The sequence below is a fragment of the Pseudomonas sp. HS-18 genome (assembly GCF_020401845.1).
GTDB lineage: Bacteria > Pseudomonadota > Gammaproteobacteria > Pseudomonadales > Pseudomonadaceae > Pseudomonas > Pseudomonas nitroreducens.
Genome location: NZ_CP084413.1, coordinates 5,649,594 through 5,761,799, shown reverse-complemented (window position 1 = coordinate 5,761,799; position 112,206 = coordinate 5,649,594). Strand labels below are relative to the sequence as shown.

At 65.4% G+C, this 112,206-nt stretch carries 101 protein-coding genes and 2 tRNA genes (2 of these 103 running past the window's edge); 50 read left to right on the top strand and 53 right to left on the bottom strand.

The genetic code is table 11. The features are described from left to right. The 12 genes from tsaE to LDJ84_RS26840 form a co-directional block, all read left to right on the top strand. Positions 1–286, top strand: the 3' portion of a protein-coding gene (tsaE, locus tag LDJ84_RS26895; protein WP_037012078.1) for a tRNA (adenosine(37)-N6)-threonylcarbamoyltransferase complex ATPase subunit type 1 TsaE. The gene continues 182 nt to the left of window position 1, outside the view; the window shows 286 of its 468 coding nt (coding positions 183–468); its start codon lies beyond the left edge, outside the window; its stop codon occupies positions 284–286. A 7-nt stretch (positions 287–293) separates the two neighbouring features. After that, a complete protein-coding gene (gene amiB, locus LDJ84_RS26890) occupies positions 294–1,724 on the top strand; it encodes an N-acetylmuramoyl-L-alanine amidase AmiB (protein ID WP_083196183.1) in 1,431 nt (476 codons plus the stop codon). Continuing rightward, on the top strand, positions 1,721–3,622 hold the full coding sequence (gene mutL / locus LDJ84_RS26885) for a DNA mismatch repair endonuclease MutL (protein ID WP_065085565.1): 1,902 nt from the start codon (positions 1,721–1,723) through the stop codon (positions 3,620–3,622). The genes amiB and mutL overlap by 4 nt, the downstream gene beginning before the upstream one ends. A 78-nt stretch (positions 3,623–3,700) precedes the next feature. Then, positions 3,701–4,663, top strand: a complete 963-nt coding sequence (gene miaA, locus LDJ84_RS26880) for a tRNA (adenosine(37)-N6)-dimethylallyltransferase MiaA (protein ID WP_065085564.1) — start codon at positions 3,701–3,703, stop codon at positions 4,661–4,663. Between the two features lie 106 nt (positions 4,664–4,769). Beyond that, positions 4,770–5,018 carry an RNA chaperone Hfq gene (hfq, locus tag LDJ84_RS26875; RefSeq protein ID WP_017520393.1) on the top strand — a complete coding sequence of 83 codons (249 nt, stop codon included), beginning with the start codon at positions 4,770–4,772 and terminating at the stop codon, positions 5,016–5,018. 12 nt (positions 5,019–5,030) lie between these two features. After that, a complete protein-coding gene (gene hflX / locus LDJ84_RS26870; RefSeq protein WP_024764326.1) occupies positions 5,031–6,332 on the top strand; it encodes a ribosome rescue GTPase HflX in 1,302 nt (433 codons plus the stop codon). 95 nt (positions 6,333–6,427) lie between these two features. Then, positions 6,428–7,600 carry an FtsH protease activity modulator HflK gene (hflK, locus tag LDJ84_RS26865; protein ID WP_024764327.1) on the top strand — a complete coding sequence of 391 codons (1,173 nt, stop codon included), beginning with the start codon at positions 6,428–6,430 and terminating at the stop codon, positions 7,598–7,600. Next, entirely contained in the window at positions 7,600–8,469 is an 870-nt protein-coding gene (hflC, locus tag LDJ84_RS26860; RefSeq protein ID WP_024764328.1) for a protease modulator HflC, read from the top strand. Before hflK ends, hflC begins: the two co-directional genes overlap by 1 nt. Before the next feature lie 107 nt (positions 8,470–8,576). Further along, the gene (locus tag LDJ84_RS26855; RefSeq protein WP_065085563.1) at positions 8,577–8,762 is read left to right on the top strand and encodes a DUF2065 domain-containing protein; all 186 of its coding nucleotides are present in this window, start codon (positions 8,577–8,579) and stop codon (positions 8,760–8,762) included. A gap of 34 nt (positions 8,763–8,796) precedes the next feature. After that, positions 8,797–9,975 carry an ATP phosphoribosyltransferase regulatory subunit gene (locus LDJ84_RS26850; protein WP_065085562.1) on the top strand — a complete coding sequence of 393 codons (1,179 nt, stop codon included), beginning with the start codon at positions 8,797–8,799 and terminating at the stop codon, positions 9,973–9,975. Positions 9,976–10,039: 64 nt separating this feature from the next. Beyond that, positions 10,040–11,335 carry an adenylosuccinate synthase gene (locus LDJ84_RS26845; protein ID WP_038803347.1) on the top strand — a complete coding sequence of 432 codons (1,296 nt, stop codon included), beginning with the start codon at positions 10,040–10,042 and terminating at the stop codon, positions 11,333–11,335. Positions 11,336–11,483: 148 nt separating this feature from the next. Beyond that, the gene (locus tag LDJ84_RS26840) at positions 11,484–13,418 is read left to right on the top strand and encodes a methyl-accepting chemotaxis protein (protein WP_226045612.1); all 1,935 of its coding nucleotides are present in this window, start codon (positions 11,484–11,486) and stop codon (positions 13,416–13,418) included. A 176-nt stretch (positions 13,419–13,594) separates the two neighbouring features. On the opposite strand, the gene LDJ84_RS26835 is transcribed toward LDJ84_RS26840, so the two are convergent. Together LDJ84_RS26835 and LDJ84_RS26830 are read right to left on the bottom strand one after the other, a co-directional pair. After that, positions 13,595–13,681, bottom strand: a tRNA-Leu gene (locus LDJ84_RS26835). A gap of 145 nt (positions 13,682–13,826) precedes the next feature. Continuing rightward, a tRNA-Leu gene (locus tag LDJ84_RS26830) sits at positions 13,827–13,913 on the bottom strand. Positions 13,914–14,118: 205 nt separating this feature from the next. On the opposite strand from LDJ84_RS26830, the gene rnr reads away from it, so the two are divergent. From rnr to alr, 8 genes are all read left to right on the top strand, one after another. Further along, on the top strand, positions 14,119–16,860 hold the full coding sequence (gene rnr, locus LDJ84_RS26825; RefSeq protein WP_065085560.1) for a ribonuclease R: 2,742 nt from the start codon (positions 14,119–14,121) through the stop codon (positions 16,858–16,860). Continuing rightward, positions 16,857–17,609, top strand: coding sequence for a 23S rRNA (guanosine(2251)-2'-O)-methyltransferase RlmB (rlmB, locus tag LDJ84_RS26820; protein ID WP_226045611.1), 753 nt, complete (start codon positions 16,857–16,859; stop codon positions 17,607–17,609). The genes rnr and rlmB overlap by 4 nt, the downstream gene beginning before the upstream one ends. 203 nt (positions 17,610–17,812) lie before the next feature. Then, positions 17,813–18,229 (top strand): 30S ribosomal protein S6, encoded by a 417-nt coding sequence (gene rpsF, locus LDJ84_RS26815; protein WP_015479136.1) that lies wholly within the window; start codon positions 17,813–17,815, stop codon positions 18,227–18,229. 29 nt (positions 18,230–18,258) lie between these two features. Then, positions 18,259–18,489: a 30S ribosomal protein S18 gene (gene rpsR / locus LDJ84_RS26810; protein WP_003095634.1), complete on the top strand. Its 231-nt coding sequence runs from the start codon at positions 18,259–18,261 to the stop codon at positions 18,487–18,489. Between the two features lie 34 nt (positions 18,490–18,523). Next, on the top strand, positions 18,524–19,393 hold the full coding sequence (locus LDJ84_RS26805; RefSeq protein WP_037012089.1) for a hypothetical protein: 870 nt from the start codon (positions 18,524–18,526) through the stop codon (positions 19,391–19,393). Positions 19,394–19,414: 21 nt separating this feature from the next. Beyond that, a complete protein-coding gene (rplI, locus tag LDJ84_RS26800) occupies positions 19,415–19,861 on the top strand; it encodes a 50S ribosomal protein L9 (RefSeq protein WP_015479134.1) in 447 nt (148 codons plus the stop codon). Between the two features lie 140 nt (positions 19,862–20,001). Then, positions 20,002–21,396 (top strand): replicative DNA helicase, encoded by a 1,395-nt coding sequence (gene dnaB, locus LDJ84_RS26795; protein WP_038803348.1) that lies wholly within the window; start codon positions 20,002–20,004, stop codon positions 21,394–21,396. 68 nt (positions 21,397–21,464) lie between these two features. Continuing rightward, positions 21,465–22,541 (top strand): alanine racemase, encoded by a 1,077-nt coding sequence (gene alr / locus LDJ84_RS26790; RefSeq protein WP_037012091.1) that lies wholly within the window; start codon positions 21,465–21,467, stop codon positions 22,539–22,541. Here alr and LDJ84_RS26785 read toward each other — a convergent pair whose 3' ends face one another. After that, on the bottom strand, positions 22,542–24,428 hold the full coding sequence (locus LDJ84_RS26785) for a diguanylate cyclase domain-containing protein (RefSeq protein ID WP_376784693.1): 1,887 nt from the start codon (positions 24,426–24,428) through the stop codon (positions 22,542–22,544). A gap of 200 nt (positions 24,429–24,628) precedes the next feature. On the opposite strand from LDJ84_RS26785, the gene LDJ84_RS26780 reads away from it, so the two are divergent. Continuing rightward, entirely contained in the window at positions 24,629–26,878 is a 2,250-nt protein-coding gene (locus tag LDJ84_RS26780; RefSeq protein WP_038803350.1) for a YgiQ family radical SAM protein, read from the top strand. A gap of 34 nt (positions 26,879–26,912) precedes the next feature. Here the strand turns inward: LDJ84_RS26780 and LDJ84_RS26775 are convergent, their stop codons facing one another. Next, positions 26,913–27,323 (bottom strand): bacteriohemerythrin, encoded by a 411-nt coding sequence (locus LDJ84_RS26775; protein ID WP_024766012.1) that lies wholly within the window; start codon positions 27,321–27,323, stop codon positions 26,913–26,915. 177 nt (positions 27,324–27,500) lie between these two features. Between LDJ84_RS26775 and LDJ84_RS26770 the strand changes: the two genes are divergently transcribed. The 8 genes from LDJ84_RS26770 (at position 27,501) to LDJ84_RS26735 (ending at position 36,775) form a co-directional block, all read left to right on the top strand. After that, entirely contained in the window at positions 27,501–28,748 is a 1,248-nt protein-coding gene (locus LDJ84_RS26770) for a parallel beta-helix domain-containing protein (RefSeq protein ID WP_024766011.1), read from the top strand. Beyond that, a complete protein-coding gene (locus tag LDJ84_RS26765) occupies positions 28,745–29,881 on the top strand; it encodes an SO2930 family diheme c-type cytochrome (protein ID WP_065085558.1) in 1,137 nt (378 codons plus the stop codon). The genes LDJ84_RS26770 and LDJ84_RS26765 overlap by 4 nt, the downstream gene beginning before the upstream one ends. A 110-nt stretch (positions 29,882–29,991) precedes the next feature. Further along, positions 29,992–30,843: a mechanosensitive ion channel family protein gene (locus tag LDJ84_RS26760; protein WP_024766009.1), complete on the top strand. Its 852-nt coding sequence runs from the start codon at positions 29,992–29,994 to the stop codon at positions 30,841–30,843. Positions 30,844–31,102: 259 nt separating this feature from the next. Further along, on the top strand, positions 31,103–31,576 hold the full coding sequence (gene pilV / locus LDJ84_RS26755) for a type IV pilus modification protein PilV (protein WP_065085557.1): 474 nt from the start codon (positions 31,103–31,105) through the stop codon (positions 31,574–31,576). A gap of 1 nt (position 31,577) precedes the next feature. Beyond that, positions 31,578–32,531, top strand: a complete 954-nt coding sequence (locus LDJ84_RS26750; RefSeq protein ID WP_065085556.1) for a PilW family protein — start codon at positions 31,578–31,580, stop codon at positions 32,529–32,531. A gap of 26 nt (positions 32,532–32,557) precedes the next feature. Next, positions 32,558–32,998 carry a PilX N-terminal domain-containing pilus assembly protein gene (locus LDJ84_RS26745; RefSeq protein ID WP_065085555.1) on the top strand — a complete coding sequence of 147 codons (441 nt, stop codon included), beginning with the start codon at positions 32,558–32,560 and terminating at the stop codon, positions 32,996–32,998. Positions 32,999–33,018: 20 nt separating this feature from the next. Then, positions 33,019–36,381: a PilC/PilY family type IV pilus protein gene (locus tag LDJ84_RS26740; protein WP_141678474.1), complete on the top strand. Its 3,363-nt coding sequence runs from the start codon at positions 33,019–33,021 to the stop codon at positions 36,379–36,381. Between the two features lies 1 nt (position 36,382). Then, the gene (locus LDJ84_RS26735) at positions 36,383–36,775 is read left to right on the top strand and encodes a type IV pilin protein (RefSeq protein ID WP_065085553.1); all 393 of its coding nucleotides are present in this window, start codon (positions 36,383–36,385) and stop codon (positions 36,773–36,775) included. A gap of 7 nt (positions 36,776–36,782) precedes the next feature. Here LDJ84_RS26735 and LDJ84_RS26730 read toward each other — a convergent pair whose 3' ends face one another. Continuing rightward, entirely contained in the window at positions 36,783–37,370 is a 588-nt protein-coding gene (locus tag LDJ84_RS26730; RefSeq protein ID WP_024766002.1) for a TIGR00730 family Rossman fold protein, read from the bottom strand. 393 nt (positions 37,371–37,763) lie between these two features. On the opposite strand from LDJ84_RS26730, the gene azu reads away from it, so the two are divergent. Next, positions 37,764–38,210, top strand: coding sequence for an azurin (gene azu, locus LDJ84_RS26725; protein WP_024766001.1), 447 nt, complete (start codon positions 37,764–37,766; stop codon positions 38,208–38,210). Between the two features lie 124 nt (positions 38,211–38,334). After that, the gene (trhA, locus tag LDJ84_RS26720; protein ID WP_024766000.1) at positions 38,335–38,961 is read left to right on the top strand and encodes a PAQR family membrane homeostasis protein TrhA; all 627 of its coding nucleotides are present in this window, start codon (positions 38,335–38,337) and stop codon (positions 38,959–38,961) included. A 45-nt stretch (positions 38,962–39,006) separates the two neighbouring features. On the opposite strand, the gene nadE is transcribed toward trhA, so the two are convergent. From nadE to LDJ84_RS26705, 3 genes are read right to left on the bottom strand one after another with little or no spacing between them, the layout of a single operon-like run. Then, positions 39,007–39,834 carry an ammonia-dependent NAD(+) synthetase gene (nadE, locus tag LDJ84_RS26715; protein ID WP_065085552.1) on the bottom strand — a complete coding sequence of 276 codons (828 nt, stop codon included), beginning with the start codon at positions 39,832–39,834 and terminating at the stop codon, positions 39,007–39,009. 31 nt (positions 39,835–39,865) lie between these two features. Beyond that, positions 39,866–41,065, bottom strand: coding sequence for a nicotinate phosphoribosyltransferase (pncB, locus tag LDJ84_RS26710; protein WP_065085551.1), 1,200 nt, complete (start codon positions 41,063–41,065; stop codon positions 39,866–39,868). A gap of 2 nt (positions 41,066–41,067) precedes the next feature. Continuing rightward, the gene (locus LDJ84_RS26705) at positions 41,068–41,715 is read right to left on the bottom strand and encodes a nicotinamidase (protein WP_024765997.1); all 648 of its coding nucleotides are present in this window, start codon (positions 41,713–41,715) and stop codon (positions 41,068–41,070) included. A gap of 169 nt (positions 41,716–41,884) precedes the next feature. On the opposite strand from LDJ84_RS26705, the gene LDJ84_RS26700 reads away from it, so the two are divergent. Further along, positions 41,885–42,577 (top strand): NrtR DNA-binding winged helix domain-containing protein, encoded by a 693-nt coding sequence (locus tag LDJ84_RS26700; RefSeq protein ID WP_024765996.1) that lies wholly within the window; start codon positions 41,885–41,887, stop codon positions 42,575–42,577. 35 nt (positions 42,578–42,612) lie between these two features. On the opposite strand, the gene LDJ84_RS26695 is transcribed toward LDJ84_RS26700, so the two are convergent. Further along, positions 42,613–43,506 (bottom strand): LysR family transcriptional regulator, encoded by an 894-nt coding sequence (locus LDJ84_RS26695; protein ID WP_024765995.1) that lies wholly within the window; start codon positions 43,504–43,506, stop codon positions 42,613–42,615. A 120-nt stretch (positions 43,507–43,626) separates the two neighbouring features. Here LDJ84_RS26695 and LDJ84_RS26690 point away from each other — a divergent pair, with 120 nt between their 5' ends. From LDJ84_RS26690 to LDJ84_RS26650, 9 genes are all read left to right on the top strand, one after another. Then, entirely contained in the window at positions 43,627–45,117 is a 1,491-nt protein-coding gene (locus LDJ84_RS26690) for an aldehyde dehydrogenase family protein (RefSeq protein WP_024765994.1), read from the top strand. 86 nt (positions 45,118–45,203) lie between these two features. Further along, positions 45,204–46,487: an NAD(P)/FAD-dependent oxidoreductase gene (locus LDJ84_RS26685; RefSeq protein WP_024765993.1), complete on the top strand. Its 1,284-nt coding sequence runs from the start codon at positions 45,204–45,206 to the stop codon at positions 46,485–46,487. Positions 46,488–46,907: 420 nt separating this feature from the next. After that, positions 46,908–48,044 (top strand): branched-chain amino acid ABC transporter substrate-binding protein, encoded by a 1,137-nt coding sequence (locus LDJ84_RS26680; protein WP_065085550.1) that lies wholly within the window; start codon positions 46,908–46,910, stop codon positions 48,042–48,044. 135 nt (positions 48,045–48,179) lie between these two features. Next, positions 48,180–49,094, top strand: coding sequence for an ABC transporter permease subunit (locus LDJ84_RS26675; protein ID WP_024765991.1), 915 nt, complete (start codon positions 48,180–48,182; stop codon positions 49,092–49,094). A gap of 5 nt (positions 49,095–49,099) precedes the next feature. Next, positions 49,100–50,401: a high-affinity branched-chain amino acid ABC transporter permease LivM gene (gene livM, locus LDJ84_RS26670; protein ID WP_024765990.1), complete on the top strand. Its 1,302-nt coding sequence runs from the start codon at positions 49,100–49,102 to the stop codon at positions 50,399–50,401. Then, positions 50,398–51,273, top strand: coding sequence for an ABC transporter ATP-binding protein (locus LDJ84_RS26665; RefSeq protein ID WP_024765989.1), 876 nt, complete (start codon positions 50,398–50,400; stop codon positions 51,271–51,273). Before livM ends, LDJ84_RS26665 begins: the two co-directional genes overlap by 4 nt. Beyond that, positions 51,270–51,986, top strand: a complete 717-nt coding sequence (locus LDJ84_RS26660; RefSeq protein WP_226045610.1) for an ABC transporter ATP-binding protein — start codon at positions 51,270–51,272, stop codon at positions 51,984–51,986. The genes LDJ84_RS26665 and LDJ84_RS26660 overlap by 4 nt, the downstream gene beginning before the upstream one ends. Positions 51,987–52,061: 75 nt before the next feature. Continuing rightward, on the top strand, positions 52,062–52,985 hold the full coding sequence (locus LDJ84_RS26655; protein WP_065085549.1) for an ornithine cyclodeaminase family protein: 924 nt from the start codon (positions 52,062–52,064) through the stop codon (positions 52,983–52,985). A gap of 515 nt (positions 52,986–53,500) precedes the next feature. After that, entirely contained in the window at positions 53,501–54,265 is a 765-nt protein-coding gene (locus tag LDJ84_RS26650; RefSeq protein ID WP_169887133.1) for an SDR family oxidoreductase, read from the top strand. A gap of 150 nt (positions 54,266–54,415) precedes the next feature. Here LDJ84_RS26650 and LDJ84_RS26645 read toward each other — a convergent pair whose 3' ends face one another. From LDJ84_RS26645 to LDJ84_RS26625, 5 genes are all read right to left on the bottom strand, one after another. Continuing rightward, positions 54,416–54,988, bottom strand: a complete 573-nt coding sequence (locus tag LDJ84_RS26645) for a HupE/UreJ family protein (protein WP_065085547.1) — start codon at positions 54,986–54,988, stop codon at positions 54,416–54,418. Positions 54,989–55,014: 26 nt separating this feature from the next. Continuing rightward, complete coding sequence (gene ureG, locus LDJ84_RS26640; RefSeq protein ID WP_037012004.1) at positions 55,015–55,629, bottom strand: urease accessory protein UreG; 615 nt, start codon at positions 55,627–55,629, stop codon at positions 55,015–55,017. 10 nt (positions 55,630–55,639) lie between these two features. Further along, positions 55,640–56,308 carry an urease accessory protein UreF gene (locus LDJ84_RS26635; RefSeq protein ID WP_037012002.1) on the bottom strand — a complete coding sequence of 223 codons (669 nt, stop codon included), beginning with the start codon at positions 56,306–56,308 and terminating at the stop codon, positions 55,640–55,642. Then, the gene (gene ureE, locus LDJ84_RS26630) at positions 56,305–56,805 is read right to left on the bottom strand and encodes an urease accessory protein UreE (protein ID WP_065085546.1); all 501 of its coding nucleotides are present in this window, start codon (positions 56,803–56,805) and stop codon (positions 56,305–56,307) included. The genes LDJ84_RS26635 and ureE overlap by 4 nt, the downstream gene beginning before the upstream one ends. Before the next feature lie 205 nt (positions 56,806–57,010). Continuing rightward, on the bottom strand, positions 57,011–57,646 hold the full coding sequence (locus LDJ84_RS26625) for a TetR family transcriptional regulator (RefSeq protein ID WP_024765982.1): 636 nt from the start codon (positions 57,644–57,646) through the stop codon (positions 57,011–57,013). A gap of 149 nt (positions 57,647–57,795) precedes the next feature. Here LDJ84_RS26625 and LDJ84_RS26620 point away from each other — a divergent pair, with 149 nt between their 5' ends. Further along, positions 57,796–58,896 (top strand): ferredoxin reductase, encoded by a 1,101-nt coding sequence (locus LDJ84_RS26620; RefSeq protein WP_024765981.1) that lies wholly within the window; start codon positions 57,796–57,798, stop codon positions 58,894–58,896. 20 nt (positions 58,897–58,916) lie between these two features. Beyond that, the gene (locus LDJ84_RS26615) at positions 58,917–59,993 is read left to right on the top strand and encodes a fatty acid desaturase family protein (RefSeq protein WP_065085545.1); all 1,077 of its coding nucleotides are present in this window, start codon (positions 58,917–58,919) and stop codon (positions 59,991–59,993) included. Positions 59,994–59,999: 6 nt separating this feature from the next. Here the strand turns inward: LDJ84_RS26615 and LDJ84_RS26610 are convergent, their stop codons facing one another. Both LDJ84_RS26610 and LDJ84_RS31000 read right to left on the bottom strand, forming a co-directional pair. Further along, positions 60,000–60,215, bottom strand: a complete 216-nt coding sequence (locus LDJ84_RS26610) for a hypothetical protein (RefSeq protein ID WP_024765979.1) — start codon at positions 60,213–60,215, stop codon at positions 60,000–60,002. A 112-nt stretch (positions 60,216–60,327) separates the two neighbouring features. Then, entirely contained in the window at positions 60,328–60,489 is a 162-nt protein-coding gene (locus LDJ84_RS31000; protein ID WP_413247471.1) for a hypothetical protein, read from the bottom strand. A 269-nt stretch (positions 60,490–60,758) separates the two neighbouring features. On the opposite strand from LDJ84_RS31000, the gene LDJ84_RS26605 reads away from it, so the two are divergent. Further along, positions 60,759–62,069 (top strand): MFS transporter, encoded by a 1,311-nt coding sequence (locus LDJ84_RS26605; protein WP_024765978.1) that lies wholly within the window; start codon positions 60,759–60,761, stop codon positions 62,067–62,069. Positions 62,070–62,151: 82 nt separating this feature from the next. On the opposite strand, the gene LDJ84_RS26600 is transcribed toward LDJ84_RS26605, so the two are convergent. The 3 genes from LDJ84_RS26600 to LDJ84_RS26590 all read right to left on the bottom strand — a co-directional run bounded on the left by LDJ84_RS26600 (position 62,152) and on the right by LDJ84_RS26590 (position 64,544). After that, entirely contained in the window at positions 62,152–62,583 is a 432-nt protein-coding gene (locus LDJ84_RS26600; RefSeq protein ID WP_038803353.1) for a hypothetical protein, read from the bottom strand. A 330-nt stretch (positions 62,584–62,913) separates the two neighbouring features. Then, the gene (locus LDJ84_RS26595) at positions 62,914–63,681 is read right to left on the bottom strand and encodes a hypothetical protein (RefSeq protein WP_169887134.1); all 768 of its coding nucleotides are present in this window, start codon (positions 63,679–63,681) and stop codon (positions 62,914–62,916) included. Between the two features lie 329 nt (positions 63,682–64,010). Next, on the bottom strand, positions 64,011–64,544 hold the full coding sequence (locus LDJ84_RS26590; RefSeq protein ID WP_024766344.1) for a ferritin-like domain-containing protein: 534 nt from the start codon (positions 64,542–64,544) through the stop codon (positions 64,011–64,013). Positions 64,545–64,827: 283 nt separating this feature from the next. On the opposite strand from LDJ84_RS26590, the gene LDJ84_RS26585 reads away from it, so the two are divergent. Beyond that, on the top strand, positions 64,828–66,912 hold the full coding sequence (locus LDJ84_RS26585) for an AsmA family protein (RefSeq protein WP_065085544.1): 2,085 nt from the start codon (positions 64,828–64,830) through the stop codon (positions 66,910–66,912). A 116-nt stretch (positions 66,913–67,028) separates the two neighbouring features. Here the strand turns inward: LDJ84_RS26585 and LDJ84_RS26580 are convergent, their stop codons facing one another. The 4 genes from LDJ84_RS26580 to LDJ84_RS26565 all read right to left on the bottom strand — a co-directional run bounded on the left by LDJ84_RS26580 (position 67,029) and on the right by LDJ84_RS26565 (position 69,613). Next, on the bottom strand, positions 67,029–67,484 hold the full coding sequence (locus LDJ84_RS26580; RefSeq protein ID WP_065085543.1) for a GyrI-like domain-containing protein: 456 nt from the start codon (positions 67,482–67,484) through the stop codon (positions 67,029–67,031). Between the two features lie 141 nt (positions 67,485–67,625). Further along, positions 67,626–67,970: an osmotically-inducible lipoprotein OsmE gene (osmE, locus tag LDJ84_RS26575; RefSeq protein ID WP_017518219.1), complete on the bottom strand. Its 345-nt coding sequence runs from the start codon at positions 67,968–67,970 to the stop codon at positions 67,626–67,628. Between the two features lie 86 nt (positions 67,971–68,056). After that, positions 68,057–68,275 carry a hypothetical protein gene (locus LDJ84_RS26570; protein ID WP_024766346.1) on the bottom strand — a complete coding sequence of 73 codons (219 nt, stop codon included), beginning with the start codon at positions 68,273–68,275 and terminating at the stop codon, positions 68,057–68,059. A 72-nt stretch (positions 68,276–68,347) separates the two neighbouring features. Then, positions 68,348–69,613, bottom strand: coding sequence for an Hsp70 family protein (locus LDJ84_RS26565; RefSeq protein ID WP_024766347.1), 1,266 nt, complete (start codon positions 69,611–69,613; stop codon positions 68,348–68,350). A 209-nt stretch (positions 69,614–69,822) separates the two neighbouring features. Here LDJ84_RS26565 and LDJ84_RS26560 point away from each other — a divergent pair, with 209 nt between their 5' ends. Further along, the gene (locus LDJ84_RS26560) at positions 69,823–70,686 is read left to right on the top strand and encodes an isocitrate lyase/PEP mutase family protein (protein ID WP_037011984.1); all 864 of its coding nucleotides are present in this window, start codon (positions 69,823–69,825) and stop codon (positions 70,684–70,686) included. Positions 70,687–70,706: 20 nt separating this feature from the next. Here the strand turns inward: LDJ84_RS26560 and LDJ84_RS26555 are convergent, their stop codons facing one another. Continuing rightward, positions 70,707–71,351, bottom strand: coding sequence for a hypothetical protein (locus LDJ84_RS26555; protein ID WP_024766348.1), 645 nt, complete (start codon positions 71,349–71,351; stop codon positions 70,707–70,709). 175 nt (positions 71,352–71,526) lie between these two features. Between LDJ84_RS26555 and LDJ84_RS26550 the strand changes: the two genes are divergently transcribed. Next, on the top strand, positions 71,527–71,793 hold the full coding sequence (locus tag LDJ84_RS26550; protein ID WP_024766349.1) for a DksA/TraR family C4-type zinc finger protein: 267 nt from the start codon (positions 71,527–71,529) through the stop codon (positions 71,791–71,793). Between the two features lie 69 nt (positions 71,794–71,862). Here LDJ84_RS26550 and LDJ84_RS26545 read toward each other — a convergent pair whose 3' ends face one another. The 27 genes from LDJ84_RS26545 to LDJ84_RS26415 all read right to left on the bottom strand — a co-directional run bounded on the left by LDJ84_RS26545 (position 71,863) and on the right by LDJ84_RS26415 (position 105,244). Beyond that, entirely contained in the window at positions 71,863–74,028 is a 2,166-nt protein-coding gene (locus tag LDJ84_RS26545; RefSeq protein WP_065085542.1) for a GAF domain-containing protein, read from the bottom strand. After that, positions 74,025–74,630, bottom strand: a complete 606-nt coding sequence (locus LDJ84_RS26540) for a biliverdin-producing heme oxygenase (protein WP_038803382.1) — start codon at positions 74,628–74,630, stop codon at positions 74,025–74,027. Before LDJ84_RS26540 ends, LDJ84_RS26545 begins: the two co-directional genes overlap by 4 nt. Positions 74,631–74,802: 172 nt before the next feature. Further along, positions 74,803–77,475, bottom strand: coding sequence for an autotransporter outer membrane beta-barrel domain-containing protein (locus tag LDJ84_RS26535; RefSeq protein WP_065085541.1), 2,673 nt, complete (start codon positions 77,473–77,475; stop codon positions 74,803–74,805). A gap of 355 nt (positions 77,476–77,830) precedes the next feature. Next, positions 77,831–79,531 (bottom strand): urease subunit alpha, encoded by a 1,701-nt coding sequence (gene ureC, locus LDJ84_RS26530; RefSeq protein ID WP_065085540.1) that lies wholly within the window; start codon positions 79,529–79,531, stop codon positions 77,831–77,833. Between the two features lie 151 nt (positions 79,532–79,682). Beyond that, positions 79,683–79,988, bottom strand: a complete 306-nt coding sequence (locus tag LDJ84_RS26525; protein WP_024766353.1) for an urease subunit beta — start codon at positions 79,986–79,988, stop codon at positions 79,683–79,685. Then, positions 79,985–80,491, bottom strand: coding sequence for a GNAT family N-acetyltransferase (locus LDJ84_RS26520; protein WP_024766354.1), 507 nt, complete (start codon positions 80,489–80,491; stop codon positions 79,985–79,987). The genes LDJ84_RS26525 and LDJ84_RS26520 overlap by 4 nt, the downstream gene beginning before the upstream one ends. Positions 80,492–80,573: 82 nt before the next feature. Next, positions 80,574–80,876 carry an urease subunit gamma gene (locus LDJ84_RS26515; RefSeq protein WP_017518207.1) on the bottom strand — a complete coding sequence of 101 codons (303 nt, stop codon included), beginning with the start codon at positions 80,874–80,876 and terminating at the stop codon, positions 80,574–80,576. Position 80,877: 1 nt separating this feature from the next. Then, positions 80,878–81,711: an urease accessory protein UreD gene (locus LDJ84_RS26510; RefSeq protein ID WP_065085539.1), complete on the bottom strand. Its 834-nt coding sequence runs from the start codon at positions 81,709–81,711 to the stop codon at positions 80,878–80,880. A 280-nt stretch (positions 81,712–81,991) separates the two neighbouring features. Continuing rightward, the gene (locus LDJ84_RS26505; protein WP_024766356.1) at positions 81,992–82,447 is read right to left on the bottom strand and encodes a GNAT family N-acetyltransferase; all 456 of its coding nucleotides are present in this window, start codon (positions 82,445–82,447) and stop codon (positions 81,992–81,994) included. Between the two features lie 76 nt (positions 82,448–82,523). Further along, positions 82,524–83,222 carry an urea ABC transporter ATP-binding subunit UrtE gene (gene urtE, locus LDJ84_RS26500; RefSeq protein WP_065085538.1) on the bottom strand — a complete coding sequence of 233 codons (699 nt, stop codon included), beginning with the start codon at positions 83,220–83,222 and terminating at the stop codon, positions 82,524–82,526. 108 nt (positions 83,223–83,330) lie between these two features. After that, complete coding sequence (gene urtD / locus LDJ84_RS26495) at positions 83,331–84,185, bottom strand: urea ABC transporter ATP-binding protein UrtD (RefSeq protein WP_141678471.1); 855 nt, start codon at positions 84,183–84,185, stop codon at positions 83,331–83,333. Further along, a complete protein-coding gene (gene urtC / locus LDJ84_RS26490; RefSeq protein ID WP_024766359.1) occupies positions 84,182–85,261 on the bottom strand; it encodes an urea ABC transporter permease subunit UrtC in 1,080 nt (359 codons plus the stop codon). Before urtC ends, urtD begins: the two co-directional genes overlap by 4 nt. Next, entirely contained in the window at positions 85,258–86,844 is a 1,587-nt protein-coding gene (gene urtB / locus LDJ84_RS26485) for an urea ABC transporter permease subunit UrtB (protein ID WP_065085605.1), read from the bottom strand. Before urtB ends, urtC begins: the two co-directional genes overlap by 4 nt. Positions 86,845–87,021: 177 nt before the next feature. Beyond that, positions 87,022–88,290, bottom strand: a complete 1,269-nt coding sequence (gene urtA, locus LDJ84_RS26480; RefSeq protein WP_038803356.1) for an urea ABC transporter substrate-binding protein — start codon at positions 88,288–88,290, stop codon at positions 87,022–87,024. Between the two features lie 238 nt (positions 88,291–88,528). Next, on the bottom strand, positions 88,529–89,122 hold the full coding sequence (locus LDJ84_RS26475; RefSeq protein WP_024766361.1) for a MarC family protein: 594 nt from the start codon (positions 89,120–89,122) through the stop codon (positions 88,529–88,531). A 111-nt stretch (positions 89,123–89,233) separates the two neighbouring features. Next, entirely contained in the window at positions 89,234–92,044 is a 2,811-nt protein-coding gene (locus LDJ84_RS26470; RefSeq protein WP_169887135.1) for a hybrid sensor histidine kinase/response regulator, read from the bottom strand. 125 nt (positions 92,045–92,169) lie between these two features. Beyond that, complete coding sequence (purD, locus tag LDJ84_RS26465) at positions 92,170–93,459, bottom strand: phosphoribosylamine--glycine ligase (protein ID WP_065085535.1); 1,290 nt, start codon at positions 93,457–93,459, stop codon at positions 92,170–92,172. 250 nt (positions 93,460–93,709) lie between these two features. After that, on the bottom strand, positions 93,710–95,317 hold the full coding sequence (gene purH / locus LDJ84_RS26460; protein WP_065085534.1) for a bifunctional phosphoribosylaminoimidazolecarboxamide formyltransferase/IMP cyclohydrolase: 1,608 nt from the start codon (positions 95,315–95,317) through the stop codon (positions 93,710–93,712). Positions 95,318–95,404: 87 nt separating this feature from the next. Next, entirely contained in the window at positions 95,405–95,725 is a 321-nt protein-coding gene (gene fis / locus LDJ84_RS26455; protein ID WP_024766365.1) for a DNA-binding transcriptional regulator Fis, read from the bottom strand. Then, positions 95,722–96,729 carry a tRNA dihydrouridine synthase DusB gene (gene dusB, locus LDJ84_RS26450; RefSeq protein ID WP_037007535.1) on the bottom strand — a complete coding sequence of 336 codons (1,008 nt, stop codon included), beginning with the start codon at positions 96,727–96,729 and terminating at the stop codon, positions 95,722–95,724. The genes fis and dusB overlap by 4 nt, the downstream gene beginning before the upstream one ends. Positions 96,730–96,951: 222 nt before the next feature. Beyond that, on the bottom strand, positions 96,952–98,559 hold the full coding sequence (locus LDJ84_RS26445; RefSeq protein ID WP_083196179.1) for a DUF3426 domain-containing protein: 1,608 nt from the start codon (positions 98,557–98,559) through the stop codon (positions 96,952–96,954). Positions 98,560–98,619: 60 nt separating this feature from the next. Next, on the bottom strand, positions 98,620–99,498 hold the full coding sequence (gene prmA / locus LDJ84_RS26440) for a 50S ribosomal protein L11 methyltransferase (RefSeq protein WP_024766368.1): 879 nt from the start codon (positions 99,496–99,498) through the stop codon (positions 98,620–98,622). Between the two features lie 184 nt (positions 99,499–99,682). Further along, positions 99,683–101,032 (bottom strand): acetyl-CoA carboxylase biotin carboxylase subunit, encoded by a 1,350-nt coding sequence (accC, locus tag LDJ84_RS26435; protein WP_024766369.1) that lies wholly within the window; start codon positions 101,030–101,032, stop codon positions 99,683–99,685. Between the two features lie 17 nt (positions 101,033–101,049). Continuing rightward, positions 101,050–101,517 (bottom strand): acetyl-CoA carboxylase biotin carboxyl carrier protein, encoded by a 468-nt coding sequence (accB, locus tag LDJ84_RS26430; protein ID WP_065085532.1) that lies wholly within the window; start codon positions 101,515–101,517, stop codon positions 101,050–101,052. A 24-nt stretch (positions 101,518–101,541) separates the two neighbouring features. Then, the gene (gene aroQ, locus LDJ84_RS26425; RefSeq protein WP_015479055.1) at positions 101,542–101,985 is read right to left on the bottom strand and encodes a type II 3-dehydroquinate dehydratase; all 444 of its coding nucleotides are present in this window, start codon (positions 101,983–101,985) and stop codon (positions 101,542–101,544) included. Positions 101,986–102,335: 350 nt separating this feature from the next. Next, complete coding sequence (locus LDJ84_RS26420) at positions 102,336–104,189, bottom strand: protein-disulfide reductase DsbD (protein ID WP_065085531.1); 1,854 nt, start codon at positions 104,187–104,189, stop codon at positions 102,336–102,338. Between the two features lie 146 nt (positions 104,190–104,335). Further along, entirely contained in the window at positions 104,336–105,244 is a 909-nt protein-coding gene (locus LDJ84_RS26415; protein ID WP_065085530.1) for a LysR family transcriptional regulator, read from the bottom strand. Positions 105,245–105,359: 115 nt separating this feature from the next. Between LDJ84_RS26415 and LDJ84_RS26410 the strand changes: the two genes are divergently transcribed. Next, positions 105,360–106,451 carry a polyamine ABC transporter substrate-binding protein gene (locus LDJ84_RS26410; protein ID WP_038803358.1) on the top strand — a complete coding sequence of 364 codons (1,092 nt, stop codon included), beginning with the start codon at positions 105,360–105,362 and terminating at the stop codon, positions 106,449–106,451. Positions 106,452–106,599: 148 nt separating this feature from the next. Next, positions 106,600–107,562: an agmatinase gene (gene speB, locus LDJ84_RS26405; RefSeq protein WP_065085529.1), complete on the top strand. Its 963-nt coding sequence runs from the start codon at positions 106,600–106,602 to the stop codon at positions 107,560–107,562. Positions 107,563–107,804: 242 nt separating this feature from the next. Here the strand turns inward: speB and LDJ84_RS30995 are convergent, their stop codons facing one another. Together LDJ84_RS30995 and LDJ84_RS26395 are read right to left on the bottom strand one after the other, a co-directional pair. Next, positions 107,805–108,392, bottom strand: coding sequence for a methyl-accepting chemotaxis protein (locus LDJ84_RS30995; RefSeq protein ID WP_413247470.1), 588 nt, complete (start codon positions 108,390–108,392; stop codon positions 107,805–107,807). A gap of 1,512 nt (positions 108,393–109,904) precedes the next feature. After that, on the bottom strand, positions 109,905–111,515 hold the full coding sequence (locus tag LDJ84_RS26395) for a response regulator (protein WP_037014983.1): 1,611 nt from the start codon (positions 111,513–111,515) through the stop codon (positions 109,905–109,907). A gap of 288 nt (positions 111,516–111,803) precedes the next feature. Here LDJ84_RS26395 and LDJ84_RS26390 point away from each other — a divergent pair, with 288 nt between their 5' ends. Further along, positions 111,804–112,206: the 5' end (the start) of a DUF2333 family protein gene (locus LDJ84_RS26390; protein WP_024766968.1), read on the top strand. 662 nt of this gene lie beyond the right edge of the window; 403 of the gene's 1,065 nt are visible here — the first part of the coding sequence; the start codon lies at positions 111,804–111,806; the stop codon falls past the right edge of the window.

The following is a 112,206-nucleotide window of genomic DNA, read 5'->3' as shown; positions in this document are numbered from 1 at the left end:
GACCTTCACCCTGGTCGAGCCCTACGAAATCGGCGATCTGCGCGCCTTCCACTTCGATCTCTATCGCCTTGCCGATCCGGAGGAACTGGAGTTCCTCGGCATCCGCGACTACTTCGAGGGCGATGCGTTGTGCCTGATCGAGTGGGCGGAGCGTGGCAAAGGCATTTTGCCAAAGGCCGACATGGACATTACCATTGTTCCGCATGCGGGCGGACGCATGCTGCGCCTCGACCCGCACGGAACACGGGGCGAAGCCTGGTGTGCCGCCCTGGCCACGGGAGCATAGAAAAAAGATGGGTTGGGGGTTGCGCCTTCGGGCGTTGTTTATCGGGGTGTCCGTTCTGCTGGCATTCGTTGCCGGTGAGGTTTCTGCCGCCACGCAAATCAAGAGCGTGCGCATCTGGCGCGCGCCGGACAACACGCGTCTGGTGTTCGATCTGTCCGGCCCTGTGCAGCACAGTCTGTTCACCCTGAGCGCGCCCAACCGTATCGTCGTCGACATCAACGGCGCACAGATGTCCGCCGCCCTCGACAAGCTCAAACTCGGCAATACCCCGATCACCGCGATGCGCTCCGCCCAGCGCTCGCCCACCGACCTGCGCCTGGTGCTGGACCTGAAGAACCAGGTCACGCCCAAGAGCTTCGTGCTGCCGCCGAACCAGCAGTACGGCAACCGCCTCGTCGTCGACCTCTATGACCAGGGCGCCGACATTGCCCCGGACGTCCCGGCGACCCCGACCCCCAGCGTGCCCGCCACGCCGGTCAGCCCCGCCCAGTCGGTGGCCAAGATTCCCGCGCCCAGCAGTGGCGGCAAGCGTGACGTGGTGATCGCCATCGACGCCGGTCACGGCGGTGAAGACCCTGGTGCCCTCGGCCCGAATGGTCTGCACGAGAAGAACATCACGCTGTCGATCGCCCGCGAACTGCAGCGGCAGATCAACCAGATGAAAGGCTTCCGCGCCGAACTGACGCGCACCGGCGACTACTTCATCCCACTGCGCAACCGCACCGTGATCGCCCGCAAGAAGGGCGCGGACCTGTTCGTTTCGATCCACGCCGACGCCGCGCCCAGCCGCAGCGCCTTCGGTGCCTCGGTATTCGCCCTGTCCGACCGTGGCGCTACCTCCGAGACCGCGCGCTGGCTGGCCGACACGGAAAACCGCTCCGACCTCATCGGCGGCGACGGCGGCGTGAACCTCGACGACAAGGACAAGATGCTCGCCGGCGTGCTGCTCGACCTGTCGATGACCGCCACCATGTCCTCCAGCCTGGACGTCGGCCACAAGGTGCTGACCAGCGTCGGCCGCGTCACCCCGCTGCACAAGCGCCGTGTGGAGCAGGCCGGCTTCATGGTGCTGAAGTCCCCGGACATCCCGTCGATCCTGGTGGAAACCGGGTTCATCTCCAACCCGAACGAATCGGCCAAGCTCGCCAGCGGCTCGCACCAGCAGGCCCTGGCGCGCTCCATCGCCGCTGGCGTGCGTCAGTACTTCGTGCAGACCCCGCCGCCGGGTACCTACATCGCCTCGCTGCGTGACGGCGGCCAGTTGGCTTCCGGCCCGCGAGAGTATGTCGTGCGCAGTGGCGACAGCCTGGCGATGGTTGCCAGCCGCTTTGACGTCAGCACGGCCTCGATCCGCAGCGCCAATTCGCTCAAGAGCGATGAGCTGAAGATCGGTCAGGTGCTGAAGATCCCGGGCACCTCCCTGGCGTCGCAGCAATGAGTGACGTTCGCCGAATCCAGCTGCTGACTCCGCGGCTGGCGAACCAGATCGCTGCCGGCGAAGTGGTCGAGCGGCCCGCCTCGGTCATCAAGGAACTGCTGGAGAACTGCCTGGACGCCGGTGCCAAGCGCATCGACATCGAGGTCGAACAGGGCGGCGTCAAGCTGCTGCGTGTGCGCGACGATGGCAGCGGCATTCCTGCCGACGACCTGCCTTTGGCACTGGCGCGCCATGCCACCAGCAAGATCCGCGAGCTGGAAGACCTGGAGCGGGTGATGAGCCTGGGCTTCCGCGGCGAGGCGCTGGCTTCGATCAGCTCCGTCTCGCGTCTGACCCTGACCTCCCGCACCGCCGATGCCGAGCAGGCCTGGCAGGTGGAGGTCGAAGGCCGCGACATGGAGTCCACCGTGAAGCCGGCGGCACACCCGGTGGGCACCAGCATCGAGGTGCGCGACCTGTTCTTCAACACCCCGGCGCGACGCAAGTTTCTGCGCGCCGAGAAGACCGAATTCGATCATCTGCAGGAAGTCATCAAGCGTCTGGCGCTGGCGCGCTTCGACGTGGCATTCCATCTGCGCCATAACGGCAAGACCATCCTCTCGCTGCATGAAGCCAAGGACGAAGCTTCCCGCGCCCGCCGCGTCGGCGCCGTGTGCAGCGCTGGTTTCCTTGAACAGGCCCTGCCCATCGAAGTGGAGCGCAACGGCCTGCACCTGTGGGGCTGGGTCGGTCTGCCGACCTTCTCCCGCAGCCAGCCGGACCTGCAGTACTTCTACGTGAACGGCCGCATGGTGCGCGACAAGCTGGTCGCCCACGCCGTACGCCAGGCCTATCGTGACGTGCTGTACAACGGCCGGCATCCGACCTTCGTGCTGTTCTTCGAAGTCGATCCCGCGGTGGTGGACGTCAACGTCCACCCGACCAAGCACGAAGTGCGCTTCCGCGACAGTCGCATGGTCCACGACTTCCTCTACGGCACCCTGCACCGGGCGCTGGCGGAAGTGCGCCCCGACGACCAGTTGGCTCCGCCGGGCGCCACCACCCTGACTACACCGCGCCCCACGGGTACGGAGGCCGGCGAGTTCGGTCCGCAGGGCGAGATGCGCCTGTCCGAGACTGTGCTGGAGGCTCCGGCCGCCGCGCGTGCCTGGCAGCCCAGCCCATCTTCCGGCGGATCCGGTGGCGGTGGCTTCAGCTACCAGCCGACGCGCCCGGAAATACCGCCGATCCAGGAGGCCCAGGGCGCCTACCAGGCCTATTTTGCTCCGCTGCCCGACCAGGCGCCGCAGGCGTTGCCGGAAAGCAGCCAGGATGTGCCGCCGCTGGGCTATGCCCTGGCGCAGCTCAAGGGTATCTACATCCTTTCGGAGAACGCCCACGGCCTGGTGCTGGTGGATATGCACGCGGCCCACGAGCGCATCATGTATGAGCGCCTGAAGACCGCCATGGCCAGCGAAGGCCTGCGTGGTCAGCCGCTGCTGGTGCCTGAATCCATCGCTGTCAGCGAGCGTGAGGCGGACTGCGCGGAGGAGCATGGCAGTTGGTTCTCCAAGCTCGGCTTCGAACTGCAACGGCTCGGTCCGGAGACCCTGGCGATCCGCCAGATTCCCGCGCTGCTCAAGCAGGCCGAGGCCACCCAGTTGGTGCGCGATGTGCTCGCCGACCTGCTGGAGTACGGCACCAGCGACCGTATCCAGGCGCACCTCAACGAGCTGCTCGGCACCATGGCCTGCCACGGCGCCGTGCGCGCCAATCGCCGCCTGACGCTGCCGGAGATGAACGGCCTGCTGCGCGACATGGAAGTGACCGAGCGCAGCGGCCAGTGCAACCACGGCCGGCCGACCTGGACACAACTGGGGCTCGACGAGCTGGACAAGCTGTTCCTGCGCGGACGTTGATTTCCGTAAGGTTGCGTTCAGGAAAGTGCAGTAAACTGCGCGCCAATCGATTCAGCAGTGCGCAATAACGAGTTCCCGATGTCCTTGCCTCCCGCCATTTTCCTCATGGGCCCCACCGCCGCCGGCAAGACCGACCTGGCGCTGGAGCTGGCGCGTCTGCTGCCGGTGGAGCTGATCAGCGTGGACTCGGCGCTGATCTACCGCGACATGGATATCGGCACCGCCAAGCCGCCGCGCGAGGTGCTGGAGGAATTCCCGCACCGACTGATCGATATCCGTGACCCCAGCGAGGCCTATTCGGCAGCGGAGTTCCGCGCCGACGCCCTGGCGGCCATGGCCGAAATCACCGCGGCCGGAAAGATCCCGCTGCTGGTCGGCGGCACCATGTTGTATTTCAAGGCGTTGCTGGAAGGCCTGGCCGATATGCCCAGTGCCGACCCCGTCGTACGTGCCGAACTGGAAGCCTGGGCGGCCGCCGAAGGCTGGAGTGCCCTGCACTCGGAACTCGCCCGCGTCGACCCGGAGTCGGCGGCGCGCATCCACCCCAACGACCCCCAGCGGCTTGTCCGGGCGCTTGAGGTCTTCCGTGTCAGCGGTATGTCCATGACTGCACACCGCCTTCGCCAGGCTAGTGAAAATGCGGGTCTTGGCGCGCAAGGCGGTGGACAATTACCGTATACTGTGGCTCACCTGGCGATTGCGCCTCTGCAGCGCCAGGTGTTGCACGAGCGTATCGCGCAACGTTTTGACCAGATGCTGGAACAGGGCTTCATCGCCGAGGTCGAACGCCTTCGCGCAAGAAGTGACTTGCACGTGGGGCTGCCGTCCATAAGAGCGGTGGGTTACCGACAGGTATGGGATTACCTCGAGGGCAAACTGTCCTACGCTGAGATGGTGGAGCGTGGCGTCATCGCCACGCGGCAGCTGGCCAAGCGCCAGTTCACCTGGCTCCGCAGCTGGAGCGATCTACACTGGTTGGACAGTCAGGCAAGCGACAATTTGCCGCGTGCCTTGAAATACTTTGAGGCGGTCTCCATATAGGCTCGAGACCTTAATTCCGGCCGTCTATCCTTGGGGTTCAGGACGGCGTTAAGCCAAATTCGACTACTACTAAATCAGTATTTTACCCTTACAAGGAGTGCGGCATATGTCAAAAGGGCATTCGCTACAAGACCCTTACCTCAATACCCTGCGCAAAGAACGCGTTCCGGTTTCCATCTACCTGGTCAACGGCATCAAGCTGCAGGGTCAGATCGAATCCTTCGACCAGTTCGTCATCCTGCTGAAGAACACTGTCAGCCAGATGGTCTACAAACACGCTATTTCCACCGTGGTCCCCAGCCGCCCCGTGCGCCTGCCCACCGGTGATCAACCGGCCGAGCCGGGCAACGTTTGACGGGAGTCCGCCTTGTTCTTTGAGCGCCCGGGTGGTGGGGAACGGGCCATTCTGGTCCATCTGGAAGGTCAGGACCCCGAGGCGCGCGAAGACCCGCAGGAATTCCAGGAGCTGGCCCGTTCGGCAGGCGCGGAATCGGTTGCTTTCGTCAGCATTTCGCGCCATCAGCCTTCAGCCAAGTACCTGATCGGCAGCGGCAAGGTCGAAGAATTGCACGACCTCGTCCACGCCGAGAAGGTCGAGCTGATCATCTTCAATCACACCCTCACGCCGAGCCAGGAGCGCAACCTCGAGCGAGCGCTCGAGTGCCGCGTGCTCGATCGTACGGGTCTGATTCTCGATATCTTCGCCCAGCGCGCCCGCACCCACGAGGGCAAGCTGCAGGTGGAGCTCGCCCAGCTGGAACACATGAGCACGCGTTTGGTGCGCGGCTGGACTCACCTTGAGCGCCAGAAAGGTGGTATCGGCCTGCGTGGCCCGGGTGAAACCCAGCTGGAAACCGACCGCCGCCTGCTGCGTGGGCGTATCCGGCAGATCAAGTCGCGCCTGGAAAAGGTTCGCAGCCAGCGCGAGCAGGCCCGTCGTGGCCGCCGCCGTGCGGAGATTCCGGCGGTGTCCCTGGTGGGTTACACCAACGCCGGCAAGTCCACGCTGTTCAATGCGCTAACCACATCCGAGGTCTACGCGGCCGACCAGTTGTTCGCCACTCTCGACCCGACCTTGCGCCGTCTGGAACTCGATGACGTTGGGCCGATCGTGCTGGCTGACACCGTAGGCTTCATTCGCCACCTGCCGCACAAGCTGGTGGAGGCGTTTCGGGCTACCTTGGAAGAGTCCAGCAACTCCGACCTGCTGCTGCATGTGATCGACTCCCACGAGCCGGATCGCGATGCGCAGATCGAGCAGGTGCTGGCAGTGCTCAAGGAGATCGGCGCGAACGAGTTGCCGATGCTCGAGGTGTACAACAAGATCGACCTGTTGCCGGACCTGCAGCCGATGATCCAGCGCGACGAGTTGGGTAAGCCGGTCCGTGTCTGGCTGTCGGCGCGTGAATCGCGTGGGCTGGAATTGCTCGAGCAGGCGATTTCCGAGTTGCTGGGGGAGGACATGTTCGTGGGAACGCTCTGCCTGCCGCAGCGCCTGGGACGACTTCGGGCTCAGTTCTTCGAGCTGGGTGCGGTACAGTCTGAGAATCACGACGAACAAGGACGCGCCGTTTTGCAGGTCCGCCTGCCGCGTGTCGAGTTGAACCGCATGGTGAGCCGCGAAGGCTGGCAGCCGTCGGAGTTCATTGCGCAACACACTTTGCAATAAAGCCCGGCACACTGTTTTTGGCAGGGTAATGGGCATTCGGTAGCATAGGTGGGCGCGCCGTAGGCGCGTTTTCGCGTTATCAGATGGAGAGCGCTATGGCTTGGAATGAGCCGGGTGACAACTCGAACAAGAACGACCAGGACCCCTGGGGTGGACGCCGTGGTGGTGGTCGCCAGGGCCCGCCTGATCTGGATGAGGCCTTCCGCAAGCTGCAAGACAGCCTGAATGGAATTTTCGGCAAACCCAAGCGCGGCAGTGGTTCGGGCGGTGGCGGCAGTGGTCGGGGCGGTAGCCTCGGTCTGTTCGGTATCGGCTTGGCTATCCTCGCCGTGCTGTGGCTGTACAACGCCATTTACGTCGTGGATGAGCAGGAGCAGGCGGTGATCCTGCGCTTTGGTCAGTACCACGACACCGTGGGCCCCGGCCTGAACATCTACTTCCCGCCGATCGACAAGAAGTTCCAGGAGAACGTCACCCGCGAGCGTGCCTACAGCAAGCAGGGTCAGATGCTCACCGAAGACGAGAACATCGTCGAGGTTCCGCTGACCGTGCAGTACAAGGTCAGCAACCTGAAGGACTTCGTGCTCAACGTCGACCAGCCGGAAGTGAGCCTGCAGCACGCCACCGAAAGCGCCCTGCGTCACGTGGCCGGCTCCACCACCATGGACAAGATCCTCACCGAGGGCCGCGAACAGATGGCCACCGAGGTGCGTGATCGCCTGCAGCGTTTCCTCGATACCTACAAGACCGGTATCACGGTGACCCAGGTGAACATCCAGAGCGCCGCCGCGCCGCGTGAAGTACAGGAAGCGTTCGACGACGTGATCCGTGCCCGCGAGGACGAGCAGCGCGAGAAGAACCAGGCCGAAGCCTACGCCAACGGCGTGGTGCCCGAAGCCCGTGGCCAGGCCCAGCGCATCATCGAGGAAGCCAACGGCTACCGCGATGAAGTGGTTTCCCGCGCCCAGGGTGAGGCAGACCGCTTCACCAAGTTGGCCAGTGAGTATCACAAGGCTCCGGAAGTCACCCGTCAGCGTCTGTACCTGGACTCCATGCAGGATGTCCTGAGCCAGACCAGCAAGGTGCTGGTCACCGGCCAGCAAGGTCAGAACAACCTGATCTACCTGCCGCTGGACAAGATGATGGATGGCCGTGGTTCGGCAGCTCCGAGCACCGCGCCCAGCGCGAGCAGCAGCACGCCGGATATCGGTTCGCGGGTCGCCAGCGACCTGCAGCAGCGTGACACGCGTACCCGGGAGAGCCGCTGATGAGTAACAAGTCCCTGATCGCCCTCATCGCGGGTGTGGTGGTTGCTGTTGCCGTCTGGAGCAGCGTCTACGTGGTGCAACAGACCGAGCGCGCCGTCATGCTGCGCTTCGGTCGCGTGGTCGAGCCGGACGTGAAGCCCGGTCTGCACTTCAAGATTCCGTACGTCAACACGGTGCGCAAGTTCGATGGCCGCCTGCTGACCCTGGACTCGCCGACCCAGCGCTTCCTGACGCTGGAGAAGAAAGCGGTGATGGTCGACGCCTACGCCAAGTGGCGCGTCTCCGATGCCGAGCGCTTCTACACCGCGACTTCCGGCATGAAGCAGATTGCTGACGAGCGTCTGTCCCGTCGTCTGGAAGCCGGCCTGCGCGACCAGTTCGGCAAGCGCACCCTGCACGAAGTCGTGTCGGGGGAGCGTGATGCGCTGATGGGTGACATCACTGCGTCGCTGAACCGCATGGCGCAGAAGGAGTTGGGTATCGAAGTGGTCGACGTTCGCGTCAAGGCCATCGACCTGCCCAAGGAAGTGAACCGCAGCGTGTTCGAGCGCATGAGCACCGAGCGTGAGCGGGAAGCCCGCGAGCACCGCGCCAAGGGTCGCGAACTGGCCGAAGGTATCCGTGCGGATGCCGACCGTCAGCGTCGTGTGCTGCTGGCCGAGGCCTATCGCGAATCGGAAGAAACCCGTGGTGACGGCGATGCCAAGGCGTCGGCGATCTACGCCAAGGCCTACTCTGCCGATCCGGAGTTCTACGCCTTCACCCGCAGCCTCAAGGCTTATCGCGAGAGCTTTGCGGACAAAAAGGACGTGCTGGTGCTCGATCCGAGCAGCGAGTTCTTCCGCTATCTGGAAAAAGCTAAACCGTAAGTCAAAGTCTCCGGCGGGCGGCAGCGCCCGTCGGAGAAATCGTGTTATCATGGGTCAGCCGGGAAATCCCGGCTTTTTTGCGTCCGCGAGAATGATGTACGAGAGCCATGTGGCAGGAATTCGGCAAGGCGTTCTGTCTGTTGCTGGTGCTGGAAGGCATCCTTCCATTCCTGTACCCGCGTGGTTGGCGCGACGCCGTGAGCGGGCTCGGGCGCCTTGGCGACCGCAGTCTGAGACTCATCGGGCTGGGCAGCATGCTGTTCGGCACCGTCCTTCTTTACTGCATTCATTGAAGTGCCGCCCGGCCTAAAAAAGGAGAGAGGCGACATGGCAACGGTAGACCGCTGGCTGCTGCCAGATGGGATCGAAGAAGTGCTGCCACCGGAGGCGGCTCGCGTTGAAGCAGCCCGCCGTCAGGTGCTGGACCTGTTCCAGCGCTGGGGTTACGAGTTTGTCGTCACCCCGCATATCGAATACCTGGAATCCCTGCTGACCGGTGCCGGCCAGGATCTGGATCTGCGTACCTTCAAGGTCACCGATCCGGCGTCCGGCCGTCTGATGGGCTTCCGTGCGGACATCACGCCGCAAGTGGCACGCATGGACGCCCACAGCCTGCGTCGCGAAGGGCCGAACCGCCTGTGCTACGCCGGCAGCGTGCTGCATGCCCGCCCGCGTGCGCTGGCGACTTCGCGCAGCCCGATCCAGCTGGGTGCCGAGCTTTACGGCAATACCGGCTCGGCGGGTGACGTCGAAGTCATCAGTCTGCTGCTCGACATGCTCGAGATGGCCCAGGTGCCGGACGTGCACATGGACCTCGGTCATGTCGGCATCTACCGTGGCCTGGCCCAGGCTGCCGGGCTGTCCGGCGAAGTCGAGCAACTGCTGTTCGACGCCTTGCAGCGCAAGGCCGTGGATGAAATCGCGGCGCTGACCGAAGGCCTGCCGGGCGATCTCGCCGGCATGCTGCGTGCGTTGGCTGAGTTGTGTGGTGGCCGCGAGGTGCTGAGCCAGGCGCGTGAAGTGCTTGCCGGGGCTCCGGCTCCGGTGCAGACCGCGCTGGCGGACATTACGGCTATTGCCGACTCGCTGGCTGCGCGCTTCCCGCAGCTGCCGCTTTATTTCGACCTCGGCGAGTTGCGTGGCTATCACTATCACACGGGCGTGGTGTTTGCTGCGTTCGTGCCTGGGGTTGGCGAGTCCATCGCCCAGGGCGGTCGTTACGACGACATCGGCGCTGATTTCGGCCGTGCCCGTCCGGCGACCGGTTTTTCCACCGACCTCAAGACCCTGGTCACTCTCGGTCGCGCCCAGCTCGACGAGCCGCGCACCGGAGTCTGGGCGCCGGCCGATGGCGCCGGCTTGTGGCAGGCGGTGCAGCAGCTGCGCCGTCAGGGCGTGCGCGTGGTACAGGCGCTGCCCGGGCAGGATGCGGCTTCGGCTACCGAAGCGGGCTGCGACCGGCAACTGCTGGTTCGCGATGGCAATTGGCAGGTGGCCGCGCTCTGAGGCGCGTCACTCGAGTTTCTGCCGGCCGCGGCCGGCACCGAACATCCACGATGGGGACAAGTTTATGGGTAAGAATGTCGTAGTCCTGGGCACCCAGTGGGGTGATGAGGGCAAAGGCAAGATCGTCGACCTGCTGACCGACCAGGCTGCTGCCGTGGTGCGTTACCAGGGCGGCCACAATGCCGGTCATACCCTGGTGGTCGCTGGCGAGAAGACTGTGCTGCACCTGATTCCGTCGGGCATCCTGCGCGAAGGCGTGCAGTGCCTGATCGGCAACGGCGTGGTGCTGGCGCCCGACGCGCTGATGCGCGAGATCGCCAAGCTGGAAGAGAAGGGCGTACCGGTGCGCGAGCGCCTGCGCATCAGCCCGTCCTGCCCGCTGATCCTGTCCTTCCACGTGGCCCTGGACCAGGCCCGCGAGAAGGCCCGTGGCGACGCCAAGATCGGCACCACCGGTCGCGGCATCGGCCCGGCGTACGAAGACAAAGTGGCCCGTCGTGGTCTGCGCGTGGGCGATCTGTTCCACCGCGAGCGCTTCGCTGCCAAGCTGGGCGAGCTGCTGGACTACCACAACTTCGTCCTGCAGAACTATTACAAGGAACCGGCCGTCGACTTCCAGAAGACTCTGGACGAGTGCATGGCCTACGCCGAAGAACTGCGTCCGCTGATGGCCGACGTGACCTCGACCCTGCACGACCTGCGCCGTGCCGATGAGAACATCATGTTCGAAGGCGCCCAGGGTTCGCTGCTGGACATCGACCACGGTACCTATCCGTTCGTCACCAGCTCCAACACCACGGCCGGCGGCACCGCCACCGGTTCGGGCTTTGGTCCGCTGTTCCTGGATTACATCCTGGGGATCACCAAGGCCTACACTACTCGCGTGGGTTCCGGCCCGTTCCCGACCGAGCTGTTCGATGAAGTCGGCGCCCGCCTGGCCAAGGTCGGTCACGAGTTCGGCGCCACCACCGGGCGTGCCCGTCGTTGCGGCTGGTTCGATGCCGTCATACTGCGTCGCGCCATCGAGATCAACAGCCTGTCCGGCCTGTGCCTGACCAAGCTGGACGTCCTCGACGGCCTGGAAACCGTGCGCATCTGCACCGGCTACCAGAATGCCGCCGGCGAACTGCTGACCGATGCGCCGACCGATGCCGACAGCTACATCGGCCTGCAGCCGGTCTACGAAGACCTGCCGGGCTGGAGCGAGTCGACCGTGGGCGTACAGAGCCTGGAAGGCCTGCCGGCCAATGCGCGCGCGTACATCAAGCGCATCGAGGAGCTGGTTGGCGCGCCCATCGACATCATCTCCACCGGCCCGGACCGCGCCGAGACCATCGTCCTGCGTCATCCGTTCGGCTGATCCACACGCTATACCGCGACGGGCCGCTCATGCGGCCCGTTGTCGTTTCTGCCCTCCGTGTTTTGCGGCCCGGCACGCGCTTTGCTGGTGAAATGGATCGGCGCGCCATCTGCGCCAGAGTTCCGTTGCCTCCCGGAGGAAGCCTGCCGTGTCCGCCGTCCTGTCGCTTCTGCGCAGCCGCTTGCTGCGCCCCGCATTCATTGCCTTGGGCATCGCACTGCTGGTGCAACTGGCGATTGCCCTGTGGCTCACTCGCAGCACCGTCGATGGCCTGGTCAGCAATCTGGGGGATCACCTGGGTAAGGAATCGCAACGCCTGGCTGGTGAGCTGGAGCAGGCCGGTCGCGAAGTGACCTCCGGTTTGAATGATCTTTCCGCGCATACCCGCGAGCGCCTGGGCTCGGCGCTCTCCGCGCGGCTGGAAGAAGAGCAGGGCGAGTTGCGCCAGAGCCTGGAACAGAGCCTGCGCCAATCCGCCACCGAATTGGCGCAATTGTTGGCTGCCGTGGCGCCCAAGGCCATGTGGGATAACGACGTGCCGCTGCTCTCCGATTACGCTCGGCGCGCTCAGGCCAATCCCAATGTGCTCTTCGTGGTCTACGACGATCCGCAGGGCCAGCACCTCACCCGTTACCTCAATCGCGAGGATGAGCGGGTCAAGGCGCTGCTGGAAAAAGGCAAGGGTGAGCGGGCGCTGGACAAGGTACTGGAGGCCGCGAGCCACGACAGCTCGGTGTTTCTCGTTGAAGCGCCGATCAGCCCGAATGGCGTGGAAATCGGCAAAGTGCGCCTGGGTGTTTCCACCGATGCGATCGAGAAGCGGATCGCCGCGCTGGATCAGCGCTTCTCTGCCCTGGTCGCCAGTGGTGATCAGTTGGTGGGGGACAGCCTTGCCGGCGCAGCTGCCGACAGCGCCAGGGCGCTGACTGCGCGTCTGCAGTCGGCGAAACAGGCGGCAGACGGCATGAGCCTGGGCGCGAAGACTTCCATCGAGGAGGCCGCGAGTACCCTGCGTTGGCGCATCGGTATGGGCTTGGTGCTGGTGGGTCTTGGTGTGCTGTTGTGCCTGGCAGTCGTGCTCGGTCATCGCGTGGTGAATCGTCTGCGCCTGCTGATCAATGCCTTGAATGACCTGGCGGCGGGTGAGGGTGACCTGACCCGCCGGGTGCGCCTGGATAGTCGTGATGAGCTGGGCGAGATGGCGACAGCGGTGAATCGCTTCGTCGACAAGCTTCAGCCCATCGTGCGGGAGGCCGTGCAGGTTGCTCAGCAGACCGGCAGTGAAATTGCCGCGCTGGCCACTCGCAGTGCCAGTGCCGAGGCGGCAACGGACCGGCAGCGCAATGAGGTCGCCGGCAGCCTAGAGGCGCTCTCCGGGATGGCGGCGGAAGCGGAAATAGAGAGCCGCTCCATGGAGGCGGCCTTGGCTCGGGTCGGAGAGATCCGCAAGGCGGCGCAGGACAATGCAGCCATTGCCCGCAAGGTCGGTGGCCTGATCGAAACCCTGGAGTCCCGTGTGCAGAGCGGCGCCGGTGTGATCGAGCGCCTGGCGCGGCAGAGCGAGCAGATCGAAGTGGTGCTCTCGGTGATCCATGGCATCGCCGAACAGACCAACCTGCTGGCACTGAACGCCGCCATCGAAGCGGCCCGCGCGGGTGAAAGTGGGCGCGGTTTCGCCGTGGTGGCGGACGAGGTGCGAGCGCTGGCGAGCAAGACCCAGCAGTCCACGGGCGATATCCAGTCGCATATCGGTGCGTTGCAGCAGGGTGCACGGGAGGCAGTCTCGGCTATCGGGCAGGCTCGTGAGCAGGCTGTTCAGGGGTTGGCCGCGTTGCAGGATAGCGAACGGCTGCAGCGTGAAGTGCAGAGTGCGGTGGAGGAAGTGCACGGGGCCATCGAGGCGGCGACCCATTCGGCGCAGCAGCAGGCGGTTGGTGCTGCGGCGGTGCGCGGCCGGGTCGAGGTGATCCATGCCGAGGCAAGTCGAGCCGCGGAAGCGGTGAGTGCGACGGCCAGCAGTGGGCGAGTGCTTGATGGGTTGGCCGGTCAGTTGCGCGCCAGCCTGGGGCAGTTCAAGGCGTGATGGTGCGCACGGCCTCGGTGTTTGTGTGGAGGCGAGCGCTGTCCGCGATGGGATCGGGCTCGGCGCGGGGCTGATATCGCCGGCGGAGCCCGCTCCTGCGCCTGGTTTTAATTCTTGGCGAGGCGGAAAGCCGAAAACGAAAAAGCCGAGCAGTGCTCGGCTTTTTCGTTTGAAGATGGTGCCCAGGAGAAGACTCGAACTTCCACGGTGTTGCCACCGCTAGGACCTGAACCTAGTGCGTCTACCAATTCCGCCACCTGGGCATGCTTTTCAGCATGGGGTGCGATGATCGCTCATCGTCTTGCGGTGATGCAACCCTTGGTTGCATCCAGCGGTCTATCGTTCGGTTTCAGGGTTCCGAACCCGCCTGACAAAGCCCGTAAATGACTGACTTTATCCTTGAATAAGTGGTGCCCAGGAGAAGACTCGAACTTCCACGGTGTTGCCACCGCTAGGACCTGAACCTAGTGCGTCTACCAATTCCGCCACCTGGGCACTGGAGTCGATGATTACTCATCGTTTCCGTGTTACAACGTCTGTCTGACGCTGTGGGCGCGAACTATACGGAGAGCGTTTTCGCTTGTAAACCCCTGATGCGATAAAAAATTTATTCTTGCCCGAAGCTGACCGACGAGCGGATTTCGCGCTTCAATAAGCACATGGCGATCCATACCCCTATATATAAGGTGACCGCACTTTAATGGCCGATTGGCAAAACCTCGATCCCGAGGCCGCCCGCGAGGCGGAAAAATACGACAACCCCATCCCCAGCCGTGAACTCATCCTGGCGCACCTCGCCGAGCGCGGCGCTCCCGCGACGCGGGCCCAGTTGCTGGATGAACTTGGCCTCTCCGGCGAAGAGCCGGAAGAAGCGCTGCGCCGCCGACTGCGCGCCATGGAGCGTGACGGCCAGCTCATCTATACCCGCCGTGGCGCCTATGCGCCGGTGGACAAGCTCGACCTGATCCTCGGCCGCATCGCCGGCCACCGCGACGGCTTCGGCTTCCTCATCCCCGATGACGGTAGCGACGACCTGTTCCTCAGCCCGACGCAGATGCGCCTGGTGTTCGACGGTGACCGCGCCTTGGCGCGTGTGTCGGGCTTCGATCGCCGCGGCCGCCGTGAAGGCGCCGTGGTGGAGGTGGTCGAACGCGCCCACGAGACCATCGTCGGCCGCTATTTCGATGAAAGCGGCATCGGCACGGTGGTGGCCGACAACCCGAAGATCCAGCAGGAAGTGCTGATCCCGCCGGGCAAGGCCGGCAAGGCCAAGCACAATCAATTCGTCCAGGTGCGCATCGACGTCTGGCCGAGCGTACATCGCCAGGCCCAGGGCGAAGTGGTGGAAGTGCTCGGCGACTACATGGCGCCGGGCATGGAAATCGAAGTCGCGCTGCGCAGCTACGACATTCCCCACACCTGGCCCGAGGCAGTGGAGAAGGAAGCGGCCAAACTCAAGCCTGAAGTGCTGGAGAAGGATAAAGAGAAGCGCGTCGACCTGCGCGCCCTGCCTTTCGTCACCATCGATGGCGAGGACGCCCGCGACTTCGACGACGCGGTCTACGCCGAAAAGCGCAAAGGTGGTGGCTGGAAGCTGTTCGTCGCCATCGCCGACGTCTCTCATTATGTGAAGGTCGGTTCGGCCCTGGATGAAGAGGCGGCCAAGCGCGGCAACTCGGTGTACTTCCCCGAACGCGTGATTCCGATGCTGCCGGAGATTCTCTCCAACGGCCTGTGCTCCCTGAATCCGCTGGTCGATCGCCTGGCCATGGTCTGCGAGATGAATCTCTCCAAGGCCGGCAAGATGACCGACTACCAGTTCTACGAGGCGGTCATTCATTCCCACGCGCGCCTGACCTACACCAAGGTCAGTCAGTACCTGGAAACCCCGGACAGCCCCGAAGGCCAGCGCCTGAAGGAACAACTGCCGGCGGTGGTGCCGCACCTCAACACGCTTTATGACCTGTACAAGGTCCTGGTCGGTGCGCGCCATGTGCGTGGAGCCATCGATTTCGAGACTCAGGAAACCCGCATCGTCTTCGGTGCGGACCGCAAGATCTCAGAGATTCGTCCGACCCAGCGCAACGACGCACACAAGCTGATCGAGGAATGCATGCTGGCGGCCAACGTCGCCACCGCCAAATTCCTCGAGAAGCACGCGATTCCGGCGCTGTACCGCGTCCACGACGGCCCGCCGCAGGAGAAGCTGAACAACCTGCGCCAGTTCCTCGGCGAGCTGGGGCTGACGCTGTACCGGGGCAAGGGCGATCCGACCCCGGCGGACTACCAGAAGCTGCTGGAGTCCATTCAGGGTCGCCCGGACCTGCAGCTGATCCAGACCGTGATGCTGCGTTCGCTGAGCCAGGCGGTGTACAGCCCGGAGAATGCCGGCCACTTCGGCCTGAACTACGAGGCCTATACCCACTTCACCTCGCCGATCCGTCGCTACCCGGACCTGCTGACCCATCGTGCCATCCGTGGCCTGATCCGCTCCAAGGCGGCTTCCGAACATGTGCAGCGCGTTGGCGCGGCCAGCATGCCCAAGGCGCGAATCTATCCGTACGACGAGGCGCGTCTTGCTCAGCTGGGTGAGCAGTGCTCGATGACCGAGCGCCGCGCTGACGAGGCGACCCGCGACGTCACCAACTGGCTGAAGTGCGAGTTCATGCGCGAGCGCGTGGGCGAGACCTTCCCCGGCGTGATCACCGCAGTGACCGGCTTCGGCATCTTCGTTGAACTGACTGACATCTACGTCGAAGGCCTGGTCCACGTCACCGCGCTGCCGGGCGACTACTACCACTTCGATGCCGTGCATCACCGCCTCGCGGGCGAACGTACTGGCCGCAGCTTCCGCCTGGGTGACGCCGTGGAAGTGGTCGTGGCGCGCGTCGACCTGGATGAGCGCAAGATCGATTTCGAGCTCTCCGACAACGTGCTCAGCGCGCCGATTGGCCGCAAGAAGCGTGGCGAGAAGGCCGAGCCGGTTGCCAAGGGCAAAGTGGCCAAGGGCAAGGCGCCCAAGGGCGCAGTTGCCAGGGAGAAGCCGGCCAAGGCCCGCGCCCAGGTGGCGGATGATCCGTTCTTCGCTCCCGACGTGGCCGTGGTGCCGTCGCACCAGCCGCGCAAGCGCAAGGTTGGCGTGGTCCAGGCGCTGCCGTCGGTGGCGCCGGATATGCTCGCCAAGGCCGAGGAGATGCTCGGCAATACCGATGTGCGCAAGAGCCGCGAAGTGAAGAAAGCGCTGCTCGAAGAGGCCAAGGTCGGCGGTAACAAGCCGGCGACCGGCAAGGGCAAGTCTGCGTCCGCCGCTGGCAAGCCGCGCAATCCGTCGAAGCAGAAGGCCCGGTCCGGCAAGTCAACCAAGCACCGCAAGGGGGCGTCGCAGCCCAAGGCGGGTGCATCGACCGGCACTCCGGCAGGCAAGGGTAAGGCGAAGAAATGAGTCAGTGGGAAAAGGTCTACGGGGTCCATGCCGTAGAAGCGTTGCTGCGCCATCACCCGAAGCGGGTCAAGCAACTGTGGTTGGCCGAAGGTCGGCATGATCCGCGCGTCCAGGCGCTGGTCGAGCTGGCCGGCCAGGTGCGCGTGCCGGTGGGTACGCGCGACCGCAAGGAGCTGGACGAGTGGGCCGAGGGCGTTCACCAGGGTGTGGTCGCCGAGGTCAGCCCGAGTCAGGTGTGGGGCGAAAACATGCTGGAGGAGCTGCTGGAGCGCTCCACCGGTCCCGCACTGCTGCTGGCACTGGATGGCGTGACCGATCCGCACAACCTCGGCGCCTGCCTGCGCACCGCCGATGCGGCGGGCGCGCTGGCGGTGATTGTGCCCAAGGACAAGTCTGCGACCCTCAACGCCACCGTGCGTAAAGTCGCCTGCGGCGCCGCCGAGGTGATCCCGCTGGTCGCCGTGACCAATCTCGCGCGCACCCTGGGGAAGCTTCAGCAGCGCGGGCTGTGGATCGTCGGCACTGCCGGTGAGGCGACCCAGATGCTCTACGAACTCGATCTCACCGGGCCGACCGTGCTGGTGATGGGCGCCGAGGGCAAGGGCATGCGCCGCCTGACCCGCGAGCACTGCGACTACCTGGCCAAGTTGCCGATGCAGGGCAGCGTGAGCAGCCTGAATGTCTCGGTGGCTACCGGTGTGTGCCTGTTCGAGATCGTCCGCCAGCGCCAGATCAAGGCTGGCGCCTGACGTCCCCACGCAAGGCGGCCGGCGCCGCCTTGCGCTGTTCAAAGTTTCACCAGTTTTCCTTGCGCCCCCTGGCACGCTTCTCTAGAATGTCGGCCCTTGCCGTCCTGGCAGGTGCTCGCGCGCCTTCTCTGGTGGCAAGGAAAAAATCATTCACTCCTTGTCTGACCGCTTAGTCGGCAGGCTGCAATCCGTAAGGAGCATTTATGCGTCATTACGAAATCGTGTTCCTGGTTCACCCGGACCAGAGCGAACAAGTCGGTGGCATGGTCGAGCGTTACACCAAGGCCATCGAAGAAGACGGCGGCAAAGTCCACCGTCTGGAAGACTGGGGCCGTCGTCAGCTGGCTTACGCCATCAACAACGTGCACAAGGCTCACTACGTTCTGATGAACGTCGAGTGCACCGCCAAGGCCCTGGCCGAGATGGAAGACAACTTCCGCTACAACGACGCCGTGATCCGTAACATGGTCATCCGTCGCGACGAAGCCGTTACCGGCCAGTCCGAAATGCTGAAGGCCGAAGAGAGCCGCAACGAGCGCCGTGAGCGCCGTGAGCGTCCCGAATCGAACGAGGGCGAGTCCGCTGACGGCGAAGATAGCCGCGACAGCGCTGACGAGTAATCCCGGACCAGTATTGAGGAGCCACACACATGGCACGTTTCTTCCGTCGTCGTAAATTCTGCCGTTTCACCGCTGAAGGCGTGAAAGAGATCGATTACAAAGATCTGAACACCCTGAAGGCCTACGTTTCCGAAACCGGCAAGATCGTTCCGAGCCGTATCACCGGCACCAAAGCCAAGTACCAGCGTCAGCTGGCGACCGCTATCAAGCGCGCCCGTTACCTGGCCCTGCTTCCCTACACCGACAGCCACGGCCGTTGATCGGGCAGTCGACTGGAATTGATGGATAGATCGCATGCGCGCATTGGCTGAATTTGTCATGCGAGGCCGCATGCAGGCGACCCTGGTGGTCGTCGCAGCCGCGGTACTGCAGCCTTTGTTCTGGCTCGGTGCCGCAGCAGGCAGTCTGGTGCTGTTGCGCCGTGGCGCCGGCGATGCCTTTGGCATCCTGGTGTGGGCGCTGCTTCCGGCACTGGCCTGGTGGTACCTGGGTGACCCCAGCGTGAGTCTGGTTCTGGTGGGTAGTGCCGTGCTGGCGCAGGTTCTGCGCAGCAAGGTGTCCTGGAATCAGGTGATGCTGGCGAGCGTTGTGCTCGGTGCGGTGTTCGTGCTGCTGCTCAGCACGGTGTCGGCCGGGTTGGTCGCAGGTCTGGCCGATGCATTCGGCAAGGCACTGCCGCAGGTTCTGGCCGAAGCCAAGCTTTCGCCGGAACAGATGGCCGCCCTGCAGGCGGAGATGGTTCCGACCATCACCGGCCTGATGGCAGCCTCGCTGCAGACGATCAGCCTGTTGTGCCTGATGCTGGCGCGTTATTGGCAAGCAGTACTGTTCAACCCGGAAGGGTTTGGCCGCGAGTTCCGTGCACTGCGTCTGTCGCCGGGCACGGCTGTAGCGCTGCTGGTCGGCGTTGTGGCGCTGCCCTTCGCAGGGCCCGCGGCCACCATGCTGGCGCCGCTGTGCATGATTCCGCTGCTGTTCGCCGGGATCGCACTGGGGCACGGCCTGGCCGCGCTGAAGAAGCTTCCGGGCTTCTGGCTGGCACCGCTGTACCTGCTGGTATTCGTACTGGGCAATGTGATCTGTCTTGTCGCCGTCGTCGACAGTCTGTTTGATTTTCGCGGTCGCCTGGCCAAGCGCCAGAAAGCTGCGAACGGTGAAGGTTAAAAGTTAAGAGGTAAGACTCAAATGGAAGTCATCCTGCTGGAAAAGATCGCCAAACTGGGCAACCTGGGCGACAAGCTGAACGTAAAGGGCGGTTACGCTCGTAACTACCTGCTGCCGCAGGGCAAAGCCACCGCTGCCACCGCTGCCAACGTCGCTGCTTTCGAAGAGCGCCGCGCAGAGCTGGAAAAAGCCGCTGCTGAGAAAAAAGCCGCTGCTGAAGCTCGTGCTGCCCAACTGGCCGAACTGATCGTGACCATCGGCGCCCACGCTGGCGACGAAGGCAAACTGTTCGGTTCGATCGGCACCCGCGACATCGCCGACGCCGTTTCGGCTGCCGGCTACCCGCTGGAAAAGAGCGAAGTTCGCCTGCCCGACGGCGCCCTGCGCGCTGTAGGCGAATACAACATCGAAGTGCAACTGCACATGGATGTTGATGCAACCCTGCACGTGGTTGTAGTCGCCGAGTAAGCGATCCGTCGCTAGGACGTTTCGCACATCTTGCATGGGCGAATCAGTCCGCTAACATCGGGCACGGTACTGAAATTCGGTACCGTGCCCTTTGTTTTTTCCGCCTTTGAATTTCTACGAAGAGCCCGCACGAAGCGCCCATGAACGACATCACCGTCCCCGAGCAATACGACCTGCAGACCGCTTCCCTCAAGGTGCCGCCGCACTCGATCGAAGCCGAACAGGCGGTGCTGGGTGGCCTGATGCTCGACAACAACGCCTGGGAGCGCGTCTCCGACGCCGTGTCCGATGGTGACTTCTACCGCCATGACCATCGCCTGATCTTCCGCGCCGTCTACAAGCTCGCCGAAGCCAACCAGCCGATCGATGTGGTGACGCTCTCCGAGCAGCTCGAACGCGAAGGGCAACTGCCCCAGGTGGGCGGCCTTGCTTACCTCGCCGAGCTGGCGAAGAACACGCCTTCGGTGGCGAACATCAAGGCCTACGCGGGCATCATCCGCGAGCGGGCCACCTTGCGGCAGCTGATCGGCATCAGCAGCGATATCGCCGACAGTGCCTTCAACCCCGAAGGGCGCAGCGCCAACGAAGTGCTCGACGAAGCCGAGCGCAAGATCTTCGAGATCGCCGAAGCGCGGCCCAAGACCGGCGGCCCGGTGGGCATCGGCGATATCCTGGTCAAGACCATCGACCGCATCGACCACCTGTTCAACACCTCGGACGCGCTGACCGGCATCACCACCGGCTTCACTGACCTCGACGAGAAGACCAGCGGCCTGCAGCCGTCCGACCTGATCATCGTGGCCGGCCGACCCTCCATGGGCAAGACCACCTTCGCCATGAACCTGGTGGAGAACGCCCTGATGCGCAGCGACAAGGCGATCCTGGTGTACTCGCTGGAGATGCCCTCCGACTCCATCGTGATGCGTATGCTCGCCTCGCTCGGGCGCATCGACCAGACCAAGGTGCGTACCGGCAAGCTGGACGACGAGGATTGGCCGCGACTGACCTCGGCGGTGAACCTGCTCAGCGACCGCAAGCTGTTCATCGACGACACCGCCGGCATCTCGCCCTCGGAAATGCGCGCGCGGACCCGTCGCCTGGCGCGCGAACACGGCGAGATCGGCATGATCATGGTCGACTACCTGCAGCTCATGCAGATCCCCGGTTCCGCCGGCGACAACCGGACCAACGAGATTTCCGAGATTTCCCGCTCGCTCAAGGCGCTGGCGAAGGAATTCAACTGCCCGGTGGTGGCGCTCTCCCAGCTCAACCGCTCGCTGGAACAGCGCCCCAACAAGCGCCCGGTGAACTCCGACTTGCGCGAATCCGGAGCGATCGAGCAGGACGCCGACGTGATCATGTTCGTCTACCGCGACGAGGTGTATCACCCGGAGACCGAGTTCAAGGGCGTCGCCGAGATCATCCTCGGCAAGCAGCGGAACGGCCCCATCGGCACGGTGCGCGTGGCCTTCCTCGGTCGCTACAGCCGCTTCGAGAACCTCGCGCCCGGCATGTACAACTTCGAAGACGAGTAACGATGCCGCATTCCGCGTGACCGACGGGCGCCTTAAGATAGGCGCCCGTTTTCATTTCAGAGGCCGCCATGCGCCCGCTCGTCGCCCACGTCGATCTTGCCGCCATTCGCCACAACTACGCCGTTGCCAAGCGCTGCGCACCTGGGCGCGAGGCTTTCGCAGTGGTCAAGGCGAACGCCTATGGGCACGGCGCTCGGGAGGTGGTGAGCTGCCTGCACGACGAGGCTGACGGCTTCGCGGTGGCCTGCCTGGAGGAGGCCGCCGAGGTACGCGCTCTGCATGCCGGCGCCCGCATCCTGCTGCTGGAGGGCTGTTTCGAGCCGGCGGAATACCTGATCGCTGTCCAGCTGCGCCTGGATGTGGCGGTGCAAGGCCCTGAGCAGGCCCAGGCGCTGCTCGCCGCGCAACTGCCCAGTGCGCTGAATGTGTGGATGAAGCTGGATACCGGCATGCACCGCCTGGGCTTCTCGCCCGAGGCGCTACGCGACTGGCATTCGCGCCTGCGCCAGGCGCCGCAGGTGGCGGAGCTGAACCTGATGAGCCACTTCGCCAATGCCGATGTGCGCGGCGACGAGCTGACCGAAGACCAGGTGGCCTGTTTCCTCAGTGTGCTGGACCTGGATTTCGACCTGCGCTCGCTGGCCAACTCTGCCGCCGTGCTGACCATTCCCGCCGCACACATGGACTGGGTTCGCCCCGGCATCATGCTCTATGGCGCCACGCCCTTCGCCGACATCGGCGCCGCTGAACTGGGCCTGCGCCCGGCCATGAGCCTGGAGGCGCGACTGATCGCCGTGCGCGAGGTGGCGGTGGGTGAGAGCGTTGGGTACGGCGCGACCTGGGTGGCCGAGCGGCCGTCGCGTATCGGCACGGTGAGTTGCGGCTACGCCGATGGATACCCGCGCCACGCGCCGAGCGGTACGCCGGTGCTGGTGGATGGGCGGCGCGCATCGCTGGCCGGGCGTGTCTCCATGGATATGCTTGCAGTGGACCTGACCGATCTGCCCGGCACCGCAGTGGGTGATCGCGTTGAGCTGTGGGGCGCCAACCTGCCGGTGGACGAGGTGGCCGCCCATGCCGGGACCATCGGCTATGAGTTGCTGACCAAGGTCACCGCCCGCGTGCCGCGCCGTTACCGCAGCTGATCAGGCACGGTCTTCGCTTTCCAGCCGTTCGTTTTCCAGCCAGAGATCGCTGGTTTCGCCGGCGGCCTCGCTGGCCATGGCGTAGGCCGCCCGGCCATTGCCCTTCACCTCGTAGAGCGCCTGGTCGGCGGCCTTGTAGAGCTTGCTGAACTGCATGGCGTGGCTGGGATAGATGGCCACGCCGATGCTCGGCGTGACGCGCAGCTCCAGGCTGTCGAACTTCACCGGCCGCGACAGTTCATTGAGGATGCGGCAGGCGATCTCCTTGGCGTGGCTCTCGGCATCGGGCCCGGAAATCAATGCTGCGAATTCGTCACCGCCCAGGCGCGCCACGCAATCACTGCCGCGCACGCACTGGCGCAGGCGGTTGCCGACGTTCTGCAGCATGAAGTCGCCCGCATCGTGCCCGTGGCTGTCGTTGATCGGCTTGAAGTGGTCGAGGTCGATCAGCATCAGCGCCAGGGTCTCGCCGTTCTGCTGGGCATGGGCCAGGGCGTGTTCGGCATGTTCCACCAGGTAGCGACGGTTCGGCAGGCCGGTCAGCGGGTCGTAGTGCGCGGCGTGTTGCAGCTGCACTTCGCGCTCGCGCAGCAGCTGGTTGCTCTGGGTGAGTTCGGCGGTGCGCTCGGCCACGGCTGTCGCCAGGTCTTGCTGGGCGCTCTGCATGAGGGTCAGGCGCGCGCTCTTCTCCCGATCCGCCTGCTCCAGTGCCTGCGCGCGCTCGCGCTTGAGGCCCTGGATTCGCGAGGTGAGGGCGAAGGAGAAGAGTACCGACTCCATCGCCACGGCGATGGGGAAGATGTACGAGGTCAATGGCGAGGGCTGCACCATGCCGGTGGCGCGCATCACCGAGATGCTCACGCTGGTCAGTACCAGGCCGAAGCCGAGCAGGTAGAGGAAGGCCGGGAACGAACCCTGGCGCCAGCGCACCACGGCACCGCCCAGCGCTGCCGGCACGCCGATCAGGGTGATCGCCACCAGCATCCAGCCGGCCACGCCGCGCAACTGCAGCGCGCCGAGGACGATGGTCAGCACGTACAGCGCGCAGTTCAGGTTCAGCAGCCAGTGCGACCAGCGCACGTAGCGGCGGGTCTGCAGCAGGGTGATGGTAAAGCGGTGTACGCAAAGGCCCCAGAGCGAGGGCAGGGTGATGCGGTCGAGCCACCAGGGCACCGGGTGATCGGGCCAGAAGTACTCGAAACCGTGGCCGCTCATGCCCAGGCTGAACAGCAGGGCGCTGGCGGTCGTCAGCACGTACCAGAAGTACGCCGGGTCGCGCAGGGTCAGCAGGATGAACAGGTTGTACAGCAGCAGGGCGGCGATCAGGCCGTAGATGAAACCCAGGAACAGGCTGGTATCGGCGCGATGGTCCTGCAGATCATCCAGCGACCAGATACGCAGCGGGAACGAATTGCCGGCGGGGTCGTAGACGCGGGCATAGATGCGCACCGGGCCGGTGCCTTCGGGCAGGTGGAAGAGCGGTCGGCGGTAGTCGCGGTCACGGCCCTGGGCGAACGGCACGGCCTCGCCGGACAGCGTTTCCCGGTAGATGCCCCGTTCGTCGGGTATGTAGAGGCGCAGGTCCTTCAGGTTGACGGCATCGACTTCCAGCCACCAGCCGCCCAGCGGCGCGGTACGGCGGTCCAGGTCCAGGCGCAGCCACCAGCCGTCAGGACTCTGGCCAACGCTGGTGCGGCCGTTGGCCGGAATGAAGTCGCGGCTGGTCTGCACGGCTGCCAGCGATAGCGGGCCGTCGCGCTCCTGCAGCAATTCGAGGTGATCATTGAGCCAGGCGCCGCTGGCCTTGTCGTCGAGTTCGAAGGCTAGCGCCGTGTGGCAGAACAGCAGGGTAAGCAACAGTACGATGGCACGACACACGACAGGCACTCCCTGGCCTGGGCGGGTTGGCCAGGCGTACTGCGGATAGTGGCTGAAGTATAGCCAGATGATGGCATTGGCAATCTACCGTCGGAAGGTTAAATCCCCCGTAAATCTGAGTTCGCTGGTCGGATTTGTACACTTTTTGTGCTATATTCCGCGCCCGCGTTTTTCCGCGATCCCTACTAGAGATACCCACGGTGCCCGTGATGCAAGCCGCCAAGCCGCTGTTCGACTATCCCAAGTTCTGGGCCGAGTGTTTCGGCCCGGCGCCGTTCCTGCCCATGAGCAAGGAAGAGATGGATCAGCTGGGCTGGGATTCCTGCGACATCATCATCGTCACCGGGGACGCCTACGTCGACCATCCGTCGTTCGGCATGGCCATTATCGGCCGCCTGCTGGAAGCCCAGGGCTTCCGTGTGGGCATCATCGCCCAGCCGGACTGGCGTTCGAAGGACGACTTCATGAAGCTCGGCCAGCCGAACCTGTTCTTCGGCGTGGCGGCGGGCAACATGGACTCGATGATCAACCGCTACACCGCGGACAAGAAAATCCGCAGCGATGACGCCTACACCCCGGGAGGCCTGGCCGGTCGTCGCCCGGATCGCGCCAGCCTGGTCTACAGCCAGCGCTGCAAGGAAGCCTTCAGCGATACCCCGGTCATCCTCGGCGGCATCGAGGCTTCGCTGCGCCGCATCGCCCACTACGACTACTGGCAGGACAAGGTGCGCCGCTCCATCCTGATGGACGCCACCGCCGATATCCTGCTGTACGGCAACGCCGAGCGCGCCGTGGTGGAGATCGCCCAGCGCCTGGCTGCCGGCGAGCGGGTCGAGCAGATCACCGACGTGCGCGGTACCGCCTTCGTGCGCCGCGACACTCCCGAAGGCTGGTTCGAGGTGGACTCCACCCGCATCGACCGCCCGGGCAAGGTCGACAAGATCATCAACCCCTACGTGAACACCCAGGACACCGCCGCCTGCGCCATCGAGCAGGAAAAGGGCGAGCAGGAAGACCCGAACGAAGCCAAGGTCGTGCAGCTGCTGGCACACCCGCGCCTGGAGCGCGAGCGTACGGTGATCCGCCTGCCGTCGTTCGAGAAGGTGCGCAGCGACGCGGTGCTCTATGCCCATGCCAACCGCGTGCTGCACCTGGAGACCAATCCGGGCAACGCCCGCGCCCTGGTGCAGAAGCATGGCGAAGTGGACGTGTGGTTCAACCCGCCACCCATCCCGATGAGCACCGAGGAAATGGACTACGTGTTCGGCATGCCCTATGCGCGCGTGCCGCACCCGCTGTATGGCAAGGAGAAGATCCCGGCCTACGAGATGATCCGTTTCTCGGTGAACATCATGCGCGGCTGCTTCGGTGGCTGCACCTTCTGCTCGATCACCGAGCACGAGGGGCGAATCATCCAGAACCGCTCCCATGAGTCGATCCTTGCCGAGATCGAGGAGATGAAGAAGGTGCCGGGCTTCACCGGTGTCGTTTCCGACCTGGGTGGCCCGACCGCCAACATGTACCGCATCGCCTGCAAGGACCCGGAGATCGAGCGTCACTGCCGCAAGCCGTCCTGCGTGTGGCCGGGCATCTGCGAGAACCTCAATACCGACCACTCCTCGCTCATCGAGCTGTACCGCAAGGCCCGCGCCCTGCCGGGTGTGAAGAAGATCCTGATCGCCTCCGGCCTGCGCTACGACCTGGCCGTGGAGTCGCCCGAGTACGTCAAGGAGTTGGTGACGCACCACGTTGGCGGCTACCTGAAGATTGCCCCGGAGCATACCGAGGAAGGCCCGCTGTCGAAGATGATGAAGCCGGGCATCGGTACCTACGACGCCTTCAAGCGCATGTTCGAGAAGTTCTCCAAGGAGGCCGGCAAGGAGCAGTACCTGATCCCGTACTTCATCGCGGCGCATCCGGGTACCACCGACGAGGACATGATGAACCTCGCCCTGTGGCTCAAGCGCAATGGCTTCCGCGCGGACCAGGTGCAGGCGTTCTATCCCTCGCCCATGGCCAGCGCGACCGCCATGTACCACTCGGGCAAGAACCCGCTGCGCAAGGTGACCTACAAGAGCGACGGCGTGACCATCGTCAAGAGCGACCAGCAGCGCCGTCTGCACAAGGCCTTCCTGCGCTACCACGACCCGAAGGGCTGGCCGATGCTGCGCGAGGCGCTGGAGCGCATGGGCCGTGCCGACCTGATTGGCAACGGCAAGCATCACCTGATCCCGACCTACCAGCCGCAGACCGACGAGTACCAGAGCGCGCGCCGCAAGAACTCCACCCCGGCCGGCAGCAAGAAGACCGGCAAGCCGTTGCTGACCCAGCACACCGGCCTGCCGCCGCGCGCCAGCAACGGCTCCAAGCCGTGGAACAAGGCCGAGGAAGGCAAGGCCAGCGGCTACGCCAAGGGCAAGAAGCGCACCACCAAGCGACAGCCCAATATTCCGCGCTGATTCGTCTGTACCGTGCTGTAAAAAAGGCGTGTCGCTAAGCGGTCACGCCTTTTCCTTTGAAGAACGCCACGTAAGCCTTGTCCACCTTCAGGATATGGTGGATCAGCCAGGCCTTGAGCAGCTCCAGGGCCTCGACCGAGACGACCTCGCCATCCTCGTGGCGGTACAGCAGGTCGATGATCTGCCGATTGAAACGATCGTGCTCGGCCCGGTGCGCTTCCTCCTCGGGATAGCCCAGGCGCTGGAACAGCACTTCCTCGACGATGAAGTGATTCATCGTGTACTCCACCAGTTGCTCCAGCAACTCGCCGATGGGCTGACCCTCGCCCTCCGGGCCGTTCAGGCTGTCGTACAGCGCATTGGTGAGGTCGACCAGCCAGCGGTGCTGTTCATCGATCCGCTCGATTCCGATCACGAATTCGTCGTTCCAGGGCATGAAGCTCATCCGTGCACTCCTTGGGTTGGAAGCGCAGATCATCCCGATCCGCCACCGCTAAACCCTGACGTCAATCAATCAAAGTGCGATGTGTCTGAAGGGCTGGCGTGGCGCGGGATGTAGGAGTATTCTCGGTCTTATTTGGTACGATAGTTCCATATCATAAAAACAAGACCGGAGCCCGCCATGCGTCTCGCCACTCTTTCCCTTCTCGCTCTCTCCGTTGCCCTGGCCGCCTGCGGCGAAGGTGACAAGCCCACCGCTGCCGTCAGCGCCGACTTCCAGAAAGACCTGCAGGCGCGCCTGATCAAGGCCAAGGCCGGCGATGTCATCGACATTCCCGCCGGCACCTACCACCTGGACCGCAGCCTGAGCCTGAAGGTGGACGGCGTGACCATCCGCGGCGCCGGGATGGACAAGACCATCCTCAGCTTCAAGAACCAGAAGGCCGGTGCCGAAGGCCTGTTCGTCGACGCCTCCGACTTCACCATCGAGAGCCTGGCCATCGAGGACGCCAAGGGCGACGGCCTGAAGGTCATCGGTGGCAAGAACATCGTCATCCGCAACATCCGCACCGAATGGACCAACGGCCCGGCTACCGAGAACGGCGGCTACGGCATCTACCCGGTACAGACCGAAAACACGCTGCTCGAAGGCAACGTCGCGATCGGCGCCTCCGACTCGGGTATCTATGTCGGCCAGTCGCGCAACGTGGTCGTGCGCAACAACCGCGCCGAGCGCAACGTCGCCGGTATCGAGATCGAGAACACCATCGGCGCCGACGTCTACAACAACGTCGCCACCGACAATACCGGTGGCATCCTCGTCTTCAACATGCCCAACCTTCCGCAGCCGGGACGCGGCACCCGCGTCTTCGACAACGATGTGCAGGGCAACAACCACGAGAACTTCGGCCACAAGGGCACGCCAGTGGCCAGCGTGCCGGCGGGCTCGGGCGTGGTGGTGAACTCCAACGATGACGTGGAGATCTTCGACAACAAGATCGGCAACCACAAGACCGCCAACGTCATCGTCAGCAGCTACTTCAGTACCGGTTATTCGGGCAAGGCCACCCAGCCCAACTTCGACCCGTACCCCGAAGGCATCTTCATCCACGGCAACACCTTCGGCCCGGGCGGCGACAGCCCCGACCACCTGGAACTCAAGGCCCTGAAGATCGCCAAGTTCGGTCTCAACGGGCGCCTGCCGGACATCCTCTGGGACGGCTACTTCAACGACAAGAAACTGGTCGACGGCAAGCTTCCGGAAGCCCTGGCCATCTGCATCGACAACGGCAACGCCGGTATCGTCAACGTCGACGGTCCCAACGGCTACAAGAACATCAGCACCGACATGAGCAGCCACCAGTGCAAGCTCAAGCCGCTGCCGAAGATCGAACAGGCCGGCCTCGGCGAGAAGGGCAACAAGGCATGACGAAACCCGCTCCGTTCCTGTTGCCGCTCGCCCTGGCCGCTGCCCTTGCTGGTGCACTGGCCGGGTGCGGGCAGGAGAGCAAGCCGCGTTATCAGCCCGAAGGTGATGATTACCCGGAAAAGCTCAGCGGCTGGGGCATGTTGCACCTGGCGGACGGCCACCTGACGCCGGCCGCCGAGGTGCTGCCGTATGACCTCAACACCCCGCTGTTCACCGACTACGCGCACAAGCTGCGCACCGTATGGATGCCCGAAGGCCTGTCGGCGCAGTACGCCGAGGATCGCTTCGACTACCCCGTCGGCACCGTGCTGACGAAGACCTTCTATTACCCCAGGGACGCCCAGGGCAACCTGCTGCAGAACAGCCAGGACGACCGCGACCCCAAGGCCGGACTGGACATGGGCAAGGTCCACCTGGTGGAAACCCGTGTGCTGGTGCGGCAGAAGGACGGCTGGGCGGCGCTGCCCTACGTGTGGAATGCCGACCAGAGCGAGGCGACGCTGGAACTCGCCGGCGACAGCCCGGCGCTGGAGTTGACCGCCGAGGATGGCAAGAAGACTGCCTTCACCTACATGGTGCCGGACGCCAATCAGTGCTCCGAATGCCACGCCGAGCAGAAGGGCGGCGGCATCGCTCCGCTGGGGCCCAAGGCGCGGCACCTGAACAAGGACTTCGCCTACGCCGAGGGCAGCGACAACCAGCTGCAGCACTGGCAGGCGCGCGGCTTCCTCAAGGGCTTGCCAGCGTTGGCGCAGGTTCCGCAGAACGCCTTGTGGGGCCATCCGCGTCCCGGTGAGGGGCTGGAGAAACAGGCGCGCAGCTACCTCGACGCCAACTGCTCGCACTGCCACAACCCCAAGGGCGCGGCACGCACTTCGGGCCTGCACCTCGACCCGCACACGCCGGTTTCCATCGCCTATGGCCTCTGCAAACCACCGGTGGCGGCGGGCGGCGGCACGGGCGGGAGGCTGGAGGACATCCACCCCGGCAGCCCGGAAAAATCGGTGCTCAGCTACCGGGTCGGCAGCGACAAGCCGGGCGACATGATGCCCGAGCTGGGCCGCACCCTGGTGCACCGCGAGGGGCTGGAACTGCTCAATCGCTGGATCGCCTCGCTACCCGGCGACTGCTAGCTCCATGGCGCCCGGAGCCCGCCGTGGCTCTGGGCTGCGCACTGCGACGAGCAAACCGCCGGGGCCGTGCTAGCGTTCATCTGGTCCCTTTCTCTCGCAGGTGCGCTTCCATGGACGATACGAACATCATCAACGTGGGTACGGAGAAGATCAACGCACTGTGGGCGACGGTTTCGCAGTACGCGCTCGCGTTCGGTGTGAAGATTCTCGTCGCCATTCTCTTCTGGGTGCTCGGTCGCTGGCTGATCAGCTTCGCCGTCAACCTGGTGGAAAAGGCGTTGGCCAAGCAGAGCGTCGATCCGACGGTGCTGCGCTACGTCGGCTCCTTCATCACCGTTACCCTGAACATCCTTCTGGTCGTCGGCATCCTCGGCTACTTCGGCGTGCAGACCACCAGCCTCGCGGCGCTGATCGCAGCCATCGGCCTGGCCATCGGCATGGCCTGGTCGGGCCTGCTGGCCAACCTCGCCGCCGGCGGCTTCATCATCGTGCTGCGCCCGTTCAAGGTCGGTGACTTCGTCACCGCCGGCGGTGTCACCGGCACAGTGAAGGAGATCGGCCTGTTCGCCACCGCCATCAACACCCCGGACAACGTCCTGACCCTGGTGGGCAACAACAAGATATTCAGCGACACCATCCAGAACTACACCCACAACCCCTACCGCCGTGTGGAGCTCAAGGCCCAGCTCTCCGGCGCCGCCGATTATGCGGCCGCCGTGGCGGTGCTCAAGCAGCGCGTCGCGGCGATTCCCAACGTGCTGAGCGACCCGCCGGTAGACGTGGAAATCCTCGAGTTCAACCTCGTCGGCCCCGTGCTTGCCGTGCGCCCCTACTGCCATAACGATGTCTACTGGCAGGTCTACTTCGACACCAACCGCACCATCAAGGAAGCCCTGGGCACCGACTTCCCGGCGCCGATGCCGGCGCAGACGGTGATCGTGCAGCAGTCGGCCAACGGCTGATCGCTACGGGATCGGAAAAGGCCACCGCAAGGTGGCCTTTTCTTTGGGCTCGCCGTGATGAGCGGTCGTGTCTCCGGGACCGGTGGTTTCCACCGTCGAAAGCCTTCCCGCGCCTGCGCCTGATCGCCTATTCGCGCGGAAATTTCCCGGCGATTTCGGCGCGCAGTCTGGCTGACCCGGCCCTGAAACACCTCGCACTCTAGAGATCGGAGCGCCGTCCCACGACGCCGCACAATCCGCTCAGCAGCGAGGCGAAACCATGCAAAGTCGCTTGCCGGCCAGGGGCTTCACCCTGGTTGAACTGCTCGTTTCGGTGGTGATCCTGTCCATCGGCCTGCTGGGGCTGGCGGGCCTGCAGAACGTCGGAGTCGCCGCCGGCTACAGTGCGTTGCAGCGCTCACAGGCTTCCTGGCTGGCCAGCGAGATGAGCGACCTCCTGCGGGCGAACCTGCCGGCGGCCCGCGCGGGCGCCTACGACCTTGCCTTTGCCGAGCCGACCGGAGATTGCCCGGCGGTTTCCGGCAGCAGTCGTGCGCAACTCGATCTCAGCCAATGGCGCAATACGGTCTGCACGGCGCTGGGCGGATCAGGCGGCGGCTCGGTGCGGGTGTTCCGCGGCGGCGAGCTGTACCGCGTGGAGATCGCTATCCGTTGGGACGACAGTCGTGCGCGAGGTCGGTGGCCCAGCGATGGCGAACGCTGGGAAACCTTTACCTATCGCACCTCACTCTGACATGGACGCCTCTGCCCAGCGCGGCCTGTCGTTGGTGGAATTGCTGATCACCATGGCACTCAGCCTGCTGCTCATGGCGGGTGTGATCGAAGTGCTGCTGAGCAGCAAGCAGACCTACCACGCCAGCCTTGCCCTGGCCGAGCTTCAGGAAAGCGGGCGTTTCGCCTTCGACATTCTCGCACAGGACCTGCGCACTGCCGGGTTCGTCAGTGCTTGCCCGTCCGGCGTGGTGAATGCCAGCGGGGCTGGCACCACGCAATTCGCCCTGGAAAGGGCGGGCATCGAAGGTTACGGCAGCGGCATGGCGGCGCCGGCCTGGTTGCCCTCCGGGAAACTGGCGAACACGGATGCGTTGTTGCTGCGTTATGTCGGCGAGCCCGCGCTTGCGGCGCGCTCGGTCGTCGGCAACCAGGTCACCCTGGCCTCCGCTGGTGCCTCGGCCGGGGCGTATTACCTGCTCTCCGATCTGCAGTCCTGCCTGCTGATGCGAAACGCCGGCAGTGCGAGCACCCTGGTCGCTAACCGCGCGTTGGGCCACTTCCTGGCCTCGGCCACTCGCGTCTATCCCTATCGCTACGCCATCTACTGGATCGGCAAGGGGGAAGGGGGCTCGCCGGGCCTCTTCGTCACCTACAACAGCGAGAGCAGCGACAAGCAACAGACCGACGAACTGGTCTCCGGCGTGGCGGGGCTAAGCCTGCGCTATGGCGTTACCGGCGAGGGCGGCGACGCCGTCGCGATCTACAAGACCGCGAGGGAGATGGCCGCTACCGACTGGCGCAGGGTGCGCACGGTGCGCGTCAGCCTGTTGTTGCAGAGCCTGACCCGCAACGTCGACGAGGCGTCGACTGCGCTGGTGTTCGACGGACGAACGCTGACCGCCAATACGGAGCGTCGCCTGCGTTTGGTGATGAGCAGCACCACTGTGCTGCGCAATGCCGTGCGGGCCGAATGAGGCGTTGGCGCGCCGAGCGCGGCGCAGTGCTGCTGGTCACCCTGGTGATGCTGTTGCTGCTGACGCTCATCGGGTTGGCCGGTATGCGCCTGGCGAGCCTGGAGGAGCGCATGGCGGGGAATCTGCGTGATCGTCAAATGGCATTTCAGGAAGCCGAATCTGCGTTGCGTGCGGGCGAACTGGCGGCACGCGATCTCTACAGGCGCGTTCATCTCGACGCCGTTGCTTATGACGTTGCCGCGGACATTTCGACAGGTGACGCAGGCACTCCGGATCTCGCGCGCCAATCGCGTTACCAATTGAAGTTCCTGCGGCTGCTGAATAACGAAGGATTGGAAGTCGGCATGGGCAGGGCTGCGTATGGCGTGGCAGTGGAGGTGAGCGCAACGGGCTACGGTGTGCGCCGCCAGCCCTCGGGCGAGCCGGTCTCCAGTGCGCGGTTGCGCAGCATCTACTTCATTCGCTGACGGACGACAGGGAGGCGGTGGTGGCACGAGGAGGGAAATACGCGTCGCTGGCGCTCGTGGCAGGGTTGCACGGGCTGGCAAGCGCCACGCCGATCAGCCAGGTGCCGTTACAGGTTGGTGGCGGCGCTCCGGGCAATCTCGTGTTGCTGCCATCGACGGCTCACTCGTCCGTTGCGGCGGCTGCCCACTCGGGGGATACCTACATTCCCGAGCGGACGTACGTCGGCTATTTCGATCCTGCGAAGTGTTATGGCCAGGAGCCTGCGCAGCAGTACTTCCAGCCCCTGCGGGCGGCGCAGGAACATCTCTGCTCTGGCGCCTGGAGCGGCAACTTCCTCAACTGGGCAACGGCGCAGCGCCTCGATGTCGTGCGCTCCGCGCTGACCGGCGGGGACCGTTACATCGATACCGCCGGTACAACAGTGCTGCAGAAGGCGCGCAATACGGAAGCTGACGGCAGCTTCCCGGACCGCCATTTATCCACGGCGCTCGCGGGCGGAGCCACGCCGTTTTCCGGGCTGTCCTTGTCGTTCCGCATCGCCGGGCAGGATCGCAGCCTCCTGTTCAGCCGCAGCCCGGCGTTTGCCGGTGAGCCGCAGGATTACCTCGCCGGGACGGTTGTGCAGGCCACGGAAACCTATCGCCTACCCGTTCGGGTACAGGTCTGTGTGGCTGGGCTGCTCGAGCGCAACTGCCACCGCTATGGCGGCCAGTCCAAGCCCGAAGGTCTATTGCAGCAGTACGCCAGCCGGCTGCAGGTCAGCGTGCTTGGCCGGGCTGATAGCGACGTCGTGCTGCGTGCCCGACACAAGTTCATCGGCCCGCAACTGGGCGACGGCGCGGATAATCCGCAAGCGGAATGGTCGGCACGCAGCGGCATATTTCTCGCCAACCCGGACCGGGATGCGTCCGGCCGCAGCGGCGTAATCGACTACCTCAACCGCTTCGACGAGGCGCAGTTGCGCCGCGGGGATGACCTGGGCGAGTCGTTGCATGCGGCGACCCGCTACCTGAGAAACCAGGGCAGCCTTGCGGCGCCGGCCGATGCTGGCGCCGTCCGTGTTTTCCCTGCCGTCGCGCCCTGGGGCGACCCGATCAGCCATGCCTGCCAGCGCAACAGCGTTCTCGGGCTGGGTGGTGCGGGGGAGGCGCGAATTGGCGAGAGCCTGCCTCGCCTCGCGGGGAAGGACCTGGCCGTGGATATGGCCCAGGCCGGTCGCCGCGTGGCCGCCATGGAGGGGGTAGGTGCCGACGACGCGACCCTGGACTTCGCCGGCCTCGCCTACGATGCGCACACCCGCGATCTCCGCCCGGACCTTCCAGGGCGACAGACGCTTTCCACCTACTGGCTGCCCCTCGAGTCGGCAGGCCAGGGCAGCGCCCTCTGGCTGGCGACGAAATATGGCGGCTTCTTCGTGCCCAAGGGCTACAGCGATGCGCGGGATGCGCCGCTGCCGGCGGCCTGGTGGCACGATGCAGCGATCTCCCTTGCCGTGCGCCCGGACAACCTGCTGGACGCCACGGAGCCGGCGCGCTGGCGTGATGAGCTGCAACGGGCGTTCGCACGCACTGCCGAGAGCGGCGCGGGAGCGTTCAGCCAGTTCATCGCGGGCGGGCGTTCCGACGAGGTATTCAGCACGACATTGAACCCAGCGAGGTGGAGCGGTGACCTGCTGCTTTGGCAGGGGAGTTCCGCGAAGCCTGTCTGGTCGGCGGCGCAACGATTGGATGAGCTGGACGAGGCGCGATTGGGCGGGAGAAATATCTTCACTGTACGCACGCCGGACGGTTCCGGTATTGCGCGGCAGGGACTCGCCTTCGCCTGGTCTGCGCTGGACGATCGACAGCGTGAGGCGCTGGCCGCCGAAGGCAACGACGGTGAGCGCCTGGTCGACTACCTGCGTGGTTCCAGGCTGGAGGAGCGCGACTCGGCGGCAAGCCCCCGACCATACCGGCAGCGCGGCAGTCGGCTGGGCGACATCGTCCATTCGCGCCCGGCATACTCCTGGCATGATCCGCAGCCATACGCCGCGCTGCCCCAGCCGCTCGCCAACGGGCTGAGCCTGGGCAGCGCCTACCGAGACTTCCTCGACAGCGCGACCTACCGGCAGCGTGCGCCTCTGGTGGTGGTTGGTGCGAATGACGGCATGCTGCATGGTTTCGATGCACGCGATGGGCGTGAGCTGTTTGCCTATGTGCCGGCGGCGGTCTTCGCCCATCTGCGCGAACTGGCCGCTCCGGGCTACGTGCACCGCTACTTCGTCGATGGCTCGCCGAGCATTGGGAATGCCTGGATCGAAGGGCGCTGGCGCACCTTGCTGGTAGGCACTCCAGGAGCGGGAGGCAACAGCGTCTTCGCCCTGGATATCAGCGATCCGCAGCGTATGCAGCCAGGCAGCGTGCTGTGGGAGTTCAGCCACCCGGAGCTCGGCTACAGCCTGGGCCGCCCGGCCTTGCTGGCGTTGGCGTCGGGAAGGTTCGTGGTGGCGCTGTCCTCCGGCGCCCGTGACCCGCAGGGCAAGGATGGCGAACTGTGGCTGCTCGATGCAGCGGACGGTCGTCCGCTCAAGCGCGTCAGGCTGCCCGGCGCAGGAGACCTGGGGCCGGTGACGGCGATCAGCAGCACGGGCGATGTCACGGCTGACCGTCTGTACCTCGGGGATAGTCGCGGCAACCTCTGGCGAGTGGATCTCGCAGGCGATGACGGCCAGGATTCGGCCATTCCCGCGTCCCTGGCCGGAGGGGCCCTGTTCAAGGCCGTTGACGCAAAGGGAGTGGCACAGGTGATTTCTGCGCCCGTGGTCGCGGCGCGAGATGGCAGTGGTGCGGTGCGAGTGATGTTCGGCACCGGGCGGTATTACCGCGTGGGCGACAACCTGCCCGCCGAGCCTGAGAAGGTCGAAAGCCTGTATGGCGTTCTCGACGACGGTACCGCGACGGTCGGGCGTACCCGGCTATCGGCGCAAGGCCTCGACGTGGAGTCGCTGGCGCGGTCCGCCGATTCGCCAGGCGACGGCAGCCGTGGCTGGTATCTGGACCTGCCCGCCGACGGCACCCGTGTCATCGAACGCGCGCAGCTGCGTGCGGATCGCTTCGTGCTGTTCAATCTCATGACACCTGGGGACGACCCGTGTGACGATCCGCTGCGCTACGGCTCCGTCGCGCTGGATATTGCCAGTGGCGGCGATCCGGGTACGGCACTCCCTGTGGTGTCCGCGGCAGGCAATGTGGTGTTCGGGCGGCCCGGCGGTCTGCTGGTGCGGCCGGGGGAGGGGGAAAGCGGTGTGCGGCTCACGACGCTGGATGAAGGCGGTCGCCCCCGCTCGCGTGATCTCGACTGGCCGGGCGACAGCGGGCGCAAGGCCTGGCAGGAGCTGCGCTGAGATGAAGTCTGCCGTGCGTCGCGGTTTCACGCTGCCGGAAATGCTCACGACAGTAGCGCTGATCGGCATCCTGCTGGCCATCGCGGTACCGACCTACCAGGACTATATTCGCCGGGCTCACCGGGTGGATGCACAAAAATCCCTGGTGGAATTGGCGCAGTACCTGGAGCGCTATCACACCAGCCATGGCAGCTACGTGGGTGCGGCCCTGCCGTATCAGCATTCACCACGAAACGGGCCGGCGCGCTATCGCCTGGGCTTCGCCGACGAGCCGGAGTCCGCGAGCTTCACGCTGATGGCCGAACCTCAGGGCAGCATGGCGGGCGATGATTGCGGAACACTCACGCTGGCCAGCAGCGGGCTCCGTGGCGCGGCCTCGGAGCGCTGCTGGTAGCGGTGCGTCAAGTCGGCGTGCGATCCACCCACTTGGGCGCCGCCAGGGGCTTCCACGCGGCCAGGGCATCGACCAGTTCAGCGGGCGAGGCGGCGCGCTGCAGCATGTCGCGATGGGGCTGGCGCACGAAGCGCTCCTGCACCAGGTGGTCGAGGAACGCCAGCAGCGGGTCGAAGAAGCCGTTCACCTCCAGCAGGCCCAGGGGCTTTGCATGGTAGCCGAGCTGGCCCCAGGTCCAGACTTCGAACAGCTCTTCCAGGGTGCCCAGGCCACCGGGCAGGGCGATGAAAGCGTCGCTCAGCTCCGCCATGCGGGCCTTGCGCGCGTGCATGCCGTCGACCACTTCCAGGCGCGTCAGGCCGCTGTGGCCGACTTCGGCGTCCTTCAGGCTCTGCGGGATGATGCCGATGACTTCGCCGCCGGCGGCCAGCGCGGCATTGGCGACCATGCCCATCAGGCCCACGGCCCCCCCGCCATAGACCAGCTGGATGCCGTTCTCGGCGAGGTGACGGCCGAGGGCTTCGGCGGCTTCCTGGTAGATCGGGGTGGCGCCGGGGCTGGCGCCGCAGAATACGCAGATGGAACGCAAGGTCATGGAACTTCCTCGATTGGCTGCCTCGTTTTGCAGGCCGTCAGGGTAGCGGCAGCCTCGAGTGCGACCAAGTCCGAATTTTCCTAGTCCATTTCAGCTCGTCGGCCGCCCCCGCCGCAGGTGCCGAGTGCGTAGCAGGCGAGCAGGTTTCGCAGCAACTGGCTTTGTAACATCGGAAGACGGTGCATGGCGCTAACTCCTGTTGGGCCGGGGGATGGCGTCTATGCTAGGCGGGGTGCGCTGTTCTGCCTCGTTGATCCTGCCGATCGACCTGATAGACAGTTTGAAGCTTGGCTCGTGGCCGATGGCCATTGATGCAGATCAGGGGAACCCGGATCGCCTTCGGGCAGTCTTCCCCTTCAGGATTCTCCGCCCAACCTGCCTAGGAGGCATGTCATGTTCCGTAAACTCGCCGCTGTATCCCTGCTTGGCCTGTTCAGTGCCCCGCTGCTGGCCGCCGAATGCTCCGTGGACATCCAGGGCAACGACCAGATGCAGTTCAGCACCAACGCCATCAGCGTCGACAAGAGCTGCAAGACCTTCACCGTGAACCTGTCCCACCCGGGCAGCCTGCCGAAGAACGTCATGGGCCATAACTGGGTACTGACCACCGCCGGCGACATGCAGGGCGTGGTGACCGACGGTATGGCCGCTGGTCTGGACAAGAACTACGTGAAAGACGGCGACACTCGCGTCATCGCCCACACCAAGATCATTGGCTCCGGCGAGAAGGATTCGGTGAGCTTCGACGTTTCCAAGCTCAAGGAAGGCGAGCAGTACACCTTCTTCTGCTCCTTCCCGGGCCACTCGGCCATGATGAAGGGCACCCTCACCCTGAAGTGATCCGGCTTTGCTAAAAAGCCTGTGATTCGAAAAGCCCGACTATTGGTCGGGCTTTTTATTTCACGCTTTTTAGTTCAAAAAACGAAGTCAGGGTGTCGGTTGCTGGAATTTGAATGGGGGACCCATGTACCACGGTGAACGCTTCAACGCCTGGACCCACCTGATCGGTGCCTTGCTGGCGCTGGTGGGCGGCATCTGGCTGCTGGTCGCCACCAGCCTGCTGGGCGAGCCGCTGCGCATCGTCAGCGTGGCGATCTATGGAACGACGCTGCTTCTGCTCTACAGCATCTCCACGCTGTACCACAGCGTGCGCGGGCGGGCGAAGGTGATCCTGCGCAAGCTCGACCACCTGTCGATCTATCTGCTCATCGCGGGGAGCTATACGCCCTTCTGCCTGGTGACGCTGAAGGGGCCCTGGGGCTGGACGCTGTTCGGCATCGTCTGGTCGATGGCGGTGATCGGCATGCTGCAGGAGATCAAGCCGCGCTCCGAGGCGCGGGTGCTGTCGATCATCATCTACGCGGTGATGGGCTGGATCGTGCTGATCGCGGTCGGGCCGCTGTACCGCGCCCTGGGCGGCGCGGGTTTCGCCTGGCTGGTGGGCGGCGGGGCCTTCTACACCATCGGCATCATCTTCTTTGCCTATGACAGCCGCTTCCGCCACTGGCACGGCATCTGGCACCTGTTCGTGATCGCCGGCAGCCTGCTGCACTTCATCGCCATCTGGCGCTACGTCATTCCCCAGCATTGAGCCGGGCGGCGCAGGACCGCTCCCGCGCCGCTGGTTGCCGACGGCTTACGGGGCGGTCGGCAGGGCGCGCTTGTGATGGGTCTTCTCGAAGGTGCGGACGATGATGTCGAAGGCTTCCTGGCTGACCTCCTGGCCGTGCAGGAAAGCGTCGATTTCCTTGTAGGTCACACCGTGGGAATGCTCGTCCGGCTTGCCGGGGGCGAGGTCTTCGAGGTCCGCAGTCGGCACCTTCTCCACCAGATGCTCCGGCGCGCCCAGGCTGCGGGCGATGCTGCGCACCTGGTTCTTCACCAGGCCGGTGAGCGGGGCGAGGTCGCAGGCGCCGTCGCCGAACTTGGTGAAGAAGCCCATCACTGCCTCGGCGGCGTGGTCGGTGCCGACCACCAGGCCGGCGCGGGCATTGGCGATGGTGTACTGGGCGACCATGCGAATCCGCGCCTTGGTGTTGCCCAGGGCGAAATCGCGGGTGGCCGGCGCCAGGCCTTCCAGCGCCTGGGTTTCCGACGCCAGCGCCTGGACCGACGGGCCGATGTTCACGGTGTGGCGCTCGTCCGGGGCGATGCAGTCCACCGAGTCCTGGGCGTCCTGTTCGTCACCCTGGACGTTGTAGGGCAGGCGCACGGCGAGGAAGCGATAGTCCTGGTTGCCGGTCTCGGTGCGCAGGCCTTCCACGGCGCGCTGGCAGAGCATGCCGGCGGTGAGCGAGTCGACGCCGCCACTGATGCCCAGCACCAGGGTCTTCATCCCCGAACCCTTCAGGCAGTCCTGGATGAAACGAATGCGGCGCTGGATCTCGGCCTGCAGCTCGGCGTCGGACTGGAAGGGCGGCTGCACGTTGAGTTCTCTGGCGATGGCGGCCTGTCTGTCTTTCATCTGATGGGCTCCTGGTCGGATGCGAAAAGGGTTACACCGGCACCTTGAACACGTGGCGCAGGTAGGCGACGAAATTCTCGTCGCGGCATTGGGTCTTGCCGGGTGTGTCGGAAATCTTCGCCACGGGGTGGCCGTTGCAGGCCGTCATCTTGAGCACGATGTTCATCGGTTCCACCCCGGGGATGTCGCAGGTCAGGTTGGTGCCGATACCGAAGCTGGTGTTGATCTTGCCACGCAATGCACGGAAGAGCTGCAACGCCTTGGGCAGGTCGAGACCGTCGGAGAACACCAGGGTCTTGGTCATCGGGTCGATCCCTAGCCGGCGGTAATGGGCGATGGCTTTCTCGGCCCAGACCAGCGGGTCGCCGGAGTCATGGCGCAGGCCGTCGAAGAGCTTGGCGAAGTACAGGTCGAAGTCGTTGAGGAAGGCGTCCATGGTAATGCAGTCGGTGAGCGCGATGCCCAATTGACCGCGGTACTCGCGCACCCAGCAGTCCAGCGCGGCGATCTGGCTGTCGATCAGCCGTGGGCCGAGCTGTTGGTGTGCCATCAGCCATTCGTGGGCCATGGTGCCGATCGGTTTCACGTCGAACTCGCGGGCCAGGTGGACGTTGCTGGTGCCGACGAAGCGGCCAGGGAAGTCGCGCTTCAAGATGTGTACGACTTCTTCCTGGGTGCGGTAGGAAAAGCGCCGGCGGGTACCGAAGTCCGCCACCTGGAACTCCTTCAGCTCCTCTTTGCTGGCATTGCCGGCAAGCCAGTCGAGCTTGCGGTAGAGCTGCTCGCCGACCTGCTCCAGCACTACCTCGCGGTAGCGATAGCGGTTGCGCACTTCGCTGACGATGGCCAGCAGCGGCACTTCGAAGAGGATCACATGCAGCCACGGCCCGCGCAGGCGGATGGCCAGTTGGTCGTCCTCGATGCTGGTGTGCACGTAGCGCAGGTTGAAGCGGAACAGGCTGAGGAAGCGGATGAAGTCCGGCTTGATGAACGGGATGCGTTCGAGAAAGGCCAACTGGTCCGGCGTAGCCTCCAGCTCGGCCAGGCGCTCGATCTGGTAGCGGATTTCCGCCAGGTACGGGCGCAGGTCCTCGGCGTTGCGGCAACGGAATTCCCACTCCACTTCGGCGTTGGGGTAGTTGTGCAGCACCGCCTGCATCATCGTCAGCTTGTAGAAGTCGGTGTCCAGCAGGTTCTGCACGATGCTCTCGGCAAACACGCTTTCGGCCATGATCAATTCTCCCTGATGCCCATGAGGGCCTCGTCCAGCTCGTTCTCGTCCGCGCAGAGGATGACCCCGGCGGCGCGCATCTCGGCGCAGGCGGCCCTGGCGGTTTCCTCCGCGATGGCGCGGCAGGCCGGCAGATACAGCAGCACCTGGAAGCCGGCGCGGCGCAGTTGCAGTGCGGTGGTCTTCACGCAGTAGTCCAGCGCCAGGCCGCCCACCAGTACGTGGCTGACCCCGTTCTGCCGCAGGTACTCGATGGCTCCGGTACTGCGCCGTTCCGCCAGGTCGTGGTAGCACGCACCGTAGGGGTGCAGATCCGGCTCGACGCCTTTCCAGATGAAGAAGTCGTAGTCCATCGGTTGGGGCAGTTCGTCCAGCAGTTCGAAGCCCGGCGTGCCCGGCACACAGTGGCTGACCCAGGTGAGGTCGGCGTTGGGCAGGGAGAGCGGCTGCAGCATCTGTGCCGGCTCGCTCACTACCCAGGGCGCTTGCGCAGTGTGCGCGTCCTTGCTGCCCAGGCGCAGGCTGGCGCGCTGGGCCAGAAGGTTCAGGGCGCCGCCGATGGCATCGCCGCCGGGCACCGGCAGTTCGTTGGGGCAGAGCGGGGTGAAGCCCTTCTGGGCATCTACATCGAAGCTGGCGATCAGGTTCATGGAAGCCTCCGCTTGACCGTTGGTGGCCTGTCGTGACCACATAATTCACGACGTGAAATAAGTCGTCAAGTAAAAATAACGGAAATGATCGGCAGTGGAAGATGCTTTCTATGCGTGATGAAATAAGTCGCAGGATTTTCCCCGGCGAAAACCTTTTCAAGGAGCTTCGATGAGTACCGCTGAAGTGCTGGCCACCGTGGATATCGTGGCGCTGCGCCTGAACCCGGAGCGCGGGCTGGAACTGCTGCTGATCCGTCGCGCCCACGGGCCGTTCGAGGGGCAGTGGGCGTTGCCCGGCGTGCTGATCAACGGCCGCTGCGCGGATCACGGCCTGGACGATGCGGCTCTGCGCGCGTTGCGCGAGAAGGCGCGGGTGCAGCCGGCGTACATGGAGCAGGTGGCCACGGTCGGCAACGCAGTGCGCGACCCGCGCGGCTGGTCACTGAGCGTGTTCTATCTCGTGCTGGTGGCGCCGGAGACCGAACTGGCCGCCGACGATCTCGACTTCGTGCCGCTCGACGCCGTGCGCGGCGAGCGCCTGGCCTTGCCCTTCGACCATGCCCATCTGGTGCAGCAGGCCTGTGAGCGGCTGGCCAGCAAGTCGGTGTACAGCGCGTTGCCGCTGCACCTGTTGCCGGAGCGCTTCACCGTGGCGGAGGCGCTGAAGGCCTTCGAGCTTTCCATTGGCGAGGAAATCCAGCATTCCAGCCTGCGCGGGCGGTTGGAGCGGATGAAAGCGGCGGGCTGGGTACAAGACACCGGTGAACGTCACCAGCCACCCATGGGGCGACCGCAGCATGTATTGCGCTTCACGCCGCAGGGGGAGGGGGCGTTCATGTTTGATCGGAGTTTGTTGGTTTAGGGCGGCTCCGGACAGTCCTGAGCCTTGCGGCCCCCTCACCCCTCCATCCGCTCCCCAATCCACTCCACGAACGCCCTGATCTTGGGCACCGCCGCTGCATGTTCGGGGTACGCCAGGTAATACCCGCTGCGACTTTGCAGCCCGTGCTCCCAGGCGATCACCAGCTTGCCCTCGCTCAGTTCCTCTTCCACCAGGAAGCGCGGCAGCAGCGCCACGCCGCAACCGGCCTGGGCGGCGCGGATGCACATGTAGAACGTGTCGAAGCGCGGCCCGTGGTAGCTGTGCTCGCTGTGCTGGCCGAGGCTGAGGAACCACTCGTGCCAGGCCTCCTGGCGCGTGGCGTTCTGCAGCAGGACAAGGTCGGCCAATTGCGTCGGCTCGCTCAGCGGCTGTGCCGGCAGGATCGTTGGTGAGCACACCGGCACCATCTCTTCGCCGAACAGCGCCATGCACTCCGCGCCGGGCAGGGTGCCGGCGCCGAAGAAGAAGGCGATGTCGCAGCGCGATTGCAGCAGGTCCCCGGGCTCCAGCTCCTGGCGCAGGTCGAGGTGGATGTTCGGGTGGCGATGACGCCAACCGTTCAGCCGCGGGATCAGCCAGCGTGCGCCGAAGGTCGGTGGTGTGGCCACGCGCAGTACTTCAGTCTCGCCGCCATAGGAGAGCAGGTAGTGGGTGGACATCTCCACCTGGGTGAGGATCTTGCGCACTTCCACCAGGTACAGGTCTCCCGCCGGAGTTAATTGCAGGCGGCGTCGCACGCGACGGAACAGCAGGTGCTGGAGCATCTCTTCCAGCTGAGCCACCTGCTTGCTGACCGCGCTCTGGGTCAGGTTCAGCTCTTCGGAAGCACGGGTGAAACTCAGGTGCCGAGCCACCGCTTCGAAGCATTGCAGGGCGGTCATGGACGGCAGATGGCGTTTGCTCAGCATGGCGGGCAGTTCATGAATTTACGGAATGATGTGCATAGGAAACGTCGTTTGTTGTGCCTCGGCAAGCCGTTTATTACTGCTGGCATTCCGTCAGGTCATCTGAAAAGAACTGGAGTCCGCATGATTTCCGCACTGCTCGAATCCCTCGGCGTCGACGCCCGCCTGGTTACCGGTGGCGATCAGGTCATCCACTCTCCCATCGACGGCAGCCGCCTGGGCGCGGTGCGCCTGCAAAGCGCCGCCGAGGTGGAGCAGAAGATCGGCCGCGCCGCCCATGCTTTCGACGCCTGGCGCAAGGTGCCGGCGCCTCGTCGCGGCGAACTGGTGCGGCTGTTCGGCGAGGAGTTGCGGGCAAGCAAGGCCGCCTTGGGCGAACTGGTGTCCTGGGAGGCCGGCAAGATCACCCAGGAAGGCCTGGGCGAAGTGCAGGAAATGATCGACATCTGCGACTTCGCCGTCGGCCTGTCGCGCCAGCTCTACGGCCTGACCATCGCCTCCGAGCGCCCTGGCCACCACATGCGCGAAACCTGGCATCCGCTGGGCGTGGTCGGGGTCATCAGCGCCTTCAACTTCCCGGTCGCCGTGTGGTCGTGGAATACCGCGCTGGCGCTGGTGTGCGGCAACTCGGTGGTGTGGAAGCCGTCGGAGAAAACCCCGCTCACCGCGTTGGCCTGCCAGGCGCTGTTCGAGCGCGCGCTGAAGAAGTTCGGTGATGCGCCGGAGTATCTGAGCCAGGTGGTGATCGGCGATCGCAGCGCCGGTGAAGCCCTGGTGGACGACGTGCGCGTCGCTCTGATCAGCGCCACCGGCAGTACCCGCATGGGTAGCGAAGTCGGCCCGCGCGTAGCGGCTCGCTTCGGCCGCAGCATTCTCGAACTGGGCGGCAACAACGCGATGATCCTGGCGCCCAGCGCCGACCTCGACATGGCCGTGCGCGCCGTGCTGTTCAGCGCCGTCGGCACGGCCGGGCAGCGCTGCACCACGCTGCGTCGGCTGATCGCCCACGAGTCGGTGAAGGACGAATTCGTCAGCCGCCTGAAGACGGCCTACTCCAAGGTGCGCATCGGCCATCCGCTGGAAGGCAACCTGGTCGGCCCGCTGATCGACGAGCGCAGCTTCCTGGCCATGCAGGGCGCGCTGGAGCAGGCGCGCGGCGAGGGCGGCGTGGTGTTCGGCGGCGAGCGCCAACTGGCCGATAAATTCCCCAACGCCTATTACGTGGCGCCGGCCATCGTCGAGATGCCCGAGCAGAGCGATGTGGTGCGCAGTGAGACCTTTGCGCCGATCCTCTACGTGGTGCCCTACAAGGACTTCAACGATGCAGTGGCGCTGAACAACGGCGTGCCCCAGGGGCTGTCGTCCTGCATCTTCACCACCGACCTGCGCGAGGCGGAAGCCTTCATCTCGGCGGTGGGCAGCGACTGCGGCATCGCCAACGTCAACATCGGCCCCAGCGGCGCGGAGATCGGCGGCGCCTTCGGTGGCGAGAAGGAAACCGGCGGCGGCCGCGAGTCCGGCTCCGACGCCTGGAAGGGCTATATGCGCCGGCAGACCAACACCGTGAACTACTCGCGGGAACTGCCGTTGGCCCAGGGCATAGTCTTCGATTGATGACCAACGCGCCGGCCCCGTCAGAGGGCCGGCGCTGCACCACGCTTCGCCTGCCATTCACAAGATTCACCGATAAGGATCGCTGGATGTCGCTTCGCCAAGAATGTCTGTGGGAATACCTGACCCCCGACCGCCCGGAAGCTCCGGAGCTGCGCGGGGATCGCAAGGTCGACGTGTGTGTCATCGGCGCGGGCTTCACCGGCCTCTCCGCCGCGCTGCATCTGCTGGAGCGCGACCAGACGGTCTGTGTGCTGGAAGCCCACACCACCGGGCATGGCGGCTCGGGGCGCAACGTCGGGCTGGTCAACGCCGGCCTGTGGATTCCCCCGGACGAAATCGAAGCGGGCATGGGGGCGGAGGTCGGCCAGCGAGTCAACCGCATGCTCGGCAACGCGCCCTCGCTGGTGTTCTCTTTGATCGACAAGTACGGCATCGATTGCCAGGCGCGCCGCGAAGGCACCCTGCATATGGCGCACAACGCCCGTGGCCTGGCCGACCTGCGTAGCCGCTGCGAGCAGTGGGGGCGCCGTGGCGCTCCGGTGGAACTGCTCACCGGCAGCGAATGCGAACAGGCCTGCGGCACCGACAAGATCGCCGGCGCGCTGCTCGATCGCCGCGCCGGTACGCTCAACCCCATGGCCTACGTCAGCGGCCTCGCCCGTGCGGTCGTTGGGCTGGGCGGTGAGCTGTACCACCATTCCCCGGTGGTTGGCCTGGTGCGCGTCGGTAACGCGTGGAACGTGATCACTGCCGGGGGCGTGGTCACCGCCGAGCAGGTGGTGATCGCCTCCAGCGCCTACACCGAAGGTGAGTGGACAGAACTGCGCCGCACCTTCTTCCCCGGTTACTACTACCAGGTTGCCTCGCGTCCGCTGGAGGGCGCGGAAGCCGCGCGCATCCTGCCGGGCGGGCAGGGCTCCTGGGATACCCGCCAGGTGCTCAGCAGCATCCGCCGCGATGCCGATGGCCGCCTGTTGCTCGGCAGCCTCGGCAAGGGCACCGGCAAACCGGCGTGGTTCCTGAAGAGCTGGGCGGATCGCATCCAGCAGCATTACTTCCCCAGGCTGGGCAAGGTGGACTGGGAGTTCACCTGGACCGGCTGCATCGACTTCACCCCCGACCACCTCATGCGCCTGTTCGAGCCGGCGCCGGGGCTGGTCGCCATGAGCGGCTACAACGGCCGCGGCGTCACCACCGGCACGGTGGTGGGCAAGGCCTTCGCCGACTTCCTGCTGGACGGGGATGCCAGCGCCTTGCCGATGCCGCTGCGGCCGATGGAGGAAATCTCCGCCGTGGGCCTGCGCAGCTGTCTGTACGAGGCCGGCTTCTCCCTTTACCACGCCGGGCAATGCCTGCGGGTGGTGATCTGAGCCTGCCGCGAAGGCGGCGCAAGCCGCCTCCGGGGTAGCCCGCCAACGCTCGCTGCACTTTGGTCTAGCCTCTTATGGTGCGTTACCCCGACGGGTCTGCACCGCGGATGTGCAGTTCGGTGACAGCGATGGTTACGGTTGGGGTTGCGCCTGTGGTGGCTGGAAAAGGACAGCTCACGGGAAGGCTGGTTGCACCCTTTCGGCTGCCTGGTTGCACCTTATGCTTTCAATGGGTTGCACGTGTCTAGGGCTTGATATCTGCCAGCTCGAGCTGTTTTCGCTGTAGGACTTGGTTAATAACAAAAACGAATGGCACGCCGCTTGCTGTTGATTGATCGCTAAGTCGCTGAATCGCTGCACGAGAAATCGCCAACAAGAAATACAACGCGCCATTACAAAAACCCTCAGGAGCAAAACTCCATGTCGCAGAAGATTTACAGAAAAGGTTTTCTGGCTCTGGCGGTCATCACCGCGCTGGGCATGTCTTCCGTAGTACAGGCCGATGTCGTTATCGGGGTCGCAGGACCGCACACCGGGGCCAACGCCTCGTTCGGGGAGCAGTACTGGCGTGGGGCTAGCCAGGCCGCGGAAGACATCAACGCCGCCGGCGGTATCAATGGCGAGAAGATCAAGCTGGTGAAGGCGGACGACGCCTGCGAGCCGAAACAGGCCGTGGCCGTGGCCAACCGCCTGGTGGACCAGGACAAGGCAGTCGCCGTGGTCGGCCACTTCTGCTCCTCCTCCACCATCCCCGCCTCGGAGGTCTACGACGAGGCCGGCATCATCGCCATCACCCCTGGCTCCACCAACCCGCAGGTCACCGAGCGCGGTCTTTCCGGCATGTTCCGCATGTGCGGCCGTGACGACCAGCAGGGCGTGGTCGCCGGCGACTACATCGTTGACGTGCTCAAGGCCAAGAAAGTCGCGGTGATCCACGACAAGGACACCTACGGCCAGGGCCTGGCGGACGCTACCCGTGCCCAGCTGAACAAGCGCGGCGTGAAGGAAGTGCTTTATGAAGGCCTGACCCGCGGCGAAAAGGACTTCAACGCCCTGGTCACCAAGATCCGCGCCTCGGGCGCAGAGGTCGTCTATTTCGGCGGCCTGCACCCGGAAGCCGGCCCGCTGGTTCGTCAGATGCGCGAGCAGGGCCTGACTGCCAAGTTCATGTCCGACGACGGTATCGTCACCGACGAACTGGTCACCACCGCTGGCGGCCCGCAATACGTCAAGGGTGTGCTGATGACCTTCGGCGCCGACCCGCGCCTGATTCCGGACGGCAAGGCCGTGGTGGAGAAATTCCGCGCCAACGGCTTCGAGCCCGAAGGCTACACCCTCTATGCCTACTCTTCGGTACAGGCCCTGGCCGCCGCCTTCAATGGCGCGGGCAAGACCGACCCGGCCAAGGCGAGCGCCTGGCTGAAGGCTAATCCGGTGCAGACCGTGATGGGCAAGAAGGAGTGGGACAAGAAAGGCGACCTGAAAGTCTCCGACTACGTGGTCTACGAGTGGGACGACAAGGGCAAGTACCACCAGCTCGACGCGTTCAAGAAGTAACCGCCTGACCCGGCCGGCGCCGCTACCCGCGGCGCCGGCTTCCCCGCAGGTCGGCGGTACGCGCGCAGCTGGTCACGAGCCGGTGATTGCGCGAGCCGTCAGCCTTTCCTGCCCTGCTTGCGCGAGTACCCAATCGTGGACGGTATCTTCCTTCAGCAAATGATCAACGGGCTGACCCTGGGGTCGGTCTACGGGCTGATCGCCATCGGCTACACGATGGTTTACGGCATCATCGGCATGATCAACTTCGCCCACGGCGAGGTCTACATGATCTCCGCCTATCTCTCGGCAGTGGCCCTGGCGCTGCTGGCCTTCTTCGGCCTGCAGTCGTTCCCGCTGCTGATCCTGGGCACCCTGGTCTTCACCATCTTCGTCACCGGCGTGTACGGCTGGGTGATCGAGCGCATCGCCTACAAGCCGCTGCGCAACTCCACGCGCCTGGCGCCGCTGATCTCCGCCATCGGCATGTCGCTGATCCTGCAGAACTACGTGCAGCTGGCCCAGGGGCCGCGCCAGCAAGGCGTGCCGACCCTGCTCGACGGCGCCTTCAAGTTCCATATCGGCGAAGGCTTCGTGCAGCTGACCTACACCAAGGTGTTCATCCTCATCGCCGCCTTCGTCGGCATGGGCGTGCTGACTTACGTGATCCAGTACACCAAGCTCGGGCGCATGTGCCGCGCCACCCAGCAGGACCGCAAGATGGCCTCGATCCTGGGGATCAACACCGACCGGGTGATCTCCTACGTGTTCATCATCGGCGCCGCCATGGCCGCGCTGGCCGGCGTGCTGATCACCATGAACTACGGCACCTTCGACTTCTACGCCGGCTTCATCATCGGCATCAAGGCGTTCACCGCCGCGGTGCTCGGCGGCATCGGCTCGCTACCCGGCGCCATGCTTGGCGGCCTGATCCTGGGCGTGGCCGAGGCGCAGTTCTCCGGCATGGTGAACACCGACTTCAAGGATGTGTTCGCCTTCGGCCTGCTGGTGACCATCCTGATCTTCCGACCGCAAGGGCTCCTGGGTCGTCCCCAGGTATCGAAGGTGTAAGCATGATGTCCGCAACCCAGACCTCAGCCGCGCCGAAGCCGGCGCGCATCGATATCAGGAAGAGCCTTGTCGACACCGTTCTCGCCGGGCTGATCGCCCTGATCGTGTTCGGCCCCATCGTCGGCATCGTGCTCGATGGCTACAGCTTCAAGGTCGAACCGGTTCGCCTGGCCTGGATGATCGGCGCGGTGATGCTCGGTCGCCTGCTGCTCAGCCTGTTCCTGCAGACGCCCGCCGGCCTGCGCATCATGGACCGCTTCGAGAGCTCCGACTCGGGCATCAGCGTACTGCCGCCGGGCTACAAGACGCGCCTGCGCTGGATAGTCCCGATCGTCATCGTGGCCGCGGTGATCTTCCCGTTCTTCGCCAGCAAGTACCTGCTCACGGTGATCATCCTCGGGTTGATCTACGTGTTGCTGGGCCTGGGCCTGAACATCGTGGTCGGCCTCGCCGGCCTGCTCGACCTCGGCTACGTGGCCTTCTACGCCATCGGCGCCTACGGCCTGGCGCTGGGCTACCAGTATCTGGGCCTGGGCTTCTGGACGGTGCTGCCGCTGGCTGCCATCGTTGCCGCGCTGGCGGGGGCGCTGCTGGGCTTTCCGGTACTGCGAATGCACGGTGACTACCTGGCCATCGTGACCCTGGGCTTCGGCGAGATCATTCGCCTGATCCTCAACAACTGGCTGTCGTTCACTGGTGGCCCGAACGGCATGCCGGTGCCGGCACCGACCTTCTTCGGCCTCGAATTCGGCCGCCGGGCGAAGGACGGCGGCACGCCGATCCACGAGTTCCTCGGCATCGATTACAACCAGAACTTCAAGTTCCTGTTCATCTACATCGTGCTGTTCCTGGTCGTCATGCTGGTGCTCTACATCAAGCACCGGCTGACTCGCATGCCGGTGGGCCGTGCCTGGGAAGCGCTGCGCGAGGACGAGATCGCCTGCCGCGCCATGGGCCTGAACCACGTGCTGGTGAAGCTCTCGGCGTTCATGCTGGGTGCCTCCACCGCAGGGTTGGCGGGCGTGTTCTTCGCCAGCTACCAGGGCTTCGTCAACCCGTCGTCCTTCACCTTCTTCGAGTCGGCGCTGATCCTCGCCATCGTGGTGCTGGGCGGCATGGGGTCGACGGTGGGCGTGGTGATCGCCGCCTTCGTCCTCACCGTCGCGCCAGAACTGCTGCGCAGCTTCGCTGACTACCGCGTGCTGCTGTTCGGCATCCTCATGGTGCTGATGATGATCTGGCGCCCGCGCGGGCTGATCCGCATCAGCCGCTCGGGCTTCGCCGTACGCAAGGGGGTGGCGCCATGAGCGGCGACAAGATCCTCAGCGTCGAGCACCTGATGATGCACTTCGGTGGCATCAAGGCGCTCAACGACGTCAACCTCGACGTGGAACGCGGCTCCATCACCGCGCTGATCGGCCCCAACGGCGCCGGCAAGACCACGGTGTTCAACTGTCTCACCGGCTTCTACAAGGCCACCGGCGGCAATATCCTGCTCAACACCCAGGGCGGCACCACCGACGTCATCAAGGTGCTCGGCCAGCCGTTCCAGGGCGGCGACTTCGTCAACCCGGCGCAGTTCGGCAACCGCCTCTACTACAAGATGTTCGGCGGCACCCACCTGGTGAACCGCGCGGGGCTCGCGCGGACCTTCCAGAACATCCGGCTGTTCCGCGAGATGTCGGTGGTGGAGAACCTGCTGGTGGCCCAGCACATGTTCGTCAACCGCAACCTCATCGCCGGCGTGCTCAACACCCCCGGCTACCGCCGCGCGGAAAGCGAAGCGCTGGACCACGCCTTCTACTGGCTGGAAGTGGTGGACCTGGTGGACTGCGCCAACCGCCTGGCCGGCGAGATGTCCTACGGGCAGCAGCGTCGCCTGGAGATTGCCCGCGCCATGTGCACCCGGCCCGAGTTGATCTGCCTGGACGAACCGGCCGCCGGCCTCAACCCGGCCGAAACCCAGGCCCTGGCGCGCATCGTGCGCTACCTGCGCGACCACCACGGCATCACCGTGCTGCTGATCGAGCACGACATGGGCATGGTGATGAACATCTCCGACCATATCATCGTGCTCGACCACGGCGTGGTCATCGCCCGTGGCGGCCCGGAGGAGATTCGCCACAACGACAAGGTCATTGCCGCCTATCTCGGCGCAGACGAAGAGGAGCTGGCATGACGGCGCCGATGTTGGAATTCCGTGAGGTCGATGTGTTCTACGGGCCGATCCAGGCGCTGAAGAAAGTCTCGCTGACCGTCAACGAAGGAGAGACCGTGGCGCTGATCGGCGCCAACGGCGCGGGCAAGTCGACGCTCCTGATGTCGATCTTCGGCCAGCCGCGCGCGGCGGGCGGCGCGATCCTCTACAAGGGCCAGGACATCCGCCAGAAGTCCGCGCACTACGTGGCCTCCAACGGCATCGCGCAGTCGCCGGAAGGGCGCCGGGTGTTCCCCGACATGACCGTGGAGGAGAACCTGCTGATGGGCACCATCCCCATCGGCATGGACCACGCCCAGGACGACATGCAGCGCATGTTCGACCTCTTCCCGCGCCTGAAGGAGCGGCGCAACCAGCGCGCCATGACCATGTCCGGCGGCGAGCAGCAGATGCTCGCCATCGCCCGCGCGCTGATGAGCCGGCCCAAGCTGCTGTTGCTCGACGAACCGTCCCTGGGCCTGGCGCCCATCGTGGTCAAGCAGATCTTCCAGACCTTGCGCGAACTGGCGCAGAGCGGGATGACACTGTTCCTCGTGGAGCAGAACGCCAACCACGCGCTGAAGCTGTCCGACCGCGGCTACGTGATGGTCAACGGCGAGATCCGCCTGAGCGGCACAGGGGCGGAACTGCTGGGTAACCAGCAGGTTCGCAACGCGTATCTGGGCGGGCACTGACGCCTTCGCCTTTCGTAGGAGCGGACGGAGTCCGCTCCTACGATTCCTTCACCGCTTTCCCGAAGAGGGGTTTCCATGCAAGACCTCCGCTTCCTCACCAACGCCGACGTCGCCGAACGACTGAGTTATCCCCAGTTGATCGAAGCCCTGCGCATCGGCCTCGCCGGAGCCTGCGAAGCCCCGGTGCGCGGCTGTCATGAACTGCCCGGCAACGCCTCGCTGCTGACCATGCCGGTGTGGCGACCGGGGCAGGACATCGGCGTGAAGCTGGTCACCGTATTCCCCGATAACGGCGCGAAGAACCTGCCGGCGGTGGCCGCCTTGTTCTGCCTGTTCGACGGACAGACCGGCCATCCGCTGGCGATGCTCGAAGCTTCGGAAATGACCGCCCGGCGCACCGCCTGCACCTCCGCGTTGGCCGCCGATTACCTGGTACGCCGCGACGCACGGCGGCTGCTGATCGTCGGCAGCGGCACCCTGGCGCCGCATATGGTCCGCGCCCACTGCTCGGTGCGCGAGTACGAGGACATCGCCCTCTGGGGGCGCCAGGAAGACAAGGTGCAAGCGCTGGTGAAGCAGTTGCAGGACGAAGGCTATCCCGTCCACGCCAGTGCCGATCTGCGCGGTGGCGTGGCAGCGGCGGACTGCATCAGTTGCGTCACCACTTCCCGCGAGCCCATCGTCCACGGCGCCTGGCTGCGCTCGGGTTGCCACCTCGATCTGGTCGGAGCCTTCCTGCCGTCCATGCGCGAGACCGACAGCGAAGCCGTGCGCCGTGCGCGCATCGTCGTCGACACCCGCGAAGGTTCACTGGCAGAGGCGGGCGATCTGCTGATTCCCCTGGGCGAAGGCGTGATCGACGAGCGCGCTATCGACTGTCAGTTGGCCGACCTCCTGAACGGTCGCGGCGCGCGCAAGGACGATAGCGAGATCACCCTGTTCAAGTCCGTGGGTTATGCACTGGAAGATCTGATCGCGGCGCGCCTGCTCCTGCAGTGAAGTTGTCCCGAAATTCTGTGGGCGGCGCTGTGGATAACATCTGGGAGAACCTTGCGAGCCCGCGTGACAACGGGCGCCGGCAGTACCGCTCGTTTTCTGTTCGATTGCCCTGCAACCCCTGTATGGATGGACAGTTACCACTTCGTGGAAAAGTTCCGCAGTTCCGATAGTTGTCCCCGTCAGCCGTTGAAAGACTTGTGGATAACCTTGGGAAGAACGGCTCCAGCGCAGAGGCGACGCGGCCTGTGCTGAAGCGCTTGAAAATCGTCCAGGGGGAATGCGCTCTTCCGCTTGCCCACAGAAACCGTGGAGCAGCCTGTGGACAAGATGGGCGCAACTCTCGGCAGGCCCACAGCCATGGGCCTTTCACGCGGCTGTTCGGGTTTTATCCAGCACCGCTGTAACGCAACGCGGCGAGTTCGGGCTGTTATGCTCGGCCGACCGACAAGAACGCGCACCGCACGACTCCCCGGCATGCATCGGCGACGGCAGTGCCCTGCAAGAGGATATCTGTGATGACCACTCCCACTCTGTTCATTACCGGCGCCACCTCCGGCTTCGGCGAAGCCTGTGCCCGGCGTTTCGCCCGTGACGGCTGGTCGCTGGTGATCACCGGTCGCCGCGAGGAGCGCCTCAATGCGCTGGCCCAGGAGCTTTCCGCCGAGACCGAGGTGCTGCCGCTGGTGCTCGACGTGCGTGATCGCGCGGCCATGACCGCAGCGGTGGACTGCCTGCCGGAGAGGTTCGCCAAGCTGCGTGGCCTGATCAACAACGCCGGCCTCGCCCTGGGGGCCGACCCGGCGCAGGAGTGCGAGCTGGACGACTGGGACACCATGGTCGACACCAACATCAAGGGCCTGATGTACGCCACCCGCCTGCTGCTGCCGCGTCTGATCGCCCATGGTCCGGGCGCGAGCATCCTCAATCTGGGCTCGGTTGCTGGTCACTGGCCCTATCCGGGCGGCCACGTGTATGGCGCGACCAAAGCCTTCGTCGAGCAGTTCTCGCTGAACCTGCGTTGCGACCTGCAGGGCACCGGCGTGCGTGTCACCAACCTCGAGCCGGGCATGTGCGAGAGCGAGTTCTCCCTGGTGCGCTTCGGCGGTGATCAGGCGAAGTACGACAAGACCTACGCCGGCGCCGAGCCGATCCAGTCCGCAGACATCGCCGAGACCATCCACTGGATCCTGAACCAGCCGCCGCACATCAACATCAACACCCTGGAAATCATGCCGGTGAGCCAGGCCTGGGCGGGCTTCTCGGTGCATCGCAAGGGGTGATTTTTGTGCGGGGGGTACCCTCACCCCAGCCCTCCCCCAGAGGGGGGCCGTTCGTCCCGGCTGATGGCGTGGTTTCGATCTGCTCCAGACCGTCCCTCTCCCTCCGGGAGAGGGCTGGGGTGAGGTGCTGTTGATCCTACAGATAAGGCGTCAGCCTGCGAGCAACCAGGCACCTGCAGCCGCCGAAGCCAGCCCGGCGAAGCGCACCAGCGGCGCCGCCGCCTGAGGCAACACGCGAACCAGACCGTAACCCGCCCCATGCAGCGCAGCCGTTGCGGCAACGAAACCGGCGGCGTACAGCCACGGACTGCTCAGGTCCGGCAGTTCCAGCCCGTGTGCCACGCCGTGGGCGAGAGCGAACAGCGCAGTGACGCCCATCGCCACCGCCAGCGGCGGACGCACCGCCAGCGCCACGCACAGGCCCAGCGCCAATACCGAAGCGGAGATGCCGGTCTCCATGAACGGAATCTCCAGCCCCTCGAAGCCCAGCAGCCCGCCGATCAGCATGGTGCCGACGAAGGTGCAGGGCAGCGCCAGGCGTGCGGCGCCCTGTTGCTGGGCGGCCCAGAGGCCGACGGCGAGCATCGCCAGCAGGTGGTCGAGGCCGGTGATGGGGTGGGCGATGCCGGCGATCAGGCCGTGGTCGCCGTGGCCCGGATGAGCGAAGGCCACTGCCGGGGTGAGGAACAGCGCCAGGCTGTAGAGGGCTTTACGCAGGGTCATGGTCATTCCTTGGTCTGTGGGGCTGTTCAGGCTGCAGTCAGCAGTCCCTGGCGCTCGATGAAGGTGATGATCTCGGCCAGGCCCTGGCCGGTCTTCTGGTTGCTGAAGACGAAGGGCTTGTCGCCGCGCATGCGCGAGGCGTCCTGGTCCATCACTTCCAGCGAGGCGCCCACCAGCGGGGCGAGGTCGATCTTGTTGATCACCAGCAGGTCGGACTTGCAGATGCCCGGTCCGCCCTTGCGCGGGATCTTGTCGCCGGCGGAGACGTCGATCACGTAAAGGGTCAGGTCCGACAGCTCAGGGCTGAAGGTAGCCGAGAGGTTGTCGCCGCCGGACTCCACCAGGATCAGGTCGAGGCCGGGGAAGCGGCGGTTGAGCTGGTCCACCGCCTCCAGGTTGATCGAGGCATCCTCGCGGATTGCCGTGTGGGGGCAGCCGCCGGTTTCCACGCCGATGATCCGCTCCGGCTCCAGCGCCTCGTTGCGTACCAGGAACTGCGCGTCTTCCTGGGTGTAGATGTCATTGGTGACCACGGCGATGTTGTAGCGCTGGCGCAAGGCGCGGCACAGCGCCAGGGTCAGGGCGGTCTTGCCGGAGCCCACCGGGCCGCCGATGCCGACGCGAAGAGGTTGAGAGTTCATGGCAGTTCTCCTAGGAGCGGAACAGACGGCTGTATTGGGTTTCGTGAGTCATGCAGGCCAGCGCGAGACCGAAGGGCGCGCCGCCATGGGGATCGTTTTCCAGCGCGGCCTGGCAGGCGACGTCGAGCTCGGGTAGCAATTGCGACGTGAGCTTCTGCGCGGCCAATTGGCCCAGCGGCAGGGTTTTCATCAGTACCGCCAGTTGGTTCTCCAGCCAGCTCCACAGCCAGGCGCCGAGGGCCTGTTCCGGGGAAAGTTCCCAGGCGCGGGCGGCCAGCGCCCAGGCGGCGGCGAAGGAGGGAGCGGCCTGCTCGGCGAGGCACTGGCGAGCGGGCGCGTCCAGCTCGGGCAGGGCTTCGAGCAACTGGCCGAGGGAGAAGCCCATCTGCCGGTTCTCCAGACCCAGCTCGCGCGTTTCGCGGCTGGCGCGGTGGCGCTCTGCGGCGTCGCGCAGGGCGTCCCAATCACCGGCTTGGGCGGCACGCAGCAGCTCGGCCAGCAGCGGGCCTTCGAAGCGCGCGAGGTTCAGGTGCAGTTGATCGGTCAGCCAGGTGCGTGCGCTGTCGGCATCCTTGACCTGGCCCTGGTCGATGGCGCTTTCCAGCCCTTGCGAGTAGCTGTAGCCACCGATGGGCAACTGCGGGCTGGCCAGGCGCAGCAGTGCCCAGAGGGGGGTCACCGGCGCACTCCGAATTGATGCAGCTTCGGCGCGTAGTTGAATTCTTCTTCGCCCTGATGCGAATGATGATGCCCGCCGCCGTAGGCACCGTGTTCCGGCTGGAAGGGCGCTTCGATGGCCTCCACCGTGGCGCCGAGCTGGTCGAGCATGGCCTTGAGTACGTAGTCGTCGAGCAGGCGTAGCCAACCTTCACCGACCTGCAGGGCAACGTGGCGATTGCCCAGGTGATAAGCCGCGCGGTTCAGCTCGCGGGCGTTGGCGCAGGTGACGTGGAGCAGCTTCTCCGGCGCGGCGCAGACGCGCACCACGCGTCCGTCGTTGGCCAGCAGGAATTCGCCATCGGCCAGCGGCGACTGGCCGCGTTCGAGGAACAGCCCGACGTCTTCACCCCCGGCGCTGAAGCAGCGCAGGCGGCTTTTGCTGCGCGCCTCGTAATTCAGGCGCAGTTCGGCGTCCCAGTGTTCGCGGGGTTCGATTCGTTGGTGGATGACCAGCATGGCAGTGTCCGGCAGTAGCAATGGCAGTGCTACAGCAAGGGGCTTGCCAGTGCAGGCGGCGGTCAGTGCTGGCGCGGCCTGGCGGGGTTGTCCGAGCGATCAGGAATGGTGCGCGTGGTCAAGGATGGTGCGCACGAAAACGGTGCGCACCATGTCGGGGCAGTGGGCTCTTTGTAGGAGCGAGGGGGCGCCTACAGGATTTTCGTTAGGGCCGTGAACCGATCCCGGTCCAGTGCTTGGCGCCGATCATGATGAAGCGCAACTGCTGGGTGATCTTCGCCTGGGGCGAGAGGTGCGTCGGCAGGCTCTCCGCCGGCGGGTCGATCAGTTCGGGCAGGGTGGCGAACACCGTCTTGACGACCAGATCGGCGATCACGTCGATGTCCTGGCCGCCCAGGTGCGGCAGCTTGTTGAGTAGCGCCAGGTCAGCGGCCAGGTCGTCGGTGATGCGCTGGCGCAGGGCACCGACGGCCTGGCGGATCGGGTGCGAGCCGCCGTACTGCTCGCGGGCGAGGAAGAGGAACTGGGTGCGGTTGGCGGTGACGGCATCGAGGAAGATGCGCACCGATGCCTCGATCACGCCGCCCAGCTCGAACTCGTTGCGGCGCACCACGCGCAGGGTTTCGCGGAAGGTTTCGTCGACGTCCGCCACCAGCGCAAGGCCGAGTTGGTCCATGTCGGTGAAGTGCCGGTAGAAGCCCGCCGGGACGATGCCCGCCGTCTTCGCCACTTCGCGCAGGCTCAGGGTGCCGAAGCCGCGGCCGCTGTCCATCAGGCTCCGCGCGGCATCCATCAGGGCCAGGCGGGTCTGTTGTTTCTGTTCGGCGCGGGGAGTGGACATACGGCGATCCATGACAAAGGCGCAGGCACTCTAGCAAAAGCCGCTCGGCGTTTGGGAAGTTCCTGATGGCAATAGTGAACAGGTGTTGACTGAAAACTCCTACCCATGAGATTTTAAGTGAACACCTGTTTACTGTTCGGTCACGCCCAATGTCGCTGCTGCCCTTTTCCACTCTGAGCCTGATCCAGCCGCTGCTTGCTCCGCTGTGTTCGCTGGTGCGCAACCAGTGGCTGCGCGAGGCGGATGTCGATGCGTGGCTGCGGGTGCTCAATCGCGGCTGGTCATTGCAACGCGTGTATGCACGGGTCGAGGCGCGGCAATGGGTGGCGGATGACATGCTGGAGCTGCGCCTGCGCCCCAACGCCCATTGGCGCGGTGCGCGCCCCGGGCAGCACCTGCAGTTGTTCGTCGAGCACGACGGCGTGCGCCACAGCCGCAGCTATAGCCTGACGCGCATCGCCGATGACGGCTGCCTGGAGATTGCCGTGAAGCGGCAGCCGGGCGGGCGGGTGTCTTCCCTGCTGGTGCAGCAGCTGTGCGTGGGCGATGTGCTGGAGCTGGGCCAACCGGACGGCGACCTGAGCTGGCCGCTCGATGACCAGGGCGTGCTGCTGCTGGCTGCCGGGAGCGGGCTGACGCCGCTGCTCGGTTTGCTGCGCGAGGCCTTGGCGCGCGGCTACAACGGGCCGGTGACGCTGCTGCATTACGTCCGCGAGCGCGGGCAGAAAGCCTTCGTGGCTGGCCTGGACGCCTTGGCGCGGCAGTATCCGAACCTGGAGTTGCGCTGGTCGCTGAGCGGCGATACGGCGCTGGCAGGCGAATTGTCCGGGCGCTTTCAGCCGGAGCACGTCTGCGGCCTGGACGGGCGCCACGTGCTGGCCTGCGGCCCCGGTGGTTTCGTCGAGAGCGTGCGCCTGGCGTTAGGTGCCAGCAGCCGCAGCCTGCAGGTGGAAAGCTTCAGCCCGCCGAGCTGGGATGAGCGCGCGCCGGCGCAGTCCGTGAGCCTGCGCTTTGCCCGTAGCGCGCTGGAGGTGGCGGGTGACAGCCGCCGCAGCCTGCTGGAACAGGCCGAAGCCAACGGTCTGCGCCCGGTACACGGTTGCCGCCAGGGCGTTTGCACGAGTTGCACCTGCACCCTGGTCAGCGGCTGCGTGCGCGATCTGCGTAGCGGCGAGCTGTTCAGCGAACCGGGTCAGCCCATCCGCATCTGTGTCAGCGCGCCCCAGGGCGACCTGACTGTCGATCTCTGAATATTCCGGAAGCCATCGCCATGCGTGAAGACCGCGATCTGACCGCCGCCGAGCTGGCGGCCTTCGGTGCCGAACTGGACGCCCTGCGCCAGCGCACCCTGCACGACCTGGGGGCAAAAGACGCCCGCTACATCCGCCGCATTCGCGCGGCGGTGCGCTTCTGCTGCTGGAGCGGCCGCGCGCTGCTGATGGCCGGCTGGTTCCCGCCGACCTGGCTGCTGGGCACTTTGCTGCTCGGGATGGGCAAGATCCTGGAGAACATGGAGCTGGGCCATAACGTCATGCATGGCCAGTACGACTGGATGAACGACCCGGAGCTTTCCGGGCAGCGCTACGAGTGGGACATCGTCGGTCCTTCGGACTTCTGGCGGCACACGCACAACCATGTGCACCACACCTACACCAACGTGCTGGGCATGGATGACGACGTGGGCTACGGCGTGGTGCGGCTGTTCCCGGAGCAGAAGTGGAAGCCGTTCTACCGCTGGCAGCCGCTGTGGGTGACGCTCCAGGCGCTGCTGTTCCAGTACGCCGTGGCGGTTCAGCACCTGCGCCTGGACAAGTACGTGAAGGGGCGGATGAGCAAGGAAGAACTGCGCCCGCTGCTGCGCCAGTTCAACGCCAAGGTCGGGCGCCAGTGGGTCAAGGACTACATCGTGTTCCCGCTGCTCGGCCTGATCACCGGCGCCTTCGGCGCTGTGCTGCTGGGCAACGTCATCGCCAACCTGATGCGCAACCTGTGGACCTTCACGGTGATCTTCTGCGGCCACTTCACCGAGAAGGCCGCGGTGTTCCCGCCCGAGGTACTGCAGGACGAGACGCGCGGCCACTGGTATCTGCGCCAGCTGCGCGGGTCGAGCAACCTGGAAGGCGGGCCGATCTTCCACATCATGACTGGCAACCTCAGCCACCAGATCGAGCACCACCTCTATCCGGACCTGCCCGCGCGGCGTTATGCGGCACTATCGCGGGAGGTTCGAGAGATCGCTGCGCGCTACGGCCAGACCTACAACAGCGGCCGCTTGTCGGCGCAGTTCGCCACGGTGCTCAAGCGCATCTGGGTCCATCGTCGACCCACCGTTCCGGCCCGCGCCTGATCCGGGTCAGGCGCGGCGGGAATGCGGCGAGGCGACTTCTTCACGCAGGGCGCGCAACTCGGCGGCGTCCTGATTGAGATGGTGGATGGCCTTGAGCAGTCTCTGCCGGAGCAGGTCGTCCTGGACCTGTTCGACCGCCCGCATGACCTCCAGGGCCGTGGCCTCGTTGTTGCTGGCGACGGCGTCGAGGGTCTTTCGCAGGCTGCGGGTTGCGTGGTTCACGTTGGTGTTCTCCTGAAAACTGCACGCACCCTACGACCTGATTATTTCCAATAAATTTCAACAAGTTGCTTTCTGATCGGCGGTCATGATGTCGCAGCGGTGGCGCATCGATTCAGAAAGCTGCACAGCGCCGGCAGGGGCACCAGGTTGAACAGCAGGCGGCCGATCCCCCGCCGTAATGAATGGCACCCAAGTCCTCCAGCGGCAAGTCGGATAAGCGTGTGTGCAGGCGGTAGACAACGCCGCGGGTGAGGCCGAAGGCGAAGAGCCATATCAGCAGGATGGCGGGGCATTAGAGCAGGAAATACTTGAGATCCCGGAGCAGCGTGGCGACTCTCCAGGTACATGCTGCTTAGGATCGATCCTGCGACGGTATGGTTTCATGCAACTGAAGGCACGAGGTCTGATAGCCGGCGGGGTGTTGCAGCACCATAATGCGCGGCTTCGTAAAACCTGTGATCTTTGTCGCGCCAGCACTGTCCGATATCGGGACGGTTTTTTCGTCGCCGCACTCTTTCATCCCATTTGCCTGCCGGACTCGCCATGTTCAGCCCGCTCGTCACCTTTCCCGCGCTCTACACAGCCACGCTGCTGATGCTCGCCGGCTCCGGCCTGTTCACCACCTATATGGGCCTGCGCCTGACCCAGGAGGGTGTCAGCGACCTGTGGGTCGGCGGCCTGATGGCGGCCTACTATTTCGGCCTGGTCTGCGGCGGCAAGTTCGGCCACAAGCTGATCGCAGGCTTCGGTCACATCCGTTCCTACGTGGCCTGCGCGGGCATGGCGACGGTGATCGTGCTGATCCACGCGCTGGTCTCGCAGCTGGAGGTGTGGATCGTGCTGCGCTTCGTGATGGGCGCCGTGATGATGAACCAGTACATGGTGATCGAGAGCTGGCTCAACGAGCAGGCTGAAGGACATCAGCGCGGCAAGGTGTTCGCCGGCTACATGGTGGCGGTGGACGCTGGCCTGGTGGTCGGCCAGGGCCTGCTGGCGCTGAGCCCGGCGCTGGATTACAAGCCGCTGCTGCTGGTCGCCATCTGCTTCTCCTCCTGCCTGATCCCGCTGGCGCTGACCCGCCGCGTCCACCCGGCCAAGCTGGTGGCGGCGCCGCTGGAGATCGGTTTCTTCTGGAAGCGCGTGCCGCAATCGCTGGGCACCATCTTCGTCGCCGGCCTGATGGTCGGCGCCTTCTACGGCCTGGCGCCGGTGTATGCGGCGCGCAACGGTCTGGACACCTCGCAGGCGAGCCTCTTCGTCGGCATGTGCATCGTCGCCGGCTTCTGTGCGCAGTGGCCGCTGGGCTGGTTGTCCGATAGGGTCAACCGCAGCTGGCTGATCCGCGCCAATGCCTTGCTGCTGTGCCTGGCGGCGGTGCCGATGTGGGGCCTGATCGAACTACCCTACGCGCTGCTGCTGGCCAATGGTTTCGTCACTGGCATGTTGCTGTTCACCCTCTATCCGCTGGCGGTGGCATTGGGCAACGACCATGTCGAACAGTCTCGCCGGGTGGCACTCTCGGCCATGCTGCTGACCACCTACGGCGTCGGCGCCTGTATCGGCCCGCTGTTCGCCGGCGCGATGATGCGCCACTTCGGCCCGGGCATGTTCTACATGCTGGTGTCGGCCTATGCGCTGATCCTGATCTTCTGGGTGCAGCCCAAGCGCGTCACCGGTGTGCACCGTGTCGATGAGGCGCCATTGCATCACGTGGCCATGCCCGACACCGTCAGCCCGATGGCTGCAGCGCTGGACCCGCGCGTTGAGGAAGTGCCGGAGGAGTTGGTGGTGGAGGCACCGGCCAGCATCGGCCGCTCCGATGGCGAGCCGGATGGCGCCGAGAACAAGAGTTGACCGCGCTAGACAAACCGCAGAAATGAGAAAGCCCGGCAGATGCCGGGCTTTTCTTTCGCCTGTTCGGCGTATTTCGCGCCGATCAGGAAACACGCTTCAGGTGGGCATCGAACACGGTGTCACCACCGGACTCGGCGACCATGTTGTTGTGCAGCTTGTCGATGGTGTGCTCGGAGCCGTTCTCGGCAACGCGGACGTCTTCCATTTGCTTGTGCAGGCGGTCGATGGTGCGTTCGGAACCGTTGTCGGCGACGCGGGCATCGTCCATTTGCTTGTGCAGACGGTCGATGGTGCGTTCAGAGCCGTTGTCGGCAACGCGGGCATCGTCCATCTGCTTGTGCAGGCGGTCGATGGTGCGTTCGGAGCCATTATCCGCAACGCGGGGCTGGGCGCTCTGCTGCTGGAGTTGGTGCGTGCTGCGCGGGCCATTGTTGAGGATGGCCGGGGCGGCGAAGACGGCGCTGGCGGTCATCAGGGAGGTGAGTGCAAGGCTGAGGGCGATCTTGGTTTTCATGTTGGGTGGCTCCGAAAGGGGGCGGTTTGTTTTGGCTACGGGGTTATTTTCCCTTCGGATAAATCGATTTAAAAACGATGCTGGGTGATACAGAGCATCAGTGATGTCGATTATTTAGCCGGCTAATTTCAACTATCGCCGCCAATGATGGAACGACGAAAACCGCTCTAGGGCGGTGTCTTAAGGCGTTTCAAAGGAGGTTTCAGGCAAGACGCCGTTACAAATCGCGGGTGGCCTGGTATCGATGGCGTGCCGTTGCGGCTCTGGGGCGATAAGAAAGCCCGGCGGGGCCGGGCTTTTCTCTCACCTTGCGGTGTACTGCCTGGAGACTTATGCCTTCAGATGGGCGTTGAAGACGGTGTCGCCACCCGACTCGGCAACCATGTTGCTGTGCAACTGGTCGACGGTGTGCTCGGAGCCGTTCTCGGCCACGTTCATTTCGCTGTGCAGACGCTCGATGGTTTTGCTCGAACCGTTTTCAGCGACGCCCAGTTGCTTGTGCAGGCGGTCGACAGTCTGGCTGGAGCCGTTCTCGGCGACGTTCATCTGCTGGTGCAGGCGGTCAACCGACTGGCTCGAACCGTTTTCTGCAACGCTCATCTCGCTGTGCAGACGGTCGATGGTTTTGCTCGAACCGTTTTCAGCGACGCCCAGTTGCTTGTGCAGGCGATCGACGGTCTGGCTGGAGCCGTTCTCGGCGACGTTCATTTGCTGGTGCAGGCGGTCAACCGACTGGCTCGAACCGTTTTCGGCAACGCTCATCTCGCTGTGCAGACGGTCGATGGTTTTGCTCGAACCGTTTTCAGCGACACCCAGTTGCTTGTGCAAGCGGTCGACGGTCTGGCTGGAGCCGTTCTCGGCGACGTTCATTTTCTGGATCAGGCGATCGACCGACTGGCTGGAGCCGTTTTCGGCGATACGGGCCTTGGCGGCATCGAGTTGTTTCTGTTGTTGATCCAGGGTGCGCTCTGCGCCGTCCTGGACCAGAACCTGAGTCTGGCTGGCGTTGATGACCGGGGATTCCTGCTGGGAGCCGGCGAAAGCGGCATTGGCAGCAAATACGGAGAGGGCAAAGCCAAGTACGAGGGTGCGTTTCATGATGCGGCTCCAGAAAGAGTGGGGGAGTTCGTTGGACACGGACTCAGTATCTGTTCTGGATTATCGATTGGAAAACGATGCTGGAAGATAGTCGCTATCGATGCCGATGATTGTTGGATAAATTGTTTAAAATCATAGAGTTGATTTTGAAAATTGACTTCTATCAATGCCTTCGATTGGCGGTATTGGTGGGATTGTTAGTATCTGATTAATCGATATATTGAGGGCGAAATCTGTGGGCAAGGCTCTGGAACGGGGCTTTACGCTCAGCGGGACGGGCGCGCCCACGATGCCCGGCCGGAGCCGGGTATCGATGACAGCGGTGGGGGTTATTTCAGGTCCTGGAGCAGGTCCGCCATGTCGTCGGCGTGTTCTTCTTCCTGGGCGAGGATCTCCTCGAACAGGCGGCGCGTGGTCGGGTCGTCATCGCCCAGGTAGACCACGATCTCGCGGTAGCTGTCGACGGCGATGCGCTCGGCGACCAGGTTTTCGGTGATCATCTCGCGCAGATTCTTGCCGGCCACATACTCGGCGTGGGAGCGCTCGGTCAGGCCGGCCGGGTTGAAGTCCGGTTCGCCGCCCAGTTGCATGATGCGCTCTGCCAGCAGGTCGGCATGTTGCAGTTCCTGGGTGGCATGCTCGAGGAATTCCGCCGCGGCGACGCTCGCCTTCAGGCCCGTGGCCATGAAGTAGTGGCGTTTGTAGCGCAGGTAGCAGACCAGCTCGGTGGCCAGCGACTCGTTGAGCAGACGCAGCACGGTCTTGCGATCGGCATGGTAGCCCTCGGTCACCGCGCCGTCCTCGATGTTCTGGCGCGCCCGCTGGCGCAGGGTCTGGACGTCGGTCAGTTGTGCCTGGTTCATCAGTCATCTCCTTGTGGCAAACCGGCGCTGCGGTGGCGCACGGCTCAAATCGGGTCACAAGGGTGTGAGTCGCCGGAGGCGGCGAAAGTTTAAGTTTTCTCGCCATGGCGTCTGCATCGGACTTTCTGCGTGCAAATCGGTGGATACAACGCACCGCTATGCTGGTCCAAGTGAACAGGCCAAGGGAGAATGCCGGCCCGGCATGCTCAGGCGGCCGATGATTACCGGCAGCGGCGTGGGGACGTCGCTGCTTCCACCGACGCGGCCAGCAGGGAGTTCAGGTATGACGCGCGGGAAACGAATCTGCCTCTGGAGCTTCACCGGTTTCATCGCGGTGATAGCCGCGCTGGTGGTGTTCATCGCCACCTTCGACTGGAACCGGGTGAAGCCGACCATCAACGAGAAGGTCTCGGCCGAGCTGGGGCGCCCCTTCGCCATCAATGGCGACCTGCAGGTGTTCTGGCGCACGGAACCTGCGGAGGGCGGCTGGCGCGCCTACGTGCCGTGGCCGCACTTCAGCGCGCAGGACATTACCCTGGGCAATCCGGACTGGGCGGCGGGCAAGACGCGCGCGCCGAACTTCGCGAGCCTCGAAAAAGTCGAGTTCCGCCTCGCCCCGCTGCCGCTGTTGTGGCAGACGGTGCGCATCCCGCAGATCGTCCTCACCCGCCCCAGCGCCGACCTGCTGCGCCTGGCCGACGGCCGCGCCACCTGGACCTTCGAGCTGCCGAAGAAGGAAGAAGACCCCAACGCCATCCCCGAGCAATCCTCCTGGAAGCTGGACATCGGCGAGATCGGCTTCGACAAGGGCAGCGTCACCCTCGATGACCAGAGCCTGAAGACTCGCCTCGAGCTGCTGGTGGATCCGCTCGGCAAGCCGGTGCCCTTCGGCCAGTTGGCGGGCAAGGCGCTGGCCGGTGGCGACAAGGCGGCCACCCAGGACTACGTGTTCGGCTGGAAGCTCAAGGGCCAGTACAAGGGCCTGCCGCTCGCGGGCGCGGGCAAGGTCGGTGGCGTGCTGGCGTTGCAGAATGCGGCCAAGCCGTTCCCGGTGCAGGCCGACGTATCCGCCGGGAGCACCCGCGCGAGCATCGTCGGCACCCTGACCGATCCGCTGAACCTTGGCGCGCTGGATTTGCGCCTGCAACTGGCCGGCACCAGCATGGCCAACCTTTTCCCGCTCACCGGCGTGACCCTGCCCGATACGCCGGCCTACGAGACCGACGGCCGCCTCAAGGCCGAGCTGCACGACTCGGGCGGCGCGCAGTTCCACTACGAGAACTTCAACGGCAAGGTTGGCGACAGCGACCTGCATGGCGACCTCGTGTTCGTCAATCGCCAGCCGCGGCCCAAACTGTCCGGCAAGTTGCGCTCGGACCAGTTGCGCATGGCCGACCTCGGCCCGCTGATCGGTGCAGACTCCAATCAGGAAAAGCAGGCGCGTGGCCAGAGCACCCGCCAGCCGGCGGACAAAGTGCTGCCGGTGGAAGAGTTCCGCACCGACCGCTGGCGCGCCATGGACGCCGACGTGGAGTTCACCGGCAAGCGCATCGTGCACGGCGACAAGCTGCCGATCAGCGACCTCTATACCCACCTGGTGCTCAACGATGGCCTGCTGAGCCTGGAACCGCTGCGCTTCGGCGTGGCCGGCGGCACGCTGGATTCGCACATCCGCCTGGACGGCGGCAAGACGCCGCTGCAGAGCAAGGTCCAGTTGCAGGCGCGCAGCTTCAAGCTCAAGGAGTTGTTCCCCAGCTTCGCGCCGATGCAGTCGAGCTTCGGCGAGCTCAACGGCGACGCGACCATTGCCGGCACCGGCAATTCGGTGGCGACCATCCTGGCCGGCGCCAATGGCGAGATGAAGCTGCTGATCAATGATGGCCGCATCAGCCGCAGCCTGATGGAGATCGCCGGGCTCAACGTGGGCAACTACGTGGTGAACAAACTGTTCGGCGATGACGAGGTGAAGATCAATTGCGCCGCCGCCGACGTGGGTATTGCCAATGGCCTGGCCAAGCCGCGGGTGTTCGCCTTCGATACCGAGAACGCCATCATCACGGTGGATGGCACGGCCAACTTCGCCACCGAGCAGCTCGACCTGGACATCACGCCGCAGAGCAAGGGTGTGCGCATTTTCTCCCTGCGTTCGCCGCTCTATGTGCAGGGTACCTTCAAGAATCCGAAAGCTGGCGTGCATGTGCTGCCGCTGGCGGCGCGTGGCGCAGGGATGGTCGCTCTCGGCGTGGCGGTGGCCCCGGCGGCAGCGCTGCTGGCGCTGATCGCCCCGAGCAAGCAGGACGACAACCAGTGCGCGGCGCTGCTGCAGCAGATGAAGCAGCCGCCGAAAGCGCCGACCACGCGCAAATAAAAGGCGGGATGAACCTGTAGGAGCGAGGGGGACGCCTAGTCCTTGTTCGCGAACCGCCTCGCAGCGGGGGTGTTCGCGAGCAGGCTCGCTCCTACGAAAGGCCGGGTCGGTGTTCTCTAATAAATCGGCACGTACAGGTCGGTTTCCGAAGCCGGATCTTCCGGCCCCAGGAAGCGCTCGGTGTAGCGCTCCAGGTCCACGCCCTTCTTCGGCTCCAGGCCGTGGCGGGCCAGCAGGCTGGAATAGATAGCCTGGAAGCTGTCGGCGATGGCGGTGACCGGGCCGATGTGGGTGAACACCGCGTACTTCTGCGCGGGAACCCCGTAGCGGGTCATGCCCGCGGGCACGTTCGCGCCGGGCTCCACCGGCAGCCCGGCGATGTAGTGGAATTCGCCGCCCGGCAGCTGGCTGCAGACGCCATAGGCGGCTGTGTCCTGCGCGCTGGCGCTGACCTCCTTTTCGCGTGGCAGGAAGCGCTGCCACAGCTGGCCAATGCTGTCGCCCGGCGCGCTGCCACGGTAATCCATGCCCACCACGTCGAAGGCGGGCAGTTCGATGATGCGGTATTTCATGGTCGGCTCCTCAGGTGGCTGCTGGGATGATAGACGGCCACCGCGTGGCGGGAATATCCCCGCCTGCAGGACTGTGGCGATGTGCCGAACGAAAAAGCCCCCGCCGGCCGGCGGGGGCTTGTCGTCACGCCCGGGCGGGCATCACGGCTGGGCGTCGCGCTCGTGTCGGTCGAGCTCGGAGCAGGTCATGAAGCCCGATCCATCGACTCGGCCACTGCCGTCGAAGCTCACGTAGAAGGGCTGTTGCTGCCCGTCCTTGCTGAGGATGTAGCTGTTGCAGCTGCCCGGTTTCATTAGGCGTTTCTGCGTCGACGACGGTGTGCCGCCGATCTTCAGGACTTCTTCCTGGCTCATTCCCTTCTCGACGTTGCGCACCAGCGGCTGGTCGCGGAAGGTGATGTAGTTGACCGGGTTCTGCACCTTGGTGGAAGCGCAGCCCGCCACCGAAGCCAGTACCAACAGCGCCAGCAGTGATCGCTTGTACATGGTGTTCTCCTTGGTTGAGCAATTCACTCGCTCAACTTGGAGCCTAGGCCAGGATCGGGCGTTCAAGAAATCTGCAGGGCAGGCTTTTATTCGGCTTCCTTCAGGGCTTCGTCCAGGCGCTGCTGGTTCTGTACGTTGGCGGCGTCGATCTGCTGTTTGAGCTGCTCGATCTGCTGCTGGGCCTGTTGCGCCTGCTGGGCTTGCAGCTTGGCGGTGGTGGCCGTGGTCGCGGCGGTTTCGCCGAGGCCGCAGGCCGAAAGGGCGGCGCAAAGCATCAGGAGGCTGCTCAGGTGGAAGAGGCGCATGGCGGGCTCCGGCGCGGGGAGGAATGACCGCCACACTAGCGCATGGCGGTCCCGGCGTCAGTGCGCGACCGCTCAGCCGTAGCGCTTCATCGCTTCGATGGCCAGGCCGTTGCCGATCCCGCCGAAGCGGTCGCCGTCGACGTGCCGGGCGTTGGGCAGCATGGCCGCCACGCTCTGGCGCAACGCCGGTACGCCGGAGGAACCGCCGGTGAAGAACACCGTGTCCACGCGCGCCGGGTCCACGTCGGCCGAATTGAGCAGGTTGGTGATGCTACCGCGCACGCGCTCCAGCAGCGGGGCGATGGCGCCTTCGAACAGTTCGCGGCTCAGCTCGGCGACCAGCCCCGGCTCGATACGCATCAGGTCGATGTCGCGGCGCTCGGTGTCGGACAGCTCGATCTTGCTGGTTTCCACCTGCATCGCCAGCCAGTGGCCGGCGCGCTGCTCGATCAGCTTGAACAGGCGGTCGATGCCGGTGGCGTCGACGATGTCGTAGCGCATGTTCTGCAGCGCCAGCTGGGACTTCTGCGCGTATACCGCGTTGATGGTGTGCCAGGTAGCCAGGTTGAGGTGGTAGCTGGTCGGCATGAAGGCGTCGCTCTTCATCCTGCTGCCGTAGCCGAACAGCGGCATCACGCCCTGGATGCTCAGTTGCTTGTCGAAATCGGTACCGCCGATATGCACACCGCCGGTGGCGAGGATGTCGCTCTGGCGGTCGGCCACTTCGCGACGCTCGGGCGACAGGCGCACCAGCGAGAAGTCCGAGGTACCGCCGCCGATATCGACGATCAGCACCAGCTCCTCGCGCTCGATGCTGCGCTCGTAGTCGAAGGCCGCGGCGAGAGGTTCGTACTGGAAGGAGACGTCCTTGAAGCCGAGCTTCTGCGCCACGGCGACCAGGGTGTCCTGGGCTTCCTGGTCAGCCTTGGGATCGTCGTCGACGAAGAACACCGGACGGCCCAGCACGACGGACTCGAACTCGCGCCCGGCAACCGCTTCGGCGCGCTTCTTCAGCTCGCCGATGAACAGCCCCAGCAGGTCCTTGAACGGCATGGCGCTGCCCAGCACGGTGGTCTCGCTTTTCAGCAGTGAGGAACCCAGCAGGCTTTTCAGCGAGCGCATCAGGCGGCCTTCGTAGCCTTCCAGGTATTCGTGCAGGGCCAGGCGGCCGTACACCGGGCGGCGTTCCTCGACGTTGAAGAAGATCACCGAGGGCAGGGTGATCTTGTCGTCTTCCAGGGCGATCAGCGGTTCGGTGTCCGGGCGCCACCAGCCGACGGTGGAGTTGGAGGTGCCGAAGTCGATGCCCAGGGCGCGGGCCGCAGTAGTCGGGAACATGGTGCGCGAGTGTCCGGAGAAAAAACGGCCGCGCAGTGTACGCGAGCGCGGAGGGAAAACCAGGGTATCCGTCGGAAGGCTATGGTGGCAAAGAGGGCTTGGGGAGTAGCTTGTAGTTTTGCTACATTGTATTCCTGTAGTTTTCCTACAAGAGTTTTCGACTATCTGATTTCCGTTCTCCCACCCCGTACAAGCAGTTGGATCCCACCATGCACAGAGCCTCCTTCCACGAATTGCGCAAGGATTTCCGCGCCTTACTGAGTTCTTCAGCCTGCTATCACACCGCATCGGTGTTCGATCCCATGTCGGCGCGCATCGCCGCGGATCTGGGGTTCGAGGTGGGCATCCTGGGCGGTTCTGTAGCTTCACTACAAGTTCTGGCTGCGCCTGACTTCGCGCTGATCACCCTTAGCGAATTCACCGAGCAGGCCACCCGCATCGGTCGCGTCGCCCGTCTGCCGGTGATCGCCGACGCCGACCACGGCTACGGCAACGCGCTGAACACCATGCGCACCATCGTCGAGCTGGAGCGCGCCGGCGTGGCCGCGCTGACCATCGAGGATACGCTGCTGCCGGCGCAATTCGGCCGCAAGTCCACCGACCTGATCCCGGTCGAGGAAGGCGTCGGCAAGATCCGCGCCGCGCTGGAAGCGCGCATCGATTCGGAAATGGCGATCATCGCCCGCACCAACGCCGAGGTGCTGGAAGTGGACGATGTGATCCGCCGCACCCTGGCCTACCAGGCCGCCGGCGCCGACGGCATCTGCATGGTCGGCATCCGCGACTTCGACCACCTGGAAGCCATCTCCCGCCACCTGTCCGTGCCGCTGATGCTGGTGTCCTACGGCAACCCCGAGCTGCGCGACGATGCACGACTGGCCGAGCTGGGCGTGCGCATCGTGGTCGACGGCCACGCCGCCTACTTCGCCGCGATCAAGGCTACCTACGACTGCCTGCGCGAGCAGCGCGGCGTGCATGCCTCCGACCTGACCGCTTCGGAACTGGCGAAGAAGTACACGCTGCCCGAGGAGTACCAGATCTGGGCGCGCGAATACATGGAAGTCAAAGAGTAGGACCGCCTATCCCGCGTCGCTCAACTTCGCGGCAGATGCGCCAGCAGGTATTCGACCTGGGCGTTGAAGGGATAGAGCAGAGTGCCTTCGGGTTTCTCCGCCTTGCGCAGGTAGCTCCAGCGCGAGAGCAGGGAGTCCCGGCTGGCACCGGCGGGTAGTGCCGCCAGGCGTTCGCCGATCAGCTCCTGCAGTTCCCCGATGCGTGTCGCATCGCCCTCGCTTTCCTTCCCCAGCAAACGCCCGTTGGCCCGCCGCGCCTCCAGCAGCGCCAGCTCGCGCAGCTCGTCTTGCAGTCCGTCTGGTGCCGGCTCCCGCGCCAGGATGAAGGTGTCGAACAGCCCGGCCACTTCCCGTGTCTGCAGCAATGCTTGTTGCAGGTCAACGTCCTTCTGCAAGTAAGCCGCACGCACCTTTTCCAGCGTCTGTCGATAGAGTTGCCAGAGGTCCTGCAGGTTGGCGGCATTCTTCTGCTGCGACAGTTGTTGCTCGAAGCTTGGGCCCAGGCTCTCCAGGCGCGTCAGGAAACGTTCGTCGCCGGTCGCGCTGTACAGCAGCAGGTAGCGTTCCATATCGCGCAGGCTGGCATCGACGGCGTCGGCATTGGCGGCGCGCGGCAGAAGGCCGGCGAGAAGAAGGCTGGCGAGTAAGGCGGAGGCGTAGCGCATGGCGGGGTTCCGGCAGACAGAGATCTGCCGATTCTCGGCAGGCTTGCCCGTGCGGAACATCAGACGTATCTGGATTCCCGGCGACGCGCTCGTCGCTTCCTGCGCCATCACCCTTGCAATCCCTTGCAGTGCCCTGCATATCTTCAGTACAGCGAAGATTCCACGGGAGGTCGCCATGGCCAGCGGCTGGGCAAACGACGGAGCGGTTCAGGAGCAGATCGACAGCACCATCGAGGATGCCATTGCACGGGCGCGCAGCCAGTTGCCCAAGGGCGAGAGCCTGACCCATTGCGAGGAGTGCGATGCGCTGATTCCCGAGGCGCGGCGCAAGGCCATTCCCGGCGTGCGGCTGTGCGTCAGCTGCCAGGCCGCGCATGACAAGGAGCAGTCCGCCCACAGCGGCTACAACCGTCGCGGCAGCAAGGACAGCCAGCTGCGCTGAGGCTTTTTCCTCCAATGAGAGCGGCGCCCCGAGGCGCCGTTCTGCATTGTAGGAGCGAGCATTCCGGTATCAAGGGGTTGGCATGAGCGGCACCAGTACGCTGAAGCTGATGATGCCGTCGGCCTGTTCCACTTCGATGCGGCCGCCATGGGCGTTGACGATGGCCTGGGAAATGTACAGGCCGATGCCCAGCCCGCTCTTGTTGCGGCCACGACCGCCGGCATCCTGCTTGAACGGCTCGAAGAGGTTGCCCAGACGCGCCTCGTCCAGTGCCTCGGCCTCGTTGAGGATACTCAGCCGCGCCAGCTCGCCCTGGCGGCGCAGCTCCACCAGCACCGGGCGGCCGGGGCGGCCGTGGTGGCGGGCATTGCTCAACAGGTTGGCCACCACCTGCAGATAACGGTCCGGGTCGACCTGCGCCTGCACGTCTTCCTCGATGGCGGTCTCGATGGACAGGCCCGGATAGGCCACGTCGGTTTCCTGGACGATATCGCGTACCAGCCGCGAGAGCTCGGCGGCTACCGGCTTCACCGTCATTCCCGCGCCGCTTTGCAGACGGCTCATCTCGAGAATCTGGCTGATCAGGCGTTCCATGCGGCTGCTGGAGTAGGTGATGTGCTGGCGCAGCTCGGCATTGCGCACGTCGCTGGAGGAAAGCATCGCGGCCGCCATGGAGATGGATTGCAGCGGGTTGCGCAGGTCGTGGCCGAGCACGGCGATCAGGCGCTGGCGCATGCGGTCGATCTCCCCGGCGCGGTTCAGGCACAGCTCCACCAGTTCGGTGCGCAGCTTGTCGGCGACGCTCAGATCGATACCGGTCCAGGGCATCGAGCGCCCACGCACCACTTCTTCCCAGGCCTCGAACGAGCCACGCGGGGTCAGGCGCGCGCCGGAGGGGCCGGTCTTGACGATCTTCTCCGGCTTGCCACCCCAGCGGATGCGGTGCACCTGCTCCAGGCGCAGCCAGACGATCCAGCCCGACTCCTGGCGATGGAAACGAATCGCCATGACGCCGCAGTAGCGCGGGTCATGCAGGCCCTCGGGCAGATCCAGGCGGCGGTCGCTGTGGAACAGGTCCAGCTCGTCGTTCTGTTGCAGCTGGGCGACGATGGAAACGGCCAGGTCCTCGAAGTCGCCGCCGATGCTGCTGGCGCGCCCGCCGAGCATCACCACCGCGCCATCGCAGGGCAGCAGGTCGGCGACGTTGGCATCGGGGCGGGCCAGGGCGCTGAGCAGGTCGTCGGAGTCGCGGGTGCGGCGCAGCAGTGCCTGCTGGCGCTCGGAAGCCTGGCGCAGGAGTTCGCTGGTGCGGCTCTGTTCCAGGCGCTCGACCATGGCGCTGCAGACCTGGGAGAACACCTGGAAGGACATGCGGATCGGGTAGGGCACCACCTTCGGGCTCATGTGGTGGCAGGAGAACAGCCCCCACAGGCGCCCGCCGACTACGATGGAAATGCTCATCGAGGCGCGCACGCCCATGTTCGCCAAGTACTCGCAGTGGATCGGCGAGACGCTGCGCAGGGTGCTGAAACTCAGGTCGAACGGCTTGCCGCTGCCGGGGTTCAGCGTGGGGTGCACGGCCACCGGCTGGTAGGCGGCATCGCCGATCAGCCGCACCGGATTCTGCAGGTACAGGCGGCGCGCCTGGGCGGGGATGTCCGATGCCGGGTAGCGCTGGCCGAGATAGCTTTCCAGGTCTTCGCGACGGGATTCGGCGACCACCTCGCCGGACTCGTCTTCGTTGAAGCGGTAGGCCATGACGCGGTCGTAGCCGGTCATCCGCCGCACTTCCTCGGTGACGCTGATCAGCAGGCTCTCGACGTCATTGCGTAGCTGCAGCTGGCTGACCAGGCGCTGGGCGTTGAGGGCGAAGGTGGTGAAGGAGGCGGTCCCGGCAGCGCGCCGTTCGAACTCCAGGTAGCGCACGCCGTCATGGCTGTGGCCGATCACGTCGAAGCAGCGCCGGTTGATCCGTGCCTCCACGCTGTTGACCCAGGGGCCCTGCTCGGCCAGCCCGTCCGCGAGCATCGCCAGCACGCCGGGCCCGACGCAGGCTTCCGCCAGCGGTTCGCCCAGCGGCGGGGCGATGCCCAGCAGGGTGCCGAGGTTGTCGCTGAAGCCGAGTACTCGACCCTGCTCGTCGAGTGCGATCAGCGCACCGTGGGGCTGGATCGCGCCGGGCACATGGATGGGTTCGTCCTCGCAGTTGGCGAGGGTGACGGGCTGATCGCTCATGCCTGGCCCGCCCGGTCGGGTGTGGCGTCGATCACCCAGTCGCGGAACGACGTGAAGGCCTGTACGGCCGCCTGTTGCGCAAGGGCGATGTCTTCGGCGGTGCTGACGTGTTCGGCCAGCAGGCGCTGGAAGCTGCCCCAGCGCTCGCCCGTGTGCTCGCCGTAGCCTTGCAGCCAGCGCAGCGGCAGGGGATCGAGGGAGGTCTTGAGGCGCTTGTAGAGTACGCGTCCGCCAAGGGTCGCGCCTTCGGCGACATAGGCGATGCCGAAGGCTTCGGCCAGGCAGCTCGGCTTGGGTACCCAGGGGCAGTCGGCCATGGGCTCTTCGGCGTGGGCGCCGGCCCGCAGGTCGTCTTCCAGCCACCGGCTCTTGCCCCGGCGCAGGGCTGCATCGTCGGCGTCCGGCCAGAGCGGCCAGAGTGCCTGCTCCAGCGGGCGCATCCAGCCGAGAACGCGGGCGGCATGATCGAGGTAGTCGGCGCGGGTCAGCGCGGCAGTCAGCGGCGAGCGACTGTCGAGGTCGGCATGCAGGGCATGGGTGGCTGCGCGCAACGCGGCCAGAGCGGGCGAAATACCCGTGCGGTCGTTTGTCTGCGGAGTCATCGCCGTCATCGCTGGTCCACCTGATTCTTCGAGCAGCAGAGCATAGCAGCCCAGCTGTACGACAGGGCCGACGGATGAAAGCTGATCGAAATGTCAGGTGTTTCCAGGAGGAGGCGAAGTGCAAAAAAAAGGCCGCCACACTCTCGTGCGACGGCCCCCGTTCAGCGTGGGATCAGAAGTTGACCTTCAGCCCCAGCGTCACCGCCTGGTCGCGGTAACCGTTGTCGCCGAACTGCTTGCCCACTTCACCCCAGACGTTGACCCGGCTGTTCACCTTGCTGGTGGCGCCGAGCTTCACTTCGAAGATGTCGCTGGCGCCGTCCATCTCGAACTTGCTGCTGCCCATCTTCGCACCGAAGTCCTTGGAGTTGTGGATCCAGTTGGTCTCCAGGTACGGCTCCACGCCATAGGTGTTGGCGAAGCCGCCTTCCTGGTTGCTGCGCACGGCGGCGCGGGCGCCCAGGCGGGTCATGACATTGCCGTCGCCCTTGCCGGTGACCTTGGTGCCGTTGGCCTCGCGGTGGCTGTCAGCCTTCACGCCCATGTACACCACCTGCGCCTGGGGCTGCACGTAGTAGCTGGCGCTTTCGGTCTTCGCCACTTCGAAGGTCTTGCCGGCCTCGATGGAAGCAGTGATGCCCTTGAGGTCGTAGCTCTCCTTGGCCAACTGGTCGCCTTTCACGTCGGCATCGAATTCGTTGTAGAGAATCCAGCCGTCGACGTACGCACCGTTCTCATCGTCCTTGTTCTCGTACCAGGTGCCATAGACGCCCAGGCTGTAGCCGTCGATCTCGCCGCGCGAGCGGTAGCCGGTGACGCGGGACTTGGTCGTCGAGTTGCCGTTGGCGTAGCCGGCCATCACACCCAGTACCCAGTCGCCGTTGTCGGTTTCCTTGCGGTACAGGTCGCTGCCGATCTGCAGCACGTAGCGGTTGGCTTCGGTCTTGAGCTGGCCGGTGCTGTCTTCCCAGCGGGTCGAGCCATCGACGTTGCGCATCCAGAGCATGGAAGTGACTTCCTTGCCGGTATCCGGATCGACGTAGGTCAGGTTGCCGGTGCGGTCATGCAGACGGTGCAGGAACATGGTGTTGGCCGCCGCGATGTTGGCGGTGTAGCTGCCGCCTTCGGGCTGGCGCACGCGGTCCTTGTCGCTGGGCTTCGGCGCTGGGTCCACGGGCCCTGGTTGCTCCGGCGCGGGATCGACCGGATCGGGGTCTTCCGGGGTCGGGTCGACCGGGCCCGGCGGGTCGACTGGCGGCGGATCAACTGGCGGCGGATCAACCGGTGGAGGATCAACCGGCGGCGGGTCAACGGGTGGCGGATCCTCCGGATCGGGATCGTTCGGCTTGTACGAGGTCAGGAACCAGTCGCTGTCCGCACCGGTGGAGCCGACGAAGCTGCCGCCGCGGCGCAGCACGTACTCATAGCCGCCAGCGGTGACGCGGTCGGACTTGAACTCGCCCGCGGAGGTGCCGCCGACGGTGATCATCTCGATCCCCTGTTCGGTTTCGTCGCCCAGCCCGGTGGTGTTGTTGACCGTGACGCGGGTTTCGCCCGAGGTACTGCCGGTGATGGCCAGTTTGTCGGTTTCCGAGGTGTCGTCGCCCAGGTAGGTGTTCATGACCAGATGGCCGCCACCGCTGAAATCGCCATCCACGGTCAGCGTCTTGTAGGTGTATGCGCCGTGTTCGTCGTGGCGGTCATAGACCAGTTGCGCGCCGTTGGTGAGCGTCAGGTTGGTGAGGTTGGAGTTGCCGGTCATGAACCACTGGCTGGCGGCGCCATCCATGGCGAGGTCGATCACGCCATCGGTGGCGGTGCTGGTGGTGCCATTGAGGTAGGAGCCGGCGGCCATTTTCAGGTCGATGACGCCGGTCTTGTCGGCATACAGGGCAACGCCCTTGCGGTTCTGCACGTCACTCGCCGCGCTGCTGTCCAGGCGGTACACCGAGGCTGCCTCGGCGCGAATCAGCGAGTCGGCGCCGGAGGCGTAGAGCGCACGGTTGCCATCGGTGACGGTGACGCTGGTGTCGCCGCCCAGGTAGACCTGGCCGCCACGGTCGCCGTTCTTGTCTGCCGCCGTTTGCGCGTAGATGCCGTATGCGTTGGTTTTCTCGGTGGTAATACTGGTATCGCCGAGGCGGATAACGCCGCCGCGGTTGGCATAGACGGCATGGGCAGAGCTGCCCTTGCTGACGATGGTGCTGCCGTCGCCGAGAATTACTTCGGCGTCGCCCCAGTAGGTATTGGCGGACAGCGAGCGATTGCCTGCATAGACAGCGTAACCCGTTCCGTCGATCGAATTCGCGCCACTTCCGTTGGTGGTGATCTGCGCGCCGGCGCCCAGTTCGATGAGGTTTTTGCCTCCGTTCTTCGAGGTGTTGGCGCGCACACCCATACCCGATCCTTCGGCGGTGATGATGGCGCCGTCGCCGACACGCACTTCCGAGTTGAGCGCGTTCTCGGTCACGTTGATGCCGTCCGCCGAGCTGCCCTTGGTGACGATGTGCAGCTTGTCGATGGAGATCTTGCTCCCACCGTTGTTGGCCTGAATGGCGTCCGACTTGCTGGAGGCCGTGGTGATCGACACATCCTTGAGGGTGTACTTCGAGCTGTTGCCGTAGATGCCGAAACCGGTGGGCGTGAAGGACTGATTCTCGCCAGTGGTATCGATCACGATCTTTTCGTAGGTCGACGTATCGCCAGGGGCCCAGTAGATGCTGGTCGTGCAGTTCAGCGTCGAGCCGTCTACCGAGCAGGAGCCGGCGGCGGCGCCTCCGCTATGGGCAAGCATGCCGGCGGCCAGGGCGACGTGGATGGCCAGCAGGGTTTTCTTGAAGCGCATTGCATTCCTCCTTGCGCCCGCTCACTAGGTGAGCGAATGCGTATTCCGGCGCAAGGAGCCGTTCACTGGCTGAAGAGCGGAAGCTTGGGCTTCCAAGAGCGGATCCTTCCTGCACCGGGAGATGGCGCCTGATCGCGTCAGGCAAGGGGAGGGCAGCACTCCGGACTTCAGAGCCCTGCCCGTCCAGCTGCGTAGGGCGCGCTGGATCAGTGGGCTCATTGTTCAGCTGCGGTTCAGCTGGCCGAATAAGACGAATCTCAATCGGCCATGGGCGGGCGGCGGGATCGGAAAAAGCTTGATTTATCGCAATGAGGAGAACCGGACCGGGCGTTGCGCGCCGGTCCGGTGAAGCGGCTCAGAACAGAAAATAGCGCTGTGCCATCGGCAGCACGTCCGCCGGCTCGCACCACAGCAACTGCCCGTCCGCGCGCACCTGATAGTTCTGCGCATCGACCTCGATGTTCGGCAGGTACGCGTTGTGGATCAGGTCGGTCTTCTGCACGCTGCGGCAGCCTTTCACCACACCGATGGCTTTGCGCAGGCCCAGCTCGTGGTGCACGCCAAGGTCGAACGCCGCCTGGCTGATGAAGGTCAGGCAGGTGGCGTGGCGGCTGCCGGCGTAGCTGGCGAACATCGGCCGGTAGTGCACCGGCTGCGGCGTCGGGATCGAGGCGTTGGCGTCGCCCATCAGGCTTGCGGCGATCGCGCCGCCCTTGAGGATCAGGCTCGGCTTCACGCCGAAGAAAGCCGGGCGCCAGAGCACCAGGTCGGCCAGCTTGCCCACTTCGATGCTGCCCACTTCATGGGCCACGCCGTGGGTGATCGCCGGGTTGATGGTGTACTTGGCGATGTAGCGCTTGGCGCGGAAGTTGTCGTTGCGCGCACCGTCGCCGTCCAGGGCGCCGCGCTGTTTCTTCATCTTGTCGGCGGTCTGCCAGGTACGGGTGATCACTTCGCCGACGCGGCCCATGGCCTGGCTGTCGGAGCTGATCATGCTGAAGGCGCCGAGGTCGTGGAGGATGTCCTCGGCGGCGATGGTCTCGCGGCGAATGCGCGACTCGGCGAAGGCCACGTCCTCGGCGATGCTCGGGTCCAGGTGATGGCAGACCATGAGCATGTCCAGGTGCTCGTCGATGGTATTGCGGGTGAAGGGGCGCGTCGGGTTGGTCGAGCTGGGCAGCACGTTGGCGAAGCCGCAGGCCTTGATGATGTCCGGCGCGTGGCCGCCACCGGCGCCTTCGGTGTGGTAGGTGTGGATGGTGCGGCCCTTGAAGGCGGCCAGGGTAGTTTCGACGAAGCCGGATTCGTTGAGGGTGTCGGTGTGGATCGCCACCTGCACGTCGAGACGGTCGGCCACCGACAGGCAGTTGTCGATGGCCGCCGGGGTGGTGCCCCAGTCCTCGTGCAGCTTCAGGCCGATGGCGCCGGCGCGCACCTGCTCCTCCAGCGGCAGCGGCAGGCTGGCGTTGCCCTTGCCGGTGAAGCCGATGTTCATCGGGAAGGCGTCGGCGGCCTGGAGCATGCGCGCCATGTGCCACGGGCCGGAGGTGCAGGTGGTGGCGTTGGTGCCGGTAGCCGGCCCGGTGCCGCCACCGATCATGGTGGTGACGCCGCTCATCAGTGCCTCTTCGATCTGCTGCGGGCAGATGAAGTGGATGTGCGTGTCGATGCCGCCGGCGGTGAGGATCATGCCTTCGCCGGCGATCACTTCGGTGCTGGCGCCCAGGGCGATGGTCACGCCGGGCTGGATATCCGGGTTGCCGGCCTTGCCGATGGCGGCGATGCGGCCGTGCTTGAGGCCGACGTCGGCCTTGACGATGCCCCAGTGGTCAATGATCAGCGCGTTGGTGATGACCGTGTCGGCCACCTGCGCGGCGCACAGCTGACCCTGGCCCATGCCGTCGCGGATGACCTTGCCACCGCCGAACTTCACTTCCTCGCCGTAGACGGTGAAGTCCTTTTCCACTTCGACCCACAGGTCCGTGTCGGCCAGGCGCACGCGGTCGCCGACGGTGGGGCCGAACATGTCGGCGTAGGCTTGTCTGCTGATTTTCATCGGGGCTCCCTGGTCGATCCCTGCATTGGTTTCGCCCTCACCCCAACCCTCTCCCGGAGGGAGAGGGGGCTGATCGGCGCGCTGATCCATCCCGCCGCAGCGGGCTGCTTTTCTCCCTCTCCCTCTGGGAGAGGGGCGGGGTGAGGGGCTCTCAGAGCGCGCCCATCACCCGCCCGGCAAAGCCGTAAACCTTTCTCTCGCCCGCCAGTTCCACCAGTTCCACCTCGCGGCTCTGCCCCGGCTCGAAGCGCACGGCGGTGCCGGCGGGAATGTTCAAGCGCATGCCGCGTGCCGCGTCGCGATCGAATTGCAGCGCGTCGTTGGTCTCGAAGAAGTGGTAGTGCGAGCCGACCTGGATCGGCCGGTCGCCGCTATTGGCCACCGTGAGGGCGAGCGTGCGGCGGCCGGCGTTGAGTTCGATCTCGCCGCTCTGGATATCGTATTCGCCAGGGATCATGGGGCGCTCCTTGGGTCGAGGATCAATTGCATGAAAGTCAGGTCCAGCCAGCGGCCGAACTTCTGTCCCACCTGCGGCATCTGCCCGCTGGTGACGAAGCCCAGCCGCTGGTGCAGGCGGATCGACGCCGTGTTGCCGCTTTCAATGGCGGCGACCATCACGTGCAGGCCCTGGGCGCGGGCGCGCTCGATCAGTGCCTGCATCAGCACTGGGCCGAGGCCCTTGCCGCGCTGGTCGGCGCGCACGTAAACCGAGTGCTCGACGGTTTCGCGGAAGCCGTCGAAGGCTCGCCATGGGCCGTAGCTGGCATAGCCCACCACCTCGCCGCCATCTTCGGCCACCAGCACCGGGAAGCCTTGCTGCGCACGCAGTTCCAGCCAGGCGCGACGGCTCTCCAGGTCGATGGCGACCTCGTTCCAGATGGCGGTGGTATTGAGCACGGCGTCGTTGTAGATGTCGCGCAGACTGCCGAGGTCGGCTTGGCTGGCGTCGCGGATGAGCATGGTGGTTCCTCTATACGTAGGGCGAATGAAGCGGAACGCTTCATCCGCCATTGTCGCCGCACCCTCGTTCGAGGGCGCGCGATCAGGCGATGGGCTGATGCACGGTGACCAGCTTGGTGCCGTCCGGGAAGGTGGCTTCCACCTGGATCTCCGGGATCATTTCCGGCACGCCTTCCATCACCTGTTCACGGCTCAGCAGCGTGGTGCCGTAGTGCATCAGGTCGGCGACCGTCTGGCCATCCCGCGCGCCTTCGAGCAGCGCGGCGGAGATCAGCGCCACGGCTTCCGGGTAGTTGAGTTTCACCCCGCGGGCGAGGCGACGCTCGGCGACCAGGCCGGCGGTGAAGATCAGCAGCTTGTCCTTCTCGCGAGGGGTCAAATCCATTTCAGGTGCTCCAGATTCGGGGAGGAACGGCCTCGCGGCCGAGCAGAGCCGGCCGCAGCCGACGCCAGAGTTCGATGAGCCAGGCACGGGCGTGCAGTGCCTCATGGGCGAGGCAGCGGGCGACCACCAGGCCGGGCAGTTGGGTGAGGTTGCCGCGCCCCTGGCAGGGCACGGCGCGGCAGGCTTCGAGCAGCGCCGCATCGATCTGCCCACTGGCGATCAGCGTTGCCATCACCGGTTGGCCGGCGAGGCCGATGGGCGAGTCGAGCAGGCGGTCGTTGCCCGTCACGCGCTGGCGCTCGTGCCACAGGCGCTGGCCGTCGCGGTGGATGTCCAGGGCGGCAGCGAGGTGACCGCTGTCGAAGCGCTCGCCACTGGCGGGGCGGCCGAGGGCGACGACATCCCAGTAGAACAGCCGGGCGTTGGCTTCGAGATCGATACGGGTCGTCAGCTCGGCCTGGGCGCCGGCGTAGGCGATGGTTTCCTGTGGCAGCCATTCCAGCGTGGCACCGGGGGCTACGCGGATACTCAGTTGTTGTTTTGCCACGCAGTTGGCGCGGTACCACTTGGCCGCGCCGGGGCTGGTGAGTTGCGCCCAGCTGTCGTTGCCGGCGCGAATGTCGAGGTTCAGGGTGTCGCCACCGGCGATGCCACCGGGCGGGTGCACGATGATGTGCTGGCACACCTCCGGGCCTTCGGCATACAGGTGCTTCTGCACCCGCAAAGGGCCAAGATGCCGCCGCCGGACCGGGCGCGTGCAGTCACCGATGCGGGCATAAGCCAGCTCGAGCTCGGCGTGCCAGGCGGGGTGGAAAAGGGTGACCGGTGCGTTCATGGGCTGTTGCTGAAAGAAGGATGCTCAAGACAGAGCAATCAGCGTGCCGGCTGCGCCAGGATAGTGCGTGGCCGCGGCTTCCCCTTGTGCCGCTCGGGTATGGCGCGGGATCGACGGTGGTGCTGCAGACTGTCCACTTGGTCAGGTTCCGGCGCGGTTGCGGTGCGTTGGCGGCAATTGCGCACCATGCTGGTGCGCCAGCGGCGAGGCTGCCCGCCAACAAGGCTCGGGCGAACTTCGGGCGTCCCGGGGGCGCGATGGTTACCGAGCAAGCTCGTTCCTACACGGAGAGCTGCTTGCGCATGTACACGCGGCGAAAACCGTTCTCGACCTTGCGCGCGTATTCCTGATAGCCGTTCTTCGCGTACAGTTCGATGTTCTCGGTCATCCGCTCGTTGGTATAGAGGTACAACGACGCGTAGCCCAATTGCGCGGCGGTGACCTCGGCATGGATCAGCAGGGTGCGGCCGATGCCCTGGCCGGCACACTCGGGCAGCACGGCGATGTTGTCGAGCAGGAAGCCTTCGTCGGTCTCGCGCATCACCAGCAGGCCGACGGGGGCGCCGTCCTGCTCGGCAATCAGAACGCGGTCTTCGGCGATGATGGCGTGGTAGTCATCCAGCATCGGCCCCGGCTTGCGGCCGAGCGTGGGTATCCACTGGGCGTAGGCGGCGGCCACGCAGACTGCGGCGAAACCGGCGTCGTCGTTGACGGCGGGGCGCAGGACGAGGGGCATGACAAACTCCGGAAAAACCAGTACGGGGCTCGGCAGCTTGCCATTGGCCGACGCCATTCGCCAGTGACCGGTCGCCTCAGATGGTCACCAACCCGCGCACTCCGTCGCGTTCCATGTCCACTCCGCGCCCCTGCTGGACGATCTCGCCGCGCGACATCACCAGGTACTGGTCGGCCAGTTCGGCGGCGAAGTCGTAGAACTGCTCCACCAGCAGGATGGCCATGTCGCCGCGTTGGGCGAGCTTCTTGATCACTGCGCCAATCTCCTTGATCACCGAGGGTTGGATGCCTTCGGTGGGTTCGTCGAGGATCAACAGGCGCGGCTGGCTGGCCAGCGCGCGGCCGATGGCCAACTGTTGCTGCTGGCCGCCGGAGAGGTCGCCGCCACGGCGCTGCTTCATTTCCCGCAGCACCGGGAACAGCTCGTAGATGGGCTCGGGCACCGATTTGGCTTCGCTGGCGCTGAGGCGCGACAGGCCCATCAGCAGGTTTTCCTCCACCGTCAGGCGCGGGAAGATTTCCCGGCCTTGCGGCACGTAGGCGATGCCGGCATGCACGCGCTGGTGCGGCTTGAAACCGGTGATCGGCTTGCCTTCCCAACTGACCTTGCCTTCCTTGGCGGGTACCAGGCCCATCAGGCAGCGCAGCAGGGTGGTCTTGCCTACGCCGTTGCGCCCGAGCAGGCAGGTGACTTCACCAATCTTCGCGTCGAACGACAGGCCACGCAGGATGTGGCTGCCGCCGTAGTACTGGTGCAGTTTGTCGACTTGCAGCATGGGTGTTTCCTTTGCATTGGGCTGCGGCGCATAACGCTGCGCGTTATGCGCCCTACGGATGGCTTAGGCGTAGGGCAAATGAAGCGGGACGCTTCATCCGCCGTCGTTCTAACGCCCCAGATAAACCTCGATCACCTGCTCGTTCGCCTGTACTTCCTCCAGCGAACCCTCGGCCAGCACATGCCCCTGGTGCAGCACGCTGACGTGGTCGGCGATGCTGCCGACGAAGCCCATGTCGTGCTCCACCACCATCAGCGAATGCTGGCCGGCGAGGGACTTGAACAGCTCGGCGGTGAACTCGGTCTCGGCGTCGGTCATGCCCGCCACCGGCTCGTCGAGCAGCAGCAATTGCGGCTCCTGCACCAGCAGCATGCCGATCTCCAGGAACTGTTTCTGCCCGTGGGAGAGCAGCCCGGCGGGGCGGTTGCGCGATTCGCGCAGGCGGATGGTGGTGAGCACTTCCTCAATGCGGTCCTTCTGCTCGCCGGACAGCTTCGCCTTGAGGCTGGCCCACACCGACTTGTCGGTCTTCTGCGCGAGCTCCAGGTTCTCGAACACCGAGAGCGCCTCGAACACCGTGGGCTTCTGGAACTTGCGGCCGATACCGGCCTGGGCGATTTCCACCTCGCTCATGCGGGTGAGGTCGAGGGTTTCGCCGAAGTACGCCTTGCCGTTGTCCGAGCGGGTCTTGCCGGTGATCACGTCCATCAGCGTGGTCTTGCCCGCGCCGTTGGGGCCGATGATGCAACGCAGTTCGCCGACACCGATGTACAGCGTGAGATCGCGCAGGGCGCGGAAGCCATCGAAGCTGACGTTGATGTCTTCCAGGGTCAGGATGGTGCCGTGGCGCACGTCCAGCTGGCCGCTGGCGCTCGAACCGAGGCCGATGGCATCGCGGCTGGCGCCGGGGTTGCGGTTGGGATCGTAGGCTGGCTCCAGCATCAGGTGGGGGACCGCTCTCATTGCTCTTTCTCCCGCTTGATCAGGCCGAGGATGCCGCGCGGCAGGTACAGGGTGACGACGATGAACAGCGCGCCGAGGAAGAACAGCCAGTACTCGGGGAAGGCCACGGTGAACCAGCTCTTCGCGCCGTTGACCACGCCGGCGCCCAGCAGCGGGCCGATCAGTGTGCCGCGGCCGCCGAGGGCGACCCACACGGCGGCTTCGATGGAGTTGGTCGGCGACATTTCGCTGGGGTTGATGATGCCCACCAGCGGCACGAACAGTGCGCCGGCCAGGCCGCAGATCACCGCGGAGAGGGTCCAGACGAACAGCTTGTAGCCGCGCGGGTCATAGCCGCAGAACATCAGGCGGTTCTCCGCGTCGCGCAGGGCGGTGAGTACCCGGCCGAACTTGCTGCGCGCCAGGGCGAATCCCACGGCCAGGCTCGCCGCCAGCAGCACGACGATGGCGATGAACAGCGCCACCCGCGTACCCGGCGCGGTGATGGAAAAGCCGAGGATGCTGCGGAAATTGGTGAAGCCGTTGTTGCCGCCAAAGCCGGTCTCGTTGCGGAAGAACAGCAGCATGCCGGCGAAGGTCAGCGCCTGGGTCATGATCGAGAAGTACACGCCCTTGATCCGCGAGCGGAAGGCGAAGAAGCCGAACACCAGGGCCAGCAGGCCGGGCGCCAGCACCACCAGGCACAGTGCCCAGAGGAAGTGCTGGGTGCCGGCCCAGTACCAGGGCAGCTCCGTCCAGGAGAGGAAGGTCATGAATGCCGGCAACTGGTCGCCGGCCGCCTCGCGCATCAGGTACATGCCCATGGCGTAGCCGCCCAGGGCGAAGAACAGCCCGTGGCCCAGCGACAGCAGGCCGGCGTAGCCCCAGACCAGGTCCAGCGCCAGCGCGACGATGGCGTAGCAGAGGATCTTGCCGGTCAGCGTCAGCCCATAGGCGGACAGGTACAGTGCGCTGCTTTCCGGCAGCAGGTGCAGCAGCGGCAGGATCAGCAGTGCGATGAGGACGGTGCCGACCAGGCTGGCAGTGAGTTTCGGGCCGGCCTTTTGCGCGGCCGTCACGGTGAGTGGCTGGTTCAATCGATGACCCTCCCTTTCAGAGCGAAGAGCCCTTGCGGACGTTTCTGGATGAACAGGATGATCAGCGCAAGGATCAGGATCTTGCCCAGCACCGCGCCGATCTGCGGTTCGAGGATCTTGTTCGCCACGCCCAGGCCGAAGGCGGCGAACACGCTGCCGGCGAGCTGGCCGACACCGCCGAGTACCACCACCAGGAAGGAGTCGATGATGTAGCTCTGGCCCAGGTCCGGGCCGACGTTGCCGACCTGCGACAGCGCCACGCCGCCCAAGCCGGCGATGCCCGAGCCCAGGCCGAAGGCGAGCATGTCCACGCGGCCGGTGGGCACGCCGCAGCAGGCGGCCATGTTGCGGTTCTGGGTGACGGCGCGAACGTTCAGGCCCAGCCGTGTGCGGTTGAGCAGCAGCCAGGTGAGCGCCAGCACGAACAGCGCGAAGCCGATGATGACGATACGGTTCCACGGCAGCACGAGGTTGGGCAGCACCTGAATGCCGCCGGATAGCCAGGCCGGGTTGGCCACCTCGACGTTCTGCGCGCCGAACAGCACGCGCACCAGTTGGATCAGCACCAGGCTGATACCCCAGGTGGCGAGCAGGGTTTCCAGCGGGCGGCCGTAGAGATGGCGGATCACCGTGCGCTCCAGGGCCATGCCGATGCAGGCGGTGACCAGGAAGGCCACCGGCAGGGCCAGCAGCGGATACAGCTCCAGCAGGCCGGGAGCGAAGCGCTGGCAGAGCAACTGCACCACGTAAGTGGAGTAGGCGCCGAGCATCAGCATTTCACCGTGGGCCATGTTGATCACCCCGAGCAGGCCATAGGTAATCGCCAGGCCCAGGGCGGCGAGCAGCAGGATCGAACCCAGCGACAGGCCGCTGAAGGCCTGGCCGAACAGATCGCCCATCAGCAGCCGGCGCTTGACCTGGCCGAGGCTGGTGGCGGCGGCGGTGCGCACCGAATCGTCGGGTTCGACCGCGGGGTCGAGGAGGTTTTCCAGGCGGGTGCGCGCCTGCGGATCGCCGGATTCGCCGAGCAGGCGTACGGCGGACAGGCGCACCGCTGGCGCTGGGTCGGCCAGCTGCAGGTTGGCCAGGGCCAGTTGCAGCGCGGCCTTGACGCCGTCGTCGGACTCTTCGTTGAGGCGGTATTCGAGGAGCGTGCGCTGCGCGGGACGGGCGCTTTTCTGCAACTGCCGTGCGGCTTCCAGGCGCACCTCGGCGTTGTCGGCCACCAGTTGGTGGCTGGCCATCGCGGTGTTCACCAGGCCACGCAGACGGTTGTTCAAGCGCAGTTTGTCGGGCTCGCCCACCGGTCCCGCGCCACCCTCGGCGGCGTGGTACTGCTGGTCGTCGCCCAGGAGGAAGGCGCGGCTCTGCGCGTCGAGGGCCAGTCGACCGGACTGGATGGCTTCCAACAGGGGCAGGCGATCGGCGTCGGGCGCGGCGGCCCATTGTTCGAGCAGTTTCGCGCGGCCGTCATTGTCGGCACTGGCGAAGTCCTGCGCGGGACCGGCGAAGGCGAGCTGCGGTAGCAGCGCGGCCAGCGCCAGGGCGCACAGGCGGAGCAGGTGGAGAAGGGCAGTGGGCATCTTCATATCCCGGCACACAGGAGTCTGGGATTCCCTCACCCCGGCCCTCTCCCGGGGGGAGAGGGGGAAGAGCGGAGCCGGAGTGCGGGCTGACAATCCGCGCCGTCCGGTCCCCTCTCCCTCCGGAGCGGGGCGCGCAGCTAGGGTTAGGGTGAGGGGCTCTCGCTCCCCGGAGGATCAGTTACTACGCACCGCGTAATCCGGCTTCTTGTCGTTGCCCGGAATGAACGGGCTCCACGGCTGGGCGCGGATCGGCTCGGGGGTTTTCCAGACCACGTTGAACTGCCCGTTGTCCTCGATCTCGCCGATCATCACCGGCTTGTGCAGGTGGTGGTTGGTCTTGTCCATGGTCAGGGTGAAGCCCGACGGCGCCTTGAAGGTCTGGCCGCCCATGGCTTCGCGGACCTTGTCCACGTCGGTGCTGCCGGCCTTCTGCACGGCCTGCGCCCACATGTGGATGCCGACGTAGGTGGCCTCCATCGGGTCGTTGGTCACGGCGGTGCTGTAGTTCGGCAGGTTCTTGGCCTTGGCGTAGGCCTTCCAGTCGGCAACGAACTTGGTGTTCTCCGGGTTCTTCACCGACTCGAAGTAGTTCCATGCGGCGAGGTTGCCCACCAGCGGCTTGGTGTCGATGCCGCGCAGTTCCTCCTCGCCCACGGAGAAGGCCACCACCGGTACTTCGGTGGCTTCCAGGCCCTGGTTGGCCAGCTCCTTGTAGAAGGGCACGTTGGAGTCGCCGTTGACGGTGGAGATCACCGCGGTCTTGCCGCCGGCGGAGAACTTCTTGATGTCGGCGACGATGGTTTGATAGTCGCTGTGGCCGAACGGCGTGTAGACCTCCTGGATATCCTTGTCGGCCACGCCCTTGCTGTGCAGGAAGGCGCGCAGGATCTTGTTGGTGGTGCGCGGATAGACGTAGTCGGTGCCCAGCAGGAAGAAGCGCTTGGCGCTGCCGCCGTCCTCGCTCATCAGGTACTCCACCGCCGGGATGGCCTGCTGGTTCGGCGCCGCTCCGGTGTAGAAGACGTTGGGCGACATTTCCTCACCCTCGTACTGCACCGGGTAGAACAGCAGGCCGTTGAGTTCCTCGAACACCGGCAGCACGGACTTGCGCGACACGCTGGTCCAGCAGCCGAAGACCACCGCGACCTTGTCCTGGGTCAGCAGCTGGCGCGCTTTCTCGGCGAACAGCGGCCAGTTGGAGGCCGGGTCGACCACCACCGCTTCGAGCTGCTTGCCGTTCACTCCGCCCTTGGCGTTGATCTCGTCGATGGTCATCAGCGCCATGTCCTTGAGCGAGGTCTCGGAGATCGCCATGGTGCCGGACAGCGAGTGCAGGATGCCGACCTTGATGGTCTCGGCAGCCTGGGTGCTGAACGGGAACAGACCGGTGAGCAGCAGGGCGCTCATGGCCAGCGTACTTTGCAACAGCGGACGACGTTTCATCGCGGCAGCCTCCTTGGCTATCCAGGGGCGGGGAGTTGCCGCCGGCGGCAGCTTCCCCGGAAATGGGGCGATCCTTGAGCGGGATCGAAGCTGCCATCGCAGCATCCGTGCCAAGCAGGCAAAAGCCTCGGCGCAGATGGGCTGAGCGCGATTTTCTGTCGTATTGGTGAGGTTTTTCAGTGCGCAGCTTTGGTGCGCCAAGCGCCAAATGGTGCGCGGCGCTCCCCAAAGGGGCGCGTCATTGCGGGATGAAGTAGCCGCGCACGCCGGTCATGATGATCTGCGCGGCGAGGGCGCAGACGAACAGCCCCATCAGGCGGCTGACGATCATCAGGCCCTGCTCGCCCAGGACCTTTTCGATCTTGTCGGAGAGGTAGAGCGTGACGCCCACGGTCAGGCAGGCCAGGAAGATTGCCGCCAGGGCCAGCAGCTTGTGCTCCCAGTCCTGGTTCACGCCCATCACCAGCAGCGCACCGATGGTGCCGGGGCCGACGGTGATGGGGATGGTCAGCGGGACGATGGTCACATCCTGCTGCACATTGTCCGCCTGCACCGCCGAGCGCCCTTGCGCCATGCCCAGGGCGGAGATGAACAGCACGGAACCGGCGCCGATGCGGAAGGCGTCGGCGGTGATGCCGAAGAGCGTGAAGATGTAGCGGCCGAACAGGTACAGCAGCACGCTGGCGATCAGCGCCGCCAGGGCCACGCGCCAGGCCATGCGCTTGCGGTCGCGCGGGGCGAAGCCGCGGTTCAGGCTGATGAAGCAGGAGAGCACGAAGAAGGGGCTGTAGAGCACCAGCATCTTCAGGTACACGCTGAACATCACTTGCATGGGAACGACTCGTCCGGATTGAGAGGGCGCGGCTGGGCAAAGCATAGCGGGTGGGAAGATGCGCGGCATTGCGGCGGGGCAATTGAAACCGGCCGCCGTAGGCTGGCGAGATCAGGACGGCAGTGCGTCGCTCTGCTGCTGGCGCAGGCGACGGTCACGTTCGCCGACCCAGTAGGCCACCAGTTCGCGCAGTTGCGACAGCTCCACCGGCTTGGCCATGTGCCCGTCCATGCCCACCAGTCGCGCGCGCTCCTTGTGCTCGCTGAGGATGTGCGCGGTGAGCGCCACCACCGGGGTGTGCGGGCGGTGTTCGCTGGCTTCCCAGGCGCGCAGGCGCTCGGTGGCGGAGAAGCCGTCGAGTACCGGCATCTCGCAGTCCATCAGCACCAGGTCGTACTGGGTGGACTGCATCGCGGCCAGGGCTTCCTCGCCGTTGTTGGCGGTGTCCGGCTGCAGGTTGAGCTTGCTGAGCATGCCGCGGATGACCTTGGTAGAGATGCTGTTGTCCTCGGCGACGAGGATGCGGAAGTCGCTCGGCGGCACGTTGGACACCGGCTCGCTGGCCGGCGAGAGGTAGTTGCTCACGCCGCTCGGGCCACGCTGCGACAGCTCCTCGGCGAGCGTCGCCTTGAGCGTGTAGCCGGCCACCGGCTTGGCCAGGATGCGCTTGATCCCGGCGTTGCGGGCGATGATCTTGCTCGGCGCGTTGCTGATGCCGGTGAGCATGATCAGCAGGATGTCGTGATTGAGGTTCGGGTCTTCCTGGATCTTGGTGGCCAGCTGCATGCCGGTCATGCCGGGCATGTCCTGGTCCAGCAGGACCACGTCGAAGTACTCGCGCAGGTGCGCCTTGGTGCGCAACTGGGCCAGCGCTTCCTTGCCCGAGGATACCGCGCTGACGTTCATGCCCCAGGCGCTGCACTGCTGCACTACCACCTTGCGACAGGTCTGGTTGTCGTCCACCACCAGCAGGCGTGCGCCCTGCAGCGGGCTGTCGAGGTCGGCGCCGGCCTGGTCGATCTGCTGCGGGTCCAGCGGCAGGCTGAGCCATAGCAGGTTGCCCGCGCCTTCGGCGCTGTTGCCGCTCTCGATGCCGCTCTCTATTCCAAAGTCGCCCGACATCAGGCGGATCAGCTGGCGGGCGATGATCAGGCCGAGGCGGCTGCTCATGCGGGTGGCGGAGAGGAAGTCGCGGCTGTGCAATTCGGCGGTGAGCAGCGCCTGGCGGTCGGCGCTGTCCAGGGGCCTGCCGCTGTCCTGCACGGCGATGCGCAGGCGCGGGCGCTCGGCCGGGCCGTCGAGGGCGACGACGAGAAGGATCTCGCCCTCGTCGGTCTGCTTGAAGGCATTGTCCAGCAGGCTCAGCACGGCCTGGCGCAGGCGCGTCGGATCGCCACTGATGATGCGTGGCACTTGCGGCTGGGTGAAGCTGATCAGCTCGACCTTCTGCTGTTCGGCCTTGGCACGGAAGATCGCCAGGCAGTCCTCGATCAGCGCGCCGAGGTCGAACTGCACCTCGTCCAGTTCGATCTGACCGGATTCCAGCTTGGAGATGTCGAGGATCTCGTTGATCAGCGAGAGCAACTCGTTGCCCGCACTGTGGATGGTCTGTACGTAGTCGCGCTGCTTGGCCGAGAGCGGGGTGCCGAGCAGCAGCTCGGTCATGCCCAGCACGCCGTTCATGGGGGTGCGGATCTCGTGGCTGATCTTCGCCAGGAAGTCGCCCTTGGCCTTGAGTTCGGCGACGTTGGCGGCACGCACGCGGCTGGCGGCGAAATGATCGTTCTGGATCTTCCGCTGGCGTTCGGCCAGGGCCAGGCTGAGCAGGAAGCCGACCACCGCCGAAAGCCCCAGCAGGCCGCTACCGAGCCATTCGGTACGGGTCGCCGCGTAGCCCAGCAGCGACGGCAGGCACAGGCACCAGATCACGACGAAGAGGCCCATGCCGATAGCGAACAGGCGCGCCGGCCGGTAGGCGTGAATCCAGTAGTAGACCGCGACGCCGAGCATGCCCAGGGTCACCAGGGTGATCAGCCCGTACACCAGGCTGCTGACGGACAGGGAGAACAACAGGTTGAGCGCGATGCCGAGCACCACGAGTGCGGCGGTGCCGCCCAGCAGCAGACGTCTGAGCGGCAGGCGCGGGCTGAGGTCTGAGAAGAAGCTGGCGGTATAGCCCAGCGCGCAGAACAGCGTCACCACCAGGCAGGCCAGGGCGGCCATCGGCTGCAGCGACTGGCTGTTGCCGTACCAGGGGCTGAGCAGGCCGAACAGGTTGAGGCAGGCCAGCAGCAGGCTGGCGTGTACGCCGGCCAGCCACAGTCCGCTGGCAACGCGGGTATAGGCGAAGCGCACGAGGTTGTAGGCCAGCAGCATGGCCAGGCAGCCGATCAGCACGCCGAAGTGCAGCGGGCGCTGGTCGTTGCTCGGCTGGCCGGCGGCCTCGATGCTGATGTTCGGCCGCAGTGGCATCGTCGAGGCGAGGCGCAGGTAGAGGTCCAGCGGCTCGGCGGCTGAGCGCAGGGGGATCACCAGGTCGCTGTTGAGCAGCGGGCGCTGCACTGGGGAGAGGTTGCCGGCGCTCTTCTGCTCGAGCACCTTCTGCCCGTCGAGAATGAACATCTCGAAGCTGTCCAGGCTCGGCGCGAACAGGCGCAGTTGCTGGGGCTCGTCGCTGGCGGGAAGACGGAAGTGCAGCCAGGTCGCGCCGGGGCCGGCGGGGGCGTGCAGGTCGTTGATGTCGAGGGGGCTGAAAAGGGTGCGGTAGCGCGGGGAGATCACGTCCTGCAGTTGCAGGCGGGCGTCACTGTCGTGAAGCTGGGACCAGCCGGGATCCTGGCTTGCCGCGTAGGTCGGAAGACAGACCAGAGCGGCCAGCAGCAAGCTGACGAGGAGTCCTGTGGCAGTCCAGAGCCGACGCACGGCGAAGTCCCTTCGGTAGTGAGTGGGCGGATTATAGCCAAGTGTGCTGAAGGCCGTAATCCACCCGTGCACGCGGGGACCGGTGCAGCGGAGGCGTCCGACGAGGGACGCCTCCGGCCGTCGGATCAGCCTTCGCCGCGCTCGCGGGCGATGGCGCGATAACCGATGTCGGTGCGGTAGAAACTGCCGTTCCAGCGAATCTTCTCGGCCAGGCGGTAAGCCTGTTGCTGCGCGGAGGAAACGGTCGGGCCGATGGCCGTGGCGCACAGCACGCGGCCGCCGGCGCTGACGATCTGGCCGTCCTTGAGCGCGGTGCCGGCGTGGAACACCTTGCCCTCGAGCTTGGCGGCTTCGTCCAGGCCTTCGATGACGTCACCCTTGGCGTAGTCGCCCGGGTAGCCGCCCGCGGCGATCACCACGCCCACGGTGGGACGTGGGTCCCAGGTGGCTTCGACCTTGTCCAGCGCCTTGGCCAGTGCGGCTTCGACCAGCAGGACCAGGGACGACTCCAGGCGGACCATGATCGGCTGGGTTTCCGGGTCGCCGAAGCGGCAGTTGAACTCGATGACCTTGGGCGCGCCGCTCTTGTCGATCATCAGGCCGGCATACAGGAAGCCGGTGTAGACGTTGCCTTCCTCGGCCATGCCGCGCACGGTCGGGTAGATCACTTCGTCCATCACGCGCTGGTGCACGTCGGCGGTGACCACCGGAGCGGGGGAGTACGCGCCCATGCCGCCGGTGTTCGGGCCGCTGTCGCCATCGCCGACGCGCTTGTGGTCCTGGCTGGTGGCCATGGGCAGCACGTTCTGGCCGTCGACCATGACGATGAAGCTGGCTTCCTCGCCGTCGAGGAACTCTTCGATCACCACGCGCGAACCGGCGTCACCGAAGGCGTTGCCGGCGAGCATGTCGCGCACGGCTTCCTCGGCTTCGGCCAGGGTCATGGCGACGATCACGCCCTTGCCCGCGGCCAGGCCGTCGGCCTTGATCACGATGGGCGCGCCCTTCTCTTTCAGGTAGGCCAGCGCCGGCTCGACTTCGGTGAAGTTCTGGTAGCCGGCGGTGGGGATCTGGTGGCGTGCGAGGAAGTCCTTGGTGAAGGCCTTGGAACCTTCCAGCTGCGCAGCGCCGGCGGTGGGGCCGAAGATATCCAGGCCACGGGCGCGGAACAGGTCGACCACGCCTTTGACCAGCGGCGCCTCGGGGCCGACGATGGTCAGTTGTACGTTCTTCGCGGCGAAATCGGCCAGCTCCTCCAGGGCCAGTACGTCGATGGCGACGTTCTCGCACTTGGCTTCGGTGGCGGTACCGGCGTTGCCCGGCGCGACGAAGACCTTCTGCACGCGCGAATCCTGCGCGACCTTCCAGGCCAGCGCGTGCTCGCGACCGCCGCTACCGATGATGAGTACGTTCATTGGAGTTCTCCTGAACAGTTCCGGCAGTGCCGGATCGTTGGGTATCGCTTCGCTCGCGGAGCGCCGCCCGACCCAACCTACGAATTCTTTATGACCAGTCCTCTCTCAATGGACCGATCTCAAGGGGCGCAATCGGGCTCGTAGATGCAAGGCGCCTGGCCCTTCACCCAGCGGAGTTGCCTTCTGGCAATGAGCATGGGGGAAGGGCCGGGCAACGCCGCAGATGCGAGTCCGAGTGCGTCCTTACCGCTTAATGGCGGAAGTGGCGCATGCCGGTGAACACCATGGCGATTCCCGCCTCATCCGCTGCGGCGATCACTTCGTTGTCACGCATCGAACCACCCGGCTGGATCACCGCGGTGATGCCGGCCTTGGCAGCGTTGTCGATGCCGTCGCGGAACGGGAAGAAGGCGTCGGAAGCCATGACTGCACCCTTCACTTCCAGGCCAGCGTGCTCGGCCTTGATGGCGGCGATGCGGGCGGAGTTCACGCGGCTCATCTGGCCGGCGCCGACGCCCACGGTCTGACGCGCCTTGGCGTAGACGATGGCGTTGGACTTGACGAACTTGGCGACTTTCCAGGCGAAGATCAGGTCGTGGATTTCCTGCTCGCTCGGCGCGCGCTGGGTGACGATCTTCAGGTCATCGGCGGTGATCATGCCGATGTCGCGGCTCTGTACCAGCAGACCGCCGTTGACGCGCTTGAAGTCCCAGCCCGGCGCACGCTCGGCCGGCCACTCGCCGCATTCGAGCAGGCGCACGTTGGCCTTGGCGGCGACCACGGCGCGGGCGGCTGCGGAGATTTTAGGGGCGATGATCACTTCGACGAACTGACGCTCGACGATGGCCTGGGCGGTGTCGCCGTCCAGCTCGCGGTTGAAGGCGATGATGCCGCCGAAGGCCGACTCGGTGTCGGTGGCGTAGGCCAGGTCATAGGCCTTGCGGATGCCGCCTTCGTTCTCCGGAACCACGGCCACGCCGCACGGGTTGGCGTGCTTGACGATGACGCAGGCCGGCTTGACGAAGCTCTTCACGCACTCCAGCGCGGCGTCGGTGTCGGCCACGTTGTTGAACGACAGTTCCTTGCCCTGCAGCTGGATGGCGGTGGAGACGCTGGCCTCGCCCTTCTTCGCCTCGACATAGAACGCCGCGCTCTGGTGCGGGTTCTCGCCGTAGCGCATCTCCTGCGCCTTGATGAACTGGCTGTTGAAGGTGCGCGGGAAGGCGCCGCGGTCGGCGGTGGACAGGGTGTCGCGCGCCTGGTCGATGGTGCCCAGGTAGTTGGCGATCATGCCGTCGTAGGCCGAGGTGTGCTCGAAGGCCTTCAGGGCCAGGTCGAAGCGCTGGGCGTAGGTCAGGCCGCCTGCTTTCAGGGCTTCGACGATGCCGGCGTAGTCGCCGGCATTGACCACGATGGCGACGTCCTTGTGGTTCTTCGCTGCGGAACGAACCATGGTCGGGCCGCCGATGTCGATGTTCTCGATGGCGGTCGGCAGGTCGCAGTCGGCCTTGGCCACGGTCGCTTCGAACGGGTAGAGGTTGACCGCCACCAGGTCGATCGGCTTGATGCCGTGCTGCTCCATCACCGCGCCGTCGAGGTCGCGACGGCCGAGGATGCCGCCGTGGATCTTCGGGTGCAGGGTCTTCACGCGGCCGTCCATCATCTCCGGGAAGCCGGTGTAGTCGGCCACTTCCACGGCGGCGATGCCATTGTCCTTGAGCAGCTTGTAGGTGCCGCCGGTGGAGAGGATCTCCACGCCGAGGGCTGCCAGCTCACGGGCGAAATCGACGACGCCGGTCTTGTCGGAAACGCTGATCAGCGCACGGCGGACGGGCAGGCGGGTGGTTTGGTCGGTCATAACGGCTTCCACAAAGGCTTCGGGCTTTTCGCGTGTCAGGCGTGGGCCCGGCTGACCTTGCGGTCGCGGGCCCGCGCCTGCCACCTGTCAGAGAAGATCGTACTGCTTGAGTTTCTTGCGCAGGGTCCCGCGGTTCAGCCCCAGCAGTTCGGAGGCTTTGGTCTGGTTACCCTTCACGTGGTTCATGACGGTTTCCAGCAGCGGCGCTTCGACTTCGCAAAGCACCATGTTGTACACGTCCGTGACCGGCTGCCCTTCGAGATGGGCGAAATAGTTATGCAGTGCCTTTTCCACGCTGTCGCGGAGGGTCTGGCCCTCCTGCGTCGGAGTGGTCAGGTGCTGTTTAAGGTTGGCGTTGTCGCTCACGGGTGTCATTCCACTCACTAATGTCTCGGTCATCGTTGTCATGCGGCCACCCCTTCTCCGTTATTGTGGCGCTCGGCGAAGAACTGCCTGACGCTGGCGCTCTGTGCATCCGTGTCCTGCAAACGATTGAACTGGGCGCGGAACTCCGCCGCGCCCGGTTGGGTTGCGAGGTACCAGCCCACATGCTTGCGGGCAATGCGCACACCCATTTCCTCCCCATAAAACGCATGCAATGCAGCGAGGTGTTCGAGCAGGATGCTCTGCACCTCGTGCAGACTCGGCGCCGGCAATAGCTCGCCGGTGCTCAGGTAATGATCGATCTCGCGGAAGATCCAGGGATTGCCCTGGGCGGCGCGGCCGATCAGCAGGGCATCCACGCCCGTCTGTTCGAATACCTGCCGTGCCTTGCGCGGTGAGTCGATATCACCGTTGGCGAAGACCGGAATCGAAACCGCCTGCTTGATCGCCGCGATGGTTTCGTACTCCGCTTCGCCGGTGTAGAGGTCGGCACGGGTCCTGCCGTGTACCGCCAGCGCCTGGATGCCCGACTGCTCGGCGATCCGCGCCACCGTCACACCGTTCTTGTTCGACCGGTCCCAGCCGGTGCGAATCTTCAGGGTGACGGGAACCTCTACCGCCGCGACCACCGCCTCGAGGATGTCAGCCACCAGCCGTTCATCCTTCATCAGCGCGGAACCCGCGGCCTTGTTACACACCTTCTTTGCCGGACAGCCCATGTTGATGTCGATGATCTGCGCGCCGAGCTCCACATTGCGCTGGGCAGCTTCCGCGAGCATCTGCGGGTCGCCGCCGGCGATCTGCACCGAACGCGGCTGATCTTCGTTGTCGTGCTGCAGGCGCAGGCGCGACTTGCGGCTGTTCCACAGGCGGACGTCGCTGGTGACCATCTCCGATACCACCATGCCGGCGCCAAGGCGGCGGCACAGCTGGCGGAACGGACGATCGGTGACGCCGGCCATCGGGGCCAGGATCAGTCTGTTGGGCAGTGTGTAGGAGCCGATGCGTACCACCGACTGGATTTCCATGGTCAATGGGGCGGGAACACCGAGGCGCCGCGCGTTGTACCACTCGCGGATGCGTTTCGGAGCCTGCCACCGGTGCTAGCAAAAAAGGGAGGGCATGATACCCGCTCTCGATGACCGGATAAAGGCGATTTTGGATAAATTCTGAACAGCTTCGGGCTTAGCACCCAAGGTAGGAAGACGAGCGGAACTGGCGCGCTCAGGCGCTTTGAGCTACCCGCCGGGTCATTCCGGCGAGTGGAAGCTCAGGCTGTAGTTCACCGCTTTCGGGCCCGGATCGAGGATGTCCAGGGAGATGTGGATCGGCGTCTGCGGCGGCATCTCGCTCTGCCCGGCCAGTTCGCCGGAGAGGTATTCGCTGGGCTTGAAACGGCGGCTGGCGATCAGTTGGCCGTTGAGGTCGGCGAAGCGCATTTCCAGCAGCGGGAAGGGCTGGGAGAAGTTGGCGCGGTTGTAGATGATCGCGTCCACGACCAGCGCGCCGCTGAAGTCAGGGTGGCTGCGCACCACCAGGTTACTGCTGCGGATCTGCTCCACGTCGACCTTGGACGGCAGGGTGCAGCCCAGCTCCGGGCAGGCCTGGGCGAACCAGGGACGGTACTGGTCCTGGCGGGCCAGTTCGTCGAAGTGATAAGCGATGTACTGGCCGGCGAGGCCGGCCAGGGCCAGGAGGACCAGCAGCAGCCAGAGCAGGCGGAGGCCCCAGCGGCTCTTGGGTTTCTGCCAGTCCAGTTGCAGCGGTTCGTCGCTCAGGTCGTGCAGGCCGTCACTGCCCAACCCCGGTTCGGCGCGGCGGCTGTCGGCCAGCGGCGGCTCTTCGTCCTCGGCGTCGACGGCGTTGGGCTCGTCCTCATCGCGGCGGGCGCTGAAAGCGGGGAGCTTCTCGTCGTCGGTCTCGGCTCGCAGGGGAGCGGGGTCGATGCGCGGTTCGTGCGCCGGTTCGTCCTCCGGCTCTTCCGACTCGGGTTCCTGGTCGGCTACGGCTACCAGGCGTGCGCTGGCGGGCGGCTCCTCCAGTTCGTCGGCAGGCAGTTGGCCGAGGCTGGGTTCCTGGCGGGACACACGGCTGGCGCCTTTCTGTTCCTCTTCGATCAAGGCCTCGGCCCAGCGTTCGTCGTGCGGGTCGCGCTTCTCTTCCTGGCGAGTCTGCAGGGCTTCGCTGGGGCGCGGCGCGCGTTCGATACTGAGAAATTCCTGGGACAGCTCGAACTCGTCGAGCTTGGCCAGTTCCTCGTCGAGATTGAGGCTGTCCAGGTCGAGATCGTCGTGGATCCACAGCGTCTCGTCTTTCTTTGCCGTCACGGGAGAGGGTTTGGCTGGCTCGCTGATCACGGTTGCCGCCGGGGCGATCACCGTGGTCGCGGCAATGGCCGGGGTGGGCTCGGGAGCCGGTGTCGGTTTTGCTTCCACCTTCGCTTCAGCGATGGCGGGTTTTTCCGCCACATCGCTGGAGTGCCGCGCGGCATGGGGTGCCAGCGGCCAGCCAAGGGTGGCGGTGCCGGGGGCGCTCGCTACGGCTGGCTTCTCGGGGGTGAAGGTGCTGAAGGCCGGCGTGGGAATCGGCGCCGCGGCGACCGGCTCCGGAGCCTTCGGCGGAGCCGCTGGTATGATCGGCTCCGGGGTGGTTGCCGGTTCGGCGGCTTCAATGGGGCGCGCCGCGTTGGCTGCCACTGCCGGCGCCTGGGTCGGCTCGCCCACCAGGTTCTGCGGCGCGCTGAACACCTTCAGGCAGGTTCCGCAGCGCACAGCACCGCTGGCCGCGCCCAGTTGCGCCGCGTTGACGCGGAATCGGGTCTGGCAATGGGGGCACTGGGTGATGAAGCTGTCGCTCATGCGGCGGTCCGGCGGAAAAATCTGGCGGTTAGTCTAACTCAAGCCCCGTACGGCGGGCACTCAGCGGCGGCGGCCGCTGATGCGGATCCAGCCATCGCGCTCGGCGGTCGGGTCGAGGTCGAAGGCCCCGGCATAGGCCGCGCGCACTTCCTCGGCCTGCTCGGCGAGGATGCCCGAGAGGGCCAGCAGGCCGCCGGATTTCACCAGCCCGGTGAGCTGCTCTGCCAATGTGACCAGCGGGCCGGCCAGAATGTTCGCCACCAGGACGTCCGCTGGTTCCTTCGGCAGATCAGCGGGCAGGTAGACGGGGAATTTCTCCGGCTCGATGCCGTTGCGCGAGGCGTTGTCGCGCGAGGCTTCCAGCGCCTGCGGGTCGATATCGGTGCCAGTCGCCTGCGCGGCGCCCAGCAGCAGCGCGGCGATGGCGAGGATGCCCGAGCCGCAGCCGAAATCCAGTACCTGCTGGCCGGCCAGCTCCTGGCCGTCTAGCCATTCCAGACACAGCGCGGTGGTCGGGTGGGTGCCGGTGCCGAACGCCAGGCCCGGATCGAGCAGCAGGTTCACCGCGTCCGGCTCCGGGGCGTCGTGCCAGCTGGGGACGATCCACAGGCGGCGGCCGAAGCGCATCGGCTTGAAGTTGTCCATCCAGCTGCGTTCCCAGTCCTGGTCGGCGATGTGCTCGATCTGGTGCTGGGGCAGTTCGCCGCCGGTCAGCAGGGTCAGATGGGCGATCAACGAGGTTTCGTCGGTGTCTGCCTCGAACAGCGCGAGCAGGTGGGTGTGACTCCACAGCGGCGTGGTGCCTAGGTCCGGCTCGAAGATCGGCTGGTCTTCGGCGTCCATGAAGGTCACCGATACGGCGCCGACTTCCAGCAGTGCATCTTCATAGGTTTCCGCCTGATCCGGGGTGATGGCGAGTCGGACTTGGAGCCAGGGCATGGGCGGAACCTCGATCGTGCTGGGATGGTGCTGGAAAGACAGCGGGCCGCCTGGGCGGCCCGCAGATAAAGGCGGCAAGCTTACTGCACGGCACCTTGCCATGCCAGCGGGCTGGGTCCGCAAAGCACAAGGGCCGCCCGGAGGCAGCCCTTGTGGTGGAGGCGAAGCAGCTTTCGACAGGCGCTTAGTGCTTGTCCATGCCCAGCTTCTTCTCCAGGTAGTGGATGTTCACGCCACCTTTGCAGAACTCTTTGTCGCGGACCAGTTCCTTGTGCAGCTCGGTGTTGGTCTTGATGCCATCGACGATCAGCTCGTCCAGCGCGTTGCGCATGCGCGCCATGGCTTCATCGCGGTCCTTGCCGTAGGTGATGATCTTGCCCACCAGCGAGTCGTAGTTCGGCGGTACGGCGTAGCCGCTGTACAGGTGCGAATCCACGCGCACGCCATTGCCGCCCGGTGCGTGGAAGTGCTTCACCTTGCCGGGGCTGGGCATGAAGGTCTTCGGGTCTTCGGCGTTGATCCGGCATTCCAGCGCATGGCCACGGATGACCACGTCTTCCTGCTTGATCGACAGCTTGTTGCCCGAGGCGATGCTGAGCATCTCCTTGACGATGTCGATGCCCGTGACCATCTCCGACACCGGATGCTCCACCTGCACGCGGGTGTTCATCTCGATGAAGTAGAAGCGGCCGTTCTCGTAGAGGAACTCGAAGGTGCCGGCACCACGGTAGCCGATTTCCACGCAGGCCTGGACGCAGCGGGCCAGCACTTCGGCGCGGGCCTTCTCGTCGATGCCCGGGGCTGGGGCTTCTTCCAGCACCTTCTGGTGACGACGCTGCAGGGAGCAGTCGCGGTCGCCCAGGTGGATGGCGTTGCCCTGGCCGTCGGAGAGCACCTGGACTTCCACGTGGCGCGGGTTGGTCAGGAACTTCTCCAGGTAGACCATCGAGTTGCCGAACGCCGCTCCCGCTTCGGTGCGGGTCAGCTTGGCGGACTTGATCAGGTCTTCCTCGTGGTGCACCACGCGCATGCCGCGACCACCACCGCCACCGGCGGCCTTGATGATCACCGGGTAGCCCACCTCGCGGGCAATCGCCAGCGCGGTTTCTTCGTCTTCGGGCAGCGGGCCGTCGGAGCCCGGTACGGTCGGCACGCCGGCTTTCTTCATGGCGTCCTTGGCGGACACCTTGTCACCCATCAGGCGGATGACGTCGGCGCTCGGGCCGATGAAGGTGAAGCCGGAGCGCTCGACCTGCTCGGCGAAATCGGCGTTTTCGGCGAGGAAGCCGTAGCCGGGGTGGATACCCACGGCGCCGGTGACCTCGGCCGCGGCGATGATCGCCGGGATGTGCAGGTAGGACTGCGCAGCCGGGGCCGGACCGATGCAGACCGCTTCGTCGGCCAGCGACAGGTGCATCAGTTCACGGTCGGCGGTCGAGTGCACGGCCACTGTCTTGATGCCCAGCTCCTTGCACGCGCGCAGGATGCGCAGCGCAATTTCGCCGCGGTTGGCGATCAGTACTTTTTCCAACATCGCAGGCTCCCCGCGCTTTAAACGATGGTGAACAGGGGCTGGTCGAACTCGACCGGCTGACCGTTCTCCACGAGGATCTGACCGATCACGCCGCTGGTCTCGGCCTCGATGTGGTTCATCATCTTCATGGCTTCGACGATGCAGAGGATGTCGCCTTTCTTCACGCTCTGGCCGACTTCGACGAAGTTGGCGGAAGTCGGCGACGCAGCGCGGTAGAAGGTGCCGACCATCGGCGAGCGCACGGCGCCGGCGAGGTTCTGCGCAGCCGGAGCGGCTTCGGCGGCCGGCGCGGCAGCGGCGGGAGCTGCAGCCGGGGCGGCGACAGGGGCCGGAGCGTAGGCGGGGGGGGCGGCGTAGACCGGCTGGGCGGCGGTCTTGCTGTGACGGCTGATACGTACGGACTCTTCGCCCTCTTTGATCTCCAGTTCGTCGATGCCGGATTCTTCGAGCAGTTCGATCAGTTTCTTGACTTTACGGATGTCCATCAGTGTTCGCTCTCCCAGGTGAGGTCACGGGCGTTCAAGTTGTTCGAGGGCGGATTCCAGGGCCAGGCGGTAGCCTGTGGCGCCCAGGCCGCAGATCACCCCTACCGCCACGTCGGAGAAGTAGGAGTGATGCCGGAAAGGTTCACGTTTGTGCACGTTGGAGAGGTGCACTTCGATGAATGGGATGCTCACTGCGAGCAATGCGTCACGTAGAGCGACACTTGTATGCGTAAACGCGGCCGGATTGATCAGGATGAAGTCCACGCCTTCGTTGCGCGCGGCGTGTATCCGGTCGATCAGTTCGTACTCGGCGTTGCTCTGCAGGTGCATCAGGTGGTGGCCGGCCTCGCGGGCGCGGCGCTCCAGGTCCTGGTTGATCTGCTCAAGGGTGACGGAGCCGTACTTGTCGGGCTCGCGGGTGCCCAGCAGGTTGAGGTTCGGCCCGTGCAGTACCAGTAAGGTCGCCATCTGGATGCGGTAGTCCTTGTTATTGGCGGGAAAAGATAGGGCGGGACTATGCCGGAAAGCCGGCGTGACTGTCCAGTCATGCGGGTTTTGCCGTAGATGTCAGCATGTTGCCAGCCGATTACGGCAGAACCGTTGCAGTCAAACTGTGATCAGAACCTGCTTGCAACCTGCTGCGAGTCGGCATGGCCGCGTTAAAAACGGGGGTCGGAAGCCGCTTGCGGCTAACGCACTTCAGTGCGGCCCCGAAGGGGCGAGCGCAGCGAGTCATGCTCATTTACTACTCGTAAACTCCGCTTCCTCCCCCGTTTTTGCCTTGCCCTGCCCTAGCTCGCGAGATTGCAAACAGGTTCTTAGGAGCGCGTTCCCGCCTGTTTGAGGCGGTCGGCGAGGGTGGCGGCGTCGGTCTCGCCGATGATGCGCAGATCGCTCCATTCGTCGCCTTCTGGCGAGAAGAACAGCAGTGCCGGCGGGCCGAACAGGTTGTAGCGGTCGAGCAGGGCGCGCTGTTCCTCGGTACTGGCGGTCATGTCGAAACGCAGCAGGACGAAGCCGGGCAGCTGTGACTGGACCTCCGGCGCTGGCAGCACCTGGCGCTCGATGATCTTGCAGCTGATGCACCAGTCGGCGTACCAGTCCAGCAGTACCGGGCGGCCGGCGGACCGGGCACTGGCCAGGGCGGCATCGAGTTGCGCGGGGCTGGTGATGTTCTGCCAGTCGCCAGGCGTGGAACTGGGTGGGCCGGCATGGATGCGCTGACCGCTGCGCCCCAGCGGGTGCAGCGGGTCGGATTCACCGCGCAGGGCGCCGGTCCAGGCGGCCACGGCGTAGACCAGCAGCATCAGGCCAAACAGTTGCCCAAGGCGCTGCAGCGGCTTCTTCGGCCCCAGTTCGAGGGTGCCGATGGCCAGGGCGACGCCGCCGGCAAGGGTGCCCCAGAGCGTCAGCGCTACCGGGCCGGAGACCAGTCGTTCGAGCATCCAGATGGCCACGGCCAGCAGCATCACGCCGAAGACGTTGCGCACGCCGTTCATCCAGGCGCCGCTCTTGGGCAGCAGTGCCCCACCGCCGACGGCGAAGATCACCAGCGGCGTGCCCATGCCCAGGCCGAGGGAGAACAGCAGCAGGCCGCCGCCCACGGCATCACCGGTGCTGCTGATATAGAGCAGCAGGCCGGCCAGCGGAGCGGTGACGCAGGGTGACACCAGCAGGCTGGAGAGCACGCCGAGGGTCGCCGCGCCGGCGATGGAGCCGCCCCGGGTGTTGTTGGCCATGTTGTCCAGGCGTTCGCGCAGGAAGCCCGGCAGGCGCATCTCGAACACGCCGAACATGGCCACGGCGAAGACCACGAAGAACGCCGCGAAGGGAATCAGCACCCAGGGCGACTGCAGCATCGCCTGCAGGTTGAGCTTGGCGCCGAACAGGCCCATCAGGGTGCCGAGCACCGCGTAGCAGGCGGCCATCGGCAGCACGTAGGCCAGCGACAGTGCCAGGCCGCGCATGCCGCCCGGACGGCCGCGCAGGACCACGCCAGAGAGGATCGGCAGCATCGGCAGCACGCAGGGGGTGAAGGTCAGCGCCAGGCCCAGCAGGAAGACGATCACCAGAGCGCGGCCGAGCTTCTTGATCTTGCCCGGTTCGTGGTCGCCCAGCAGGCTGGCCAGCGGGTTGCCGGAAGCGGCGGCGGACTTTGCGGCAGAGGCGGGCGCGGGGCCTGTCACCACGCTGGCGGCCTGGCCGTCGGCGATCTGCAGGCGGGTGGTTTCCGGCGCGTAGCAAAGGCCCTTGTCGGCGCAGCCCTGGTAGCTGACGACGAGAGTGAAGGGCTTGTGCTGCGGGTTGACCAGCGGGATGTCGATGTCGGTGATGGCGTAGTAGACGACGGTGTCGCCGAAATAATCGTCGTGGTGCTGCTTGCCCGGCGGCAGCTTCACTTCGCCGACGCTCACGCCACTGTCGGCGGGTTCGACCTTGAAGCTGAACCGGTGCTGGTACAGGTAGTAGCCGTCGGCATTGATGAAGCGCAGTTTCACCTGCTGGCTGTCGCTGTCCTCGACGCTGACGCGGAAGGCCTCGGCCACCGGCAGGAAGTCGCCCTTGGCCGGTTGCGCGACGGCGAAGCCGCCCTTGTCGGCGGGTTTGTCGAACAGGCCGGCGGAGGCGGGCAGGGCGACGAGGAGCAGGAGCAGGGTAAGCAGGCGGCGCATGGACATCTCGCGGACTACAGGGGTGGCGGGCATGATAGCGGAAAGCTTCCGGCGCAGCCCGAGGCGATGCCCGACGAGCTGTCACAAGAAGTGATCGGCCGCTTGGGACTGCGCCAGAGCGGTCGGGTTCCCCTGCTGCTCCTGCGTCAATCCGTCGCGCGCTGGCCGAAGGCTGCCAGCAGGTCGCTGACGAAAGCCTGTTCGGCGTCGCCGGGATGGCGACCGCGATGTCGCGTCAGGCTGAAGGCTACGTCGAAACCCAACTCGCCGGGCAGCAGTTCGCGCAATTGGCCGCGTTCGATCCAGGGCTGGGCGACGTGCCGGGGCAGATAGCCGATGTGCGCGCCGGAGAGGATGAAGGCCAGGCTGCCGTCCACCTGCTCGCAGCGTGCGCTGCTGCGGCTGGTCTGTAACGGTTCGTCGGCGGCGATGAAGCGGTAGGGGTGCAGCACCTGGTCGGCGTCCGCGAGGGAATCACGGGTCGGCTTCCTTTCCTTGAAGGCCGGGTGGCCGGTGCCGCAGTACAGTCCCTGCGGTTCGATGAACAAGGTGCGGTGCTGCAACGCGGCCTGGGTGCCGGCGAAGTAGCCGACCGCCAGGTGCAGCCGGTCCTGCAGGAGCAGGCGTTCCAGTTCGGCCGGCGTGGCGGTGAGCAGGTCGAGGGTGACCGCCTCGTTGCGCTGGCGGAAGCGCCGGATGGCGTCGGACAGCCGCGCCAGCACGCTCTCTTCGAGGCTTTCCGACAGGCCGATGCGCACCTCGCCGAGCAGTTTGTCGGCCACCCCGCGCGCCTCGTCGCGGAAGTCCTCGATGCACAGGAGCAGCCGCCGCGTCGCCTGCAACAGATGCTCACCCTTGGGCGTCAGGCGGAAGCCGCCCTTGCCGCGTTCGCACAGGCGGTAGCCCAGGCGCGTCTCCAGCTTGGCCATCTGGATGCTGATGCTTGGCTGGCTCAGCCCCAGCTCGCCCTGGGCGGCGCTGAAGCCGCCGCATTCGACCACGGTGACGAACAGGCGCAGCAGTTGCAGGTCGAGATCGCGCAATTGGCTGAGCATGGTCGTCCCCAAACATTGTTATGAAGAAATGCCAAAGTAATTAACTTTGTATTTTTGCAAAGTAAAGCCCAGCCCATGCTCGCCCCATAACCACAACAACTCCGAGGCGATGATCATGCGTGTGTTCTTCCGGGCGACTCTCGCGGCGCTGACCGTGGCGCTGGCCGTGCCCCTGCAGGCGCAGGAGCGGGTGCTCAACCTGTACAACTGGGCGGATTATGTCGGCGCGGATGCGCTGCAACGCTTCCAGAAGGAAACCGGCATCCGCGTCAAATACGACACCTTCGACAGTGCCGAGGTGCTCGACAGCAAGCTGATGACCGGCCGCAGCGGCTATGACGTCGTCTTCCCGGCCAGCAGCGGGCTGGCCCGCGCCATCCAGGCCAAGGCCGTGCAGCCGGTGGACGATGGGCAGCTGAAGAACGTCGCCAACCTCGATCCGGAACTGCTGGCGAAACTCGCAACCATCGATCCGGGTAACCGCTTCGGCGTGCCCTACACCTGGGGCACCGTGGGCCTGGCGATCAACAAGGACGCGGTGCTCAAGCGTATTCCCGATGCGCCGCTGGACAGCCTCGACCTGCTGTTCAAGCCCGAGTACGCCGGCCGCCTGGCCGACTGCGGCATCTCGCTGATCGATTCGCCCCAGGAAGTCATCAGCGTGGCGCTGAACTACCTGGGCAAGTCGCCCTACAGCACCGAGCCGGCCGACCTTGCCCAGGTGCGCGAGTTGCTGGCCAAGCTGCAACCCAACGTTCGCTACATCGCCAGCGGCAAGCACATCAATGACCTTGCCAACGGTTCGCTGTGCGTCGCGCTGACCTATACCGGCGACGCGCTGATGGGCGCCGCGCAAGCGAAGCAGGCGAACAAGCCGTTCGAGGTGATCTATCGGATACCCAAGGAGGGCACGCTGATCTGGTTCGACACCATGGCCATCCCGGTGGACGCCCCCCACCCGCAGGAAGCCCGCGCCTTCATCGACTTCATGCTGCGCCCGGAGTCCATCGCCGAGCTGACCAACACCCTGTATTTCGCCAACGCCAACCAGAAGGCCACGCCGCTGCTCAACGCCGACGTGGCTGGCGACCCGGACATCTACCCGCCGGCGGCGATGCGCCAGAAGTTGTTCGGCGAGCAATTGCTGACGCTCAAGCAACAGCGCGACCGCACCCGGCTGTGGTCAGCGTTCCGCACCCGTAGCTGACCTGGAACCTTTTGTAGGGTGCATAACGCGCCAGCGTTATCCGCCGAGCCGAAACAGGGCTGGCGGATAACCTGTTCCAGGTTATGCGCCCTACGTTGTGGACCGTCCCCGAACACCGTGACCCACCGATAACCAAGATGAGGAAGCCATGGATCTCGCTAACGACAACGACCAGGCCATCACCCGCAACAGCCTTTACGGCACCGCTGCCGAATCCACGTACGCCGGCATCACCAGCTTCATGCGCCGCCGTTACAGCCGCGACCTGCGCGGCGTCGACCTGGTGGTCAGCGGCGTGCCGTTCGACACCGCCACCACCAACCGCCCCGGCAGCCGCTTCGGGCCGCGCGCGATCCGTGCCGCCTCGGTGCAGATGGCGTGGGCTCGGCACTTTCCCTGGGAGTTCGACCCCTTCGACCACCTGGCGGTGATCGACTACGGCGACTGCTCCTTCGACCACGGCGTGCCGCAGGAAACCCCGGACGTCATCGAAGCCCACGCTGCGCGCATCCTCGATGCCGGCTGCGCGCTGCTGACCCTGGGCGGCGACCACTTCATCAGCTACCCGCTGCTCAAGGCCCATGCGAAGAAGCACGGCCCGCTGTCGCTGATCCACTTCGACGCGCACAGCGACACCTGGCCCGACGAGGACTGCCAGCGCATCGACCACGGCACCATGTTCTACCACGCGGCCCGCGAGGGACTGGTGGACCCGTCGCGCTCCGTGCAGGTCGGCCTGCGCACCACCAACGACGACGTGATGGGCTTCCAGGTGCTGGACGCCCGTGAAGTCCATCGCAACTCGCCGCAAGCCATCGCCGAGCGCATCCGCACGCGGGTCGGCGACAACCCGGTGTACCTGACCTTCGACATCGACTGCCTCGACCCTGCCTTCGCTCCGGGCACCGGCACGCCGGTCTGCGGCGGGCTGAGTTCGCACCAGGCACTGGAAATCCTCCGCGCACTACGCGGCATCAACCTGGTGGGGATGGACGTGGTGGAAGTCGCGCCGCCCTACGACAACGCCGAGATCACTGCCCTGGCCGGCGCGACCCTGGCGATGGAGATGGTTTGCCTGTACGCGGCGCGGCACAAGCTGGGCGAGCGCTGAGTTCGGCCAGCTAGCGAACCGTTGGCATTGTGCCGGGGCATGCCCTCACCCCAGCCCTCTCCCAGAGGGAGAGGGAGCCGTCCGTGCCGGCTGAGACTGAGGTTTCGTCCTGCACCGAACGGTCCCCTCTCCCGCTTGAGGAGCGGGGCGCGCAGCCAGGGTTAGGGTGAGGGGCTCTTGATCTTCAAGGACGGGGCATGGCCTTGATTGCGCGCAGGGAGCGCTCCTACAGGTCGAGTCCGTTACACCCGAAACGCCCGCACCGCCGTATGCAATGCCCCGCCCAGTTCCTGCAGCTGCTCGCCCTGGCTGCGTCCCTGGCCGATCAGGCGCAGGTTCTGGCTGCCCAACTCGTGGATGCGCTCGCTATGCGAGCGGATCTCGCTGACCGCGCCGCTCTGCTGCGCGGAGCTTTCGGCGATGCGTTCGGCCATGCTGGCGATGGTGCGGATGGCGCCGACCACTTCGTCCAGCGCGCCCTCGGCTGCGCCGGCCTGGTTGGCGGTGATTTCCGCATGCTCGACCTGGCTACGCATCGCTTCCACCGATTGCCGCGCGGCCTGTTGCAGACGTTTGGTGAGCTGCTGGATTTCCTCGGTGGCGCCGGCGGTGCGCAAGGCCAGAGAGCGCACTTCCTCGGCCACCACGGCGAACCCGCGGCCTTGTTCACCGGCGCGCGCGGCCTCGATGGCGGCGTTGAGCGCCAGCAGGTTGGTCTGATCGGCGATGGAGCGGATCACCCCCAGCACGTTGCCGATGGTGGCCGATTCCTCCGCCAGGTTCTCGATGGCCTGGGCGTTGCTCTGCACTTCGTCCACCAGCGCGCGCATGCCATTGAGGCTGTTGCCGATGACCTGCTGCCCCTGTTCGACGGCCATGCCGGCGGCATGGCTGGCCGAGGCCGCCTGGCTGGCGTCGCCGGCCACCTGCTGGATGGCCGCTTCCATATCGCCCAGCGCGTCGCGGATTTCCCCGGTGTCGCTGGCCTGGCGCTCGGCGCCGGCGTGCAGTCCGCCGCTGAGTTCGGCCAGGGCGCGGCTGCTGCCGGCCACTTCCTCGGCGCGCTGGTGGATAGTGCCGACCAGGGTGCCGAGGAAGTCGCGCAGGCGATTCAGCGATTCCTGCAGTTCCACCAGGTCGCGGGTACGGGTGTTCAGCGCGATGGGGGTGGCGAAGTCCCCGCGCGCCCAGGTCGAGAGCGCCGGGACCAGTTGACCGAGCACGCGCGCCAGGCGACGTTGCAGGGTGTCGATGAGCAGCGCGGTGGCGAGGATCAGAGCGATCAGCGCGCCCTGGATGATGCGTACCTGCGTCTGGATCTTCGAGCGCTCCTCGCGCACCTGCGGCTCCAGCGTCGCCAGGGCCTGCTGCACGGCGCCCAGGCGCTGGGCGGTGGCGTTGGCCAGCTGCTGGCGCTGGGCGATCAGTTGGCGGGTGCGGTTGAGTTCGTCGGGGTAGCGGCGCAATACGCTGGCGAGGTCGCGCTTGAGGGTGACGCCGCGATCCTCGCTCTGCGCCTCGCCGGCCGGCCGGGATTCCAGGCCCATCATCGCGGCGAAGTCGTCCGAGGCAGAGGCCTGCTGTTCCAGCACGCCGAGTAGCGGCAGGGCGTCGATGCGCTCGGCCAGCTGGCGCAGGGTTTCCAGCTCGCGCTGGATATCCTCGGCCAGCGCCGGGTTGCCGCTTTCCACCAGCTTGGCGCGCGCGTGGGCCAGGCGTGTCAGGTGCAGGCCGGCCTGCAGTAGCGGGGTACGGTACTCGGCGGCGGTAGGGTTCTGGCTGGCGTCGGCATAGGTGCCGAGCTGGTCCAGCGCGGCCAGCAGGTCACGCTCGGCCTGCAGCAGCAGACCCTGCGGATCACCCGCCAGCTTGCCGGCGGCGAGCAACTGGTTGCCGCTGAACTGGTGCAGTTCGTCGAGGCTCTGGCCGAGCAATTGGCTGAGGCTGTCCGGCAGTTGCGGCAGCTCCGCGGCCAGTTCGTCCAATGCCTGCTGCGCGGCTTTCTGCTTGAGTGCGTCGCCGCTGGCGAGGTACGCCTGGATGTTCTGCGCCACCTTGCGCTCGAAGCCCTGGGAGAGTTCCAGGTAGCGGTCCATCAGCGTGAAGGGGCGCTCCAGCGCGCGTTGCGACCACCACAGGGTGGCGCCCAGCGCGAGACACACGAGCAGGAGCAGGACGGTGTTGAGGTTGGTGAGCAGCTTGAGGCGCATGGCAGGTCTCGACCGACAGCGAAAAAACGGCGAGCCCTGAACCTATTGCAGTTTGGTTACTGGCTGATGACACGGTGCCAGCATTTGGTCGGAATGTGTCGCGGCAGAGCGCCGCGCTGCCACTGCTGGGTGTTACTTGAAGACCTCGACGCGATTGCGGCCACCGTGCTTGGCGGTGTACAGCGCCTCGTCGGCCTGCTTGGCGAGGGTCTTGATGTCCATCTCCTCGCCGAGTTCGGCGATGCCGCAGCTGAAGGTGCAGGAGAGGTCATGGGGTTGCGCCGGATAGTGGATCTCGGCGAAGCGCTGGCGGATTTCCTCCAGTACCTTGCGCGCCGACTCGGCGTCGGTGTCCGGCAGCACCACGGCGAATTCCTCGCCGCCGTAGCGGCCGATGTGATCGGTCTTGCGCAGGCGCTGCTTGAGGAACAGCGCCAGGCTCTTGATCACCCGGTCGCCCATGGGGTGGCCGTAGGTGTCGTTGACCCGCTTGAAGTGGTCGATATCGAGCATCGCGAAGGTCAGCGGGCGCTCGTCGCGGCGGGCGCGGAAGCGAGCGTCATCCAGCAGCTGCAGGGTATGGGTGTGGTTGTACAGGCCGGTCAGGCTGTCGCGCACCATCCGCGCTTTGAGGCTGCGGGCGCGGGCGGCGCGGTTGCGCACGGTGGCGATCAGGTGGCGCGGCTTGATCGGCTTGGTGAGGAAGTCGTCGCCGCCTTCGCTCATGGCGTCCAGCTGCTTGTCCAGGTCGTCCTCGGCGGACAGGTAGATGATCGGCACGCTGACATGGCGCTCGTGCTGGCGTATCACCTTGGCCAGCTCGGTGCCCAGGCACTCGGGCATGTACATGTCGAGGATGATCAGGTCCGGCTGAAACTCGGCCAGCTCGGCCATCACCGACAGCGGCGCAGTAAGGGCGCGGGTGACGATGCCGGCGCTGTTGAGGACCATCTCGGTGTGCGCGGCCTGGGCGCGGGAGTCGTCGACGATCAGCACGCGGAACGGCTCGTAGTGCGCCACGCGGGTCAGCGTCTCGATCTTCTCCAGCAGGCCGGAAGCGTCCAGGGCGCCGCTGAAGAAGTCCTGGCCACCGGCGCGGGCGGCCGCCAGGCGGGTCGGGGTGTCGGTTTCCTCATGGCTGAAGAACAGCACCGGCAGCTTCTGCTTGAGGCCGGCCTGGGCTTCGTCAGCCAGGGCCAGGCCCTGGCCGTTGGCAAAGTCGATTTCCATGACGATGGCTGCCGGATGGCGGTCGGCCATGGCGGCACGGAAGGCGTTGGCATGCTCGCAGGGCTGCGCGGCCATGCCGAAGAACTCCAGCTGCTGGGCCAGGCGCTCAGCGCGCTCAAGGTCCTGCAGGGCCAGGTAGACCGGCTTGCGCAGCGGCGGCAGGTGGGTATGTTCGAACTGGTCGCCATGGCGCAGGCCGGTGCGCGACAGGCGCTGCATCAGCCGGTTCAGCTCGGTGATCAGCTCGCTGGAGAGGCGCCCGCGGTTGTCCTGCACGGCGCGCAGGCATTGGTCGATGGCCTTGGCGAGGTCGGCGTGCTCGGCCTGCTCGAAGCGTTCGGCATAGCGCTGCAGGCGCAGGCAGGCCTCGGCCAGCTCGGCCATGCCGACGCTGTTCCACTCCGAGCGCGACAGGCGCTGCCAGACCTCCAGCAGGTGGCGGGCCTGGTGTATCACCCGCTGGGCGAAGTGATGCTTGAGGCGGTCGAGGGATGGATCGTCGAGCTCGGTCATCGCGCGCTTCTTTATAGGGCCGTACCGGCGGCCTGCGGGGCGAATATGTTTCCGCCGTGATACACACTGATGGCCCTATGCTACCAATCCTTGATGGCAATAACAGTGCCTTCGGTCAAACATCTCAAGCTTTGTAATTCGCACCATTACCTAGCACCATGCGCAGGGTAGGCTGCGCTGGCCTGCCCGGGTGCGGCATGCTTGCGCAGCGAGGCCTAAAATCGCGGCACCCTGGGGCCGGTTGTGGGTCCAAGCTATCTTCGAATTCGGGACATCAAGGAACTTGCCATGTGGAACTGGAAGAAACGCGGCTCCGTGCGTGATCGCGTGGATGACACGGTAGACAATGCACGCGCCTACTTCGGCGGCCCCTGGCTGGGTCGCGTGCTGGGCGGCCTGCTGGGTGCCTACCTGGTGGTCTGCGGGGTGATCGGCTGGTACTGGAGCCAGGAACCGGATCTGTTCCCCGTGCAGCAGAACGCCCAGGCCGCCGCCGAGCGCGCCGGCCGGCAGATGGTGGTGGGCTACACCACGGTGGAAACCCTCAAGGAAGTGGTCGCCACCATCCTCAACAAGCCGGGCGGCTACCTGTCCAACGACATCTTCCCGCCGGGCGTCTGGCTGGACAACATGCCCAGCTGGGAATATGGCGCCCTGGTCCAGGTGCGCGACCTGTCCCGCGCGCTGCGCA

Excerpts from the sequence above, each read along its gene's own strand:
- purD (WP_065085535.1), bottom strand. The coding sequence starts at position 93,459 with ATGAACGTACTCATCATCGGTAGCGGCGGTCGCGAGCACGCGCTGGCC.
- LDJ84_RS26845 (WP_038803347.1), top strand. The coding sequence starts at position 10,040 with ATGGGTAAGAATGTCGTAGTCCTGGGCACCCAGTGGGGTGATGAGGGC.
- rlmB (WP_226045611.1), top strand. The coding sequence starts at position 16,857 with ATGAGTCAGTGGGAAAAGGTCTACGGGGTCCATGCCGTAGAAGCGTTG.
- nadE (WP_065085552.1), bottom strand. The coding sequence starts at position 39,834 with ATGAAAGACAGACAGGCCGCCATCGCCAGAGAACTCAACGTGCAGCCG.
- urtD (WP_141678471.1), bottom strand. The coding sequence starts at position 84,185 with ATGAGAGCGGTCCCCCACCTGATGCTGGAGCCAGCCTACGATCCCAAC.
- hfq (WP_017520393.1), top strand. The coding sequence starts at position 4,770 with ATGTCAAAAGGGCATTCGCTACAAGACCCTTACCTCAATACCCTGCGC.
- LDJ84_RS26605 (WP_024765978.1), top strand. The coding sequence starts at position 60,759 with ATGTTCAGCCCGCTCGTCACCTTTCCCGCGCTCTACACAGCCACGCTG.
- LDJ84_RS26555 (WP_024766348.1), bottom strand. The coding sequence starts at position 71,351 with ATGCGCTACGCCTCCGCCTTACTCGCCAGCCTTCTTCTCGCCGGCCTT.
- LDJ84_RS26650 (WP_169887133.1), top strand. The coding sequence starts at position 53,501 with ATGACCACTCCCACTCTGTTCATTACCGGCGCCACCTCCGGCTTCGGC.
- urtE (WP_065085538.1), bottom strand. The coding sequence starts at position 83,222 with ATGCTGCAAGTCGACAAACTGCACCAGTACTACGGCGGCAGCCACATC.
- LDJ84_RS26410 (WP_038803358.1), top strand. The coding sequence starts at position 105,360 with ATGCGTGTGTTCTTCCGGGCGACTCTCGCGGCGCTGACCGTGGCGCTG.
- rplI (WP_015479134.1), top strand. The coding sequence starts at position 19,415 with ATGGAAGTCATCCTGCTGGAAAAGATCGCCAAACTGGGCAACCTGGGC.
- LDJ84_RS26695 (WP_024765995.1), bottom strand. The coding sequence starts at position 43,506 with ATGCTGAGCAAACGCCATCTGCCGTCCATGACCGCCCTGCAATGCTTC.
- LDJ84_RS26775 (WP_024766012.1), bottom strand. The coding sequence starts at position 27,323 with ATGAGCTTCATGCCCTGGAACGACGAATTCGTGATCGGAATCGAGCGG.
- rpsR (WP_003095634.1), top strand. The coding sequence starts at position 18,259 with ATGGCACGTTTCTTCCGTCGTCGTAAATTCTGCCGTTTCACCGCTGAA.
- LDJ84_RS26750 (WP_065085556.1), top strand. The coding sequence starts at position 31,578 with ATGGACGCCTCTGCCCAGCGCGGCCTGTCGTTGGTGGAATTGCTGATC.
- LDJ84_RS26590 (WP_024766344.1), bottom strand. The coding sequence starts at position 64,544 with ATGAACCAGGCACAACTGACCGACGTCCAGACCCTGCGCCAGCGGGCG.
- LDJ84_RS26685 (WP_024765993.1), top strand. The coding sequence starts at position 45,204 with ATGTCGCTTCGCCAAGAATGTCTGTGGGAATACCTGACCCCCGACCGC.
- LDJ84_RS26420 (WP_065085531.1), bottom strand. The coding sequence starts at position 104,189 with ATGCGCCGCCTGCTTACCCTGCTCCTGCTCCTCGTCGCCCTGCCCGCC.
- dusB (WP_037007535.1), bottom strand. The coding sequence starts at position 96,729 with ATGGAAATCCAGTCGGTGGTACGCATCGGCTCCTACACACTGCCCAAC.
- LDJ84_RS26760 (WP_024766009.1), top strand. The coding sequence starts at position 29,992 with ATGGACGATACGAACATCATCAACGTGGGTACGGAGAAGATCAACGCA.
- ureE (WP_065085546.1), bottom strand. The coding sequence starts at position 56,805 with ATGCTGGTCATCCACCAACGAATCGAACCCCGCGAACACTGGGACGCC.
- speB (WP_065085529.1), top strand. The coding sequence starts at position 106,600 with ATGGATCTCGCTAACGACAACGACCAGGCCATCACCCGCAACAGCCTT.
- accC (WP_024766369.1), bottom strand. The coding sequence starts at position 101,032 with ATGTTGGAAAAAGTACTGATCGCCAACCGCGGCGAAATTGCGCTGCGC.
- LDJ84_RS30995 (WP_413247470.1), bottom strand. The coding sequence starts at position 108,392 with ATGCGCGCGCTGGTGGACGAAGTGCAGAGCAACGCCCAGGCCATCGAG.
- LDJ84_RS26565 (WP_024766347.1), bottom strand. The coding sequence starts at position 69,613 with ATGTTCCCGACTACTGCGGCCCGCGCCCTGGGCATCGACTTCGGCACC.
- LDJ84_RS26550 (WP_024766349.1), top strand. The coding sequence starts at position 71,527 with ATGGCCAGCGGCTGGGCAAACGACGGAGCGGTTCAGGAGCAGATCGAC.
- LDJ84_RS26580 (WP_065085543.1), bottom strand. The coding sequence starts at position 67,484 with ATGAAATACCGCATCATCGAACTGCCCGCCTTCGACGTGGTGGGCATG.
- purH (WP_065085534.1), bottom strand. The coding sequence starts at position 95,317 with ATGACCGACCAAACCACCCGCCTGCCCGTCCGCCGTGCGCTGATCAGC.
- aroQ (WP_015479055.1), bottom strand. The coding sequence starts at position 101,985 with ATGGCGACCTTACTGGTACTGCACGGGCCGAACCTCAACCTGCTGGGC.
- LDJ84_RS26690 (WP_024765994.1), top strand. The coding sequence starts at position 43,627 with ATGATTTCCGCACTGCTCGAATCCCTCGGCGTCGACGCCCGCCTGGTT.
- prmA (WP_024766368.1), bottom strand. The coding sequence starts at position 99,498 with ATGCCCTGGCTCCAAGTCCGACTCGCCATCACCCCGGATCAGGCGGAA.
- amiB (WP_083196183.1), top strand. The coding sequence starts at position 294 with ATGGGTTGGGGGTTGCGCCTTCGGGCGTTGTTTATCGGGGTGTCCGTT.
- LDJ84_RS26705 (WP_024765997.1), bottom strand. The coding sequence starts at position 41,715 with ATGAACCTGATCGCCAGCTTCGATGTAGATGCCCAGAAGGGCTTCACC.
- LDJ84_RS26700 (WP_024765996.1), top strand. The coding sequence starts at position 41,885 with ATGAGTACCGCTGAAGTGCTGGCCACCGTGGATATCGTGGCGCTGCGC.
- LDJ84_RS26585 (WP_065085544.1), top strand. The coding sequence starts at position 64,828 with ATGACGCGCGGGAAACGAATCTGCCTCTGGAGCTTCACCGGTTTCATC.
- LDJ84_RS26625 (WP_024765982.1), bottom strand. The coding sequence starts at position 57,646 with ATGTCCACTCCCCGCGCCGAACAGAAACAACAGACCCGCCTGGCCCTG.
- livM (WP_024765990.1), top strand. The coding sequence starts at position 49,100 with ATGTCCGCAACCCAGACCTCAGCCGCGCCGAAGCCGGCGCGCATCGAT.
- ureC (WP_065085540.1), bottom strand. The coding sequence starts at position 79,531 with ATGAAAATCAGCAGACAAGCCTACGCCGACATGTTCGGCCCCACCGTC.
- LDJ84_RS26595 (WP_169887134.1), bottom strand. The coding sequence starts at position 63,681 with ATGAAACGCACCCTCGTACTTGGCTTTGCCCTCTCCGTATTTGCTGCC.
- LDJ84_RS26510 (WP_065085539.1), bottom strand. The coding sequence starts at position 81,711 with ATGAACGCACCGGTCACCCTTTTCCACCCCGCCTGGCACGCCGAGCTC.
- LDJ84_RS26525 (WP_024766353.1), bottom strand. The coding sequence starts at position 79,988 with ATGATCCCTGGCGAATACGATATCCAGAGCGGCGAGATCGAACTCAAC.
- LDJ84_RS26515 (WP_017518207.1), bottom strand. The coding sequence starts at position 80,876 with ATGGATTTGACCCCTCGCGAGAAGGACAAGCTGCTGATCTTCACCGCC.
- mutL (WP_065085565.1), top strand. The coding sequence starts at position 1,721 with ATGAGTGACGTTCGCCGAATCCAGCTGCTGACTCCGCGGCTGGCGAAC.
- trhA (WP_024766000.1), top strand. The coding sequence starts at position 38,335 with ATGTACCACGGTGAACGCTTCAACGCCTGGACCCACCTGATCGGTGCC.
- LDJ84_RS26415 (WP_065085530.1), bottom strand. The coding sequence starts at position 105,244 with ATGCTCAGCCAATTGCGCGATCTCGACCTGCAACTGCTGCGCCTGTTC.
- LDJ84_RS26570 (WP_024766346.1), bottom strand. The coding sequence starts at position 68,275 with ATGCGCCTCTTCCACCTGAGCAGCCTCCTGATGCTTTGCGCCGCCCTT.
- LDJ84_RS26805 (WP_037012089.1), top strand. The coding sequence starts at position 18,524 with ATGCGCGCATTGGCTGAATTTGTCATGCGAGGCCGCATGCAGGCGACC.
- accB (WP_065085532.1), bottom strand. The coding sequence starts at position 101,517 with ATGGACATCCGTAAAGTCAAGAAACTGATCGAACTGCTCGAAGAATCC.
- hflK (WP_024764327.1), top strand. The coding sequence starts at position 6,428 with ATGGCTTGGAATGAGCCGGGTGACAACTCGAACAAGAACGACCAGGAC.
- LDJ84_RS26770 (WP_024766011.1), top strand. The coding sequence starts at position 27,501 with ATGCGTCTCGCCACTCTTTCCCTTCTCGCTCTCTCCGTTGCCCTGGCC.
- LDJ84_RS26620 (WP_024765981.1), top strand. The coding sequence starts at position 57,796 with ATGTCGCTGCTGCCCTTTTCCACTCTGAGCCTGATCCAGCCGCTGCTT.
- miaA (WP_065085564.1), top strand. The coding sequence starts at position 3,701 with ATGTCCTTGCCTCCCGCCATTTTCCTCATGGGCCCCACCGCCGCCGGC.
- alr (WP_037012091.1), top strand. The coding sequence starts at position 21,465 with ATGCGCCCGCTCGTCGCCCACGTCGATCTTGCCGCCATTCGCCACAAC.
- LDJ84_RS26660 (WP_226045610.1), top strand. The coding sequence starts at position 51,270 with ATGACGGCGCCGATGTTGGAATTCCGTGAGGTCGATGTGTTCTACGGG.
- pncB (WP_065085551.1), bottom strand. The coding sequence starts at position 41,065 with ATGGCCGAAAGCGTGTTTGCCGAGAGCATCGTGCAGAACCTGCTGGAC.
- pilV (WP_065085557.1), top strand. The coding sequence starts at position 31,103 with ATGCAAAGTCGCTTGCCGGCCAGGGGCTTCACCCTGGTTGAACTGCTC.
- LDJ84_RS26780 (WP_038803350.1), top strand. The coding sequence starts at position 24,629 with ATGCAAGCCGCCAAGCCGCTGTTCGACTATCCCAAGTTCTGGGCCGAG.
- LDJ84_RS26680 (WP_065085550.1), top strand. The coding sequence starts at position 46,908 with ATGTCGCAGAAGATTTACAGAAAAGGTTTTCTGGCTCTGGCGGTCATC.
- dnaB (WP_038803348.1), top strand. The coding sequence starts at position 20,002 with ATGAACGACATCACCGTCCCCGAGCAATACGACCTGCAGACCGCTTCC.
- LDJ84_RS26445 (WP_083196179.1), bottom strand. The coding sequence starts at position 98,559 with ATGAGCGACAGCTTCATCACCCAGTGCCCCCATTGCCAGACCCGATTC.
- LDJ84_RS26730 (WP_024766002.1), bottom strand. The coding sequence starts at position 37,370 with ATGACCTTGCGTTCCATCTGCGTATTCTGCGGCGCCAGCCCCGGCGCC.
- LDJ84_RS26520 (WP_024766354.1), bottom strand. The coding sequence starts at position 80,491 with ATGCTCATCCGCGACGCCAGCCAAGCCGACCTCGGCAGTCTGCGCGAC.
- osmE (WP_017518219.1), bottom strand. The coding sequence starts at position 67,970 with ATGTACAAGCGATCACTGCTGGCGCTGTTGGTACTGGCTTCGGTGGCG.
- urtB (WP_065085605.1), bottom strand. The coding sequence starts at position 86,844 with ATGCCCACTGCCCTTCTCCACCTGCTCCGCCTGTGCGCCCTGGCGCTG.
- ureG (WP_037012004.1), bottom strand. The coding sequence starts at position 55,629 with ATGAACTCTCAACCTCTTCGCGTCGGCATCGGCGGCCCGGTGGGCTCC.
- LDJ84_RS26395 (WP_037014983.1), bottom strand. The coding sequence starts at position 111,515 with ATGACCGAGCTCGACGATCCATCCCTCGACCGCCTCAAGCATCACTTC.
- LDJ84_RS26645 (WP_065085547.1), bottom strand. The coding sequence starts at position 54,988 with ATGACCCTGCGTAAAGCCCTCTACAGCCTGGCGCTGTTCCTCACCCCG.
- urtA (WP_038803356.1), bottom strand. The coding sequence starts at position 88,290 with ATGAAACGTCGTCCGCTGTTGCAAAGTACGCTGGCCATGAGCGCCCTG.
- rpsF (WP_015479136.1), top strand. The coding sequence starts at position 17,813 with ATGCGTCATTACGAAATCGTGTTCCTGGTTCACCCGGACCAGAGCGAA.
- LDJ84_RS26600 (WP_038803353.1), bottom strand. The coding sequence starts at position 62,583 with ATGAAAACCAAGATCGCCCTCAGCCTTGCACTCACCTCCCTGATGACC.
- LDJ84_RS26765 (WP_065085558.1), top strand. The coding sequence starts at position 28,745 with ATGACGAAACCCGCTCCGTTCCTGTTGCCGCTCGCCCTGGCCGCTGCC.
- LDJ84_RS26735 (WP_065085553.1), top strand. The coding sequence starts at position 36,383 with ATGAAGTCTGCCGTGCGTCGCGGTTTCACGCTGCCGGAAATGCTCACG.
- azu (WP_024766001.1), top strand. The coding sequence starts at position 37,764 with ATGTTCCGTAAACTCGCCGCTGTATCCCTGCTTGGCCTGTTCAGTGCC.
- LDJ84_RS26545 (WP_065085542.1), bottom strand. The coding sequence starts at position 74,028 with ATGAGCGATCAGCCCGTCACCCTCGCCAACTGCGAGGACGAACCCATC.
- hflC (WP_024764328.1), top strand. The coding sequence starts at position 7,600 with ATGAGTAACAAGTCCCTGATCGCCCTCATCGCGGGTGTGGTGGTTGCT.
- rnr (WP_065085560.1), top strand. The coding sequence starts at position 14,119 with ATGGCCGATTGGCAAAACCTCGATCCCGAGGCCGCCCGCGAGGCGGAA.
- LDJ84_RS26560 (WP_037011984.1), top strand. The coding sequence starts at position 69,823 with ATGCACAGAGCCTCCTTCCACGAATTGCGCAAGGATTTCCGCGCCTTA.
- LDJ84_RS26855 (WP_065085563.1), top strand. The coding sequence starts at position 8,577 with ATGTGGCAGGAATTCGGCAAGGCGTTCTGTCTGTTGCTGGTGCTGGAA.
- fis (WP_024766365.1), bottom strand. The coding sequence starts at position 95,725 with ATGACAACGATGACCGAGACATTAGTGAGTGGAATGACACCCGTGAGC.
- LDJ84_RS26615 (WP_065085545.1), top strand. The coding sequence starts at position 58,917 with ATGCGTGAAGACCGCGATCTGACCGCCGCCGAGCTGGCGGCCTTCGGT.
- LDJ84_RS26655 (WP_065085549.1), top strand. The coding sequence starts at position 52,062 with ATGCAAGACCTCCGCTTCCTCACCAACGCCGACGTCGCCGAACGACTG.
- LDJ84_RS26505 (WP_024766356.1), bottom strand. The coding sequence starts at position 82,447 with ATGCCCCTCGTCCTGCGCCCCGCCGTCAACGACGACGCCGGTTTCGCC.
- LDJ84_RS26535 (WP_065085541.1), bottom strand. The coding sequence starts at position 77,475 with ATGCGCTTCAAGAAAACCCTGCTGGCCATCCACGTCGCCCTGGCCGCC.
- LDJ84_RS26850 (WP_065085562.1), top strand. The coding sequence starts at position 8,797 with ATGGCAACGGTAGACCGCTGGCTGCTGCCAGATGGGATCGAAGAAGTG.
- LDJ84_RS26665 (WP_024765989.1), top strand. The coding sequence starts at position 50,398 with ATGAGCGGCGACAAGATCCTCAGCGTCGAGCACCTGATGATGCACTTC.
- LDJ84_RS26540 (WP_038803382.1), bottom strand. The coding sequence starts at position 74,630 with ATGACTCCGCAGACAAACGACCGCACGGGTATTTCGCCCGCTCTGGCC.
- LDJ84_RS26475 (WP_024766361.1), bottom strand. The coding sequence starts at position 89,122 with ATGCAAGTGATGTTCAGCGTGTACCTGAAGATGCTGGTGCTCTACAGC.